This window comes from Micromonospora sp. NPDC005257, assembly GCF_042872445.1.
Lineage (GTDB): Bacteria > Actinomycetota > Actinomycetes > Mycobacteriales > Micromonosporaceae > Micromonospora.
This window is the reverse complement of the sequence record NZ_JBIAKL010000014.1, coordinates 1-113,151: the sequence shown is the minus strand read 5'-3', so window position 1 is coordinate 113,151 and position 113,151 is coordinate 1. Positions and strand designations below refer to the sequence as shown.

Annotated in this window: 104 protein-coding genes, 1 tRNA gene, 1 other RNA gene and 1 pseudogene (1 of these 107 only partly in view); 61 read left to right on the top strand and 46 right to left on the bottom strand. The window is 71.3% G+C overall.

Annotated features, from left to right (window positions below; translation table 11 throughout):
* Positions 1-78, bottom strand: partial view of an acyltransferase domain-containing protein gene (locus tag ACFYO8_RS25990; RefSeq protein ID WP_387257665.1) — the 5' end (the start) only. It extends 1,092 nt beyond the left edge of the window; the window shows 78 of its 1,170 coding nt (coding positions 1-78); the start codon lies at positions 76-78; the stop codon falls past the left edge of the window.
* A 97-nt stretch (positions 79-175) separates the two neighbouring features.
* Complete coding sequence (locus ACFYO8_RS25985; RefSeq protein ID WP_354872270.1) at positions 176-1,450, bottom strand: helix-turn-helix domain-containing protein; 1,275 nt, start codon at positions 1,448-1,450, stop codon at positions 176-178.
* 104 nt (positions 1,451-1,554) lie between these two features.
* On the opposite strand from ACFYO8_RS25985, the gene ACFYO8_RS25980 reads away from it, so the two are divergent.
* A complete protein-coding gene (locus ACFYO8_RS25980; RefSeq protein ID WP_355095045.1) occupies positions 1,555-1,872 on the top strand; it encodes a hypothetical protein in 318 nt (105 codons plus the stop codon).
* 32 nt (positions 1,873-1,904) lie between these two features.
* Here ACFYO8_RS25980 and ACFYO8_RS25975 read toward each other — a convergent pair whose 3' ends face one another.
* Positions 1,905-2,570 carry a hypothetical protein gene (locus tag ACFYO8_RS25975; protein ID WP_355095047.1) on the bottom strand — a complete coding sequence of 222 codons (666 nt, stop codon included), beginning with the start codon at positions 2,568-2,570 and terminating at the stop codon, positions 1,905-1,907.
* Between the two features lie 191 nt (positions 2,571-2,761).
* Between ACFYO8_RS25975 and ACFYO8_RS25970 the strand changes: the two genes are divergently transcribed.
* Positions 2,762-3,361: a copper resistance CopC family protein gene (locus ACFYO8_RS25970; protein WP_355095049.1), complete on the top strand. Its 600-nt coding sequence runs from the start codon at positions 2,762-2,764 to the stop codon at positions 3,359-3,361.
* A gap of 111 nt (positions 3,362-3,472) precedes the next feature.
* Here ACFYO8_RS25970 and gltX read toward each other — a convergent pair whose 3' ends face one another.
* Genes gltX through ACFYO8_RS25955 form a run of 3 tightly spaced genes read right to left on the bottom strand, consistent with a single transcriptional unit; the run spans position 3,473 to position 7,517 of the window.
* Positions 3,473-4,882 (bottom strand): glutamate--tRNA ligase, encoded by a 1,410-nt coding sequence (gene gltX, locus ACFYO8_RS25965; protein WP_355095051.1) that lies wholly within the window; start codon positions 4,880-4,882, stop codon positions 3,473-3,475.
* A gap of 47 nt (positions 4,883-4,929) precedes the next feature.
* Entirely contained in the window at positions 4,930-6,207 is a 1,278-nt protein-coding gene (locus tag ACFYO8_RS25960) for an MFS transporter (RefSeq protein WP_354872257.1), read from the bottom strand.
* Positions 6,204-7,517 carry a GH1 family beta-glucosidase gene (locus ACFYO8_RS25955; RefSeq protein WP_387257687.1) on the bottom strand — a complete coding sequence of 438 codons (1,314 nt, stop codon included), beginning with the start codon at positions 7,515-7,517 and terminating at the stop codon, positions 6,204-6,206. Before ACFYO8_RS25955 ends, ACFYO8_RS25960 begins: the two co-directional genes overlap by 4 nt.
* A gap of 200 nt (positions 7,518-7,717) precedes the next feature.
* On the opposite strand from ACFYO8_RS25955, the gene ACFYO8_RS25950 reads away from it, so the two are divergent.
* Positions 7,718-8,164, top strand: coding sequence for an SRPBCC domain-containing protein (locus ACFYO8_RS25950; RefSeq protein WP_349880980.1), 447 nt, complete (start codon positions 7,718-7,720; stop codon positions 8,162-8,164).
* Between the two features lie 139 nt (positions 8,165-8,303).
* Here the strand turns inward: ACFYO8_RS25950 and aceE are convergent, their stop codons facing one another.
* The gene (gene aceE / locus ACFYO8_RS25945; protein WP_357710703.1) at positions 8,304-11,048 is read right to left on the bottom strand and encodes a pyruvate dehydrogenase (acetyl-transferring), homodimeric type; all 2,745 of its coding nucleotides are present in this window, start codon (positions 11,046-11,048) and stop codon (positions 8,304-8,306) included.
* 189 nt (positions 11,049-11,237) lie between these two features.
* On the opposite strand from aceE, the gene ACFYO8_RS25940 reads away from it, so the two are divergent.
* The 6 genes from ACFYO8_RS25940 to ACFYO8_RS25915 all read left to right on the top strand — a co-directional run bounded on the left by ACFYO8_RS25940 (position 11,238) and on the right by ACFYO8_RS25915 (position 16,016).
* Positions 11,238-11,642 (top strand): secondary thiamine-phosphate synthase enzyme YjbQ, encoded by a 405-nt coding sequence (locus ACFYO8_RS25940; protein ID WP_030271630.1) that lies wholly within the window; start codon positions 11,238-11,240, stop codon positions 11,640-11,642.
* 110 nt (positions 11,643-11,752) lie between these two features.
* On the top strand, positions 11,753-12,223 hold the full coding sequence (locus ACFYO8_RS25935; protein ID WP_355095055.1) for a MarR family transcriptional regulator: 471 nt from the start codon (positions 11,753-11,755) through the stop codon (positions 12,221-12,223).
* Positions 12,224-12,285: 62 nt separating this feature from the next.
* Positions 12,286-14,763 carry a transketolase C-terminal domain-containing protein gene (locus ACFYO8_RS25930; protein WP_357710698.1) on the top strand — a complete coding sequence of 826 codons (2,478 nt, stop codon included), beginning with the start codon at positions 12,286-12,288 and terminating at the stop codon, positions 14,761-14,763.
* A gap of 111 nt (positions 14,764-14,874) precedes the next feature.
* On the top strand, positions 14,875-15,309 hold the full coding sequence (locus ACFYO8_RS25925; protein ID WP_013287823.1) for a DUF3052 domain-containing protein: 435 nt from the start codon (positions 14,875-14,877) through the stop codon (positions 15,307-15,309).
* Between the two features lie 83 nt (positions 15,310-15,392).
* On the top strand, positions 15,393-15,860 hold the full coding sequence (locus ACFYO8_RS25920) for a peroxiredoxin (RefSeq protein WP_128138072.1): 468 nt from the start codon (positions 15,393-15,395) through the stop codon (positions 15,858-15,860).
* Positions 15,861-15,944: 84 nt separating this feature from the next.
* A tRNA-Val gene (locus ACFYO8_RS25915) sits at positions 15,945-16,016 on the top strand.
* Here the strand turns inward: ACFYO8_RS25915 and ACFYO8_RS25910 are convergent.
* On the bottom strand, positions 15,976-16,248 hold the full coding sequence (locus ACFYO8_RS25910; protein WP_357710799.1) for a tyrosine-type recombinase/integrase: 273 nt from the start codon (positions 16,246-16,248) through the stop codon (positions 15,976-15,978). The two genes, ACFYO8_RS25915 and ACFYO8_RS25910, sit on opposite strands and share 41 nt — an antisense overlap.
* A 765-nt stretch (positions 16,249-17,013) precedes the next feature.
* On the opposite strand from ACFYO8_RS25910, the gene ACFYO8_RS25905 reads away from it, so the two are divergent.
* The gene (locus ACFYO8_RS25905; protein WP_387257663.1) at positions 17,014-18,312 is read left to right on the top strand and encodes an MFS transporter; all 1,299 of its coding nucleotides are present in this window, start codon (positions 17,014-17,016) and stop codon (positions 18,310-18,312) included.
* A gap of 174 nt (positions 18,313-18,486) precedes the next feature.
* Here ACFYO8_RS25905 and ACFYO8_RS25900 read toward each other — a convergent pair whose 3' ends face one another.
* The 3 genes from ACFYO8_RS25900 to ACFYO8_RS25890 form a co-directional block, all read right to left on the bottom strand.
* On the bottom strand, positions 18,487-18,711 hold the full coding sequence (locus ACFYO8_RS25900) for a hypothetical protein (RefSeq protein WP_354872241.1): 225 nt from the start codon (positions 18,709-18,711) through the stop codon (positions 18,487-18,489).
* A 97-nt stretch (positions 18,712-18,808) separates the two neighbouring features.
* Positions 18,809-19,267, bottom strand: a complete 459-nt coding sequence (locus tag ACFYO8_RS25895; RefSeq protein ID WP_354872239.1) for a hypothetical protein — start codon at positions 19,265-19,267, stop codon at positions 18,809-18,811.
* 105 nt (positions 19,268-19,372) lie between these two features.
* Positions 19,373-21,220 (bottom strand): glycoside hydrolase family 15 protein, encoded by a 1,848-nt coding sequence (locus ACFYO8_RS25890; protein WP_354872237.1) that lies wholly within the window; start codon positions 21,218-21,220, stop codon positions 19,373-19,375.
* Positions 21,221-21,481: 261 nt separating this feature from the next.
* Between ACFYO8_RS25890 and ACFYO8_RS25885 the strand changes: the two genes are divergently transcribed.
* On the top strand, positions 21,482-22,066 hold the full coding sequence (locus ACFYO8_RS25885) for an XRE family transcriptional regulator (protein WP_354872234.1): 585 nt from the start codon (positions 21,482-21,484) through the stop codon (positions 22,064-22,066).
* A 1-nt stretch (position 22,067) separates the two neighbouring features.
* Here ACFYO8_RS25885 and ACFYO8_RS25880 read toward each other — a convergent pair whose 3' ends face one another.
* Positions 22,068-23,495 (bottom strand): MFS transporter, encoded by a 1,428-nt coding sequence (locus tag ACFYO8_RS25880; RefSeq protein WP_354872232.1) that lies wholly within the window; start codon positions 23,493-23,495, stop codon positions 22,068-22,070.
* Positions 23,496-23,569: 74 nt separating this feature from the next.
* Positions 23,570-24,028 carry a MarR family transcriptional regulator gene (locus tag ACFYO8_RS25875; RefSeq protein ID WP_354872229.1) on the bottom strand — a complete coding sequence of 153 codons (459 nt, stop codon included), beginning with the start codon at positions 24,026-24,028 and terminating at the stop codon, positions 23,570-23,572.
* 104 nt (positions 24,029-24,132) lie between these two features.
* Between ACFYO8_RS25875 and ACFYO8_RS25870 the strand changes: the two genes are divergently transcribed.
* Positions 24,133-25,008: a universal stress protein gene (locus ACFYO8_RS25870; RefSeq protein WP_354872226.1), complete on the top strand. Its 876-nt coding sequence runs from the start codon at positions 24,133-24,135 to the stop codon at positions 25,006-25,008.
* A gap of 119 nt (positions 25,009-25,127) precedes the next feature.
* Here the strand turns inward: ACFYO8_RS25870 and ACFYO8_RS25865 are convergent, their stop codons facing one another.
* Positions 25,128-26,474: a hypothetical protein gene (locus ACFYO8_RS25865; RefSeq protein WP_354872223.1), complete on the bottom strand. Its 1,347-nt coding sequence runs from the start codon at positions 26,472-26,474 to the stop codon at positions 25,128-25,130.
* Positions 26,475-26,807: 333 nt separating this feature from the next.
* On the opposite strand from ACFYO8_RS25865, the gene ACFYO8_RS25860 reads away from it, so the two are divergent.
* The 5 genes from ACFYO8_RS25860 to ACFYO8_RS25840 all read left to right on the top strand — a co-directional run bounded on the left by ACFYO8_RS25860 (position 26,808) and on the right by ACFYO8_RS25840 (position 35,041).
* Complete coding sequence (locus tag ACFYO8_RS25860; RefSeq protein ID WP_387257662.1) at positions 26,808-29,195, top strand: N-6 DNA methylase; 2,388 nt, start codon at positions 26,808-26,810, stop codon at positions 29,193-29,195.
* Entirely contained in the window at positions 29,107-30,405 is a 1,299-nt protein-coding gene (locus ACFYO8_RS25855) for a restriction endonuclease subunit S (RefSeq protein ID WP_387257660.1), read from the top strand. The genes ACFYO8_RS25860 and ACFYO8_RS25855 overlap by 89 nt, the downstream gene beginning before the upstream one ends.
* A 4-nt stretch (positions 30,406-30,409) precedes the next feature.
* Positions 30,410-33,664, top strand: a complete 3,255-nt coding sequence (locus ACFYO8_RS25850) for a type I restriction endonuclease subunit R (protein ID WP_387257659.1) — start codon at positions 30,410-30,412, stop codon at positions 33,662-33,664.
* Complete coding sequence (locus ACFYO8_RS25845) at positions 33,661-34,377, top strand: M48 family metallopeptidase (protein WP_387257657.1); 717 nt, start codon at positions 33,661-33,663, stop codon at positions 34,375-34,377. Before ACFYO8_RS25850 ends, ACFYO8_RS25845 begins: the two co-directional genes overlap by 4 nt.
* Positions 34,378-34,594: 217 nt before the next feature.
* Positions 34,595-35,041, top strand: coding sequence for an NUDIX domain-containing protein (locus tag ACFYO8_RS25840; protein ID WP_387257655.1), 447 nt, complete (start codon positions 34,595-34,597; stop codon positions 35,039-35,041).
* Here the strand turns inward: ACFYO8_RS25840 and ACFYO8_RS25835 are convergent.
* From ACFYO8_RS25835 to ACFYO8_RS25800, 8 genes are all read right to left on the bottom strand, one after another.
* Complete coding sequence (locus tag ACFYO8_RS25835; RefSeq protein WP_387257653.1) at positions 35,024-35,611, bottom strand: histidine phosphatase family protein; 588 nt, start codon at positions 35,609-35,611, stop codon at positions 35,024-35,026. The genes ACFYO8_RS25840 and ACFYO8_RS25835 overlap by 18 nt on opposite strands.
* Positions 35,608-36,354, bottom strand: coding sequence for an SDR family NAD(P)-dependent oxidoreductase (locus ACFYO8_RS25830; protein WP_387257651.1), 747 nt, complete (start codon positions 36,352-36,354; stop codon positions 35,608-35,610). Before ACFYO8_RS25830 ends, ACFYO8_RS25835 begins: the two co-directional genes overlap by 4 nt.
* The gene (locus tag ACFYO8_RS25825) at positions 36,351-37,493 is read right to left on the bottom strand and encodes a hypothetical protein (RefSeq protein ID WP_387257649.1); all 1,143 of its coding nucleotides are present in this window, start codon (positions 37,491-37,493) and stop codon (positions 36,351-36,353) included. The genes ACFYO8_RS25830 and ACFYO8_RS25825 overlap by 4 nt, the downstream gene beginning before the upstream one ends.
* Entirely contained in the window at positions 37,481-38,557 is a 1,077-nt protein-coding gene (locus tag ACFYO8_RS25820; protein ID WP_387257648.1) for a glycosyltransferase family 9 protein, read from the bottom strand. The genes ACFYO8_RS25825 and ACFYO8_RS25820 overlap by 13 nt, the downstream gene beginning before the upstream one ends.
* Positions 38,554-39,108, bottom strand: coding sequence for a phosphoribosyltransferase (locus tag ACFYO8_RS25815; protein WP_387257646.1), 555 nt, complete (start codon positions 39,106-39,108; stop codon positions 38,554-38,556). The genes ACFYO8_RS25820 and ACFYO8_RS25815 overlap by 4 nt, the downstream gene beginning before the upstream one ends.
* A complete protein-coding gene (locus tag ACFYO8_RS25810; RefSeq protein WP_387257645.1) occupies positions 39,105-41,012 on the bottom strand; it encodes a hypothetical protein in 1,908 nt (635 codons plus the stop codon). Before ACFYO8_RS25810 ends, ACFYO8_RS25815 begins: the two co-directional genes overlap by 4 nt.
* A complete protein-coding gene (locus ACFYO8_RS25805) occupies positions 41,009-41,449 on the bottom strand; it encodes a DUF4254 domain-containing protein (RefSeq protein ID WP_387257643.1) in 441 nt (146 codons plus the stop codon). The genes ACFYO8_RS25810 and ACFYO8_RS25805 overlap by 4 nt, the downstream gene beginning before the upstream one ends.
* Before the next feature lie 178 nt (positions 41,450-41,627).
* Positions 41,628-42,509: a hypothetical protein gene (locus ACFYO8_RS25800; protein ID WP_387257642.1), complete on the bottom strand. Its 882-nt coding sequence runs from the start codon at positions 42,507-42,509 to the stop codon at positions 41,628-41,630.
* A gap of 107 nt (positions 42,510-42,616) precedes the next feature.
* Here ACFYO8_RS25800 and ACFYO8_RS25795 point away from each other — a divergent pair, with 107 nt between their 5' ends.
* Positions 42,617-43,744 (top strand): hypothetical protein, encoded by a 1,128-nt coding sequence (locus tag ACFYO8_RS25795; protein WP_387257640.1) that lies wholly within the window; start codon positions 42,617-42,619, stop codon positions 43,742-43,744.
* Here ACFYO8_RS25795 and ACFYO8_RS25790 read toward each other — a convergent pair.
* The 4 genes from ACFYO8_RS25790 to ACFYO8_RS25775 are packed head-to-tail and all read right to left on the bottom strand — an operon-like array spanning position 43,726 to position 47,527.
* Positions 43,726-44,394, bottom strand: coding sequence for an N-acetyltransferase (locus ACFYO8_RS25790; RefSeq protein WP_387257639.1), 669 nt, complete (start codon positions 44,392-44,394; stop codon positions 43,726-43,728). The two genes, ACFYO8_RS25795 and ACFYO8_RS25790, sit on opposite strands and share 19 nt — an antisense overlap.
* A 24-nt stretch (positions 44,395-44,418) precedes the next feature.
* Positions 44,419-45,099, bottom strand: coding sequence for a GPP34 family phosphoprotein (locus ACFYO8_RS25785; protein WP_387257637.1), 681 nt, complete (start codon positions 45,097-45,099; stop codon positions 44,419-44,421).
* Positions 45,100-45,110: 11 nt separating this feature from the next.
* The gene (locus tag ACFYO8_RS25780; protein WP_387257685.1) at positions 45,111-46,115 is read right to left on the bottom strand and encodes an acetamidase/formamidase family protein; all 1,005 of its coding nucleotides are present in this window, start codon (positions 46,113-46,115) and stop codon (positions 45,111-45,113) included.
* A 5-nt stretch (positions 46,116-46,120) separates the two neighbouring features.
* Positions 46,121-47,527, bottom strand: a complete 1,407-nt coding sequence (locus ACFYO8_RS25775; RefSeq protein WP_387257636.1) for an APC family permease — start codon at positions 47,525-47,527, stop codon at positions 46,121-46,123.
* Positions 47,528-47,902: 375 nt separating this feature from the next.
* Here ACFYO8_RS25775 and ACFYO8_RS25770 point away from each other — a divergent pair, with 375 nt between their 5' ends.
* Together ACFYO8_RS25770 and ACFYO8_RS25765 are read left to right on the top strand one after the other, a co-directional pair.
* Complete coding sequence (locus ACFYO8_RS25770; protein WP_387257634.1) at positions 47,903-49,372, top strand: helix-turn-helix domain-containing protein; 1,470 nt, start codon at positions 47,903-47,905, stop codon at positions 49,370-49,372.
* Between the two features lie 14 nt (positions 49,373-49,386).
* Complete coding sequence (locus ACFYO8_RS25765) at positions 49,387-50,019, top strand: 2'-5' RNA ligase family protein (RefSeq protein ID WP_387257632.1); 633 nt, start codon at positions 49,387-49,389, stop codon at positions 50,017-50,019.
* Positions 50,020-50,861: 842 nt separating this feature from the next.
* On the opposite strand, the gene ACFYO8_RS25760 is transcribed toward ACFYO8_RS25765, so the two are convergent.
* On the bottom strand, positions 50,862-51,797 hold the full coding sequence (locus ACFYO8_RS25760; RefSeq protein ID WP_387257630.1) for a replication-relaxation family protein: 936 nt from the start codon (positions 51,795-51,797) through the stop codon (positions 50,862-50,864).
* Between the two features lie 437 nt (positions 51,798-52,234).
* On the bottom strand, positions 52,235-53,071 hold the full coding sequence (locus ACFYO8_RS25755) for a DUF2637 domain-containing protein (RefSeq protein WP_387257628.1): 837 nt from the start codon (positions 53,069-53,071) through the stop codon (positions 52,235-52,237).
* A 994-nt stretch (positions 53,072-54,065) separates the two neighbouring features.
* On the opposite strand from ACFYO8_RS25755, the gene ACFYO8_RS25750 reads away from it, so the two are divergent.
* The 4 genes from ACFYO8_RS25750 to ACFYO8_RS25735 all read left to right on the top strand — a co-directional run bounded on the left by ACFYO8_RS25750 (position 54,066) and on the right by ACFYO8_RS25735 (position 57,800).
* Positions 54,066-54,683 carry a hypothetical protein gene (locus ACFYO8_RS25750; protein WP_387257626.1) on the top strand — a complete coding sequence of 206 codons (618 nt, stop codon included), beginning with the start codon at positions 54,066-54,068 and terminating at the stop codon, positions 54,681-54,683.
* 1,313 nt (positions 54,684-55,996) lie between these two features.
* On the top strand, positions 55,997-56,506 hold the full coding sequence (locus ACFYO8_RS25745) for a TIR domain-containing protein (protein WP_387257624.1): 510 nt from the start codon (positions 55,997-55,999) through the stop codon (positions 56,504-56,506).
* On the top strand, positions 56,506-57,363 hold the full coding sequence (locus tag ACFYO8_RS25740) for a macro domain-containing protein (protein ID WP_387257622.1): 858 nt from the start codon (positions 56,506-56,508) through the stop codon (positions 57,361-57,363). The genes ACFYO8_RS25745 and ACFYO8_RS25740 overlap by 1 nt, the downstream gene beginning before the upstream one ends.
* On the top strand, positions 57,267-57,800 hold the full coding sequence (locus ACFYO8_RS25735) for an HIT family protein (protein WP_387257620.1): 534 nt from the start codon (positions 57,267-57,269) through the stop codon (positions 57,798-57,800). The genes ACFYO8_RS25740 and ACFYO8_RS25735 overlap by 97 nt, the downstream gene beginning before the upstream one ends.
* A 530-nt stretch (positions 57,801-58,330) precedes the next feature.
* Here ACFYO8_RS25735 and ACFYO8_RS25730 read toward each other — a convergent pair.
* Positions 58,331-59,893 (bottom strand): recombinase family protein, encoded by a 1,563-nt coding sequence (locus tag ACFYO8_RS25730; RefSeq protein ID WP_387257618.1) that lies wholly within the window; start codon positions 59,891-59,893, stop codon positions 58,331-58,333.
* A 52-nt stretch (positions 59,894-59,945) separates the two neighbouring features.
* Positions 59,946-60,374: a SigE family RNA polymerase sigma factor gene (locus ACFYO8_RS25725; protein WP_387257617.1), complete on the bottom strand. Its 429-nt coding sequence runs from the start codon at positions 60,372-60,374 to the stop codon at positions 59,946-59,948.
* Between the two features lie 140 nt (positions 60,375-60,514).
* Between ACFYO8_RS25725 and ACFYO8_RS25720 the strand changes: the two genes are divergently transcribed.
* Positions 60,515-61,735, top strand: a complete 1,221-nt coding sequence (locus tag ACFYO8_RS25720; protein WP_355015174.1) for an ROK family transcriptional regulator — start codon at positions 60,515-60,517, stop codon at positions 61,733-61,735.
* A gap of 14 nt (positions 61,736-61,749) precedes the next feature.
* Here the strand turns inward: ACFYO8_RS25720 and ACFYO8_RS25715 are convergent, their stop codons facing one another.
* Both ACFYO8_RS25715 and ACFYO8_RS25710 read right to left on the bottom strand, forming a co-directional pair.
* Positions 61,750-62,682, bottom strand: coding sequence for a phosphotransferase (locus ACFYO8_RS25715; protein ID WP_355015175.1), 933 nt, complete (start codon positions 62,680-62,682; stop codon positions 61,750-61,752).
* Positions 62,683-62,722: 40 nt separating this feature from the next.
* Positions 62,723-63,298, bottom strand: a complete 576-nt coding sequence (locus ACFYO8_RS25710) for a dihydrofolate reductase family protein (protein ID WP_354872214.1) — start codon at positions 63,296-63,298, stop codon at positions 62,723-62,725.
* A gap of 98 nt (positions 63,299-63,396) precedes the next feature.
* Here ACFYO8_RS25710 and ACFYO8_RS25705 point away from each other — a divergent pair, with 98 nt between their 5' ends.
* Positions 63,397-63,975 carry a TetR family transcriptional regulator gene (locus ACFYO8_RS25705; protein ID WP_354872211.1) on the top strand — a complete coding sequence of 193 codons (579 nt, stop codon included), beginning with the start codon at positions 63,397-63,399 and terminating at the stop codon, positions 63,973-63,975.
* 73 nt (positions 63,976-64,048) lie between these two features.
* Positions 64,049-65,194 carry a polysaccharide pyruvyl transferase family protein gene (locus ACFYO8_RS25700; RefSeq protein WP_354872209.1) on the top strand — a complete coding sequence of 382 codons (1,146 nt, stop codon included), beginning with the start codon at positions 64,049-64,051 and terminating at the stop codon, positions 65,192-65,194.
* 4 nt (positions 65,195-65,198) lie between these two features.
* Here the strand turns inward: ACFYO8_RS25700 and ACFYO8_RS25695 are convergent, their stop codons facing one another.
* Entirely contained in the window at positions 65,199-65,405 is a 207-nt protein-coding gene (locus tag ACFYO8_RS25695) for a hypothetical protein (RefSeq protein WP_354872206.1), read from the bottom strand.
* 85 nt (positions 65,406-65,490) lie between these two features.
* On the opposite strand from ACFYO8_RS25695, the gene ACFYO8_RS25690 reads away from it, so the two are divergent.
* Complete coding sequence (locus tag ACFYO8_RS25690; RefSeq protein WP_354872203.1) at positions 65,491-66,012, top strand: DinB family protein; 522 nt, start codon at positions 65,491-65,493, stop codon at positions 66,010-66,012.
* Between the two features lie 4 nt (positions 66,013-66,016).
* Here ACFYO8_RS25690 and ACFYO8_RS25685 read toward each other — a convergent pair whose 3' ends face one another.
* The gene (locus ACFYO8_RS25685; protein WP_354872200.1) at positions 66,017-66,169 is read right to left on the bottom strand and encodes a hypothetical protein; all 153 of its coding nucleotides are present in this window, start codon (positions 66,167-66,169) and stop codon (positions 66,017-66,019) included.
* 83 nt (positions 66,170-66,252) lie between these two features.
* Here ACFYO8_RS25685 and ACFYO8_RS25680 point away from each other — a divergent pair, with 83 nt between their 5' ends.
* Both ACFYO8_RS25680 and ACFYO8_RS25675 read left to right on the top strand, forming a co-directional pair.
* A complete protein-coding gene (locus ACFYO8_RS25680) occupies positions 66,253-69,462 on the top strand; it encodes a DEAD/DEAH box helicase (RefSeq protein ID WP_354872197.1) in 3,210 nt (1,069 codons plus the stop codon).
* Entirely contained in the window at positions 69,459-70,433 is a 975-nt protein-coding gene (locus ACFYO8_RS25675) for an SWIM zinc finger family protein (RefSeq protein ID WP_354872194.1), read from the top strand. The genes ACFYO8_RS25680 and ACFYO8_RS25675 overlap by 4 nt, the downstream gene beginning before the upstream one ends.
* Here the strand turns inward: ACFYO8_RS25675 and ACFYO8_RS25670 are convergent.
* Positions 70,430-70,687, bottom strand: coding sequence for a DUF3040 domain-containing protein (locus tag ACFYO8_RS25670; protein ID WP_354872192.1), 258 nt, complete (start codon positions 70,685-70,687; stop codon positions 70,430-70,432). The two genes, ACFYO8_RS25675 and ACFYO8_RS25670, sit on opposite strands and share 4 nt — an antisense overlap.
* A gap of 444 nt (positions 70,688-71,131) precedes the next feature.
* Here ACFYO8_RS25670 and ACFYO8_RS25665 point away from each other — a divergent pair, with 444 nt between their 5' ends.
* The 5 genes from ACFYO8_RS25665 to ACFYO8_RS25645 are packed head-to-tail and all read left to right on the top strand — an operon-like array spanning position 71,132 to position 77,370.
* Positions 71,132-73,180, top strand: a complete 2,049-nt coding sequence (locus ACFYO8_RS25665) for a DUF1800 domain-containing protein (RefSeq protein ID WP_354872189.1) — start codon at positions 71,132-71,134, stop codon at positions 73,178-73,180.
* 14 nt (positions 73,181-73,194) lie between these two features.
* Positions 73,195-74,568: a DUF1501 domain-containing protein gene (locus ACFYO8_RS25660; protein ID WP_354872498.1), complete on the top strand. Its 1,374-nt coding sequence runs from the start codon at positions 73,195-73,197 to the stop codon at positions 74,566-74,568.
* A complete protein-coding gene (locus ACFYO8_RS25655; protein ID WP_355015177.1) occupies positions 74,565-75,980 on the top strand; it encodes a ferric reductase-like transmembrane domain-containing protein in 1,416 nt (471 codons plus the stop codon). Before ACFYO8_RS25660 ends, ACFYO8_RS25655 begins: the two co-directional genes overlap by 4 nt.
* Positions 75,981-75,994: 14 nt before the next feature.
* Positions 75,995-76,594 carry an FMN-binding protein gene (locus ACFYO8_RS25650; RefSeq protein WP_354872183.1) on the top strand — a complete coding sequence of 200 codons (600 nt, stop codon included), beginning with the start codon at positions 75,995-75,997 and terminating at the stop codon, positions 76,592-76,594.
* A 56-nt stretch (positions 76,595-76,650) separates the two neighbouring features.
* The gene (locus tag ACFYO8_RS25645; protein ID WP_355015183.1) at positions 76,651-77,370 is read left to right on the top strand and encodes an FAD:protein FMN transferase; all 720 of its coding nucleotides are present in this window, start codon (positions 76,651-76,653) and stop codon (positions 77,368-77,370) included.
* Between the two features lie 320 nt (positions 77,371-77,690).
* On the opposite strand, the gene ACFYO8_RS25640 is transcribed toward ACFYO8_RS25645, so the two are convergent.
* A complete protein-coding gene (locus tag ACFYO8_RS25640) occupies positions 77,691-78,362 on the bottom strand; it encodes a bifunctional DNA primase/polymerase (RefSeq protein ID WP_354872180.1) in 672 nt (223 codons plus the stop codon).
* 242 nt (positions 78,363-78,604) lie between these two features.
* On the opposite strand from ACFYO8_RS25640, the gene ACFYO8_RS25635 reads away from it, so the two are divergent.
* From ACFYO8_RS25635 to mctP, 7 genes are all read left to right on the top strand, one after another.
* Positions 78,605-79,834: a helix-turn-helix domain-containing protein gene (locus tag ACFYO8_RS25635; RefSeq protein WP_354872178.1), complete on the top strand. Its 1,230-nt coding sequence runs from the start codon at positions 78,605-78,607 to the stop codon at positions 79,832-79,834.
* A complete protein-coding gene (locus ACFYO8_RS25630; RefSeq protein WP_355015178.1) occupies positions 79,831-80,412 on the top strand; it encodes a flavoprotein in 582 nt (193 codons plus the stop codon). Before ACFYO8_RS25635 ends, ACFYO8_RS25630 begins: the two co-directional genes overlap by 4 nt.
* Before the next feature lie 89 nt (positions 80,413-80,501).
* The gene (locus ACFYO8_RS25625) at positions 80,502-81,359 is read left to right on the top strand and encodes a Nif3-like dinuclear metal center hexameric protein (protein WP_355015179.1); all 858 of its coding nucleotides are present in this window, start codon (positions 80,502-80,504) and stop codon (positions 81,357-81,359) included.
* On the top strand, positions 81,349-82,086 hold the full coding sequence (locus ACFYO8_RS25620) for a C4-type zinc ribbon domain-containing protein (protein WP_355015180.1): 738 nt from the start codon (positions 81,349-81,351) through the stop codon (positions 82,084-82,086). Before ACFYO8_RS25625 ends, ACFYO8_RS25620 begins: the two co-directional genes overlap by 11 nt.
* Positions 82,087-82,091: 5 nt before the next feature.
* Positions 82,092-83,237, top strand: a complete 1,146-nt coding sequence (locus ACFYO8_RS25615) for a bifunctional RNase H/acid phosphatase (RefSeq protein WP_355015181.1) — start codon at positions 82,092-82,094, stop codon at positions 83,235-83,237.
* 125 nt (positions 83,238-83,362) lie between these two features.
* The gene (locus tag ACFYO8_RS25610) at positions 83,363-83,605 is read left to right on the top strand and encodes a DUF3311 domain-containing protein (protein ID WP_354872165.1); all 243 of its coding nucleotides are present in this window, start codon (positions 83,363-83,365) and stop codon (positions 83,603-83,605) included.
* The gene (mctP, locus tag ACFYO8_RS25605) at positions 83,605-85,260 is read left to right on the top strand and encodes a monocarboxylate uptake permease MctP (protein ID WP_355093789.1); all 1,656 of its coding nucleotides are present in this window, start codon (positions 83,605-83,607) and stop codon (positions 85,258-85,260) included. The genes ACFYO8_RS25610 and mctP overlap by 1 nt, the downstream gene beginning before the upstream one ends.
* A gap of 60 nt (positions 85,261-85,320) precedes the next feature.
* Here mctP and ACFYO8_RS25600 read toward each other — a convergent pair whose 3' ends face one another.
* Together ACFYO8_RS25600 and ACFYO8_RS25595 are read right to left on the bottom strand one after the other, a co-directional pair.
* Positions 85,321-85,593, bottom strand: a complete 273-nt coding sequence (locus ACFYO8_RS25600; RefSeq protein WP_355047278.1) for an HAD-IA family hydrolase — start codon at positions 85,591-85,593, stop codon at positions 85,321-85,323.
* Positions 85,594-85,694: 101 nt separating this feature from the next.
* Positions 85,695-86,450, bottom strand: coding sequence for a sulfite exporter TauE/SafE family protein (locus ACFYO8_RS25595; RefSeq protein ID WP_355047277.1), 756 nt, complete (start codon positions 86,448-86,450; stop codon positions 85,695-85,697).
* A 195-nt stretch (positions 86,451-86,645) separates the two neighbouring features.
* Here ACFYO8_RS25595 and rnpB point away from each other — a divergent pair.
* The 4 genes from rnpB to ACFYO8_RS25575 all read left to right on the top strand — a co-directional run bounded on the left by rnpB (position 86,646) and on the right by ACFYO8_RS25575 (position 89,787).
* Positions 86,646-87,054, top strand: an RNA gene (rnpB, locus tag ACFYO8_RS25590) — RNase P RNA component class A.
* Positions 87,055-87,211: 157 nt separating this feature from the next.
* Positions 87,212-88,060, top strand: a complete 849-nt coding sequence (locus ACFYO8_RS25585; protein ID WP_355047276.1) for a maleylpyruvate isomerase family mycothiol-dependent enzyme — start codon at positions 87,212-87,214, stop codon at positions 88,058-88,060.
* A 96-nt stretch (positions 88,061-88,156) separates the two neighbouring features.
* Positions 88,157-88,681, top strand: a complete 525-nt coding sequence (locus ACFYO8_RS25580) for a hypothetical protein (protein ID WP_355047275.1) — start codon at positions 88,157-88,159, stop codon at positions 88,679-88,681.
* Between the two features lie 146 nt (positions 88,682-88,827).
* Complete coding sequence (locus ACFYO8_RS25575) at positions 88,828-89,787, top strand: threonine/serine dehydratase (protein ID WP_355093818.1); 960 nt, start codon at positions 88,828-88,830, stop codon at positions 89,785-89,787.
* A 77-nt stretch (positions 89,788-89,864) separates the two neighbouring features.
* Here the strand turns inward: ACFYO8_RS25575 and ACFYO8_RS25570 are convergent, their stop codons facing one another.
* Together ACFYO8_RS25570 and ACFYO8_RS25565 are read right to left on the bottom strand one after the other, a co-directional pair.
* Entirely contained in the window at positions 89,865-90,350 is a 486-nt protein-coding gene (locus ACFYO8_RS25570) for a roadblock/LC7 domain-containing protein (RefSeq protein ID WP_354874812.1), read from the bottom strand.
* Positions 90,347-90,718 (bottom strand): hypothetical protein, encoded by a 372-nt coding sequence (locus tag ACFYO8_RS25565; RefSeq protein WP_354874810.1) that lies wholly within the window; start codon positions 90,716-90,718, stop codon positions 90,347-90,349. The genes ACFYO8_RS25570 and ACFYO8_RS25565 overlap by 4 nt, the downstream gene beginning before the upstream one ends.
* Before the next feature lie 240 nt (positions 90,719-90,958).
* On the opposite strand from ACFYO8_RS25565, the gene ACFYO8_RS25560 reads away from it, so the two are divergent.
* From ACFYO8_RS25560 to npdG, 6 genes are all read left to right on the top strand, one after another.
* Complete coding sequence (locus ACFYO8_RS25560; protein ID WP_354874808.1) at positions 90,959-91,282, top strand: PadR family transcriptional regulator; 324 nt, start codon at positions 90,959-90,961, stop codon at positions 91,280-91,282.
* An 8-nt stretch (positions 91,283-91,290) separates the two neighbouring features.
* Positions 91,291-92,238, top strand: a complete 948-nt coding sequence (locus ACFYO8_RS25555; protein WP_354874806.1) for a hypothetical protein — start codon at positions 91,291-91,293, stop codon at positions 92,236-92,238.
* A gap of 182 nt (positions 92,239-92,420) precedes the next feature.
* A complete protein-coding gene (locus ACFYO8_RS25550; protein ID WP_018787041.1) occupies positions 92,421-92,624 on the top strand; it encodes a hypothetical protein in 204 nt (67 codons plus the stop codon).
* Between the two features lie 77 nt (positions 92,625-92,701).
* Positions 92,702-93,427, top strand: a complete 726-nt coding sequence (locus ACFYO8_RS25545; RefSeq protein ID WP_354874804.1) for a histone — start codon at positions 92,702-92,704, stop codon at positions 93,425-93,427.
* 62 nt (positions 93,428-93,489) lie between these two features.
* Positions 93,490-94,926 carry an RNB domain-containing ribonuclease gene (locus ACFYO8_RS25540; RefSeq protein ID WP_355015309.1) on the top strand — a complete coding sequence of 479 codons (1,437 nt, stop codon included), beginning with the start codon at positions 93,490-93,492 and terminating at the stop codon, positions 94,924-94,926.
* Positions 94,927-94,992: 66 nt separating this feature from the next.
* Positions 94,993-95,691 carry an NADPH-dependent F420 reductase gene (npdG, locus tag ACFYO8_RS25535; protein WP_355015308.1) on the top strand — a complete coding sequence of 233 codons (699 nt, stop codon included), beginning with the start codon at positions 94,993-94,995 and terminating at the stop codon, positions 95,689-95,691.
* 45 nt (positions 95,692-95,736) lie between these two features.
* Here npdG and panB read toward each other — a convergent pair whose 3' ends face one another.
* Together panB and ACFYO8_RS25525 are read right to left on the bottom strand one after the other, a co-directional pair.
* A complete protein-coding gene (gene panB / locus ACFYO8_RS25530) occupies positions 95,737-96,582 on the bottom strand; it encodes a 3-methyl-2-oxobutanoate hydroxymethyltransferase (protein WP_355015307.1) in 846 nt (281 codons plus the stop codon).
* A gap of 118 nt (positions 96,583-96,700) precedes the next feature.
* A complete protein-coding gene (locus tag ACFYO8_RS25525; RefSeq protein ID WP_354874796.1) occupies positions 96,701-98,461 on the bottom strand; it encodes an NAD+ synthase in 1,761 nt (586 codons plus the stop codon).
* A gap of 203 nt (positions 98,462-98,664) precedes the next feature.
* Between ACFYO8_RS25525 and glnA the strand changes: the two genes are divergently transcribed.
* The 4 genes from glnA (at position 98,665) to ACFYO8_RS25505 (ending at position 101,705) form a co-directional block, all read left to right on the top strand.
* The gene (gene glnA, locus ACFYO8_RS25520; RefSeq protein WP_354874794.1) at positions 98,665-100,014 is read left to right on the top strand and encodes a type I glutamate--ammonia ligase; all 1,350 of its coding nucleotides are present in this window, start codon (positions 98,665-98,667) and stop codon (positions 100,012-100,014) included.
* 80 nt (positions 100,015-100,094) lie between these two features.
* Positions 100,095-100,520 carry a DUF350 domain-containing protein gene (locus ACFYO8_RS25515; RefSeq protein ID WP_354874792.1) on the top strand — a complete coding sequence of 142 codons (426 nt, stop codon included), beginning with the start codon at positions 100,095-100,097 and terminating at the stop codon, positions 100,518-100,520.
* A gap of 32 nt (positions 100,521-100,552) precedes the next feature.
* Positions 100,553-101,245 carry a WYL domain-containing protein gene (locus tag ACFYO8_RS25510; RefSeq protein ID WP_354874790.1) on the top strand — a complete coding sequence of 231 codons (693 nt, stop codon included), beginning with the start codon at positions 100,553-100,555 and terminating at the stop codon, positions 101,243-101,245.
* A gap of 97 nt (positions 101,246-101,342) precedes the next feature.
* Positions 101,343-101,705: a VOC family protein gene (locus ACFYO8_RS25505; RefSeq protein WP_354874788.1), complete on the top strand. Its 363-nt coding sequence runs from the start codon at positions 101,343-101,345 to the stop codon at positions 101,703-101,705.
* Positions 101,706-101,759: 54 nt separating this feature from the next.
* Here the strand turns inward: ACFYO8_RS25505 and ACFYO8_RS25500 are convergent, their stop codons facing one another.
* A complete protein-coding gene (locus ACFYO8_RS25500) occupies positions 101,760-102,257 on the bottom strand; it encodes a hypothetical protein (protein ID WP_354874786.1) in 498 nt (165 codons plus the stop codon).
* 182 nt (positions 102,258-102,439) lie between these two features.
* Here ACFYO8_RS25500 and ACFYO8_RS25495 point away from each other — a divergent pair, with 182 nt between their 5' ends.
* Complete coding sequence (locus ACFYO8_RS25495; protein WP_354874784.1) at positions 102,440-103,333, top strand: virginiamycin B lyase; 894 nt, start codon at positions 102,440-102,442, stop codon at positions 103,331-103,333.
* Between the two features lie 67 nt (positions 103,334-103,400).
* Here the strand turns inward: ACFYO8_RS25495 and ACFYO8_RS25490 are convergent, their stop codons facing one another.
* On the bottom strand, positions 103,401-104,276 hold the full coding sequence (locus ACFYO8_RS25490) for an LD-carboxypeptidase (protein ID WP_387189279.1): 876 nt from the start codon (positions 104,274-104,276) through the stop codon (positions 103,401-103,403).
* A 113-nt stretch (positions 104,277-104,389) separates the two neighbouring features.
* On the opposite strand from ACFYO8_RS25490, the gene ACFYO8_RS25485 reads away from it, so the two are divergent.
* On the top strand, positions 104,390-105,157 hold the full coding sequence (locus tag ACFYO8_RS25485; RefSeq protein WP_354874782.1) for a type 1 glutamine amidotransferase: 768 nt from the start codon (positions 104,390-104,392) through the stop codon (positions 105,155-105,157).
* A gap of 2 nt (positions 105,158-105,159) precedes the next feature.
* Entirely contained in the window at positions 105,160-108,183 is a 3,024-nt protein-coding gene (locus ACFYO8_RS25480; protein ID WP_355015304.1) for a bifunctional [glutamine synthetase] adenylyltransferase/[glutamine synthetase]-adenylyl-L-tyrosine phosphorylase, read from the top strand.
* Between the two features lie 46 nt (positions 108,184-108,229).
* On the opposite strand, the gene ACFYO8_RS25475 is transcribed toward ACFYO8_RS25480, so the two are convergent.
* On the bottom strand, positions 108,230-109,801 hold the full coding sequence (locus ACFYO8_RS25475) for a hypothetical protein (protein ID WP_354874778.1): 1,572 nt from the start codon (positions 109,799-109,801) through the stop codon (positions 108,230-108,232).
* A 36-nt stretch (positions 109,802-109,837) separates the two neighbouring features.
* Between ACFYO8_RS25475 and mptB (ACFYO8_RS25470) the strand changes: the two genes are divergently transcribed.
* Both mptB (ACFYO8_RS25470) and mptB (ACFYO8_RS25465) read left to right on the top strand, forming a co-directional pair.
* Positions 109,838-111,250 carry a polyprenol phosphomannose-dependent alpha 1,6 mannosyltransferase MptB gene (gene mptB / locus ACFYO8_RS25470; RefSeq protein ID WP_387188780.1) on the top strand — a complete coding sequence of 471 codons (1,413 nt, stop codon included), beginning with the start codon at positions 109,838-109,840 and terminating at the stop codon, positions 111,248-111,250.
* A gap of 11 nt (positions 111,251-111,261) precedes the next feature.
* The gene (gene mptB, locus ACFYO8_RS25465) at positions 111,262-112,749 is read left to right on the top strand and encodes a polyprenol phosphomannose-dependent alpha 1,6 mannosyltransferase MptB (protein WP_387189237.1); all 1,488 of its coding nucleotides are present in this window, start codon (positions 111,262-111,264) and stop codon (positions 112,747-112,749) included.
* A 57-nt stretch (positions 112,750-112,806) separates the two neighbouring features.
* Here the strand turns inward: mptB (ACFYO8_RS25465) and ACFYO8_RS25460 are convergent.
* Positions 112,807-113,151: pseudogene (locus tag ACFYO8_RS25460) on the bottom strand (type I glutamate--ammonia ligase); the annotation flags it as partial.

The following is a 113,151-nucleotide window of genomic DNA, read 5'->3' as shown; positions in this document are numbered from 1 at the left end:
GGCGCCGGGAAGGTCGAGCCACGGCGCGAGGAAACCGGGCTTCTGCGAACCCTGTCCAGGGGAGAGTACGGCGAGCACGTGTACGACTCTGACGGATCGCGGCGTGCCGCGCTGTAACGTACGGCACGAAACCGCACTAGAACCTTTGGAGGAAACCTACAAAGGTCGTCGGAGATCATCGCCGGTCGGAGGCCGTCGGCACCGCCGGGTCGAGCCGCCCCACCGTCAGGGCGACCTGCAACGCGAACGCGTCACGCGGGGCCAGCGGCGAGAAGCCGGTCACCTCGGCGATCCGCTTCAGCCGGTAGCGCACGGTGTTCGGGTGCACGAACAGCGCCCGCGCCGCGCTCTCCAGCGTGCCGCCGGCGGCGAAGAACGCGTCGAGCGTCTCCAGCAGCTCACCGCCGGAGCGGGCCAGTGCCGTGTACACGTCGTGGCGCAACCGGCGGCGCGCCTCGGTGTCCCCGGCCAGCGCCCGCTCCGGGAGCAGCTCGTCGGCGGCGACCGGGCAGGGCGCGGTCGGCCAGGCCGGCGCGGCCCGGAACCCGGCCAGCGCCGCCCGCGCCGACTCGGTGGCCTCGTCCAGGCTGGGCACCGCCGGGCCGACCACCACCGGCCCGTCCCCGAAGGCGGTACGCAGCTTCTCCGTGGCCGCCACCGGATCGGCCGCCCCGCCCAGCACGATCACCAGGCGGTCGCCGTGCACGCCGCCGATCACCTCGACGCCGATCCGCCGGGCCTGCCGGTAGACGGTGTGCAGCACGGCGGCCACCTCGCCGCCGGGGGAGCGGCCCACCGCCACCGCCACCGGTGGCGCGTCCGTCCAGCCCAGCGCGGCGGCCCGGCTGGCCAGCACGTCCGGGGAGTCGCCGCGCAGCAGTGCGTCGACCAGCAGCGCCTGCAGCCGGGCGTCCCAGGAGCCGCGGCTCTCCGCGGCCCGGGCGTACACCCGCGCGGCGGCGAACGCGATCTCCCGGGAGAAGCGCAGCACCGCCTCCCGCAGTGACTGCTCCTCGCCCGGCACGGCCAGGTCCGACACCTGCTCCTCGACCACGTCGATGGTCACCTTGATCAGTGCCACGGTCTGCTGGAGGCTGATCGTGCGGGCCAGCGCCTGCGGCGCGGCGGCGAAGACCTCGTCCGACACCTCCTGGGTGCGGTCGGTCGCGCCGCCGCCCTGGCGCAGCCACTGCACCAGGGAGCGCACACCGGCCTGGGCGACGAGCATGACCCACGAGCGCTGGTCGGCCGGCAGCTCACGGAACCACGGCAGCGTCTCGTCCATCCGGGCCACGCTGGCGGTGGCCAGCCCGCCCGCTGCCCGTTCGATGCGACGCAGCGTCGCCGACGTCTCCGTTCCGCCCGGTTCGCTCACCGCACCAGCCTGACACGGCGTGACCAGCGGATCCACTCCGAGGTGAGGTGCCCGCCGCCGCGTGACGATCTCCACCGGTACGCGCTGACGATCTTGTTCGACCGGGCCAGTACGGTGTCAGGGCACGCCGGGCCAGACTCCGGCCGGGCGGGCGAGGGCGACGCGTGAGGGGGGCCGGGATGCCGCAGGGGGAGGCCGAGCACGGTTGCGCCCAGGGGGATGCCTGCCGGCGGGGCCACGACCAGATGCACCCGCGCCGGCCGTGCCTGCAACACCAGGGGGAGCAGCCGGCCGGCCGGTCGCCGGAGCGCCCCGAGGACGAGCCGGGCGTGCCCCGGCAGCGGTCGGCGGAGCCGGTGCACCTGGCCGACGAGGAACCTGCCGACCCGAGTTGCCGCAGCGAGTTGGCGGGCTGGGCGGGCGCCCACCGGCACGGCCCGGTACGCCCGCGTAACCGCACGATCCGCCGCGAACGTCCGCCGCGCCGCTGGTGCTGATCCGGCCCTCGCCGGACGGAACCCTGGGCCGCTCAGCGGGTGCGGCGGCGGACCAGCAGCGCGATGCCGGCCAGCCCGGCGGTGATCACCAGCACGACGCCCACGTTGAGCAGCAGCAGCCGCTGGAGTTCGCCGAGCGCGGTGTCGAGATCCCGCACCGGGTCGAGCGCCTCCTCCGGCAGAACACGCTCCCCGCCGCCGATGCCGCCGGTGAGCGTGTCGAACTGCGCCGGCATCGGCACGCCGACCGAGCGCAGCGTCTCGGGCATGTTGAGCCGCCCGAAGAACCAGCCGGCCCGGGTGCTGCTCGCATCCGGCTGCTTGCCCGGCCGGTAGATCCGCGGACCGCCCTTGGCCAGCGGGAACAGGTCGTAGGTGCGCTGCGGGCCGGCGGCGGCGAGCACCAGCACCGTGTACTTCGGACCGAGATCCTTCGCGGCCGGGCCGCGCAGCTGGCCGGTCGTACCCAGCCACTTGACCTGGTCGATCACCAGGTTGACCTCGGTGGGGCTGACGTCGGTACGCAGTTTCAGCGGCGCGTCGAGCCGTTCGCCGGTGATGTCCACGCCGGTCGGGGCGGCGGGCTTGGGTTTGGGCGCGGCCTGTGCCGCGGCCGTGCCGGCCAGGGCCAGCGAGCACGCCAGGGCCGCTACGCTCCCGGTTACGGCGACCAGCAGCCGTCTCACCCTCCGGATCATCGCCGCCTCCTCGCCCCGTTCGATGGCTGGCTTCCGCTGCAGGTCACACTGGACCGGTGTCCACCACAAGACTCCGCATAACGGCGCTCGGTCGCAGCAGGTGGAAGAGTATTTGGAACTATCTGCGAGCTGAGACCGACCAACACAGGGTCGATGATCATCGGCCGGATCCTACCCGGACGGAGGGAACCATGGGGGGCAGGGTCGCCCGTGCGACGCGTACCTGGGCGGTGGTGATCGGGGTGGTGGCGGCGTCGGCGCTGCTGCCGGCCGCGCCGGCCGCGGCGCACAATTCATTGACCGGTAGTGACCCGCGCGACGGGGCCCGGCTGGCCGCCGCACCCGAGCGGATCGAGCTGCGGTTCCTCGCCACGCCGAAGGAGGCCACCACCGAGGTCACCGTCACCGGCCCGGACGACGCGGCGGCGACCGGCGGGGCGCCGACCTTCTCCGGCAAGCGGGTGAGCGTGCCGTTCCGGCCGGGCCCGGCCGGGCTCTACGTCGTGACCTACCGGCTCGCCTCGGACGACGGGCATCCGATCAAGGGGGAGGTCCGCTTCACCCTGACCACCGGCGCCCCGCCCTCGGCGAGCGCGCCATCCACCAGCGCCGCCCCGACCGCCAGTGCGGTCCCGACCAGCGCCGCGCCGTCCCCGGCGAGCCCGACCCCGGCCGCCGCCGGGGCGGACGACGGCGGGGGTACGGGCTGGCTCTGGGCGGCCGGGGCCGTGGTGGTGCTCGTCGCGCTCGGGGGCGGGTTGCTGTTGCGCCGCCGCGCGACCCGCAGCTGAACGGCTGCGAACACTCTCGGTTACCTGCGCGGAGTGATGACCGCTGAGCACGGATATGCCTCTGAGTCATGAAGATGACTCAGAGGCATGTCGCTCACGCGGGCCGGTGGCTCAGACCAGGCGTACGCGGGCGGCGCGCAGCCGGGTCAGCGTACGGTCGCGGCCGAGCACCTCCAGCGACTCGAACAGCGGCAGGCCGACGGTGCGCCCGGTGACCGCGACGCGTACCGGCGCCTGCGCCTTGCCGAGCTTCAGCCCGCGCGCGGTGCCGACCACCTCCAGCGTGGCCTTCAGCGACTCGGCGTCCCAGGACTCCAGCGCCTCGAACGCGACGATCGCCGCGTCCAGCAGTTCGGCGGCGCCCTCCTTCATCGCCTTGGCCCAGGCCGCCTCGTCGATCAGCGGGTCGGCCAGGAACAGGAAGTCGACGTTCGGCACGATCTCGCTGAGCACCGCGATCCGGGTCTGGGCCAGCGGGGCCACCGCCGCGAACGCGGCCGGGTCGAACTCGTCCGGCTGCCACGGCGGCGGGGCGATCGTGTCGGTGCCGGTGAGCCACGGCCGGCACGCCTCGACGAAGTCCGCCACCGGCAGCGCCCTGATGTAGTCGCCGTTGAACGCGCGCAGCTTCTTCTCGTCGAAGAACGCCGGGGACGGGTTGACCTCGTCCAGCCGGAACTCCTCCTCGATGACCGACCAGGGCACGATCTCCCGGTCGCCCGAGGGCGCCCAGCCCAGCAGCATCAGGTAGTTGCGCATCGCGTCGGCGAGGTAGCCCTCGTCCCGGTACGCCTCCAGCGCGACCTTGTCCCGCCGCTTGGACAGCTTCTGCCGCTTCTCGTTGACGACCACCGGCACGTGGGCCCAGACCGGCGGCTTCACGCCGAGCGCGTTCCACAGCAGTTGCTGCTTCGGGGTGTTCGGCAGGTGCTCCTCGGCCCGGATCACGTGGGTGATCCCCATCGACATGTCGTCGACCACGTTCGCCAGCAGGAACACCGGGGATCCGTCGCCGCGGGCGATGACGAAGTCCTCGATCAGCTTGTTCTCGAACGTCGGCTCGCCGCGGACCAGGTCGACCACCACCGTCTCGCCCTCGTCCGGCGTACGGAAGCGCAGGGCTCGGCCCTCGCCCGGCCCCAGGCCGCGGTCGCGGCAGAAGCCGTCGTAGCCGCGCTGCTGCGGTCCGGTACGGGCCTGCACGGCCTCGCGGGTGCAGTCGCAGTAGTAGGCCCGGCCGCCCTCGTACAGCCGCTGCGCGGCGGCCCGGTGCTCGCCCGCGTACGAGGACTGGAAGTAGGGGCCCTCGTAGCTGTCCCGGGCGATGCCGATCCAGTCGAGCGCGGACAGGATGCCCTCGGTCCACTCGGGCCGGTTGCGTGCCGCGTCGGTGTCCTCGATGCGCAGCACGAACACCCCGCCCTGCTGCTTGGCGAAGATCCAGTTCTGCAGCGCCGACCGGGCGCCGCCGACGTGGAACATACCGGTCGGGGAAGGGGCGAAGCGTACACGTACCGTCACGCCCCCAGCCTACGGCGGACCGCCACGGGTTTCCGGCAGGGGGCCGGTCAGGGCACCGACTTGATCTTCACCACCAGGGCGCTGCCGAGCACAGTGACGGCCGCGGTGACCGCGTACAGCGTCGGATAGCCGCCGAGGTGCACCACGATCGGCGCGGACAGTGCCGGCCCGAGCACCTGCGGCGCCGAGTTGGCGATGTTGATCACGCCCAGGTCCTTGGCCCGGTCGGTGGCGGCGGGCAGCACCTGCGTGATCAGCGCGGCGTCCACCGCCAGGTAGACGCCGTAGCCCGCGCCGAGCAGCAGCGCCGCCACCATCGCCATCGGCCAGACCGGCGCCACCGCGAGCAGCAGCGCCGCCACCGCCATGATCAGCCCAGAGGCGATCACGAAGACCTTGCGCCGGCCGGAGCGGTCGGACAGGCGTCCGGCGACCACCGCGGTCAGCATCATGCCGACCGTGTAGAGCAGGATCAGGATCAGCAGCGAGCCCTCGGGGTCGGCCACCCGTACCCCGTCGGTGAGGAAGTAGAGCAGGTAGAGCGTGCCCAGCGCGTTGCCGGTCTGCACCAGGAACCGGGTGAACCAGGCCCAGGCGAAGTCGGGGTGGCGACGCGGGCTGATCCACATCGAGGCGAACAGGGACCGCAGGCGCAGCGGCGAGCGGTGCTCCCGGGGCAGGTGGTCGTCCTGGGTCAGCAGCGCGAACGGCAGCGACAGCAGCAGCACGGCGACCGCCATCGCCGCGTACCCGGCCGCGTTGCCGGTGACCACGGCGGTCACCAGCACCGCGCCCAGCACCAGGCCCAGCGCCTGCGGGATGCCCACCCAACCGGACACGCCGCCACGCTGGGCGACCGGGACCCGGTCGGGGATCGCGGCGGTGAGGCTGGCCAGCATCGCGTTGAAGCAGACCTGCGCGGCGACCCAGGCCACCGCCACCCCGGCGATGGTGTTCTGCCGGGCCAGCAACACCAGGGCGAGCGCGCCGATCACCGCGCCGACCGCGGTCCAGACGTGCCGGCGGCCGAAGTGCCGGTTGGCCAGCCGCAGCGAGGTGCGGTCCGACAGCGCCCCGGCGAGCGGGTTCGCCAGCACCGCGGCGAGCGCGCCGATGCCGGTGACCACCGCCAGCATGGCCTCCTTGTCGGCCGGGGCGATCCGTTCCACCTGCTGCGGCAGCAGCACCTGGATCGGGGTGAAGAACGCCATCCAGACGCCCAGGTTGGCCGCGAAGATCAGCGCGATCCAGCTCCGCCGCACCGGCACTGTGGGCTCGGCGAGCGCCGCCGGCAGCGAGGCCGGCGTCGGGTTCACCGTGGTCATCGCCGGACCAGGTCCCGCAACCAGGTGTACGACGACTTCGGCGTCCGCCGCTGCGTGTCGAAGTCGACGTGCACCAGGCCGAACCGCTTGGTGAAGCCCTCGGCCCACTCCCAGTTGTCCAGCAGCGACCAGACGAAGTACCCGGTCACCGGCACGCCCTCGGCCATCGCGTCGCGCACCGCGCGGATGTGCCCGTCCAGGTACGCGATCCGCTCCGGGTCGTGCACCCGGCCGTCGGCGTCCGGCGCGTCGTCGTACGCGCAGCCGCTCTCGGTGATCTGGATCGGCGGCAGCGCGTCGCCGTACCGCTCGTGCAGCTGGAGCAGCAGTTCCCGCAGCCCGTCCGGGGCGACCGGCCAGTCGAACGCGGTGCGCGGGTAGCCGTCCAGCGGCACGATGTCGAACGGCAGCGGCGAGTCCGCCTCGGGCGCCCGGATGCCGGTCGGGTTGTAGTAGTTGACGCCGAGCACGTCGATCGGGGCGGCCAGCACGTCCAGGTCCCCGTCGCGGATCAGCGCCGGGTCCACACCCGGCGCGTCCGGGTAGCCGCGTCCGAGCAGCGGATCGGTGAACAGGAGGTTGTGCAGCGCGTCGTACGCCGCCGCGGCGGCCCGGTCCGCGTCGGTGTCGCCGGCGAGCCGCACCGGGGAGTAGTTGTTGGCGATCGCCACCGGTGACGTGGTGCGGGCGCGCAGCGCGGAGACCGCGAGACCGTGCCCGAGGAGTTGGTGGTGGGCCACCGGGAAGGCGTCGAACAGCAGCATCCGGCCGGGGGCGTGCACACCCATGCCGTAGCCCATGCTCATGTGGATGAACGGCTCGTTGAGCGTGATCCAGAGCTTCACCCGGTCGCCGAGGCGGGCCGCGGCCAGGTCGGCGTACTCGGCGAAGCGGGCCGAGGTGTCCCGGTTCAGCCAGCCGCCGGCGTCCTCGAGCGGCTGCGGCAGGTCCCAGTGGAACAGCGTGGCGACCGGGTCCACCCCGGCGGCGAGCAGGCCGTCGACCAGCCGGTCGTAGAAGTCCAGCCCGGCGGCGTTGGCCGGGCCCGAGCCGGCCGGCTGGATCCGGGGCCAGGCGAGCGAGAACCGGTACGCGGACACCCCCAGCCCGGCCAGCAGCGTGGTGTCCTCGGCGTACCTGTGGAAGTGGTCGCACGCCGGGTCGCCGGTGCTGGCGTCGGCGACCCGGCCCGGCTCGCGGGCGAAGGTGTCCCAGATGGACGGACCGCGACCGTCGGCTGTGGTCGCGCCCTCGATCTGGTACGCGGAGGTGGAGACCCCCCAGCGGAAGCCGGCGGGGAACTCGGGCATCGCGGTCGTCAAGATCACCCTCCCAGCACGTGAGGCGTGCTCGCGACTCTAGGGCTCCGCGAGTCGCCGCGCCATAGGCAGAGATGACTGGGTGGCGCAAGGGAGTTCGGCGTGTCTTTTCCGAACCCGTCCGCTTAAGTCCGATTTACACATAGAGTGCCGAATATCGCGGATGTGATTTAAGTGGGGGAAAGATATTCATGATCCTCGTGGAACGCAGCGCACACGTGGCGGCGCCGGTGGAAGTGGTCTGGGACGTCGTGCAGCGCGCCGAGCAGTTGCCGGCCTGGCTGGCGGGGGTCCGCGCGGCCGAGGTCCTGTCCGGGGAGGGATTCGGGCGGCGGCAGTTGGTCCAGGCTGGACGCGGGGCCGCGCACGAGGCCGAGGTGATCGCCTTCCAGGAGCCGACCCTGATCGGCTGGCGCGAACGCGCGAAGGGCGCCGGCGCCCGGGCCGAGGCACGCACCGAGATCTACGTCCAACTGACCCCGGACGAGGAGGACGGCGGCACCGTCGTACGGCTGATCGTCGTGCGGTGGCCGGCCGGACCCGTCAAGGCGGCCCTGCTCCGGCTCGGCCTGCGCCGGGTCGGCGCCGACCTGGAGGACTCGCTGGCCCGGCTGACCGACCTGGCCGCCGTCGGCTGACCGAGCCCGTCCCGGCGTCGCCCGCGATGGTGACGGCCCGGCGTCCCCGCCAGGGACGCCGGGCCGTCGTCGCATCGGGGGACGAGAAGGGCCCGGCGCACCTGGCACCTGGCGCCGGGCCCTTCTCGTGTGACGGGTACTAGCTGTCGCCGCCGGTCTCGCCGACCGGGGCGGCGTTGACGTCGTCCAGCGCGTACTTGCGGGCGGCGTCGGCCGGCACGTGGGCCGGCACCACGCCGCGCAGCGCGAGCTGGCGCAGCGTGGCGACCGCCACCGACTCGGCGTCCACGTGGAAGTGCCGGCGCAGCGCGTGCCGGGTGTCCGACATGCCGAAGCCGTCGGTGCCGAGCGAGGTGTAGTCCCCGGGTACCCAGCGGGCGATCAGGTCCGGTACCGCGCGCATCCAGTCGCTGACCGCGACCTTCGGCCCGTCGGCGTCGGCCAGCTTCCGCGTGATGTACGGCACCCGCGGCTCCTCGCCCGGGTTGAGCAGGTTGTGCTCCTCGCACTGGACCGCGTCGCGGCGCAGCTCGGTCCAGGACGTCACCGACCACACGTCGGCGGAGACGCCCCAGTCCTCGGCGAGGAGCTGCTGGGCCTTGAGCGCCCACTGCATGCCGGTGCCGGAGGCGAGGATGTTCGCCTTCGGCGCGTCGTCGCCGACCTGCGGCGCGGGGGAGTAGCGGTGGATGCCCTTGAGGATGCCCTCGACGTCCACCCCCTCCGGCTCGGCCGGCTGGAAGATCGGCTCGTTGTAGACGGTGAGGTAGTAGAAGATGTTCTCCTGCGCCTCGCCGTACATCCGGTGCAGGCCGTTCTCCATGATGTGCGCCAGCTCGAAGGCGAACGCCGCGTCGTAGGAGACCACCGCCGGGTTGGTGGCGGCGAGCAGCAGCGAGTGCCCGTCCTCGTGCTGGAGGCCCTCACCGTTGAGCGTGGTCCGGCCGGCGGTCGCGCCGATCACGAAGCCCCGCGCCATCTGGTCCGCCGCCGCCCAGAACCCGTCGCCGGTGCGCTGGAAGCCGAACATCGAGTAGAAGATGTACAGCGGGATCATCGGCTCGCCGTGGGTGGCGTACGCCGTGCCCGCGGCCGTGAAGGAGGCCACCGACCCGGCCTCGTTGATCCCCTCGTGCAGGATCTGGCCGGTGGTCGACTCCTTGTAGGACAGGAACAGCTCCCGGTCCACCGAGGTGTAGCGCTGGCCGTGCGGCGAGTAGATCTTCTGGGTCGGGAAGAGCGAGTCCATCCCGAAGGTACGGGCCTCGTCCGGGATGATCGGCACCCAGCGCTTGCCGAACTCCTTGTCCTTCATGATGTCCTTGAGCAGGCGGACGAACGCCATGGTGGTGGCGACCTTCTGCTTGCCCGATCCGCGCTTGACGTCGGAGAACCGCTCGGTGCCCGGGACGGCGAGCGTCTTGCGCGCGGTGTTGCGCGTGGGCAGGTAGCCGCCGAGCTGCTGACGCCGGTCCTTCAGGTACGTGATCTCGTCCGACTTCTCACCCGGCGTGTAGTACGGCGGGAGGTACGGGTTCTCCTCCAGCTGCTTGTCCGGGATGTCCAGGTAGAGGCGGTCGCGGAAGAGCTTCAGGTCGTCCAGCGTCAGCTTCTTCATCTGGTGCGTGGCGTTGCGGCCCTCGAAGTGCGAGCCGAGCGTCCAGCCCTTGATCGTCTTGGCGAGGATCACCGTCGGCTGGCCGGTGTGCTCCATCGCCGCCTTGTAGGCCGCGTAGAGCTTGCGGTAGTCGTGGCCACCCCGCTTGAGGTTCCAGATCTCCTCGTCGCTGAGGTCCTCGACCATCTTGCGGGTCCGCGGGTCGCGGCCGAAGAAGTGCTCCCGCACGTACGCCCCGGACTCCGCCTTGTAGGTCTGGTAGTCGCCGTCGGGCGTGGTGTTCATCAGGTTGACCAGCGCGCCGTCGGTGTCCGCGGCGAGCAGCGGGTCCCACTCCCGGCCCCAGACGACCTTGATGACGTTCCAGCCGGCGCCCCGGAAGAACGCCTCCAGCTCCTGCATGACCTTGCCGTTGCCGCGGACCGGTCCGTCCAGGCGCTGGAGGTTGCAGTTGATCACAAAGGTGAGATTGTCCAGCTCCTCGCGGGCGGCCACGCCGATCGCGCCGAGCGACTCGACCTCGTCCATCTCACCGTCGCCGAGGAACGCCCAGACGTGCTGCTGGGAGGTGTCCTTGATGCCGCGGTGCTGCAGGTAGCGGTTGAACCGCGCTTGGTAGATCGCGTTCAGCGGCCCGAGGCCCATGGAGACGGTGGGGAACTCCCAGAAGTCCGGCATCAGGCGCGGGTGCGGGTACGACGGCAGCCCGCCGCCGGGGTGCGACAGCTCCTGCCGGAAGCCGTCGAGCTGGGTCTCGCTGAGCCGGCCCTCCAGGAACGCCCGCGCGTACATGCCGGGCGAGGCGTGACCCTGGTAGAAGATCTGGTCCCCGCCGCCGGGGTGGTTCTTGCCCCGGAAGAAGTGGTTGAAGCCCACCTCGTAGAGGGACGCCGAGCTGGCGAAGGTGGAGATGTGGCCACCGACGCCGATCTCCGGGCGCTGCGCCCGGTGCACCAGCATCGCGGCGTTCCACCTGATGTACGCCCGCAGCCGCCGCTCGACGTGCTCGTCACCCGGGAACCACGGTTCGTGCTCCGGCGGGATGGTGTTGATGTAGTCGGTGGTCGTCAGGGACGGCACCCCGACCTGCCGCTCGCGGGCCCGCTCCAGCAGGCGCAGCATGACGTACCGGGCTCGCTTTGTCCCGCGCTCGTCGATGACACCGTCGAGTGACTCGACCCATTCGCTGGTCTCTTCAGGGTCGATGTCCGGAAGCTGGCTCGGCAGACCAGCGGTGATCACCGGGCGCTTGCGTTCCGTAGCCACAGGCGTTCCCTCGGTTTCGTGTGGGATAGGTCTCTAGCGCCATCCTGCCCCCTGGTGGCGCGTGCCGTCATCTCTCCCACCCCCAGAGGCGACGCTGAACACAGGTACCCATCAGTAACTTTGCGCGATCACCGGATGCGCTATCGGCGGGCGCGGCGGAGAACAGGGCACTGCGGCAGAATGCGCCCTATGCGTAGTGAGGTGATCACCGTCCGGACCGGCTCCCGGCCGACCGTCCGGGACATCACGAGCGAGGCCGAGCGGTTCGTGTCCGGGGCCGGCGACGGCCTGCTGCACGTCTTCGTCCCGCACGCCACCGCCGGGCTGGCGATCATCGAGACCGGCGCCGGGTCCGACGACGACCTGTTGCGGGCACTCGACGACCTGCTCCCCACCGACGACAGGTGGCGGCACCGGCACGGCTCACCCGGGCACGGCCGCGACCACGTACTGCCGGCGTTCGTGCCGCCGTACGCGACCCTGCCGGTGCTCGGCGGGCGGCTCCAGCTCGGCACCTGGCAGTCGATCTGCCTGGTCGACACCAACGGCGACAATCCCGACCGTCAGGTGCGCTTCTCGTTCCTGGCCGGCTGACCGTCTCCGCCGTCGTTTCCTCCCCGGAGTCCGTCATGATCGGCAGTCGATTGCATGAGGTGCCTCACCGTTCGGCTGATGGAAGATCCACTTGGCAATAACATGAACGGATGGCGCACTCCACCGTTTCCGCCGCCCGCGACCGGGCCGAACTGGCCGGGGAGACGGTGCGCCGGATCCTGCACGTCGCCGCCGCGATGCGGCACCACCAGGGCGTGGGGATCGCCGCGTTGGGACTGACCCCGGCCACCGCCCGCGCGCTGCACGAACTCGACCCGGACCGCCCGCTGCCCGCCCGCGACCTCGCCGAGCAGCTCGGCTGCGACAGGTCCAACGTCACCGGCCTGGCCGACAAGCTGGAGCGGGCCGGGCTGGTGGAACGCCGTACCGACCCGGCCGACCGGCGGCAGAAGGCGCTGGTGGTCACCCGGCGCGGCCGGGAGGTCCGCGAGCGGGTCGGGCAGGTCATGTCGGACTCCCGGCTGCTCGACGGCCTGAGCACCGCCGAGCTGGCCGCGCTGCGTGACCTGGTCTTCAAGGTCTCCGACGGCGGCTGCCCGGAGGGCTGCGGCGAGGTTTGAGCCACGCCGGGCGGAACGTGTCCGACTGGGCGCGGCGGCCCGGAGTCGGTAATGCTGTCCGCGTGAGTACCCCGCAAGATCTCGACGACCGGCTCCGAGCCGAACTGGCCGCGCTCGGTGCGCCCGACCAGCGGCGCGAACTGGGCGAACCGCTGCCCGAAGGCGGGCCGCTGACCGGGGCGCAGGCGCTGGCGCTGTTCGACGCGCAGTCGACCAGCCGGCTGCTCGACCTGGCCGGTCGGTGGCTGTCCGGCTTCGGTGAGGGGTATTTCACGATCGAGTCGGCCGGGCACGAGGGCGACGCCGCGGTGGCCGCCGCGCTGCGGCCGACCGACCCCGCGCTGCTGCACGCCCGCTCCGGCGCGTTCTACTGCCTGCGCGCCGCCCAGGCCGCCGGCGCCTTCCCCGCCGCCCCGCCGCACCTCATCCCCACCGCGCCGGACCTGCCGGCTGCGACCGGTGCCGACGCCGACCCTCAGGACCCCGGGACATCCTGGAGCGAAAGTGCCCCGGTGAGGGCCGTTCCGCACCAAGATCTCGACGCCGAGCCGGGGGAGAGGGAGGCGGACAGCCTTCCCGTGGGAGCCGGGGTGGTCGTGGACGCGGACGGGGACGCGACTGTCGGCGTACCCGATCTGCCGCAGCCCGCGCCCGACGACGCGTTCGCGGCGGCGGCGCGCGACGTGCTGCGCGGCATCGTCGCCTCCGCCGAGGAACCGGCCGCCGGCGGACGGGCGAAGGTGTTCGGCCGCGCGGACCTGGCGGTCCTGCCGACCACCTCGACCGCCGGTTCGCACCTGCCCCGCGCCGTCGGCCTGGGGCTGGCGCTGGAGCGGCTGCGCCGCGGCGCGCGACCCGCCGACGGCGCGGCGGAGGCGGCGTCCTGGCCGGCGGACGCGGTGGTGGTCTGCTCCTTCGACGACGGCGCGATCAATCAGGCCACGGCCACCGCCGCGCTCAACACGACCGGCTGGTACGACCACACCGGCCTGCGCATCCCGGTGCTGTTCGTCTGCGCGGACGGCGACGCCTCCGAGGGCTGGGTGGCCGCCGCGCTGCGGTCCCGGCCCGGTATCCGGTACTTCGGCGCCGACGGCACGGACGTGGCCGCGACGTACCGGGTCGCGGCCGAGGCGGCAGACTGGGTACGCCGGCAGCGCCGTCCCGCCGTGCTGCACCTGAGCGCGGTCCGGCTGACGGAGCCGGGTGACGGGGACGCGGTCCGCGACCCGCTGCTGGCCACCGCGCGGCTGCTGGTGACCTCCGGGTACGCCAGTGGCGAGGAACTGCTGGCCCGGTACGACGAACGGGGCTGGCAGCTGCGCCGCGTCGCCGAGGAGGTGCTGGACGAGCCGAAGCTCGCGTCCCCGGTCGAGATCGTGCGGGAGCTGGCGCCGCGCCGGCCGGTCCGGGTGTCCCGGGCGGTCGCCGAGGCGGGGGCACGGGCGGCCGGTCCGGCCGCCGGCGCGCGGGCCGAGGCGTTCGGCGGCAAGCCGCCGGAGCTGACCGGCCGGCTGACGCTGGCGCAGAGCATCACCGCCGCGCTCGCCGACGGGATGCTCGACCATCCCGGGATGGCGGTGTTCGGCCAGGAGGTGGCCGCCCGAGGTGGGGCGCACGGGGTGACCGGGGGACTGCGGGACCGGTTCGGGGCAGCGCGGGTGTTCGACACGCTGCCCGACGAGACCTCGATCCTCGGGCTCGGGCTGGGTGCCGGCCTGGCCGGACTGCTGCCGGTGCCCGAGATCCGCCACCTCGCGTCGCTGCACGGCGCCGAGGACCAGCTCCGCGGCGAGGCGGCCACCATGCGGTTCCTGTCCCGGGGCGCGTTCCGCAACCCGATGGTGGTGCGGGTGGCCGGCCTGGCGGCTCCGGAGGGGCTCGGCGGGCACGACCGCAACGACAACTCGCTGGGAGCGCTGCGCGACGTGCCGGGGCTGGTGGTGGCCGTGCCGGCCCGGCCGGACGACGCCGCGCCGATGCTGCGTACCTGCCTGGCGGCGGCCCGGGTGGACGGCAGCGTCTGCGTCTTCGTGGAGCCGGTCGCGCTCTACCACGTCCGTGACCTGCACACCGAGGGTGACGAGGAGTGGACCGCCGAATACGCCGAGCCGGGCGCCTGGGGGGACCGCCACGTGCCGATCGGGCGGGCCCGCGTCTACGGGGTCGGCTCCGCCGAGGACCTCACCATCATCACCTTCGGTAACGGGGTGCGGATGTCGCTGCGTGCCGCCGCCACGCTGGCCGAGGAGGGTGTGGGCAGCCGGGTGGTGGACCTGCGCTGGCTCGCCCCGCTGCCGACGGCCGACATCATCAGGGAGGCCTCGGCGACCGGCCGGGTGCTGGTGGTGGACGAGACGCGGCGGTCCGGCGGGGTGGGCGAGGGCGTGCTGTCCGCGCTGGTCGACACCGGGTACGTCGGCGCCGCGCGGCGGGTAGCCGGACTTGACTCGTTTGTACCATTAGGTCCGGCCGCTCGTCAGGTTCTGGTCTCAGCGGAAGCCATCACCCAGGGTGCCCGTACGCTGCTGGCACGGTAAATTCCGTTCCACCCGGTGCGCCACTTGCGCGGCGAGCCGCAACTGTGTGGACTGAGCCCGACGGTGTCACCGGACGCCACGAGCAGTGATGAGATGAGGAGGCACTCGACAGTGAGCGCGACCGCTGGCCAGGCCGACGGGGTACGCAGCCTGGCGGACCGGTTCGGTATCGAGCCGGGCATGGTCGTCATGGAGATGGGCTACGACGACGACGTAGACACCGATCTCCGGGACGCCCTGACCGACCGCTGTGGGGAACTCGTCGACGAGGACACCGACGAGGTTGTCGACGCGGTTCTGGTCTGGCACCGAGACGGCGACGGTGATCTGTTCGAGCTCCTCGTCGATGCCCTCGGGCCGCTCGCGGACAACGGCGTGGTGTGGCTCCTGACCCCGAAGGCCGGCCGGGACGGACACGTCGAGCCGAGCGAGGTCGCCGAGAGCGCACAGACTGCCGGGTTGCAGCAGACCTCCACCATCAACGCCGGCCGCGACTGGAGCGGCGCCCGCCTCGTCATGCGGCGCGGGTCGAAGAGCAAGAAGTAGGGGCCGCGCCGCACACCCGGCGACCACGGTCGCCGGGTGTGGCAGGCTGATCACCTCCAGACCCGATCCCCGAGGGAGCACGCATGCCCATCGAGGTTGGCGCCGAGGCGCCCGACTTCCTGCTCAAGGACCAGAACAACCAGGAGGTCCGGCTCTCCGACTTCCGCGGTCGCAAGACCGTGCTGCTGGTCTTCTACCCGCTCGCCTTCACCGGCATCTGCCAGGGCGAGCTGTGCGAGGTGCGGGACAACCTCAACGAGTACGTGAACGACGACGTCCAGGTGCTGACCGTCAGCGTCGACTCCGTGTACGCCCACAAGATCTGGGCCGACCGGGAGGGCTACCAGTTCCCGCTGCTGGCCGACTTCTGGCCGCACGGCGCTGTCGCGCAGGCGTACGGCGTCTTCAACGACGTCGCCGGCATCGCCAACCGGGGCACCTTCGTCATCGACAAGGCCGGCGTGGTCCGGTTCGCCGAGATGAACATGCCCGGCGAGGCGCGCGACCAGCAGGGCTGGCGCAAGGCGCTGGCCGAGGCCGTCGCCGCCTGAGTCCCACACCCCAGGCACGTCGTTGCGCGGGGCCGGAGGCGGGCAGGTAAGCTGTCCGCTCCGGCCCGCCGTACGGGGCGTTCCGGGCGCGTAGCTCAGTGGGAGAGCACTCGCCTTACAAGCGAGGGGTCGCAGGTTCGAAACCTGCCGCGCCCACCTCCACGAGCAGCGAAACCGCCCCGAGAAGATCGTTCTTCGGGGCGGTGACAGCAACAGGGTCTATGACAGCCGTCCGTCCGAGCGCCTGACGCATCGCGTCGAGGTTGGCATGTGAGTAGACCTTCAGCGTGATCTTCACGTCGGCGTGCCGGGCGATGGCCTGGACGACGTGCGGCGGGACGCCCAACTCCATCAGCAGCGAGACGACGGTGTGCCGCAGGTCGTGCAGCCGGACCTCGGGGCCGTCGAGGCGTTTGGTGCCGAGTGCCGGGATCAGGTGTAGCCGGACGGCGCTTCATAGCCGCGTGCGATGGTGGGTTTGAGGTCGGGTGACGTAGGCGGCGAGCCAGTAGGGCAGGTACTCGGCGAGTTTCCAGGCTAGCCACCCTTGACCCACGTCAGCATCTCTCGCCAGTGGGCAGGAGACGGTGTGTTAGCGGCGTCCTCACCGATGCGGACCTCAGCGTCGGGCATCCGTGCGGCGATCAGTGGCGCGTCGGCAACAGCTCTGCCGGGGTCGTGTCGACCAGCCCAGACGAGGACGCGGCAGGGCACGTCTCGAAGGTGAAACCCTCCCACTTCGCCAACGCCTGCCGAGCATGGTCTGCATCGATCGGCACGTCGGTCAGCGTAGCGCCCTAGCGCTCGGCCGAGCGTCACGCACGTCCTGAGACTGATCTGCCACGCAGGTCCCGAGACCGGACAATTGTCGGGTCTCAGGACCTCCGTGACAGATCAGTCTCAGGACGTCGGTGACACGTTCGGCTAGACGATCTTCGTCGGATGCGTGCTCGGTGGGTCCCTCTGTCAACGGTGCTGGACCTTTCCCTTGGGGTAGGGCCCAGCATCGGCCGTGCCAGCTACAACCGGCATGAGCCGACCGGGGGTTATGGGTATGGGAGCGCCGACGACGGCAGATGGAACCAGCAGCGCCGATAGCGCAACCGGCAGTGCCGGAGGGGGCGCCGGTGGACGCAGGCTGGGTGCATATCTGATGGACCGGCGCCCGCTGGCGATCCCCGCGTATCGGCGGCTGTGGGTCGCGTCGCTGATCGCTGCGGTGGGTGGTTCGTTCGGCGTGGTTGCCATTCCCACGCAACTGTTTACGTTGACCGGCTCGTCCGCGGCTGTGGGGGTCTCGGCGGCGGTGTCGCTGGTCGCGCTGGTGGTCTCGGCATTGTGGGGTGGTGCCCTCGCTGACGCGATGGACCGGCGTCGGCTGCTACTGGTCGCACATGGTTGCCTGGCGCTCGCGTACGCGGGGCTGTGGGTACAGGCGGCACTGGACCTGCGATCGGTACTGGTGCTGCTGGCACTGGTCGCTTGCCAAGGCCTCAGCTACGGAGCTGTCATGGCGGCGATGGGGGCGGTGGTGCCGCGAGTGGTGCCGGCGGATCTGTTGGCCGCCGCAAACGGATTAAGCTCGCTGGTCCGGTATACCGGGTCGATCGTGGGTCCGCTGCTGGCCGGGGTGTTGATCCCGGTGGTAGGACTTGGTGCGTTGTACCTGTTGGACACTCTGGCGCTGCTGCTCGTCATGTGGTCGGTGTTCCGGCTGCCCCGGCTCCCACCGCAACAACCCGTGCCTGCACCGGTGCTGGTGCCGCGCCCTGGGACGCCTTCCTCGGTTGGCGGGAGTCCGACGGCCCGCCGGCCGATGGTCTACCAACTGCTGGATGGCTTCCGCTATCTCTTCTCCCGGCCGCTGCTGGTGGCGCTGATCGGGGTGGATTTGGCCGCGATGGTGTTTGGGGCACCGTGGGCGCTCTACCCGGAGATGGCCCAGCGGGAGTTCGGCGGCGCGGCCGGAGGTGGTTTCGAGCTTGGCGTGCTCTACGCCAGCTACCCGGCAGGCGTGTTCGCGGTCGGGATGGTGTCGGGCGTGTTCACCCGTGCCCGGCGGCACGGTGTGCTGATGGTGTCCGCCGCTGCCGTCTGGGGTGTGACGGTCGTACTGCTGGGGCTGGCACCCCAGCTGTGGCTCGCCGCTGCGGCGCTTCTGGTCGGCGGCGGTGTGAACTTCGTGCTCAGCACGTTCCGTCGAGCCATCAGCCAGGCGAGTACCGACGACGCACTGCGCGGCAGGATCGAGGGCTCGATGATCGTCGTCACAATGGGCGGCCCACAAATCGGCAACCTATTGCACGGCGTAACCGGCGCGGCATGGGGACCGCGCTGGGCAATCTCAATGGGTGGGGTGCTGGCCATCCTCGCCGTGGCAGGCATCATCCGGGCGGTGCCGCAGCTGTGGCAGTACGACGCATCGCAGCGGGCCGAGCAGCCGTCCCGGTAACGCTGCGCTTGGGAATGTCGGCTAGTCACGATGTGTCGGTGGGCTGGTCGGGAACTGATTTAGGGGCCGCTCAAGGGCCAGAACTACGCCCCAAGGTGGGGTGCATCGGCTCACGTACTCGCGAGCACGGGGGAGCGGGTCCTGCCAGTACTGGTGCGGCATGCGGGAGTGGTGTCAGGAACTCCAGCCGCCCACGCCGCCGCTGCCGGTGTTGCTGCCGTCCGTACGATTCCGGTGGTCGTCGAGCCTGCGGCGGGCCTCTGCGGATGCCTGGAGGTTACGTACCTGGCGGCCGTCCACGCCTGCCTGCCGGCGACGGCGCAACAGTCCGGCGACAAGCACGGCCGCCGCGACGACGAGTATGAGGATCACCCAGCGCATGTCGACCTCCCGGGTCATCTGCCTGCCTCCAGTGTGCGCGGCCGGTCAAGGGCTCGCTTCCTCGTGGTCGTTGCAGCTCACGGGCCTGGCGGGAGCGTGGCTGGACGGCAATCTCTCACGCCGGATGGTCGCGCAGGAACGACTGCGCGGCTGCCCTCGTGGCCGCGATCGCCTTCTCCGTCTGGTCGTAAGCCGGGCCCCAACCGGCGTAGAGCTCGAGGAAGCGGTCCGCCACGGGCCGCAGCTCCGGCAACTGGGATTCGACCGCCTGGCAGTAGATCTCGTAGGCCAGGTCCTCGGCGTCGCCCTCTCCCGCGACGATGTCCGCCGCCGCCTGGCGCATGAGGTGCAGCCGAGCGTCACCCTCGTCCGGGACCGGCGAGCCGAGCTCGTCCATCGCCTGCCGGAACAGGTCGACGGACTCCCGCGGCTGACCCTTCGGCAAGCCGGCGAGCTCACGCAAGCTGGGCGAGTCGACGCCCCGGGCCAGCGCGTGCGCAGCCGCCATCGGCAGGTCGTCGCCGACCGGCTCGCCCATCACCAGCCGGACGGCGAGGTCGCGTAGTTGTTCCACGCCCGAGAGACTAGGTGGTGTGTGAACGCGGCTTCGGTCGTCGCCGTGCGGCGCAGCGGCGGGTCAGCGGATGCCCGCGGCGTAGAGGCGCCCTGACGACTGCCGCTACCGGCGGAGGCGGGCGTGGGCCTCGGCGTCGAGCAGGTCGTTGACCGCCAGCGCCGAGTTGATCAGGGCGAGGTGGCTGAACGCCTGCGGGTAGTTGCCGATCTGCTCGCCGGTGGAGGCGATCTCCTCGGCGTAGAGGCCGAGGTGGTTGCTGAAGGTGAACATCTTCTCCAGCGTGAGCCGGGCGTCGTCGAGCCGGCCGGAACGGGCCAGCGCCTCGACGTACCAGAACGTGCACATGTTGAACGTGCCCTCGTGGCCGGGCAGCCCGTCGGGGGAGTGCAGCGGGTCGTAGCGGTGGACCAGGCTGTCCGAGACCAGGTCCCGCTCGATCGACTCCAGCGTGGACAGCCACAGCGGGTCGCTGGGCGTGACGAAGCCGACCGCCGGCATGTAGAGCAGGGCGGCGTCGAGCACGTTCTCGTCGTACGCCTGCACGAAGCTGCCGCGTTCCCGGTGGAAACCGCGGGCCATGACCTGGTTGTAGATCCGGTTGCGCTGCTCGATCCAGCAGCTCATGTCCCCGGGCCGGCCGGTGCGGCTGGCCAGCCGGATGGCCCGGTCCAGCGCGACCCAGGACATCACCCGGCCGAACGTGTAGTTGCGGGGGTGGTGCCGGCTCTCCCAGATCCCGGCGTCGCGCTTGTCCCAGTTGTGGCAGAGCCAGTCGACCAGCCGCACGGTGCTCTTCCACACCTGGTGCGACACGCGGATGCCCTGCTCGTCGGCGAGGTGCATGGCGTAGAGCGCCTCGCCGTGGATGTCGAGCTGGAGCTGGTCGGCGGCGCCGTTGCCGATGCGCACGGGTTGGGAGCCCCGGTATCCCTCCAGGTGGTCGAGCACCTCCTCGTGCAGGTCCGAGGAGCCGTCCACCCGGTACATGATCTTCAGTGGGTCCTGCTGGTCGCCGGCTTCGCGGATGCGCTCGTCCAGCCAGTTCATGTACCGGCTTACCTCCTCGGTGAACCCGAGGCCGAGCAGCGCGTGCACCGAGAACGAGGTGTCGCGTACCCAGGTGTAGCGGTAGTCCCAGTTGCGGGCGCCGCCGACCAGCTCGGGCAGCGCGGCGGTCGGCGCGGCGATCATCGCGCCGGTCGGCGCGTACGTCATGAGCTTGAGCGTGATGGCCGACCGCTCGACCATCTCCCGCCAGCGTCCGGTGTAGCGGGAGCGTTCGACCCAGCGCCGCCAGTAGTTCCGGGTCCACTCGAACATGCCCTGGACCTCTTCCGGCGGGATGGTCCGGGGTTCCTCGCTGCTGGTCTCCAGGACCACCCCGCCGGTGTCGCCCTCCTTCAGCGTGCCGTACGCGATCAGGTCGCCGTTCTCCATGCGGATCTCGCCGGTCTGGGCCCAGAGTTGCCGCACCGGGTCGATCGGGTTGAAGGCGAGCGTCGCCGAAGGGCTGCGGAACAGGTAGCCGTTGCGGTGCCGCTCCACCTCGTGGCTCTCGCGGGCGTAGTCGAACCGGGGCCGGCACTCCACTCGGAACCGCATGCTCCCGCGCACCATGTTGACCATGCGGACCAGGCGGTGCGAGTCGGTGACCCGCTCGCCGGTGACCGGCATGAAGTCGATCACCTCGGCGACGCCGTCCGCGCTGATGAACCGGGTGATCAGTATCGGCGTGCCGGGCAGGTAGAGCTGCTTGGTGACGTACCGGACCTCGTGCGGGGCGATCTGGAAGAAGCCGCCCTTGTCCTTGTCCAGCAGCGCGGCGAAGATGCTCGGCGAGTCGAAGCGCGGCGCGCAGAACCAGTCGATCGTGCCGTCACAGGTCACCAGCGCGGCGGTCTGCAGGTCGCCGATGAGCCCGTGATCTTCGATCGCCGGATAGCCCTTCACATCGCCCCCCGGTTCCCGACTGCCCCTGCGCTTCAACCTAGGGGAAGAATTGTCAGGTTAGGGGTGATTCCTCGGCACCCGCTCTCGCGTCGCGCCACGCCTCGACCGCCCGCCGGGTCTCCTCCTGCACCAGGTCCGCGTTGATCATCGCCGCCCCGACTCGTCGGCCGGCAGGTACTCGCCCATCCCGCTCCGCGACCAGACTGCTGCCGGCCCCGACAGAACTGCAAAGTCTGTTGCTGATGTGGCAAACTTGCTGGCATGGACGGCGACCTCGATCAGGCCCTCGACGCGGTGGGCCCCCGGCTGCGCGCGCTGCGCCGCGAGCGGGAGACCACGCTCACCGACCTCTCCGCCGCCACCGGCATCTCGGTGAGCACGCTGTCCCGGCTGGAGTCGGGCGGCCGTAAGCCCACGCTGGAACTGCTGCTCCCGCTGGCCCGCGCGCACGGCGTGACGCTCGACGAACTGGTCGGCGCCCCACCGACCGGCGACCCACGCGTCCACCTGCGGCCGGTCGCCGCGCACGGGATGACCATGCTGCCGCTCACCCGCCGGTCCGGCGGCATCCAGGCGTACAAGCTGATCATCCCGGCCGGCGGCCGGGCCGAGCCCGAGCCGAAGACCCACGAGGGGTACGAGTGGGTCTACGTGCTCAACGGGCGGCTGCGGCTCATGCTCGGCGAGCACGATCTGGTGCTCGAACCCGGTGAGGCGGCCGAGTTCGACACCCGCGTACCGCACTGGTTCGGCCGCGCCGACAGCGAGGCGGTGGAGTTCCTCAGCCTCTTCGGCAGCCAGGGCGAGCGCGCCCACCTGCGCGCCCGCCCTCGCGCGTCCCGCTGACTCACCCCACGAGCGCCGGGGCGTCGGCACGCTCCGCCGTGCGCGGGCGCGGCAGCGCGTACGCGAGCGCGACGGCGACCACCAGGAGCCCCGCGCCGATCGCGAACGCCAGGTGGAAGCCGCTGGTCAGAGCCGTGGCCCGGTCGTCGCCGAGCGCGACGCGGCCGGCCGTGCGGGCGGCGGCCAGCGTGGACAGCACCGCGACGCCGAACGCCATGCCGATCTGCTGCGTGGTGTTGAACAGCCCGGAGGCGAGGCCGGCGTCATCGGGGCGGGCGGCGGACATACCGAGCGAGGTCAGCGCCGGTAGCACCAGCCCGCCCCCGCCGGCCAGCAGCATCACCGGGAGCACGTCGGTCAGGTACCGGCCGTCCACCGGCACCCGGACCAGCAGCGCGAACATGGCCACCAGCAGGACCAGCCCGGCGGTCAGCACCGCCCGCTCGCCGAAGCGGGTGTTGAGCCGGGCCGAGACGCCGAGTGACACCGCGCCGATGAGCACGGCGGCCGGCAGCATCGCCAGGCCGGCGCCTGTGGCGTCGTAGCCGAGCACCTGCTGGAGGTAGAGCGTGATGAGCACCTGGAAGGCGAACATCGCGGCCATGGTGAGGATCTGGACCACGTTCGCCACGGCGACGCCACGCGAACGCAGGATGTGCAGCGGCATGAGCGGGCGGCGCGCGGTGGCCTGCCGGACCACGAACCCGGCGACGAGCGCGACGGCGAGCGCGCCGAGGCCGAGCGTGTGCGCCGACGTGGCGCCGTACCGCTCGATCGTGACCACCGTGTAGATGCCCAGCATGAGCCCGCCGGTGACCAGCACCGCGCCCGCCACGTCGGCCCCGGCCGCCAGGCCCAGGCCCCGGTCCGCGGGCAGCGTACGGGCCGCGAGCGCGATCGTGGCCAGGCCGATCGGCAGGTTGATCAGGAAGATCCAGTGCCAGCCCAGCGCGTCGGTGAGCAGGCCGCCGGCGACCTGGCCGATGGCCGCTCCGGCGGCGCCGGTGAAGGCGAACACGGCGAAGGCCCGCGCCCGCTCGGCGGCGTCGGGGAAGAGCGTGACCAGGATGCCAAGGCTCACCGCGACCGCCGCCGCGCTGCCGACACCCTGGAGGAAGCGGGCGGCGACGAGGGTGGCGGGGGATCCGGCCACGCCGGCCAGCACCGACGCGGCGGTGAACAGCGCGGTGCCGCCGAGGAACATCGTCCGGCGCCCGATCAGGTCGCCGAGCCGGCCGGCGAGCAGGAGCAGGCTGCCGAACGCGATCAGGTACGCGTTCACCACCCAGCTCAGGCCGGTCGGGGAGAAGTGCAGGTCGCGCTGGATGGCCGGCATCGCCACGGTGACGATGCTGCCGTCGAGGATGGTCATCAGGGCGCCGGTGGCGAGCACGCCGAGGGCGAGCCGCCGGGAGCGGGGAGCGGACATGGAGTCCTCCTGTCGAGAGGTGCGACAGGAGAGACCGTAACGGATAGTTCCGTTACGGACAATCTATTGGGGGATTATTGGCGGGCCCGGCGTGCCGGCTTGGGGCTCTGCACCGGCGTGGCCAGGTATCCGGCGGTCAGGCGTTCCAGCGCGCGCAGGAAGACCTTCCGCTCGTCGTCCGGCAGGCTCGCCAGCGCCTCGGCGTGCACCCGGTCGACGATCTCCTGGCTGCGCGCGGCCACCCGGGCGCCCTCCTCGGTGACCGCGATGATCCGCGCCCGCCGGTCGGTACGCGACGGACGCCGCTCTGCCAGGCCGGCCCGCTCCAGCGCGTCCACCGTCACCACCATCGTCGTCTTGTCCATGTCGCCCATCTCGGCGAGCTGGATCTGCGTACGCTCCTCGGGCAGCGCATGTGCGAGCACGCAGTGCATCCGGGCGGTCAGCCCGATCTCGGCGAGCGCCGCCGCCACCCGCGTACGCAACACGTGGCTGGTGTGGTCGAGGAGGTACGACAGGTCCGGGGTGCTCATCCGCCCAGCGTACCGATGCTTCCGTGCCGGACGATCCGGCTCGGACCCGGTCCGGACCCGGATACGATCTTGTGAGATGTCGTCGGTGAGAGGGGTTTGGTGCGGTGAGCGACGTGCAGGTCAGGCAAGTGGTGGTTGGTTACGACGGGTCTCCGGCCGCCAGCGCCGCCATCGAGGCGGGCGCGCTGCTGTTCCCCGGCGCGCACGCGTGGATCGGGCACCTGTGGACGCCACCGTTCGCCAGCGAGGAGCTGCGTAAGCGGCTCTGGACCGGCAAGCGCAACATCAACGTGTTCGTGGAGGCCATCGAGCGCGAGGGCGGCCGGGAGGCAGACCGGATGACGGCGGTCGGCGTGATGCTGGGCCGTGCCGCCGGCTGGGACGCCGAGCCGCTCGTGTGCCGCAGCTACGGCGGCGAGGGGCTCCGGCTCGCCGAGCTGGCCGACGAGAAGCAGGCCGACGTGCTGCTGCTCGGCTCACGCGGTCTCGGTGGCGCCCGCGCGGTGCTCGGCAGCGTCTCCGACATGGCAGTGCACTACAGCCCGCGTCCCGTGCTCGTGGTGCCGCACCCGCTGCTGACCGACGAGTACGACGCGCTCGCCGCCGGACCGGTGGTGGTCGGCTGGGACGCCTCGGCCGGGTCCGAGGCCGCGCTCGCCGCCGCCCGCCGCCTCTTCCCCGAGCGGGAGATCGTCCTGGTCGCCGTCGACGGCGACGAGGGGGACACACCGGAGACCTCCGACGGGCAGCCGTTGACCACCGTCCGCGTACATGCCGGTGGCGGCGCTCCCGGGCGCGCGGTGGCCGAGGCGCTATCCACGGTCGCCGCCGAGCGCAAGGCGAGCCTGGTCGTGGTCGGCTCGCGCGGCCGGACGGCGGTCCGCAAGATCCTGCTCGGCAGCGTCGCCATGGCCACGCTGCACCGCGCGCACCGGCCGGTGCTGGTGGTGCCGCAGAGCCCGGTCCGCGAAGCGGAGTAGCCCTTCCGCGCGCTCGCCCGCGCCGAGTGGAACGTCACGGGTGTCTTCCGCGCCGGGAGGCGCCCGTGGCACCCTCGTCACCGATGCCTGCGGCGCAGTCACCGATGCCTGCGGCGCAGTCACCGATGCCTGCGGCGTAGTCGCCGGTACGCCGCCAGGCCGCCGAGCACCAGCGCCACCAGGCCCACTCCCCACCACACCCGGCCGCCGGGGCCCGACGGCGGATCGGCCTCGCGGACCCGGCCGGCGTGCACCACCGAGTCCGCCACGTCGACGGCGAGCACCTGGTCCGGCGCGGTGAGCAGAGTGGCCGGGGCGGCGGCGCCCGGCGTCAGGCCCAGGACCCGGATCGACCGCACGTTGCTGTACGCGGTCCGCTGGTCCATCGCCAGCTCGTCGCCGGACAGGGCCGGCGCGTTCGGCTCGGGCCGGTACGCGACCACCCACGCGGTCCCGTCCGCCAGCCAGCCGAGCAGCCGGATCGCCGTCACGCCCGAGACGGCGGCCAGCGCTGGCGCGGGCAGCTCCCGGCCGTCGGTGTCGACCCGGCGCAGCCGCCACCGGTCGCCGGCCGCGTCGTGGGAGGCCAGGGCCAGTGAGCCGTCCGGCAACCAGGCCCCCTTGCCGGCGAGCGCGGTGTCGGGCGGCAGCGCGAACGAGGAGATCTGCCGCCCGTCCGTGCTGCTCACGAGCACCTTCGTGCCGACCTGGTAGGCCAGCCGCGACCCGTCGGCCGCGAACGCGACAGGCGAGCCGAACACCGGCACCTGCGGGGTCTCCAGCAGGCGCACCGCCCGGCCGGTGTCCAGCCGCACCAGGCTGAGCGTGTTGATGTGCGCGCTGACCTCCGGATTCGCCGGAGTGGTGTCCACGACCACCAGCGCGGACCCGTCCGGCGCCCACCCGGCCGGCGCCGTGTTCACACTGCCCGGTCGCGGGCTGGGCAACCGCCGGGCCGTGCCGACGGTCAGGTCGATCACCTTCACCCCGGGGCTGGTGGGCGCCCCCTCGTCGGGCACCGCGAGGAACCGGCCGTCCGGGGAGAGCAGCACGCCCTCCCCGGCCGGCACCTCCCACCCCACCGTCCACGTCCGGTACTTGTCCGCGGACGCCCCGACGATGGCGACCGTGCCGTTCTCGTCGATCAGGCCGGTCAGCCCCCGAGCCTGCCCGCTGAACACCACCGACGCCGGGCCGAGCGCGGGCCGGTCGGTCGCCCGCAACGCGCCGAACGGCGGCAGCCCGAGCCGGTCCGGCAGCGCCGCCCCGCCCGCGCCCGCCGGTAGGGGCCGCCCGTCACCGCGTACCGTCAGCGGCGCGCCCGCCACCAGCGCCAGCACCGCCGTGACCGCCGTGGCGGCCCGCCACCGCGTGCGCCGCGCGGTCCGTACCGCCCGGTCGTGGACCGGGTACGCGGGCACCTCGGCCGCCGCCTCCCGCAACGCCTCCCGCAGCCGTACGCTCACCGCTCGCTCCTCTCCGGAATCCGCTCCAGAAGTTCGGGGACCAGGTCGCGGAGCCGGCGTAAGGCGTCGTGCCCGTGCCGCTTCACGGTAGTCAAGCGTCGAAAGAAGCCAAAAGATATGCAACCGTTCGCCGCTGACGCGAGAGAGCCGGAACGCGTCGTAGCGACCGCGCGTATCCCTGCTGCCATCAGCCTCGGCCCGATGCGGTTCGCCGAGTCACGCTCGGTGCTTGAGGATATGAGCGACGTGCGGTGATCCGGGCACGGACGGCGGCCCGCGCGGGCCTAGGCTGAGTGGTTGCACGACCATGGGCGAGCGCAGAGGGTGGAGCGGGTGCGGAAGTTGACGTTGCCGCAGTTAGAGCGGCATCTGTTCGCGGCGGCGGACATCCTGCGAGGCAAGATGGATGCCTCGGAGTTCAAGGAGTACATCTTCGGGATGCTGTTCCTGAAGCGTGCGTCGGACATGTTCGACGCCGAGCGGGAACGGGTCCTGGCTCGCTACGCCGACCGCGGCCCTCAGGAGGCCGAGCACCGTGCCGAGCAGCCGGAGTCGTACCGGGAGGCGTTCTTCGTCCCGAAGAACGCCCGCTGGGGTCATCTCCGGCGGCTGCACGACAACGCCGGAAACGGCATCAACAAGGCCTTGTCTGCCCTCGAGGACGCCAACCCGGACTCGTTGGAGGGAGTCGTCCAGCACATCGACTTCAACCGGCAGGTCGGCAACTCCCGCATCCCGGACAAGAAGCTGCGCGACCTAATCGCACACTTCAGCAAGTACCAGCTGCGCACCGAAGACTTCGAGTTCCCGGACCTCCTGGGCGCCGCCTACGAGTATCTGATCAAGGAGTTCGCGGACTCGGCCGGCAAGAAGGGCGGCGAGTTCTACACCCCACGGGCCGTGGTCCGGATGATGGTTCGGCTAGTCAAGCCCGTCGAAGGCATGAGTGTGTACGACCCGTGCTCGGGCTCTGGCGGCATGCTGATCCACGCGAAGGAGTACGTGGAGGAGCACGGCGGTAACCCGCGTAACCTGTTGCTGGCCGGGCAGGAGAACGCGGGCAGTGTCTGGTCGATCTCGAAGATGAACCTGCTGTTGCACGGCATCCCCGACGCGAAGATCGAGAACGACGACACGCTGGCCAACCCGCGTCACGCTCACGGCGGCCAGCTCGACGTGTTCGACCGGGTCCTGTCCAACCCGCCGTTTTCGCTGAACTACTCAAGCGATGGTATGCGCTACAGCAACCGCTTTCGATGGGGCTGGGCACCGGAGGGCGGCAAGAAGGCCGACCTCATGTTCGTCCAACACATGGTCGCCGTGCTCAAGGCCAACGGCGTCGCGGCCACCGTCATGCCGCACGGCGTACTGTTCCGCGGCGGTGCCGAGCGTGATATCCGCACCAACCTCCTGAACGACGACGTCGTCGAGGCCGTCATCGGCCTGGCCCCGAACCTGTTCTACGGCACCGGCATCCCCGCCTGCGTGCTGGTGCTGCGCGCACCCGATTCAAAGCCGCCAGAGCGGGCCGGTCGGGTGCTGTTCATCAATGCTGACCACGAGTACGCCGCCGGACGCGCCCAGAACTACCTGCTGCCCGAGCACATTGAGAAGATCGTATACGCGTACGAGGCGTTCACGGACATCCCCGGCTACGCCCGCGTTATGACTCGCGAGGAGCTGCGGGAGAACGACGACAATCTCAACATCCGCCGGTACGCCGACAACGCCCCGCCACCGGAGCCGCACGACGTGCGCGCCCACCTGCACGGCGGCGTACCGAAGGCCGAGGTCGCCGACAAAAGCGGACTGTTCGGCGCGCACGGCTTCACAACTGACGCCGTGTTCGTCGACCGGGAGAACGCCTACTACGACTTCACCCCAGGCGTCGACCGCGCCGCACTCGCCGCCCTAGTCAAACACCATGCCGGGGTACGAGCACGCGAGGCCGCGATGACGGCCGCGCAGGAATCGTGGTGGGAGGAGCACCGCAAGCTCGTCATCGAGCTGCCGTCCACTAGGCGGCTGATGGCCGCGCGAACGGAGCTGATCGAGTCGTTCATCACCGCGCTGCTGCCGGTCGGGCTGCTTGATCGGTTCCAGATCGCCGGGGTAATCGTCCGCTGGTGGGACGCCAATCAGTACAACTTGCGCACGTTGACGACGCACGGGTTTGGTGGCGTCATCGACGGCTGGATCGTCACCATCGAAACCGCCCTCGGCTCCGACGCGCCGTACAGCCATCCGCTCCCACTCCGGCTGCTCCCGGAGTACCTCGACGAGCTGGCGGCGGTGGAGGCCGAGCGCGTCTCGCTGGAGTCCCAGATTGAGGCAGCCAAGTCCAGCGGCGATGAGGAGGACGAGGACGACGGCACCGAACCTGAGGAGACGATAAGCCCGGCCGATTTGAAGCGCGTCAAGGCCGACCTAGCCAAGGTCAAGCGTCGGCAGAGGGAGCTTCAAGCGGCCCTCACCACACGGCTAGAGAAGGCCCGGGCAAGGCTCAACGAGTCCGAGGAGCAGGACCTTGTGCTAGGGATCTGGCAGGAGCACCTAGCTAGCTACCTTGATCGCTACATTGCCACCCACCAACGCAAACTCGTCGGCGTCCTGGAGAACTGGTGGGACAAGTATGCTATCTCGCTCGGCCAGATCGAAGCCCAACGTGACGCCACCACCGCCCGGCTTGCCGCTTACCTCGAGGAGTTGGGCTATGCGTAGACACTCCGACACCTGGCGCACAATGCGCCTCGCCGATACGGGGCGATGGCTTTCTGGCGGCACTCCAAACACGTCGTTCCCCGCCTACTGGGGCGGTGACATACCCTGGATCAGCGCGTCCAGCCTCAAAGACTTTGATATAGCGCACTCGAATCGCAGAGTTAGCCAGCTAGGAGCTTCTTCGGGAACTCGCATCGTTCCTCCGAACACGACACTCTTCGTCGTTCGTGGAATGAGCCTGAAGAACGAGTTTCGGGTAGGCGTCACTCGGCGAGAAGTTGCTTTTGGGCAAGACTGCAAGGCGATCATTCCTCGACCGGGGGTCGATGCTAGATTTTTGGCCTATAGTCTTGCGGCTAACGCAGATCGCGTGCTTGCGATGGTCGACGAAGCTGGGCATGGCACTGGGCGGCTTCCGACCGATCAACTTGCGGCACTAAAAATCGGCGTACCCGAACCCGCAGAGCAGCGACGTATCGTAGACATTTTGGACTCCCTGGATGGGTCGATCCGCTCGACGGAACGCCTCATCGTCAAGCTTGAGCGCCGCAAGGAAGGGATCTTGCAGGAGCTCGTTGAGCGGGTAGCCGCAGCGGCCACACCTCGTTTTTCGACGGTCGAGCAGGAGTTTGATGTAAAGCCTGGTATCACCCTCGGTGTCCATCGCAGGCCAAGAAGGCGAGCAACGCCGTACCTACGGGTGGCGAACGTACAGCGGGGACGAGTCGACTTCGACGACCTCGCTTTTATGGAGGCAACAAAAGACGACCTCCTTACTTATTCCTTACGAACGGGCGACCTGCTTGTGGTCGAGGGACATGCGAGCCCTTCGGAGATCGGACGATGCGCCGTCATTCGCCAAGATCCTGGCGCACTCGTCTATCAGAACCACCTATTCAGGCTGCGCCCTAAGCGTTTGAGCTCCGAATACGCCCACTTGTGGCTCAACTCCGGTCACACACGAAGCTATTGGCGCCGAATGTGCGCCACCAGTTCAGGTCTTTACACCATCAACTCACGACAGCTCCGAGCCCTGCCGGTGAGAATGCCCGAGCCTAGGGAACAGGACCGAATTGTAGGGTTAGCGCGGTCTCACGACAAGATGGTGGATTGTGAGCGCGCGCAGTTGGAAAAGCTGCGGAAGCTCAGGCACGGACTAATGGAGGATCTGTTGATGGGGTGGGTGCGGGTTCCGATGGAGGGGGCGTAGCAGCGTGGGGTCGGAGTACGAGAGGGTGGAGCGACCTCTGGTCGGCCAGCTAACGGGCATGGGCTGGCAGCACATCGAGTGCCTCAAAGTAGATCCGCCAGCCGCGACCGGGCGGGACAGCTTCCGCGAGACCATCCTGCTCGACCGGCTCCGAGCCACCCTGCGCAGGATCAACCTCGACGACGACGGCCGCGAGTGGCTTGACGACGGGCGGATCAATCAGGCCGTTTCCCAGCTCACCCGACCCCAGGCCACCTCGCTGCTAGAGGTTAACGAGGAGTTGACCGAGAAGCTGTTGCACGGCGTCACGGTCGAAGGTGTGCCAGGCTGGGACGGCAGCCGAGACCGCACCGTCCACTTCATCGACTGGGCGAGCGCCGGCCCGCTGGAGCGCAACGACTTTCTGGTGGTCAACCAGTTCCGGGTCGACCCGCCCGGCGGCCGTGCTCCGATCTATCCAGACGTCGTACTGTTCGTTAACGGCATCCCCCTGGTGGTGGTGGAGGCCAAGTCTCCGACCGTGCCAGGGCCGGTCAACGCCGCGATCGAGCAGCTGCGCCGGTACGCCAACCAGCGCGGCTCCGTGGAGCCGGAAGGTAGCGAGCGTCTTTTCCACACCAACCAGTTCGTTGTTGCCACCTGCTTCGACGAGGCCCGGGTGGGCACCTTCACTTCCCTGGCTGAGCACTACGCGGAGTGGAAGACCACAGCCCCCGTACCCGAAGAAGACATCCAGGCCGACCTCGGCGTGACGCGGTTGTCGCCGCAACAGCGCTTGGTCGCGGGCATGCTGCATCCGGCCCGGCTGCTAGACCTGGTGCGGCACTTCATGCTGTTCATGCAGCCAGAGGACCGCAAGATTAAGGTGGTCGCGCGGTACCAGCAGTATCGCGCCGTCCGGACGACGATCGAGCGGCTGCTGACCGGACCGACCCGAACGCAGGATGGCGAACACGATAGGCGCGGCGGGATCATCTGGCATACCCAGGGGTCAGGCAAGAGCCTGACCATGGTGTTCCTGGTTCGGGCCATGCGATCGCATCCGGCGTTGGTCGGGTTCAAGGTCGTGGTGGTGACCGACCGCAAGGATCTGCAGAAGCAGCTCGCCGAGACGGCGGAGCTGACAGGGGAAACGGTCCGCACGGCGACCAAGGTGGCCAAGGCCAAGGAACTACTGGCCATTCCCGGCAAGGCGCTGATCTTCGTGATGGTGCAGAAGTACCGCAACCCGCAGGCAAAGAAGACCGACGACGCTGCACTGAAGAACATTGGTGAGCTGGACAAGTCCGCCGAGGTGCTGGTGTTGGTCGACGAGGCGCACCGGTCGCACTCGAACGCACTGCATGCGGCGTTGCAAAAGGCACTGCCCAACGCGGCCAGGGTTGGGTTCACCGGTACGCCGATCATCATGGGTGCAAAGAAGAAGACCCATACGATCTTCGGTGAGTACCTGGACCGATACGACATCCGCCAGTCCGAGGCCGACGGGGCGACCGTGCCGATCCTGTACGAGGGCCGTACCACCCGTGGTGGTATCAACGACGCTGACGAAATCGACGAGTTCATCGACCTTTATGGGCTCACCCGGGAGCAGACCGAGGAGCTGAAGAAGCGGTACGCCACCAAGCGGCACGTCGCCGAGGCCGAGCAGCTTATCGCCGCAAAGGCGGCGAACATGCTGCGCCACTATGTCGAGGTGGTGCTGCCGAACGGCTTCAAGGCTCAGGTGGTGGCCACCAGCCGACTCGCCACCGTCCGCTACCGGACCGCGTTCCTGGCTGCCCGGGACGCCCTGATCGCTGAGCTGGATGCTCTCGATCCGGCATGGAAGACCCCAGACGCCCTGGAGCGGGTCGATCGGCTGACCGCCAGGCGTGCCCTACTGGTGCGGGCGTGGCCTTATCGGGACGTCATCGCGCAGCTCGACTTCGTACCGGTGATCTCCGGCACGCAGAACGACAAGGCACCCATCGTGGATTGGACCAGCGGGTACGAGCAGGTAGTCGACGACTTCAAAAAGAAGAAGCTGCCCATGCCGGGCGTGCCCGCCGACCAGACCAGCCCGGTGGCTATGCTAATCGTCAACGCCATGCTGCTGACCGGCTTCGACGCACCTCGCGAGCAGGTGCTCTACCTGGATAAGGCGATTCGAGAGGCGGACCTGCTACAGGCCATCGCACGGGTCAACCGCACCACCTCGGGCAAGAGCGTCGGCTACATCGTGGACTACTACGGCGTCGCGCATCACCTGGCGCAGGCGTTGGAAGCGTATGCAGACGACGACATCGACGGCGCGCTGACCAGCCTCAACGACGAGGTGCCGAGGCTGGCCGCCGCTCACGCCGCGGTGCGTCAGCTCTTCGCGGGCATCAGCGATTTCAGCACTGTGGCGGCGCAGGACGCCTGCGTGGAGGCGCTGGCCGAGGAGCGGCTGCGGGCCAGGTTCGAGGCAGCACTCAAGGCGTTTAACCGCAGCATGGAGATCGTTTTGCCGTCGGATAAGGCCCTGCCGTATGTGGCCGACGCGAAAGCGTTCGGCACGATCGCGCTGCTGGCCCGCCGCCGCTACCGCGACCACACGCTGTTCGACGTTCGGGTCTACGGCGAGAAGGTCCGAGCGCTGATCGACGCGCACGTCCAATCGCTGGGCATTACCCAGAAGATCCCACCGATCTCCATCACCTCGGCCGACTACGCGGAGAAGGTCAGCGGATTGACCAGCCCGCGAGCCAAGGCATCAGAGATGGAGCATGCCATCCGGCACCACATCGGCGAGCGCATGGACACCGACCCGGCCCACTACCAGCGGCTGTCCGAGCACCTGGAGCAGATCATCAGCCAGCTGCGGGACCAGTGGGAGCAGCTCGCACTGGCGCTGGTCGACTTCCTACCGGTGGTGACCTCTGGGCGAACCGAGGGCAGCAACGGACTGGACCCGGGTATCGAGGCGCCGTTCCATGACCTCATCGCCCAAGAGTTGGCCGACTACGGCCGACCGGTCGCTGCCGAGATCGCCGGACCGCTACGGCAGGCCACCATCGACGTCGTACACCTCATCCGCGACGACATACGTCTGGTCGGGTTCTGGGACAACCCGCACAAGCGCGAACAGCTCCGCCGGGCGATCATCGCGCGACTGGACGACAGCCGGCTGGAGGACGGCAGCGACCTGTTCAAGTATGCCATGCTGCGACCGCTCGCCGACCGGCTGCTCGAGCTAGCCAAGCACAACCACTACCGGCTGACGTCGTCGCCATGAGCGTGGCCGAAGCGCTACCCGACACAATGCTCATCGGTGACCTGCACTTCGCGGTCCGCGAGTCGCCGCGCCGCGCCACCGTCGGCATCACCGTTGACCGGGACGGGTCGCTGTACCTGCAGGCGCCTACCGGATGCCCACCGGACGCCTTGGCCGCATGGGCGTACTCCAAACGGATGTGGGTCTATCGCAAGCTGGCCGAGAAGGACCTCCTGCTATCCGCCCGGCCAGCAAAGGAGTTTGTCAGCGGGGAGGGGTTCGCCTACCTGGGCCGCAGCCACCGCCTGCTCCTCGCAGACACCGACGAGGTACGGATGGAGCGCGGTCGGCTGCTTCTTCCCCGCACGGCGGCGGCCGGCCCAGACCCGAGCGGATATCTGGTCCGCTGGTATCGCGCTCGGGGCCGGCAGTGGTTGCCGGGTCGGATCCGTCCGTGGACCGACCGGATGGGGCTGTTTCCGACCGGGCTGGACGTGCGGGACCTCGGCTATCGGTGGGGATCCCTGAGCGCCAATGGTCGGCTCAACATCCACTGGGCAACCCTCCAGCTACCGCCGTCGCTGATCGACTACGTGCTAGTGCACGAGCTCGCGCACGTGGCGCACTCGCAGCACACGCCCGCGTTCTGGGCGACGGTGGAACGGGCTATGCCCGACTACGAACGCCGCAAGTCCGATCTGCTCGGCGCCGGTGCCCGACTATGGATGGGTTGACGTTCGATGAGCATTACTTGGCGAGAGTCACTGCCATCTGCGGCTATGGTCGTCGCACGAGAGCTGTTTCATCCTCGCCTGAATCGGGCCGTCTGCCCCGCCACTGTCGAGACCAGGTCACGCTCACGGTACGCAATCTGAGCATTTTGTGCTTGCACTACGTGACGGTGTAATTTCAGATCGCCCGCGCCTTGAGCAAGTGCTGATAGGGGTCTTCATGCGTGAGGTCGTACGTCGGTCGGTACGGGCGATCCTGTGGGACGAACGCGATCAGCTCGTGTTGATCAAGAGGACGAAGCCCGGCCAAGCCCCTTACTGGACTGCGCCCGGTGGCGGCCTTGAACCGACTGACGTATCCCTCGATGCAGCCCTGCGACGTGAGCTGCGGGAGGAACTGGGCGCGGAGGCAGAGCGGCTTAGCCAGGTGTTCTTGTTCAGCTCGCCTTCCGGCGAGGGAGTGTCCGTACAGCACTTCGTCTCCTGCCGGCTCACCCGGGTTGACGAGAGTGCCCGTACGGGTCCGGAGTTCACTGATCCGGGCCGTGGTGGCTATGACCTAGACCGGGTGGCCGTCGACCGCCTTCATGAGGTGGACCTGAAGCCTGAGGCCCTGAAGGAGTTCATCCTCGCGAACGCCGATGCCTTGCTATCGGAGTTCAGCTAAGGCGGGCCAGATCCCTGCCGGCGCGAGCGTGAAGCGGCGCGCGGCTTGGAACACGTCCTGGGGGCGGCTCGCTCCGGCGGTGATCGCTGCGACCGCGCCGATGAACACTCGGTGCGAGACGATCAAAGCGGTGTTTCCTTCACCCGCGTGTCCGAGGATCGCCGAGGCGGCCGTCGCCCGTTCGTAAAGCGCTGTGAGGCTTTCGCCTCCGGCCAGGGTTGAGTCTGGGTCGCGGAGCCGGTTCGTGCGCCAGGTCTGGTACTCAGCTGGGTAGTCGTCTGGTCCTTTGCCGAGGACGCAGTCGGGGGCGCGCCACTCGGCGTAAAGCGGGTTGGGAGAGGCGAGCGGCACGCCGAGCAGCGCAGCCAGGATCTTCGCGCTTGTGGCGGCGCGCGGATGCGGGCTGGTCAACACGATTGCAGGCCGGACACCGCGGTCACGAAGTGCGTGGGCGGTGGCGGCAATCTGTGCCGCGCCGCGCGAGATGAGGGGCGTGTCGGGGCGGGCATGGGCGTGGGGGTGGGTGATTCCGTCGAGGCTGGTTCCGTGGCGGATCCAGATGGTGGTCATGACATATGCCAGCCGCCGTCGACGTTGATCGCTTGGCCGGTGATGAATCCCGCTTCCGAGGTGGCCAGGAAGGCGATGGCGGCGGCGACGTCCGAAGGTTGACCCCGTCGTTTGATGCATTGTCGGTCGAGCTGGCGTCGGACCATGGCCTCGTGATCGGGTACGACGCTGTGCTCTGCGGGGACCTCGATCGAGCCGGGCCGCACGGTGTTGACGGTGATGTTGTGGGGGCCGAGTTCGCGGGCGAGCGCGCGGACGAGTCCTTCCAGGCCGCTTTTCGCGGCGACGTAGCCGGCGAGGTCGACGCGTCCGAGCTGGGTCATGACTGAAGAGACAGCGACGATGCGGCCGTAGTTGTTGCTGATGAAGGCTGGTGTGGCGGCGCGGATGACCGCGGCGTGCGTGACGAGGTTGAGTTCGAGCTGGCCGCGAAGGACGTTGAGGTCCGTCTGGCTCCACGGGATGCGGGGGTACGCGCCGGCGTTGCTGATCAGGACTGCGAGTTGGGTGGCGTGTTGCTCGATGGTGGCGCGGAGTGCGGTTTGGGTGTCCGCGGCGGTCAGGTCGCCGGTGACGGTGTGGGTCTGTGCGCCGTGGCGGCGGGCGGCCTCGACGACCGCGGCGAGGTTGGTGTCGTCGTGTCGGTGGGTCAGGACGAGGTCGAAGTCGGCGGACAGCCGGGTGGCGATGGCCGCTCCGATGCCTGTGCCTGCTCCGGTGATGACGGCGATGGGGCGGCTCATGAGGGCGGCTCCGCTGGCGTCTGAGTCGTGAGTCCGAGGATCTGCTCCAGTTCGGCGTCGGGTGCGTAGAGGTCGGCGAGTAGGCCCAGCGACAGAGCGACGTCGCGGGGTTCCAGGAGCTGTAGTGGGTATACCGCGAGGATCCGCATGGCGAGGTACGGGCGTATCCAGGTGAGTAGATCCGTGGCGGTGGAGAGTGCGAGCGGCCGGGCGAGCGTCGTGAGGTATCGGGTGATGGCTTGCTGCCGGGCCGGCGATGGCTGGTGCTGGTAGTCGATGCCGACGGCTCGGTGGGAAAGTCTTCTGAGCCGTACGGTGGGTTCGACAGCTTCGGCGAGTGCCTTCCTGTGGTCGGCGTAGGCGTCGGTGTTGTAGTGAGGGACGAGCCAGGCGCCGTGCAGTCTCTGGTACCAGAGGAAGCAGGCGATCTCGCCGGGGAGGGCGTTGAGGCCTGCGGTGTCGTAGTCGAACCAGACGGGCTGGTTGTCGGCGTCGAGGCCGATGTTGAAGTCGGTGGGGTCGCCCTGGGTCATCGCGGCCCAGACCTGCTCGTCCGGGTGGAAGGCGTCGCGTAGCTCGCTGACGAGGGCAGGAAGGTCGAGCCGTCGGGGCTGTCCGTTGACCATGAGGGTGGTCTCCCGCAGCTCGGAGGGGCGGAGACCGTCGGCGTCGGTAAGTTTGAGCAGGATCGGGTTGTGGCCGTAGTAGTGGTCCAGCCTGCCGCCGGGCTGGGCCCGGTCGCGGTAGAGCTTGCTGTTGGCGCGTGAGGCGGGGACTCGGCAGATGGTCGCGTCGATGGTTCGGCGGTAGTGCTGGAAGGTTGCGTCGAGCCCGCAGTCGAGGTTGGCCGCGCTGCCGGGACTCGTGGATGTGAGAGCGTCGAGGAGCAGGCCGGTGTCCGGAAGATCGGGTCGGTGGCGGTCGTAGAGGGTGAGGGTCCAGTGCCCGATGCGGTGCTGGGAATGCAGCCTCGGTAGCCGGTAGTGGTGGCGGATTCGGTGGTGCCCGGCGACTTCGGCCGCAGCCTCCACGGGGTTCGGATTCACCTTGGCGAAGAGGCGGTGTGCGCCGATGTCGAGGTGGAAGGTGCGGTTCATGGTGAAGCGGCGGTAGCGGCCGACGCGGATCATCGAGTCCACCAGCCCGCGCACTGCCCCGCGAAGTCGGCTATGACCTTGGCGGGGATGGCGCGAAGGTCGCTCGCAGTGGACCAGAGCGTGTCGTCGTAGCGGTCTCGCACGGGACACGCGTCGGCGACCGACATCAGGTGCGAGAACGGCGTGGCCACCGCGTGGTGGCCTGCTGATCCGGTGATCCACTTAGCGTAGCCGTGCCGTCCGTAGAGGCCGACCACATGCGGCTGGGTGCCGTCCGCTCGAGTGGTGAGTGCGGCGAGATGGGTCAAGCCGGTGTCGTTGCCGATGACCAGCTCGGCGGTAGCGAACAGGTCGATGCAGTCGACCGCCGTTGGGCCGTGATGTACCTCAATCTGCCCTACGGATGCCGGAGGCTGGTGGTCCGGTGGTGTCACCAGGCTGAAGCGCCAGGCGCCCGAGTGGCGGGCTGACAAGTGTTCGGCGAGGACGCCGAAGTTGTCGATGCCGTAGTCCTTGCGGTCGGGGCGACTCGTCGTGCCCACGAAGACCACGTGAAGTGGCTCCGGCGCAGCGACCGACGACCGGAACCCGGGAGACGGGTCACCGGATGCGGGGAGCCTGACGCCGAGGGCTTGCTCGACGTCGAGGTAGTAGCGCATCGGCAGCGCCGCATGGACCTCGACAGTGTCGACGTCGATGAGGTCGAGCAGCGTTGGAGGCGCTTCCGGTACCGCGTCGAATCCCGAAGCATTGTCGCTGCCGAGCGTGCCCAGTTGGTGCCCGTCTCCGCCCGTGACCGCGACCGGAAGGGTGCACCGGGCGATCAGGTCCGCTCGGCTGCCGGCGTACTCCAGGGCTCCGAACTGATCGTGTGTGGCGTCGTGAAGTGCCTGTGCCATGGCGAGGCCGAGCAGCAGGTCGCCGAGTCCGCGAGAGCCGAAGTCGACGCGCCACCCGGTCTCACGAACCGCGTCGAGGAGTGCCCTCCGGGGTGGGGTCTCTCCGTTAGCCCTTCGATACGGCAGAAGCCGGCCGAGCGGCGCCTGTTCACGTCGGACGTGGTATCGCCCGCCGCGGTGGCACACCGGTTCCTCGACGAGGGTCACAGCGTCGTCAGTACGCACAGCGGGACCCCATTGCGCTCGAGTAGCCGTCGGCCCTCGCCAGCAGTGTCTTCGATGAGGCAGAGGGCGCCGGTGATGTCGGCGCCGGCCGCGCGAAGCGCCTCGACGAGATTGGCCAGAGTGAGTCCGGTGGTGATCTCGTCGTCCACGATGAGGACGCGCAGTCCTTCGAAGTCGCCGTAGGCGAAGACCTCAAGGCGCCGGGCATGCGGCTCATGGAACACGAGCTTCCCGGGTAGGTCGAGGTTGACTTTCCAGGCGAGCCGATACTGGCTACCACTGGCCCAGGCCACCGCGATCGTCGGCACGATGCCGCCGGCGTCCAGGCCCAGGAGAAGATCGTGCGGCCGGTACGCCGGGTGCTCGGACCATCGCTTCCACAAGCTGCGTCCCGTCGCCAGGACCTGTTCCGCGGCCACGTCGGTGCGGATGCCATCAAGGCCGTGGACGACGCGGATCGGACGAGTGGTGTCTCCCACCCCGAGTCGGGTCACTCGATCGGCGTGCAAAACCTCGTCAAAGGCGGTGGTCATCGAAGATCTGATCCTTCCGTCTGGGGCGTGTTGGACGCGACCGAGCAGCCGAGCACGTCGTGGTAGGCGAGGATTTTGGCGGCGGCTCCGCGGACCCGATGGGAGTGGGTTTCGTCCTGTCGCCACCGGTCGCCACTGACCTCGGCCACCGCCGGGAGGTCGATGTCGGCGTCCGGATGGCTGGTGGTGAAGGCGAGACGGACCTCGTCGCTGGCGTCGAGGTCCACCCCGTCGGCGCGCAGGATGATCTTCATGATCAGCACGACGTGCTTGTAGACAGCGCGGACATCGGGCTCGGGGTTCGCGGCGAGTCGCCGCAGCACCATCGCCACGAGCGGCAGCTCGGTGCGTGAGGCGCGGTCGTCGGTTGGTGCGTCGAAGGCGTTGAGTACGAGGTCGCTTCGGCGGTAGAGCAGGCCGCAGCCGTCGCGGGCTATCTGCCGCACCGCGTGCAGTACTCGGGGTGGGACCAACCCGGCGAGCATCTCCCGGGTGGTGAACGACGACAGTGCGATCTTCTCCCCCGCCGGTCCGCTATGGGGTAAACGCCTGGTCTGGAGCCAGTGCAGCGGCAGCGTGTCGCGTACGACAAGGAGGTCGATGTCGCTCCATCCCGGTAGCCAGCCCTGATGGGTGAGGCTCCCGGTGGCGGCGACGAGCGCGGTCTCAGAATCGGTCAGTCTGGCGACGCAGTCGGCGAGTACCGGTTGCAGGGCCTCGGGGATGGCCGTGTCCACGTCTGGTGGAACCGTGGCCCCGGATCTGCGGTGAACAGCTTCCGTGACGGCCCTCTTCAGCGCGGCGAGGCTGTGGCCGTTGTCGATGACCGTGTCGGCGATCGACGCGATGCGGTGTGCGCCCCGGCTTCGCTTGATCGCGTCGCGGGCGGAGAGCGACTCCATGGCCTCGGTGGCGCGCTGCGCGCGAAGCCTGTCCGGGAGGCGGAGGAACACAATCTCGCAGCGCTCGCCCCAGATCCTGCGGAGGTGTGCTGTGGCGTCGAAGCGGTGGGCGCTTTCCAGGCTGACCCGGTGCGAGCCCGGGTTCAGCGCGGCGAACCGCAGGATCTCTTCTGTGAGCATCTGCGCCTGGGTCAGCTCGTCCCATTCGCGATACGGATCTGCCGTACCGAGCCGATCGGCGGCAAGCTGCATGAGGTAGCCGATCTTCAGCCGGGTGGCTGTGTGCTCCGTGCGGAGCAACTCGCCGACCGTGCTCTTGCCGCTCTCGGACATACCAGCGAGCACCCATAGGTGCTGGATCCGGTCTGGTGGCAGCGGAACGACGGGCACGTCGAGTTGCGTCAGGACCTGGCGGATTTCGCGCTGCACATCGAGGAGTGGGCGGTGCCCGCGTACCACGATGGCCTGGTACTCCCCGCTGCCGACTTGGAGATCGATCGCCTCGGCCAGTCGCCGCTGGTACTCGGCGTAGCGCTCGGTGGTCGGCACGGGCTCACGCGCCACGGCGTGGTGAGCCTCGGCCGCCGGCTGGTCGCTGTGGCGCAGCAGCAGGTGCAGCTCACGGCGCGGCGCGGGGGCATAGCGACGTGCTTTGGCCTCGACCTGCGCGAGCGCCTCGGCGGTGGAGATGCCGTCCTTGACCGCCGCTGTCGCCGCGCAGGTCGCCACAAGCATCGGCCAACCGCGGTCCTCCAACGCCAAGGAGCCGCCAGCGGCACACCGTGCGGCGTGGGAGCTGAAGACGAGGTCGATGTGTTCATCGGTGGTGCTGTCGACGAACCACCACTGACTGAAGTCTCCTCGCGACACCTCAGCCCATCGCCGGTCCCACCGATCGACTGTCCCGGTGAACTCGATGTCCCTCATCGCCGACGCCAGCCAGCGGGCATTCGTGGTCTTGCCGACGTTGTCGGCGCCGTTGAGGGTGACGGCGATCCTCATCGCGGCTCCCGATAGCTCTTGAGCGTGCGCCAGTGAGGAATGCGGCGGCGACCTTCATGAATGTCGAGCACAAGGGTGTCGAAGGCTTCGGTGAGTTCGGTGTACTGCTGGAGCGCCAGCGAAGGATCGACGTCGCTCGGGTCCAGTTGGGCGGTCTCCGAGAATCGCCTCCACCGAACCCATGCGATGGCCAGGCGGTCGATTACGGAGCCGATCGTCTCGGTGTGCAACGGTGCACCGCCCGGAGGCCGGAGCACATGCTCAACCCAGGAGTCGATCTCCCCGATGAGTGCGACGCGAGTGGCGTTGAGACGATCGATCGATCTCTTGGCAGCAGCCACCACGTGGTCGTCAGCGGACGGGTCGCGGGAGATTGTCTCCGCCGCCCATTGTTCGCGGTGGTGCGAGGCGAGCCGGGACGCCGCGTGGAGGGGCACCGCCCAAACCTCTGGCAGAACCCGCGGACGGCCGCCGAACGTACTGGTGATCAGGTCTGAGCTGGGCAGCGGTGGACAATGCTGCGGGTCGGGGGCGAGTGGTGGGTGACCGACGGAACGGAGGGGCATGGGTGAGCCTCCTTGGTCCTTGGTAGGGCGGTGGCCAGTGCTCGGCCTGTCAGGGCCGGAGGGTGGTGGCGGTGTCGGTGGTGTGGCCGCGTTCGAGGATGAGGACAGCGGAGAACAGGCCCGGCCGGCGCCCGCTCAGCCGCTCGTGCGCGGCAAGGATCTCGCCACTGTGCGGGTTGACCAGCAGCTCAGAGGTGGATCCGTCGGCGGTGATGGTGAAGGTCAGGCCGGTGCGGCCGACGATGTCGGCGCTCTCTCCGCGGTAGGTGATGCCGGGGATGGCCGCGAGGACGCGCAGGCTTGTGGCCCGTTGGGCTTGATTGAGGTACTGGGTGGTCGCGAGTGCGACGACGCCGTTGGCGAGCAGCCGCGGATAGGCGGGTTCGTTGGCCAGTTCCCGGGGGGCGAGCATGTCGGTGAGGGTGGGCGCATCACTGGGCAGCGGCTCGGGCAGGTACGGATGCAGGCCGCCTGACAGGTGCTCGGTCGTTGTCTGAGGCGCCTGCGTGAACAGGGCCGGCTCGTGGCGCTCGGGTTGGTGGTTCAGTCCCGGCAGGTCGGGGAGGCGTCGGATTTTTTCCTGGCCCGAGCCGTCGATGTCGCGGCGCCATTGGCGCAGGTCGGTGCGGGTGATGGCATTGGTGGCGCGGGTCCAGGACTGGGTGTGCAGGTAGGTGTAAGGCAGAGCGGTGGTGGTGTCGCCGGGCGTGGCGGTGACGGTGTCGGCGAGCACGGTCAGCCGCTGTGACGGCGTGAGACCCGGTCCGGTAGCGGCCGGCTGCGTGGCGACAGTCCGGCTGTCGGCTATTGCGGGCGGCGTCGACGCGGGGTTCTGGTGGGCTGGGGTGCCGGTGTGGCAGCCGCTGAGGAGGATGCTGCCGAGCAGGCTGACGGCCAGGCGGCGGGCGGGGGCAGTCGGGGTGGCTATCACGGTGTCGGGGTTCCTTCCTGGCACTGAGCAGTCGGTGGCGACGGCAGGGCTGGCGTTGTGAGGGTGCGGGCAGTGGCGAGGGGGGCTCACCGCTGACCGTCCTCGTGGTGGTGACTCTTGGTGGCGCAGTCCTGTCGAATGCGGGCGAGGTGATGGGTCATGCGGGCGGTGGTGGAGTTTCCGGGGTGCTCACGGCGCTGCGTGGCGATGGTGTCGGCGAGGAGGTCCTGGGCGGCTTGGCAGTGGCCGAGGTCGTGCAGGACGAGGGCTGTTGTGGCGTGAACGGCGAGGGTGCGGTGGCCGCGTGGGCCGTCGCTGCTCGCGGCGTGCTCGCCGAGCTGCCGATAGAGGTGGTATGCGCGTTGATGGTGACCGGCGCTGCGGTGAGCGGCGGCGAACAGGTGCAGGGCGTGCAGGCTGCGCCGGTGCGTGGGGCCGTAGAGGTGGTCGGCGCTGTGGTGGCCGTACCCGGCCCAGCGGATGGCGGCATCGAGCTCACCGAGCCGCAGGTGCAGTGCGGCCAGAAGGGTGCCGGCTTCGGCATGCACCGGATGGGGTGGGGCGGTCGCGGGGTCGATGCCGGTGAGGCTGCCGTGCAGGAGTTGCCGGGCGCGAAGGGGATCGCTGACGGCGAGGTCGCGGGCGGCGGCGACACGCTTCGCGCGCTCGGTCTCCCATCGGTCTGGACCGGCCACGGGTACCGCGCGCCAGGTCAGAGTCATATCGTGAGCGGCGGTGCCGACGGTGACGCAGGTCAGGACGAGGTGAGCGTGCATGGCGGCCAGGTGTGGGCGCGCTGGTGTCCCTGCGGGGGAAGCGATGATCCGTGGCGCGTGTCGCAGGATCGCTCGACCGACATGATCGGCGATGACGACGGCGTCGAGTGGCCCGGGCCAGCAGTCGTTTCCGCACAGGTACGCCGGTGCCGCAGCGGCCGTCTCAGCCAGAGAAACCGGTTGGTGGCAGAACTTGCAGTGCAGCAGCCCAGGGACCAGATACCCCGGTCGGGTTCCGTCCGCCGCTCGGTCCGCCTGCTGCGCCTGTGGAGCGGTGGCCTTGGTGACCCATTTCTGCACAGTGCGGGGATCGAGGTCCAACTGGCGGGCGACGCTGGTGACGGCGCCGTATGCCTTAACGGTGCGGGCGTCAGCGACGCGCTGGACGACAGCGTCCACAAGGTCGGTCGGGTATTTGCGAGCAAAGGCCATGATCTGTCCTATGGGGTGGACGGGTAGGCGTGCTGGTCTTGCCAGCGGTCACCGACCGGGCGCGTGGGATTGATCGGCATGGCTCTGCTGGCGTGGTGGGGGTTGCGACGCATAGGTCGCAGGCTCGGCCCGTTCGGCACGGTGAGGGGCGGGCGGAGCGTGTACCCATAGCGGGCGAGCAGGTGCTCCGGCTCTGCGGTAACGGCGGTCCAGGAGGGCAGGCCGATGCGGTCGAGGCGGGCGCGGTGATGGCTGAGCAGGGCGCTGCCGCAGCCGGCCTTCTGCCGCGTTGGGGATACGGCGAGGAGCGCCAGGTGGTAGTGCGGTTCGGTGGGCTGCTGCTGTGCGATCAGGCACTCAAGGGCGGTGAAGCGCTCAGCGTGTGCTCCGGCGGCCTCCACGAGGCGGGTCGGGTAGTTGGCCGGTGGCGGGATCGGTCGGTAGCGGTGAAAGCCGACGATGGCGGCGGTGAGGTCGTCGGTGAGGTGCACGTCGCCGAAGAACATCGCGTGCTCCACCCACACCGCGACGACGTCCGTCATCACCTGGCGGCGCTGCGCCGCGTCCGGTACCAGCCAGGCACCGAGCGGGCTGAGGTTCAGGGCATCGGCGATCAACGCGGCGACGGCCTGTCTGTCTGTCCAGCGGGCGGCGCGGATACGAACGCTTGAGTCCACGGCGTTGTCGTCCCTCTCGGCGGTCTATCGGTAGGTGGCGGTGGCGAGGTCACCGATCGCGGCGTCGACGGCGGCGGTGATCTCCCGAATGGGGCGGTGGTGTTGGGCGGCGATGGTCTTCAGGTGGGCGGTGAGGGAGGCGATGTCGTCGTCGAGGTAGAGGTGATCTGCGAGGCCGAGGACGGCGACGAGTCCGGCGAGCGCGGCGGTGTGGTTGTCCGGTTGTTCACGACCGGCGGCGAGGTAGCGCAGCCGGGCGCGGGCGACGACGGCCCACTTGGTGTCGGTGGCGAGGTAGGCGTCGGAGCGGATTAGGCCGCCGAGGCGGCGGCGGGCGGTGTGGCGCAGGATGCCGGCGGCGACGAGTCCGGCGCGGGTGCGTTCGTACAGGTCGTCGGCGAAGCTACGCAGGAACGCCTTCACGGTCGGGGTGGTCCGGGAGTGATGGATCGCGGCGAGGGCGGTGTCGGCGATCAGGTCACCGACTGCCTGGTCGGAGTTCAGGCGTAGCCACCGGTCCGCGGCCGGATGGTCGCCGTAGGAGTTGAGGGTGATCCGTCCGGCGAGGAACAGGTCGATCAGCACTCCACCGGCCATGCCGAGGGCCAAGGCTTGGCGGTGCAGGTGCGGCTGGCCGGTGTCGTCGTGGTGCCCGAGCAGGAACAGCTCGTCGCGCAGCGGCAGCTGGGGTATCGACGCGGTCATCAGAGGCCCCTCTATTCCTGAACTGCGGCAAGGCCCCGCAGCCGGGCGTGCGCGTCGCGGTAGGCAGGCTGCGGCTGCGGGAGCAGGGCTTTGTCGATAGCGGCCAGGACGGTGTAGTTGGGGTCGCAGACGTTGCCGATGGGCGCCCGCCCGGCCTGCGAGATGAGCTGGTAGGCGTCCAGGGTCTGTAGGCCGCACAGGTCGACGGTCCAGGCGGTGAGGTCCTGATGCGCCATGCGGTAGGCGTCCTCCAGGGGGCGGGCGCAGCCGACCGACAAGATCTCGGTGTTGGTTTCCAGGCGCGGCCAGGCGGTGTCGGCGCCCTTGATGACCTTGATGGCGAGGGTGGTGACGGTTGCGATCTCCACGCCGACGCCGCAGGCTTCGCCGTGGCCCTGGCGGGCGTGCCCGTCGCCGAGGGCGAGCATCGCCCCGTGCACGTTCACCCCGAGATACAGGGTGGTGCCGGCGCGCAGTTCCGGGGTGTCGAGGTTCCCGCCGTAGTAGTCCGGAACGATCGTGGACCGGGACTCCATGCCACCTGGGGCGACGCCGATGGTGCCGATCATGGAATCCAGCGGCAGCTCGACGGTGTGCTCGCTGGCGGTGGCCCGGTAGCGGACGATGCCCGCGTGCCGGTCGATGTCGTATACCCACACCCGCTCCTCCAGCGGCGGCTGCAGGGTGGCTGTGTGCGAGGTCGATGTGAGTGCCCCGAAGTACGGGAAGGTAGCCGACACGCCCCAGTCCCGGGCCGGTTCGATCGACAGGAGATGCACGGCGAGGGTGTCGCCGGGCTCGGCGTCCTCGACGAAGAACGGCCCCGACACCGGGTTCAGGTACGGCATCTGGCAGACCTGCGACGGCAGGTCCGCCGGTCCTCGCACGAGGCCTCCGAAGCAGTCCTCGGTGCGCACGGTGATGACGTCGCCGGAGCGGATGTGCGCCACCGGCAGGCGTCCGCCGAAGGTGTAGGCCAACTCGTCGCGGGTGGGCCGGTAGGTGAAGTGGCTCATCGAGATCACACCCGCTCCATGTCACGCCCGGCGGCCTGGGTGGGGGCCAGGCCGGACAGCACCGGCCGGCGGCCGGTCAGGTACAGACCGGCCAGGACGACCATGCCGAGGGCCAGCCAAGCGAGGCCGAGGCGCTGGGCGGCGATGTTGGCGTTCACCACCACGTAGGCGAGGATCACGAAACCGATTCCGGGCATGAGCAGGTGGGCGAACCAGTTGCCGCTGTGACGGCGGATCAGGTGGTGCACGACCACGGAGACGTGCAGGACCAGGAACGCCACCATCGCCCCGAAGTTGATCAGCGACGACAACAGCGTGATGCCATCCGCCCGCGTCGCCATGTACAAGCCCAGGGCGAGGGACACGACGCCGGTGAGCAGGGTCGCGTTGATCGGCACGCTGCGCCGCACCGACACCTTGGCCAGGAAGGCGGGGAGCTGCCGATCACGGGCCATCGCGTACAGCAGCCTGGACGTGGCGACCTGCGCGACCATCGAGTTCGGCAAACCCCATGCAATCGCGGTCGCCACCGCGCACACCGTCGCCAGCCAACTCCCGCCGGCCACTGCGGCGGCGTCGTAGAAGGCGGTGCCGTTCACGTCGCCCTCGGCCAGCAGCACCCCGGGGTTGGGCACGAGCATCGCCGCCAGCCACGTCTGCACGATGAACAACACCCCCGCCAAGACGAGTACGGCTGCCATCGCCCGGCCGATCTGCCGGGCGCCGTCACGGGCCTCCTCCGCCAGCATGGAGATGCCGTCGAAGCCCAGGAACGACAGCACCGCGATCGACACCGCCCCCGCCACGAGGGACCAGGTGAAGGTGTCGGCGTTGTAGAACGCGTCCCAGCTAAACCGGCCCCTACCCGTCGCGAGGGCCCAACCGGCGACGACCAGGAAGACCGCCAGGACGATCAGCTCACCGACGAGCATCACCCGGGTGACCACCGCCGTCATGCGGATGCCGACCGAGTTGACGACGGTGTTGATCGCGACGAACCCGAGCAACCACAGCCATACCGGCACCGCCGGCACCGTGGAGTGCATCGCCACCGACGCCACCAGATACAGCAGACCGGGCACGAGGACGTAGTCGAGCAGGATCACCCAGCCGGCGAGGAAGCCGACCGGCGGGCTGATGCCGCGACCGGCGTAGTTGTAGACGCTGCCCGACATGGGGAACGCCTTCACCATCTGCGCGTACGAGAACGCGGTGAACACCAACGCCACCACACCGATGGCGTAGGCGAGGGCCACCATGCCGCCAGAGCCCGCATAGACGCTTCCGAAGATCGCCATCGGCGCGATCGGCACCATGTACACCAAGCCGTACGCCAACAGGTCCCGAAACCGCAGCTGGCGGCTGAGTTCCTGCCGATAGCCGTAGCGGGCCAAATCGTTCGAGGTTGTCATCGGTAATCCTCACGAGGATGAGAAGCGCGAGCAGGGCGCGGAGAGACGCCTGCCGGGTGGTCGTCAACGACCCGACGGCGACGGGCATCCGCAGTTGGCGTTGCTATGGCAGCCACTTCCTTCATCACGGGCGGTGGCTACATCCGGACCGTTGGTGATCCGGCTCAGCAAGCTTGCCAAGCGCATCCACGTAAATGGATCCCCAGTGGTGGTGAGATTTTTCCCCACCCGCGCATGCCCGCGACCTGCACAAACTTTGATCAATTAGCGGCTAGCTCCCCACCTCCGGGCCGGTGGCCTCGCCACGCCCCGTACCGATTCCGATGAGAGGGGCGATACCGTGCGACAGGAGGCCGCACGTAGGAGGTGACCGCGATGGCAAGGACGACGGGCACCAAGGCGCAGCGTGATCACGTACGCCAGACCCTGGCCGGTTTCGGAGCGACACCCACAGCCATCGCCGCCGAGCTGCAGCGCCGCTTCGGGCTGCGCCCCCGGGATGCCTTCCGCCAAGCCCATGGTTGGACCCAGGACGCGGTAGCCGAAAAATTGAACGCCAAAGGAAACGGTTCGGCGACGTTCACCGGGGCGCGGATCAGCGACTACGAACGGTGGCCCTTCGGCGGTCGTCGGCCCACCTTGGCCGCCTTGAACGCACTGGCGCAGGTCTTCGGCACCGAACCGAGCAGTCTGGTCGACCTCGACGACCTGACCGCTATGCCGGAAGCAGACCGAGCGGCGCTGAGCGGCAGGAATGCCGCCCCGATGCCTGCACCATCGGTCGCATCCTCAGCACCGCCTGGCGCGATGGCTGAGCCTCTGCGGTGGGACCTCGGCGCTCTGCAGGACGAGACGGAACTGGTGATAGCGGTGGCAGAACGCACGGCGAGCTTCGGCACATGGGCGCAAGCCTCCAACGTCGGGCCTTTCACCCTCGACGATGTCGCTGCCTCCACCCGCAGGATCGCCGTCGACTACCTGACCGAGCCGCCCGTCGTCGTCTACGCGCGGGCCGGGCTCCTGGCCGACCGCGTATTCCGCCTTCTGCAGACCGGGCGTCAGAACCCTGATCAGTCTCGGGAGCTCTACACCTGGGCGGGCTACCTCTGCACACTGCTCGCCTGGATGGCCGGCGATCTCGGACACCCGGCCGCAGCCGAGTCCCAAGCGCGCACCGCCTGGATGTGCGCCGAGACCGTCCGCGACAACACCCTCCGCGCCTGGGTCCTCTCCACGATCAGCAAGACCCACCTGTGGGAGCGGCGGTTCGAAGACGCGGCCAACGCCGCCGTACGCGGCTACGGCCATGCCGCCGAAGGCAGCGCGGCGGTCATGCTGGCGTGCCAGGAAGCGGACGCGTGGGCGGAGATCGGCGCCGTCGAGCCTGCACGAGCAGCACTGCAACGCGCCGAAGAGGCCCGCCAACATGCCAGCCGCGACCCCGTGGGTGGCCTTCTCGCCTGCGGCACGGTGCGCCAACACAACTACGCTGGTTCAGTGCTGCTCCGCATCGGCGAGGCCGCCAACGCCATCCAGCACGCCGAGCACGCCCTTACGGAAGCCGCCGCGGACCCCTCGGTCGCCTACGGCACGCTCGCCCAGATCCGCATCTGGGCCGCCGCAGCGCATCTCAAAGCCGGCAGCTTCGACGGTGCGGTCTCGGTCCTGTCGCCGGTGCTCGCTCTGCCACCCGAACAGCGGCTCGACCCGCTGGTGCACCGCCTGCGTGGCGTTGGGCGCAACATCGCCGGCAACCCGTTGCTGCGCACGAGCATCGAGGCCCGCAGTGTCCAAGCAGCCATCACCGAGTTCTGCGCCACCGGCGCCGCCCGGCAACTTCCCTGAAACCTGGAGAACCCATGGCAGTCCCGCACGCCACCGATATCCGTAACCACTGGTACTGGCGACCGGGCTGGGGCATCGGCTCCCGCTTCTACACCTGGCACATCACCTTCGACGGGCAGCCCGAGGTCGAGAAGCTCGCTGACCAGTACCGGTCCCTACTGTCTCCGCAGCCCAGCCTCGACGTCATTCCGAACCGATGGCTTCACCTCACCATGCAGGGCATCGGCTTCGTCCAAGATGTCGCCACCGACGACGTCGACGCCATGGTGGCCGCCGCAAGTGACCGCTGCTCGCGCCTGTCACCCTTCAAGCTCACCATCGGCACCCCCCACGTCGATCCCGAGTCCATCCAGATCGCTGTCGACCCGATCGAGCCCGTTCGGCAACTACGCGCCGCCATCCGTGCCGCCATCGCCGACGTCTGGGGCCAGGATCGCGTACCCGAGGCCGCCGAGCCCTACAACCCTCACCTCAGCTTGGCCTACACCAACACCGACGGTCCCGCAGCGCCGCTCATCGAGGCACTCTCCTCCGCCCCGAAGATCAGCGCTGACGCGCTGATCACCTCGTGCCAGCTCATCGTCCTCAACCGGGACGAGGGCATGTACGTGTGGGAACCGTATGCCACGGTAGAACTCGGTTCCTGAACCCTGTTCTACGCCCGCCATGTCACCGCGTGGTGGTGATCGTCAAACCCATGCTCCTTCGCTCCGCACCTCGTCGCGGGCGACAGAGGTCGCCGCCGCGATGGCTGCTCACTCGGCGGACATTCGGGTGGAGGAGGCTGCGCCCGCCCCGAGGCGGGGCGGGCGCAGGTCAGGCGGCGCGTGGCGGTGCGGGTTGGTGTAGGCGGAGCAGGCGGGCGAGGGCAGCCGCTTGGTCAACGGTCGGGAGGCCGGCTTCAGCGGCCAAGGCTTGGATTTCGCTTTCGGTGGCGGGGTCGGTCAGGTAACGGGCCATCGACAGCGTCCCTGGCAGGAGCGGAGCGTCCGCCTCGGGGTGTGCGGTCGGGGCCTCGCCGTCGGTTGTCCGCGTGGGCGCGGTCGGCGGCGACGGATGTGGTGTGTTCGCGCGTGATTGCTGGTCACGGCGTGCGGCCATGTCCCTCCCAGGACGGCTCGTGGCGTGGGGGTGAGGTGTAGGGCCATGGCATCTCCTCTCTCGGTCGGTAGGGAGTTCTGAAGATCGATCGCCGGATACCGCCAGCTGGAGTCGGGCAGCGGATCGACGCGGTCGCCGGTCGGGCGACTTCTGGTGAGGCGAGCAGCGCGATGGAGGGCCGCGGACTGTACCTCCGGTGGCCACGGAAGTGAAGGCGTTCGCCACTCACAGCGACTCACAGCGGCGTGCCATTGATGTAAGTGCGCGGGCGGTTGCGGCCGTCGCCGAACAACGCTGCACAGACTCTGACAGCTCCCGTCCGACGCGCGCGGGCGGCGTGTGAAAACTTCGGGCCGCCGCTTGCGCCCGCGAGTCCCGCCTGGCCTCATCAGGCGGCCCGCTCATCCGGGGCGGGCTGGTCATTGGCGGGGTATTCCTCGTCGTGGTGGGTGTCGGTGTAGGGCAGATCGATGAGGCGGTGACGGCCGGCGCGGCCGTGCAGTTGCCAGACCCGGTGGGCAGGGCTGGCGGCAAGAGCGGTGCGCAGTTCGCCCGTGGTGGTGGCGATGGCCGCCTCCAAGCTGATGCCAACGAGGCGGTGGTGCAGGTTCGCCTCGCGTCGTGCGGAGGGTAGGTGGAACAGCACCGGCCATGCCCAGGTGCTCATCGTGTACAGCCGTTCGTACTTGGCGATCTTGTCGATGAGGACCCGCAGGTGTTCGCCGCTGGTGTCGTACTCGAGGAAGAACGGCACGGACCGGCCGCGCTCGGTCCACACCCCAGCGCCGTCTGGGCGGGGGAACCCGGTCGCACCGGCGATTATGATCTGCGGGTCGCCGCCTGCGCGGTAGAGGGTGCCAGGTTCGTGGTAAGCCGACGCAGGCTGCCACCGGGCCAGCTCGGTGTCGGCGTGGGTGCGGGCGTGGGCGGCGAGGTCGATGAAGACCTGGTTGCCACCGAGCAGGTGCGGCAGGTCCGGCCGGGAGGTCAGCGATTGTTTGCGGCGGCGGGCCTGGTCTCGGCGTGGTCGTCCGAGTCCGCGTTGGGCGTGGACGTGGTCGTAGCCGAGTTGGTCCAAGACGTAGTGGTAGGGGTAGGACCCGCCGTACGCCCGGTTGGGTCGGAATCGGTCGACTGCCCGCAGGAGGGTGAGGCGACGTAGACGGCGTTGGGTGAAGTCCAGGGAAGGGAAGAGGGCGGCGGCGATCTGGTCGGTGGTGAGCACGCCGTGGTCGTAGAGCCAGTCGAGGAGCTGGTCGTCGCGGGCGGTGATGCTGGCCTGCAGCCGCAGCAGCGGATCCGCGCTGTGTATGGGTTTACGCATGGGCAGCCCCAGGGGGGAGACCCCAGAGTGGAGGGTCTGTCTGGAGCGGCATCGGAGCGCTGACAGCGGGACTGACCTGGGCTGTGAGCGGCTGTGGGGGGTCAGGTTGGGGGTCAGGATCAAGACGGACGGTAGAACGGGGATCGGCGCTGACTGCGACACTGCCGGGCACACCGGGTTCGGCGTGACGGTGCGGTGAGAGTGGGTGTGAGTCGGGTCGGTTGCGCTGGTGAGGTTCGCGGTGCGGGGTGATCATCGTTGGTGCTCCAAGGTCAAAGGTGCGAGTAGGTGTGAGATTGGTGCGCCCGCCGCCGCAGCGGGCGGGAGCGGGTGGACAGCTCCGGTCGGCATCTGTCGGCTCGCGGGCGTGCTGACAGGCGCGCACGCTGGTCTGACAGCGTCGGCTCGGGCTGACAGGAGCCGTGGGTGGGGTTCTGTCACGCGGCCTCCCGAGGTGACCGATCCGCAGTCGGCGGGGTGGTCTCGGCGCGCAGGACGCGCACGAGGGCTGAGGCGGTGGCGTTGGACAACTGGTGCCCGTCCGCGCGGAGTTGTCGGGCGAGGGCTTTGCGGGATAGTGGTGTCCCTTCGGCGGTGAGGGTGTGGGCGGCGGTCCGGGCGGCCGGTACCAGTGCGGCGATTTCCGGACCACTGGCGTCGGGCGCCGCCTGGTGGTCCGGATGGTCCGGGACCGCCGGTGGTTGGTCCCCGACGGCGGGGACCGTTGTCGCGGAGTCCGGGACCGTGGCGGCGGTGACGCGGACCGGCGGGCGGTTGTCCGGGACCGGCGTGTCGACGGTCCGCGGTGGTTCGGGCTCCGTCGGCGCGGGCCGGGCGGTTGAGGTGGGTGGGGTGGGGTCGGCGCGGCCGAGGGCGATCTTCACCATCGCTAGGAAGCCCAGGGCGGGTAGGGCGGCGGCGATCCAGCCGATCACCGACGCCTCGGCCTCGACGACCTGCGCGGCAAGCGACAGCAGCACCGCCGCGGTCAGCATGGTGGCGGGGAAGACGATGCTTTTGCCCAAGCGTCGGTTGCGGCGCAGTTCCAGACCGGCGGCGATCGAGGTCAGCTCCAGGACGATCGCGTCGGCCCAGGCCAGCCAGCCCGGCTGGCCGTGCGCGGCGGCGACGTCATGCACGTGGGTGAACGACGCCGCGCCGGCCGCCCCGCCGATCAGCAGCATGATCGCCACCTGGGCGCGGTCCTCCAGCCGCTGCCGCCCCGGCCCCGCCGCAGCCGGCGGGTCGCGGTGTCGCTGGTCATGTGTCGCCAAGGGCCCACCACCTGTGGTCGGCTGGCCCGGGTGACACCTGGTGAGGCGTCGTCGCCCAGACGTGGACGATCGGGAGGGCGGCCGTGACGGCCGGGCCTGTAGAGACGATGTTGTCGAGTGAGGTCACGATCTCTCCAAAATTGAGGTTGTGGGTTCCAGGTGTGGCACGAGGGCGGGATCGCCCCGTGGGTCGCGCCTGCCCGCCGGGTACGGGCAGGCGCGACCCTGCCGGGTGACGCCCGGCCGGGCGGACCCCTCACGTGGGCGCGGGGGACGGCGAGTCACTATGGCCGAGTCAAGGAACACGCCAGACCCCACGCAGGGGCAGGCAGCAGGGCAAGCAGGCGTCGCCGCGGCCCCCACAGCAGGCTGCGGTCAACAGCGTGGACACAGGGCGGACGGCCAAGCCGAGCCACAGATGATCAGGACCCACCATCGACAGCGCGCATGCGCTCAGGTGGTGTGGCGGCTCAACTCGCCGACAGACGATCCTTCATGGGGTCCTCCCATCACTCGACGTACCCCGACAGGGTCGGCACCAGCAGCGGCAGGCACCCCCCGGGCGGGGGTGCCTGCCCGCTGCGTCTGTGGCCGACCGCGCCAGCCGGCGCTGCGGGAACGTCTCTCCATTACGCCCCGGAAACCCGATGGAGTCAACCACCGATTTCCAACCGATCAGCCACCGAGTCTTGCCACCAGTCCGGCTGAGTGCTATAGATGTCGCCCGCGTCCGTGATGGTCCCTGTCCGTCCACTCCATCGCGGTCGAGAATCTTTCTGCGATGTCTCGCATTTTGGGATGTCGATCTCTGTGGTCGGATGCTGGAACGCGAACCGGGTGGTCATTCTGGCCTCAGCCGCTGGTTCGCGGCCTTCTGTGTCCCACGGCTGTGGTGGTGCCACGAAGTGCGAGTGCCATGGCGAAGATCGTCAGATGGCGATGGCAGTCGATCCTTGGCGGCCGCCGTCAGAGGCAGCCGCTACACTCCCCGGCCGTGGCAAGAGGTCAGTCGACATCAATGCGCCCGGGCGGGGAACACCTCTACGTCCTGCAGTTCGACAACGGGGTCATCAAGGTGGGCCGCACCGGCGACCCCCGCACGCGCCACGAGCGTCACCAGCGAGATTGCGGTCGTTACGGTCTCACCATCAAGCGTCGCTGGGTCTCCGACGAGTGGCAGGGCGCCCAGTGGGCGGAGCGGCAGCTGATCGCCGTCTGCGCCAAGATCGGCAGACGCACGCCGGCGGGCCGCGAGTACTTCCGCGACGTGCCCTTCAGCATCGCGTGCCAGCAGGCCCGGCAGGCGCACCTCACCACGTGCCCAGACTGCCGCCAAGGGGTGGTGGCCGCGCCGATGCGGATGGCCGCCACCGTCGCGAACGACGCCTCCGAACACGATGGTGAGCTCGTCTGCGACTTCCGGCTGCCGTGTGACGGCGTCATCACCGCACGCCTACACGACCCGGACATGGCTCCCGACGGCAGATATCCCATGCGCCGGGGCGAGCACTACGACATTGACCTGGAGTACAGCGAGATCGACGCCTGGAACGTCTGGGGGGCCGACCCACGTACCCAGCCGCTCGCACCTGGCGTGCCCGCTCGACTGTGACCGCCCCACCTTCCGGCCCGTCCAGACGCCCGCCGCGACATCGCTCGGGTACACATGAGCGCTCACCCGGGCATGCCACTGATGCTGGCCCCGCTACGCGACGGCGCCCTCACAGGTGACCAGCGCGGGAGGGTAGCCGAACGGCTGACAGGACGCGTCACCTCGATTGGTGACCGCGTCGTGAACCAACCGGCGAAGCCGCTCCGGGAAGACCCGGCCACCGTCGCGCGCCCCCGGGCTGGTCGGGTACGTGAGGCGGTCGTTCGGGAAGACCGAGCGAGGGCCATCGCGCGGCGGGCAGCGCGCGCGGCAGCGCACGTGCCCCACTGCCCGACACACTGCAGATTCCGGCAGTTGCCACGCTCATTCGGTTGGTGCGCGGCGGCGACATCGAAAGCGAGCCGCCACAACAGCGGATCGATCACATCATCGGGCAGGGCAGCGAGAACACTGAGTCGTTCGCGGGCCACGGCGAGAAACCTTCCGTCGACGGGTCACGTCGCCCCGCCCAATCACGGCGGGACGACGGACACGACCCACGCTCACCTCTACCTGAAGGTCAAGTCGTCCGGCGGGCATCCCCTCAGCAGCCCTGCAGCTCAGACGACCTGCTGGTCTTATAGGCCGACTTTCCCAGTCGACGCGGTGGCGGCCGAAGGTGCGGTCGCTCGCCCATAAACCCGGGCGCGCGGGAGTCTGGCCATACGGACGATCTCGCGTCCGACAGACGTCGTCGACGGCTTCCTGCCACGCCGTCCCGACATGGTCCTCGAGACGTCCGGGGAGCGGGGCGGGCACCGGCTTCGGGGCGGGCAAAATTACATCGCCGACGATTTCCTTCCGGAACACCCGCTCGCCGATGTAGGCAGGTCCATCACTTGCTTCCGCAGGGTCCCCCGCCGCCACATCCTGCCCCTGGGACGCGGGGACGCAAGGCGGGAATGCCGAGGCGGTTCAGTTCGACCTCGCAGGCCGTTAGGGGCATGCCTTCGAAGCTCTTGCGCAGATTGTCCCGTACCGCCTGTTCGTGTGGATACTTCGTCACCACCCGTTGGCCACCACAGCAGCGGCGGATCTTAGTGTCGAGATCCCGACCAAGCAGTGCGCCAACGCGCTGGTCATAACGTTCGGTGTTGAGGTGATTTGCGAGCGCCTGGCGCATTCATTCAACGGCACAAAGGCGACATATCCGGCACATCGGTTATGCTGCATCGGTGATGAACCTTTGTTCTACTCGGGCTATGCTCGGCTATACTCCATCGCACTTAAGGTAGTGGTTCAGCAAATCATCGCACTCATCGGCCGGAGATATTGTGTCTTATAGAAACAAGACTTACGTCGCGTTCGCCAGCGAGGACATCAGGTGCTACCGCCTCATGGAAGCCTGGCGCGACAACGAGCACATCGACTTCAACTTCTTCGACGCGCACGACTTGTATGTGGCCCGCGACACAAGTAAGCCGGAATCGATTAAGGCCCGCCTGGGCGAGAGGCTGAAGAACGCGAAACAGGTCGTTCTTTTGGGTTCGAGCCACTGCAAAAAGAAGGGCGGTGATGGCGTCTCATTCCTAGCCTACGAGGTCGGAGCGATTATTCGACTCGGCCTGCCGGTCGTTGTCGCCAACCTTGACGGGGGTCGGAAAATCGATAAGAGCTTCATCCCTCAATCTTTCCTCGACGCCGACTACTACACCATCTCGGTCTCGTTCCAGCCGGCCATCATCAAATGTGCCCTCGACAACTACGTCCCAAATTTCGCCAAGGGCGGAGCGTCTGGGCCCCACTACTACAAGCCAGAGGTTTACAAGGACCTGGGACTTTAGTGAAGTTCAGCGCTCTACGGGATATCAAACGCCCCCGCTTCTGGCGCCTGTTCGCCACCCACACCTTCTCTTGCCTCGGTGCGGTCGCCTTTCTCTTTGGACTATACGACGTCCTTCGACCTAACGCGATCTCTAAGGTCAATTTCCCGTTCGCGGCAGCCATCGCGGTTTTTTCGATTATCTATGCGAGTGTCCGATCATACCCGAGGCCGGTCGAGGAAGCTTACACTAAACCAAACACCATGATCCGGATCGTAGAGGGCGATCTCTTTTCTCAGCCGGAGAACGTGGTAGTGGGAATGACCACGACGTTCGATACCCAGATTCCACACATCATCAATCCGGGCAGCATTCAAGGACAATTCCTTGCCAAGGTCTACGCAAATGACGTAGCGGCACTTGATTCCGACCTTGCGCGAGGGTTGATCTCCGTGACACCGAGCGGACATATTCAGAAGCCGGGCAAGGGCATTCGCTATCCGATCGGAACGATCGTTACGATCCGGCAGGCGCGCAAGCACTACTTCTGCGTCGCGTACGGCGAGATGGATGCGGCGAATCAGGCCCAGGCGACGATGGATGGCATCTGGCGGAGTCTTGAGAACCTCTGGCGGGAAGTGCGCGCCCATACGAACGGCGACCCAGTGGCGATACCGGTCGTCGGCGGCGGCCTGGCTCGCCTCTCGCAAATCTTTCCCGCGCAGGATTCCATCAGATTCATCGCCATGTCCTTCATGTTTGCGTCTCGCCATACGCGCGTATGCGACAGGCTCGACATCGTCGTGCGCCCTCAGGACGTGGAGCGGCTCGACATGTTGGAGCTACAGGCCTTCCTCACCTCTCTCAAGGAAATCTGATGGCCGCTTCTCACATTGAACTTCCCCAGACAGACAGCTGCGCTTTTTGTGACTACCTCTCGGGTAGACGGCCCTACACGATCCTGTGTCGCTCGGACCTAGCCGCAATTCTCGTGACAAGAGAACAAAGGGGTTCGGCCCACCTCCTTGTCGTACCGGTGAGACATCGCCCCACCCTGCTTGACCTAAATGAGCAGGAAGCGAACGCCGTGATGAGCCTTTTGCGACGCGCAGCGAGAGCCATCGATTCCACGGAGCAACGACCAGGAATAGCTGTATGGCAAAACAACGGCGTTCCGGCGGATCAAACCATCCCTCACGTTCATTTCCATGTTGCAGGCACGCTTCCGCAAGGAGGCACCGAAAGGGGGCGAGTGGAGGAGCTTTCACTCGAACAGACCGACAAGATTGCCGCCCGTCTGCACGCCTCTATCTAGTGCCTGATGACGCGACGTTCATGCCCAGTCGCTGTTATGAGTGGCTGAGCTAGGAGACCATTCCACCGAGGCCTTGGCTGCCTCAGCAATCAAGCTGCCGGTGACGTTCGCCGGGCACCCCAGCGAACCCTTGCTTGACCTTCTGCCACATGGACCGCTCTTAATCAGTGAAGGCGGCGGCCAACCTCCGATCGATTATCGCTAGCAGTACGGCGGCTGCGTCAGGTGCTGGCCATGTGCCGGCAGCCCGGGCACCTTTCTCAGTGAGTGTGACGGCGGTGATGTAGCCGGCGGAGGCGGGCAGCTCGTGATCGTATCTGCCGTCGAGATACCCGTTGCCGAACAGCCCGCCGAAGCTCGACGTCAACGGCATCGGGATTCAGGTGGGTAGCGGCGGCGATCTGGCCGAGACCCGCCTCCCTCGCGACTTACGGCACCACTTGCTCATCGAGGCACCCACAACGCAGAGATCCATACTCGCCATCCGACGGAGGGCCATGTCCCTCCTTTCCCCGCTGGCTCGGCCAGCCTCAGGCCGTCTGCTGATCTTGCGGGCCGAACTTCCACCGCCAGTCCAGGCGGTGGCGGCCGAAGGTGCGGCGTTCACCCTTGAACCCGGCGCGCAGGAGTTTGATGTCGGCGACGAGTCGAATGATCTCCCGCTTGACCGCGATGTCATCGCCGAGTTCCTGCCACGCCTGCACCGCCTCGTCACCGATGCGCCCGCGCAGCACGGCCGGGATCCCGGCGTCGGCCGCGCGTTGCTCGTGCTCGGCGATCTGGGCGAGGAGGCCCTTCTCGGCGCGTGCGTAGGCAATCGCGGTAACCTCGCCCTCCTCCCCGAGCTTGCGCCAGTCCTCCAACTCCCCGCGCAGCCGTTGGGCTTCGGCGCGGGCGTGGGCGACTTCCTCGTCGGTGGCGCTGGCGGCGGTGAGGATGTCGTACACGTCGGGGCGCGACAGCCACGCCACCACCGTGCGCTGCACGTACTCGTCCAAGTACTCGGCCTTCACGGCGGCGCACCGCTTGTGCAGACAGGAGTACACCTGCCCGGTCCAGCCGTGCCGGTTCACCTTCTGCGACGACAACGGCCCGTCACACACGCCACAGCGCACCAGGTACGACAGCAAATGCACCGCACGAGCGGGCCGGGTCGTCGTCCGGGACGGGTCGCCCAGCATCCGCACCACCGACCAGTACGTCTCCTCCTCTACCAGGGCTGGCCAGATGCCGTCGCCGACGATCTCGCCTCGGAGCACCCGCTTGCCGATGTAGGCCGGGTTCATCACCTGCTTGCGCAGGATGCCGCGCCGCCAGAGTCCGCCCTCGGAGGCGGGGATGCCGAGTCGGTTGAGTTCGGCCTCGACCGCGATCAGTGGCGTGCCTTCGGAGACCTTGCGGAAGTTGTCTCGCACCACCTGGGCTCGCGAGTACTGCGTCACCGTCCCGTCGGTCGCCACGGCCGTGCGGATCTCGGTGTCCGGCTCCTGACGAAGCAGGGCACGGGTGCGCTGGTCGTAGATCCGCCGGTACCCGTAGGTGACCTTCCCGTGCGGGCGGCCCGCTTCGGCGGCGCCGACGATGCCGCGCAGCACGTTGTCGCGGATCGAGTCGGCCATCCACTCGGCCTGCACGGCCTGGAAGCCGAGCATCATCCGGTCGTTCTTGTCCCGCAGGTCATACAGCACGCCGCCGACGAGCCAGAAGTTGAGACCGACCTCGTGGCACATGTCGCGGATCTTTACGAACACCGCGAGGTCGCGTTCCTTGCGGGAGATTTCCCAGACCACGAGCACGTCGCCCTTGCCCGCGCGGATCTGCTCGATCAGCAACTCGAACTGCTCGCGCTCCTTCGTGGCACGGCGGCTGGCCGAGCGGTGGTTGTCGGTAAACGACCCCGCGTCCGTCCACGACCGCTTCGTGATCTCGGCCAGGTTGAGCACGCCCTGGTCGTGGACGCTCTTGCCCTGCTCCTTCTTGTCCTGACTCGCGCGCTGATACCGCAACGCCCGCACATCCGCGCCGCCGGCGAGCAGCGCGTCCTTGCTGTCGAACCGGCCCTGGTTCCCCGACCGGGCCTTCCGCCGTACCATCAGAACCGTCCCCCTAGATCGACGTTCGTGTCGGCAACATCGACCATAGCTTCTAACGATCCTTGACGGTGCCCACCGAGCAGCCGAGCGCCTCGGCCACCTGCGCCTCGGTCAGGTCCTCGTAGTACCGCAGGACCACCACGGCCCGCTGCCGCGCGGTGAGCCGCCGCAGTGCCGCCACCACGCTCAGCCGCAGCGCCGTCTCCTCGCTGTGGTCGCCGCCGCCACGCTCGGCCGGCGTCGCGTCCAGCCGCTCGACCACCCGTCGGCGGCGCCACCAGGAGACCTGCTGGTGGTACATGACCCGGCGCACGTACGCCTCCGGATCCCCGTCACGAATCCGCCGCCAGTGGCGGTAGGTGCGCGCCAGCGCGCTCTGCAACAGATCCTCGGCGAGCTGGTGATCGCCGGTCAGCAGGTACGCGGTCCGCGACAACGCGGGTGACCGCTGCACCACGAACTCCCGGAACGACTCCGACATGCCCACCCCCCTCGCCACAATGAACGCCGGTCGGGCCCTCGATGGTTGAGGCGGCCGTCCCCGCGGCGGGCGCTGGCAGCCGTCGATGTGCGGGAACTATCCTCGGGCCACGAGCCAGTCGCCATCCGACGGAGTGGTCGATGCTGAAAGGTCTGGCAGTGGACCGGCACGCGCAGGGGGACAGCCGCCGGCTCAACCTCGGCGCGCTGCTGCGGCGCGTCCACCTGACCGGCCCGGTCACCCGCGTCGAGCTGGCCGACTGGATGGGCGTCAACCGCAGCACAGTCATGGCGCTCACGGCGGAACTGGCGGCGGCCGGCCTGGTCCGGGAGGTGGCGGCCGGCGGCAGCGGGCGGGCCGGGCGTCCCTCGCGTGTGGTCCGTCCCGCCTCCGACACCGTCTACGTCATCGCCTTCGACATCGCCGTGGACCGGCTCGTGGCCGCCCGCGTCGGGCTCGGCGGCGTGGTGTCGGCGCGGCTGGAGGCGGAACGGCCGCGGGCCGGGGCCGACCTCGACTCGGTGGTCTCGGTGCTCGCCGACTTCGGGCGGGCCCTGCACCACGCCGCGCCGCCCGGGTCGGTGTGCGTGGGCGTGGGCGCCTCCTACTGCGGCATGATCCGGCCGGGTGACGGGATGGTCCGCTTCGGACCCGACATGGGGTGGGTGGATCAGGCGTTCGGCGCCGAGCTGGCCGGGCGGCTGGATCTGGGCCTGCCGGTCCTGGTCGGCAACGAGGCGCACCTGGGGGCGCTGGCCGAGCATCAGCGCGGGGCCGGCGTCGGCGTGCAGAACCTGGTGTACCTGCACGGTGACGTGGGTGTGGGCGGCGGGATCATCGTGGGCGGGGAACTGCTCGACGGCGACGGCGGGTACGCCTCCGAGGTCGGGCACATGCTCGTGAACCCGTACCAGGGGCGGCCCTGTGGCTGCGGCTCGCGCGGGTGCCTGGAGGCCGAGGTCGGTGAGCGGGCGCTGCTCGACGTCGCGGGCCGCCCGGCGCAGGAGAAGGGGCGCGAGGCGGTACGCGCTGTGCTCGCCGCCGCCGTGCGTGGAGAACCGGCCGCGCAGGACGCGCTGCGGCACATCGGTGACTGGCTGGGCATCGGCGTGGCGAACGTGATCAACCTGTTCAACCCCGGCGTGGTGATCTTCGGCGGCACGCTCAGCGAGGTCTTCCCCGCCTCGGCCGCCCATGTACGCAGCCGGATCGCCGCCAACGTGCTGCCCATCTCCCGCGACAAGGCCCGCCTGCGCGTCAGCGCGCTCGGCTACGACGCCACCTTGATCGGCGCCGCCGAGCTGGGCTTCTCACCGCTGTTCGCCGACCCCCTCGGCACCCCAGCCCGCGTCCCCGGATAGGCGGCGGGCGGGGGCTAGCCGACCAGGCGGCGGGTCAGCCAGGGGAGCAGGGACTCGCCCTGTAGGCGCTGGAATGCCCGCACGGTCGGGATGCCGGGTGGCGGTGGCTGGCGGGCGCCGTCGAGGAAGAAGCCGGTGAAACCGGCGAGCACTCCGGTCAGGTCGGCCGTGTCGACTCCGGCGGTCAGTCGCCGGGCGGCCAGCAGCGCGTCCGGATCGTGTCCGCCGTACACCTGCACGTTGACGACGGTGAGCAGGGTGTCCAGCCAGGCCGGCCCGCGGCACGCCCAGGGCCAGTCGACCACGGTGACCGATCCGTCGGGGCCGAGCAGCAGGTTGTCGGCGCGCACGTCGACGTGGCAGAGCGTGTCGCCGGTGAGCGCGGCCAGTCCCCGGTCGGCGGCGGCGCACAGCTCGGGCAGGTGGGACCGGGCCCACGGGTCGAGGTCGGCCGGCGGGTCGGCGGCGAGGCGGCGCCAGCCGCCGAAGTCGTGCGCGAGCAGTTCGGCGGCGGTGGGCGCGGGCGCCGCGGCGGGGGCCGGGGTGAGCGTGCCGGCCATGGTCTCCAGCGTGGACAGCACGGCGGTCAGCTCGTCGGCCCGCCACGGGGTGGCGGGGTGCCGGCCCTCGACGTCGGCCAGGACCAGCGCGATCCAGTCGCCGTCGTCGTAGCTGCCGAGCAGCTCCGGCGCGGGCGCGTCCGGCGGCAGGGCGGCGGTGATCCGGGCTTCGGCGCGGTACAGGCCGGGGCTGCGGTCGTTCTGCGCCGGGCTGACCGCCTTGACGAAGGCCCGGCCACCGCCGGCGGTGCGGACCCGGTCGGCGGTGCCGGGGGAGAAGCCGCCCGGCTGCGACTCTGCCGTCACCACGCGGTCGCCGAGGACGGCCTCGACGCCGTCGCGTACGTGCGTGGGCAGTTCGGGCCAGTGCAGCCGGGTCTTCGTCACCGTTCCACGGTGCGTGCCACCCGCCGCCGGGGCAAGCGGGTTAACCGTCGCGCGTGTAGCGCAGGACCACCACACCGGAGTCGAACGGTCGCGCCGAGGTGAGCGTGAGCCGCCGCGGGTCGAAGCCGCTGTCGACGAGCTTGATGCCGCTGCCGACCACCACCGGGTTGAGCTTGACCACCAGCTCGTCGATCTCGTCGGTGAGCTGACCGGCGAGCCGGCCACCACCGCAGAGCCAGATGTCGCGGCCGGGCCGGGTCTTCAGCTCGCTGACGAAGGCGGCCGGGTCACCGGCGACGACGTCGACGTCCGGGTAGTCGGCCGGGGGCAGCGAGCGGCTGAACACGTACTGCTTGAGGTGCGCGTACGGGCTGGTCACGCCGATCTTCAGGCCGGGCTCGTAGGTGGCGCGGCCCATCAGCACGGTGTCGAGGCGGCCGGTGGGCGGGGAGTCGACGCCGAGCTGGGCGTGGGCGAACGTGGGCAGCGTCTGGGGCCACTCGGCCACCAGATAGGGCGCCACATCGGGCATCAGCGGGAGGAAGTCGAACGACCCGTCGGGCGCGGCGATGAAGCCGTCGAGGGTGGTGGCGACGAAGTAGACGAGCTTGCGCAAACCGGCTCCGATGTCCGATGTCCGAGGTGATCCACGACGGCTGTCGTGGTTCGGCATGAATGTACAACACCTGTCGTGGTTGTTGCTAGTGTGTTCGCGTGGCCAGGAACCCGGAACGCCGTACCCTGCTCGCCGACGCCGGCCTGCGGGTGCTCGCCGACGCGGGCGCGCGCGGGCTGACCCACCGCGCGGTCGACGCCGAGGCGGGCGTGCCCACCGGCACCACCTCGAACTACTTCCCGTCCCGCGCGGCGCTGCTCGCCGGCCTCGCCGAACGGATCTTCGCCCGGATGGCGCCCGACCCGGCCGTGCTGGCCGCCCTCGGCCGTCGCGAGCCGTCGCTCGCCCTGATGACCGACTACCTGCGCGACATCGTCGCCCGCACCACCCGCGAGCCGGGCCTCACCCGGGCGCTGTTCGAGCTGCGGCTGGAGGCCGCGCGTCGCCCCGAGTTGCGGTCCGCGCTCGGCGGCGTGCTGCGCCAGGGGTACGCCGACGACGTCGCCCACCACGCCGCCGCCGGCCTGCCCGGCGGGGCGTACGAGGTGGCGCTGCTGCACTACGCGGTCGACGGGCTCCTGCTCGACCTGCTCACCACCTCGATCGACGCCGGGTTCGACACCGATCAGGTGGTCTCCACCCTCGTCTCCCGTCTGGTCGGCAACGCCACCGGCTGAGCGTCCTCGCCGTGCGTTAACCCGGGCTGGCCAGCGGGAACGCTGGCCCGGAGGCCCTGGGAAGGAGCAACGGATGAGGGAACGCACCGGCCTGACCATCGGCGTGCTCGGCTCCTACGGCGGACGCAACCTCGGCGACGAGGCGATCCTCACGGGTCTGCTGGACGATCTGCGCCGCCACGAGCCCCATGCCCGGATCATCGTCTTCTCCCGGAACCCGGCGCACACCGCGCTGGCCCACCCGGAGGTCGAGGCGGTGCCGTGGGAGGGTGTCAGCCGGGTCGACTCGTCCCCGGTGCTCAACCAGCTCGACCTGCTCATCCTCGGCGGCGGCGGGATCCTCTACGACAAGGAGGCCCGGCGCTACCTGCGCGTGGTCCGCGTGGCCCAGGAGCGAGGGCTGCCGCTGATCACGTACGCGGTCGGGGTCGGCCCGCTCACCGACACGCTGGACAGCGACATGGTGCGCGAGACGCTGGCGCAGGCCGTCGAGGTGACCGTCCGCGACCAGGAGTCGCGGATGGTGCTGGAGGAGGCCGGCCTGGTGAACCCGATCACCGTCACCGCCGACCCGGCGTTCCTGCTCGAACCGGAGGAGTTCCCCCAGCAGTGGCTGCGTGACGAGGGCGTACCGGCCGGCTCCCGGCTGGTCGGGCTGAGCGTGCGCGAGCCGGGCCGGGCCGCCGAACGGCTCGACGTGGACGGCTACCACCGCCTGCTCGCCCAGATCGGTGACTTCCTGGTGCACCGGATCGACGCGCACGTGCTGTTCGTGCCGATGGAACGCGACGACATCCGGCACTCGCACGGCGTGCTGTCGCACATGACCGCCGCCGACCGGGGGCGGATCCTGCACGGTGACTACCGTCCGGCGCAGATCCTCGGCCTGATGCGCCACTTCGACCTGGCGGTCGGCATGCGGCTGCACTTCCTGATCTTCGCGGCCATGATGGGCACGCCGTTCCTGCCGCTGCCGTACGCCGGAAAGGTCTTCGACCTGGCCCAGCGGCTCGGTGTGCCGGCGCTGCGCGGCGTGGAGCGGGAGGTGGAGGGCCCGTTGCTGGCCGAGGTGGACCGGCTGTGGGACGAGCGGGCGGCCCGGGCCGAGGCGACCGCGCGCCGGGTCGCGGAGGTCTGCGAGCAGGCCCGCGGCACCTCCCAGGTGACCCGCAGCGTGCTGGACAGCATCCGGGCCCGCACGCTGACGCACGCGGGATGAGCCGTCAGACCGCCGGACCGCGCCAGGCGTAGACCCACTCCTGCCCCGGCTGGTCGTCCGACTCCAGCTCGTAGATCTGCGCCTCCGCCAGACCCTGCGCCCCGAGGTGGTGGTGGGTCAGGGGCGGACGGCCGTTGCCGTCCAGCTCGACGGTGACGCTCTCGCCGTCGGCCGCGCCGCCCACCAGAGGGATCTGCACCGAGGAAGCCATGCGCCCATCCTGCCCCGGCCCGCCCGGTCGCGCAGGCGATCACTCGGGGCGGCGGGTCGGGCACACCGCGTACTAGGGTCCGGGAATGGCGCACCCAACGATAGACCCGACCCTCGGTCCGGTCCTCGCCCGTACGGGCGGCGAACGGGCGATCCTCGACGCGTTCCTCGACTTCCACCGGGGCACGGTGCTGCGCAAGGTGCGTGGTCTGACCGACGCCGACGCCGCCCGGCGTCTGGTGCCCTCGCAGACCACCCTGGCCGGGCTGCTCCGGCACCTGACGGTGGTGGAGGGGAACTGGTTCCGCTGCCTGTTCGCCCCCGGGCCGGACGACGTCTACCGCACCTCGCAGGCCGACGCCGACGCCAGCTTCGCGCTGCGCCCCGGCGACACGGTCGAGACGCTCGCCGCCGCGTACGAGGCGGCCTGCGAACGGTCCCGCCAGGTCGCCGCCCGGTTCGACCTCGACCACGTGGTGCCGCACCCGCAGCTCGGCGAGGTGTCGCTGCGCTGGGCGCTGGTGCACCTGATCGAGGAGACGGCCCGGCACGCCGGGCACGCCGACATCCTGCGCGAGTTGACCGACGGCGAGACCGGCGCGATCTGACGCCTCAGTCCCGGGGCAGCAGCCCGTCCGGGTACTCCATCCCGTCGTGCGTGCAGGCGGCGGCCGCCACCCGGGCGGCGTACCGGGCCGCGTCGTGGACGTCCCCCCGGGTACGGACGTCCACGCCGAGTCCGCCGATCACGAGAAGGTCGACCATGGCGCCGACGATATCCGCGCCCGGCGGCCTATCCTGACTCCCCGGGGCGCCGTCCTTCCGCCCCGGGTCGGCGAGGGGGAGCAGTGCTGGTCATCCACGGGTTGTGGCTGCCCGGCGCCGGGCTCGCCCTGTGGGCCGAGGACAGCACGCTCCCGGCCCGCGCGCCGCGCCGCCCCGGCCGCGTGCCGCGCGAGCGCCCGCACCCGTTCGCCGCCGACCACGCCGCGCTCGCCGCCGCGCTCGACGGCGTGCCGGGCGAGCCGACCTCCGTACTGCTGGATCTGCCGACCCGGGCCGGCTCGCCGCTGGGCTCGCCGGAGCTGGTCCGGGCCACCGTCGAGGAACCGGTCCGCGGCCCGGTCACCCGCGCCGGATGGCGGGCACCCGCCCTGGGGTACGCCCCGGACGCCGCGTACGCGCTGCTGCGCGCCCCGATTCCGGGCCCGGTCGGGGCGAGCCTGCGCCACCTGTGCGAGCTGGCCGACTTCGCCGCCGACCTGGTGGCACGGGGCCGGCTGCTGCCGGTCGCGTTGGAGGCGTACCCCGACGGTGTGCCCGGCGGTGGGTCGGCCGCGACCGGCCGGCGGACCCCGGCGCGGCGGTCCCCGGCGGTTTCGGGCGCGGCCGGGTCCGGGCGGCGGCTGCGGGCCGTGGGGGCGGACGACGTGACGACCGGTTGGGCGCTCTGGCGGCCGCTGCTGACCGGCACCGACGCGGCGTGGGCGCGCGACCTGGCGCTGGCGTTGCCGCAGGCGGCCCGCGCCGCCCGGGAGTGGCGGCCGGAGCCCTCGGCGAGCGGGTCCGCCGCGACGCCGGCTGACGCGTGGCGCGGGCGGCCCGACGACGTCGGCGCCGGTGCGCTGGTGGCAGAGGCGCTGGACGCGCTCGTCGACGCCGCCGCCCGGGTGGCGCTGGCCGACACCCGGCTGCACCGGGGGATGCGTCCGGTCGGCGCGGTGCCGCGCTGGCTGGCCGCGCTCACCGGACCGGAACGCGCGTTCCCGGCCGAGCCGGACGCGCTGGCGACGCTGCGCGAGGAACTGGACGCCTGGCAGCGCGACGCCGCGGGCGGCTCGGTACGGGCCACGTTCCGCCTCGTCGAGCCGGCCGTCGACCCGGTCGCCGAGCTGGTCGAGGACGCGGTCTGGCGGGTCGAGTTCGGCCTGCACCCGGCCGACGAACCGGGCCTGGTGGTCGACGCCGCGCACATCTGGCAGCGGCCCGCGCCCGTGCTCGCCGCGCGAGGGGTGGAGCCGCAGGAGACGCTGCTGGCCGAGCTGGGCCGGGCCAGCCGGTTGTGGCCCGAGGTGGACGCCGCGCTGCGTACCGCCGCGCCCGAGGGGATGGAGCTGGACGCCGAGGGCGCGCACCGGTTCCTGCGCGAGGGCGCGCCGGTGCTGCACGCGGCCGGATTCGGTGTGCTGCTGCCCTCGTGGTGGCGGCGTTCCTCGTCCCGGCTGGGCGCGCGGTTGCGGGCGCGCAGCCGTACCGCGCCGGGTGCGGTCGCCACCACCGCCGGGAAGCTGGGCCTGGACGCGCTCGTCGACTACCGCTGGGAGCTGGCGCTCGGCGACCAGCCGCTGACCGCCGAGGAACTGGCGTCGCTGGCCGATCTGAAGTCGCCGCTGGTCCGGTTGCGCGGCCGGTGGGTCGAGCTGGACCCGCAGCGGCTGGAGGCCGGGCTGAAGCTGCTGCGGTCCTCCGGCGAGCTGACCGTGGCCGACCTGCTGCGGATGGGACTGTCCGGTGACGACAGTGCCGGTGAGCTGCCGGTGCTGGAGGTCGTCGCCGACGGCGCGCTGGGCGAGCTGCTGGCCGGTGAGGCGGAGCGGCGGCTCACCCCGGCCGACCCGCCGCCGGGCTTTGTCGGCACGCTGCGGCCGTACCAGCGGCGCGGGCTGGCCTGGCTGGCGTTCCTCCAGTCGCTCGGCCTCGGCGGGATCCTCGCCGACGACATGGGCCTGGGCAAGACCGTGCAACTGCTCGCGCTCCTCGCCGGCGACCCGCCGGAGGCCGGGCCCACGCTGCTGGTCTGCCCGATGTCGCTGGTCGGCAACTGGCAGCGGGAGGCGGCGAAGTTCGCTCCCGAACTGCGGGTGCACGTGCACCACGGCGCCGAGCGGGCCCGGGGCGAGGGCTTCGCCGCCGCAGTGCGGGAGGCGGACCTGGTGCTCACCACGTACTCGGTGGCGGCCCGGGACGCGTTCGAGCTGGCCGGCGTCGACTGGCACCGGGTGGTGGTGGACGAGGCACAGGCGATCAAGAACGCCGCCACCCGCCAGGCCGAGGCGGTACGGTCGCTGCCCGCGCGGCACCGGGTCGCGGTCACCGGTACGCCGGTGGAGAACCGGCTGGCCGACCTCTGGTCCATCATGCAGTTCGCGAACCCGGGGCTGCTCGGCCCGGCCGCCACGTTCCGCAAGCGCTTCGCCGAACCGATCGAGCGGCACGGCGACGCCGAGGTGGCCGAGCGGCTGCGCCGGATCACCGGCCCGTTCGTGCTGCGCCGCCTCAAGACCGACCCGACGATCATCACCGACCTGCCGGAGAAGCTGGAGATGGAGGTGGTCTGCAACCTCACCGCCGAGCAGGCCGCGCTCTACCGGGCCGTGGTCGACGACATGATGGCGAAGATCGAGTCCAGCGACGGGATCGAGCGGCGCGGGCTGGTGCTGGCCACCATGACCCGGCTCAAGCAGGTCTGCAACCATCCCGCCCAGCTGCTGCACGACGGCTCCGCGCTGGACGGCCGGTCCGGCAAGCTGGAACGCCTCGACGAGATCGTCGACGAGGTGCTCGCGGCGGGGGAGAAGGCGCTGCTGTTCACCCAGTACGCCGAGTTCGGCGGCATGCTGCGCGGGCACCTGTCGGCGCGTACCGGCCGGGAGGTGCTGCTGTTGCACGGCGGCGTCGGCAAGGCCGAACGGGACGCCATGGTGACCCGGTTCCAGTCGCCGCAGGGGCCGCCGCTGTTCGTCCTGTCGCTCAAGGCCGGTGGCACCGGGCTCACCCTGACCGCCGCCAACCACGTGGTGCACGTGGACAGGTGGTGGAACCCGGCCGTCGAGGACCAGGCCACCGACCGGGCGTTCCGCATCGGACAGCGCCGCCGCGTCCAGGTACGCAAGTTCGTCTGCGCCGGCACCGTCGAGGAGAAGGTGGCCGCGATGATCGCCGACAAGCGCAGCCTGGCCCGCTCGGTGGTGGGCAGCGGCGAGCAGTGGGTCACCGAGCTGTCCACCGACACGCTGCGCGACCTGTTCCGGCTGGAGTCCGGGGCGGTGGTCGAGTGAGCCCGGTCGACAGGTTCGAGGACTACGGGCCGCCGGTACGGGTCGAGGGCGGGCTGCGGGCGCGCAGCACCCGGGGCGCGATCGGGCAGTCCTGGTGGTCGCGGCGGTTCGTGGAGGTGCTGGAGTCGTTCGCGCTCGGCTCCCGGCTCACGCGGGGCCGGGCGTACGCGCGCCGTGGGCAGGTGCTCCGGCTGGACGTGTCGCCGGGGGAGGTCACCGCCGAGGTGCAGGGCTCCCGGCCGCGTCCGTACCCGGTGCGGATCGGGCTGGCCGCGTACCCGGAGAAGACGTGGCGGCGGATCGAGGCGGAGCTGGCCGGGCAGGCGTTCTTCAGCGCCCGGCTGCTCGCCGGTGACCTGCCGGCCGAGTTGGAGGAGCTGTTCGCCGACGCGGGCGCGCCGCTGTTCCCGGCCGAGATCGACGAGCTGGACCAGCGGTGCGGCTGCCCCGACTTCGCGGTGCCGTGCAAACACCTGGCGGCCACGTTCTACCTGCTCGCCGAGGCGTTCGACGCGGACCCGTTCCACCTGCTGCACTGGCGCGGCCGGTCCCGCGCCGACCTGCTGGACCGGCTGCGTACGCTGCGCGGCGCCCAATCCGGTAGCCCGGACGGGAGCGGCGGCCCGGCGACCGGCCGTGGTGGACCCGGCGGCGCGGAGGCCCCGGGCGCCGGGCTGGACTCGGCCGCGACGACCGGTGTGCCGGTGGTCGGTGCGGCGCGGGCCCTGGCCGGGTTGCCGGCGGTCGAACCGGACGCCGAACCGGACCGGTTCTGGCTGTCGCCGGTGGCGCTGCCGGACCGTCCGCCCACGCTCGCCACCGGTCCGGAGCTGCTACTGCGCCAGCTCGGTTCACCCGGTGCCGGGATCGGCGGGCCGGGCCTGGCCGAGCGGCTGCGCCGGGCGTACCGGGAGTTCGGTCGCGGCGAAGCCCAGGGCGAGCGTCAAGAAGGAGCCCGTGCTCACGGCTAAAGGAGGCGGCGGCGAAAGCGCCACATCACCGCGGCGTTGGCGACGAGCACCACCGCGCATATCGCCCCGGCCAGCCGCCCGACAAGCACTGTCATCGCCGGCAGCGAGGCCCACAGCACGATCGTCAACAGCATCATGTACCGGCCCCGCCGGCCCTTGGCCCGGTTGTTCAACCGGGCGAAGAACCGTGGGTCACTCTCCCGTAGATGGCGGGTGATCTGTTCGAACCTGCGCTGATCCTCTTGGCTGAGCATGGCGGTGCCTTCCCCTCACGGCTTCAGCGGTTCGGCGGCATACCCGGATCGGAGGCCGGTCACGCGCCGCCGCTGCTGCTGTTTCGGCGGGCCGGACAGGCGGAACGCGGTTCTCATCGCAGGCTTATCGGTACCTTAAGTTTCGGTGAGGTGGTGAACGTGTCCGGCGGCGTCGCCGGGGTGCGAAACCTCGCATCCGGGCGGTGCGCGCCCGAGTCGGCCCTGTTCCGGAGGTCGTCGTGCACCGGTCGTCGAAACCGGCCTCTCACATCGGTTCTCAGCACTGTCTTAAGTGCGCTCGGGAGCGCGATCGGCGCGCCTTGAGCTGCCGGTTCGGCATGGCTACGTTGCCGTAGCAACTCTCCGGCAACCGTCGCCGCCCCTGCGTCACCCGACCCCCCGGGTGGCAGGCGTGCCGGCGCTCGAAGAAAACGGGATAGGTACATGGCCGACCTGAACGTGCCACCGCGTCGACCTCGGGACGACCGCGGCTGGGACGGATACCAGCACCCCCAACCGGACGGGTACCGCGACCTGGACGCCGCACCGTACGCCGGCGGTCACCCCGCCCCGGGCCCGCAGTGGGTCGGGCCGAACGGTTTCGCTCCCGCCGCGCCGGCCCCCGCCGGCTACCCCCAGCCCGGCGGTTACGCCCAGCCCGCCGGCGGGTACGGCCCGCCGCCCGGCGGCGGACTGCCCGACCTGGACGACGACGGCGACGAGGCCCCCAAGCGGGGCCGGCGCCGGGCGCTGGCCACCCTCGGCGGCGCCGTGGTGGTCGCCGGTGGCGCCGCCCTGGCCATGTCCCCGCAGGTGCGCGGCCTGTTCAGTGACGCGCCGGCCGGTGACGCCACCGGCACCGTCAACACCGACGGCAGCTCCGCCCGGCCCAGCGGGCAGCAGCCCAGCACGGTACGGACCTACACCGAGCAGAACGAGAGCTACATGGGCTCCCGGGCCGGTGAGGCGCTCAAGCGCAACGCGCCGTCCGGTGGCCGGCTCTACGGCAGCCCGGCCGAAGCCGCCGCGGCGACCAAGGTGACGGTCAAGACGGTGCTCGCCAAGGACCCGATCCGGCACCTGGCCATCCGCACCACGTTCGGCGCCACCCCGAGGGTGATGGCCGACATCAAGCGGCTCGGCATCGACGACTGGCTGCGCGAGCAGCTCGAACCGGAGAAGATCGCCCCCACGAAGGCCGAGCTGAAGCTGGCCGACCTGCAGTCGCTCAAGCTCAGCCCGACGCAGCTGCGCGACCAGCGCGAGCAGCTCAACGAGAAGGGCGTCGACCCGGCTCGGGAGACGGTGGACGCCACCATCGCCCGGCAGATCTGGTCCGACCGGCAGCTGTTCGAGGTGATGGTCGACTTCTGGAACGACTTCCTGCACGTCGCCGCCGACTTCGACGGCGGGGAGAACTACCGCAACGCGTTCGACCGGGACGTCATCCGCAAGCACGCGCTGGGCAGCTACCCGGAGATGCTCGTCGCCGCGAACAAGCACCCGGCGCTGCTGCTCTACCTGAACCAGGTCGACTCGCGTAAGGACGCGGTGAACGAGAACCTGGCCCGGGAGAACCTGGAGCTGTACTCGGTCGGCGTCGACGGCGGTTACACCGAGAAGGACGTCCGCCAGGCCGCGCTGCTCCAGACCGGACGCGGTGTCGCCGACGGCAAGTACAAGTTCTTCGCCGAGCGGCACTACCTCGGCAAGGTGAAGATCCTCGGGTTCAGCCACGCCAACAACTCCGACGATCCGGTGGCCGCCGACAAGGTGATCGACTCGTACATCCGCTACATCGCGATGCACCCGTCGACCGCGCGGTACGTGGCACAGAGCCTCGCCACCCGGTTCGTGTCCGACACCCCGCCGAAGTCCGTGGTGGACCGGCTCGCCAAGGCGTACACCACGAACAAGGGCCAGATCCGTCCGGTGCTGGCCACGCTGTTCAGCTCCTCGGAGTTCTGGGCCGCGATCGGCCAGAAGGTACGCCGCCCGATGGAGTACCTGGTCGCCACGTACCGGGCGCTCGGCGTCTCGCCGGAGGCGGCCCCCGGCTACTCCGGCGACAACCGGCGTACCCCGTTCGCGCAGGGCCTGCGGCAGATCCAGGACAAGATGCGCGAGCTCGGTCAGTACCCGATGGGCAAGCCCACCCCGGACGGCTACGCCGACGTCTACCTGGCCTGGACCTCGGCCGGCACCATGATCGATGGCTGGAACGAGGCGGGTGACCTGATCGCCGGCTACCGCAAGCAGTTCACCTTCGCCAAGCCGGAGAAGCTGGTCGCGAAGCCGCCGGCCACCGCCGGGGCGTACGTGGACGCGCTCGCCCAGCGGCTGGTGCAGCAGAGGCTCAGCGCCAAGGAGAAGAAGCTCGTGCTCGCCGTGGCCGGCGTGTCCGAGAGCGCCAAGGTCGACGCCACCTTCAACGGGGCCATCGCCGCTGTCGCGCGGACGATCCTCGCGTCCCCCCAGCACCACCTCCGGTGAGGCATTCGATGGAGATGACCGTGAACCCGTACCCCCTGCACCCCGAATGCCCCGACCTGCGGCGGCTGGCCGACAACCCGGCCGAGGCGCTGCTGCGCGCGGAGGCGGACATCGTCGCGGCCGAGAACGCGGCCGAGGCCGACCGGTACCGCCGGCTGGAGGAGATCGAGGAGGCGCAGCAGGACGGCCGGGGCGTCACCCGGCGTACCTTCGTCGCCGGCGCCGCGGCGACCGCCACCGCGCTGGCGACCGCCCAGTTCGTCACCACCTCGGCGTCGTTCGCCGCGACCAAGACCGGCACGCTGATCCACGTCTTCCTCTACGGCGGGCTGGACGGGCTGAGCCTGGTCGCACCGGCCGACGACCCGGTGCTCGCCAAGGCGCGCCCCGACCTGCTGCTCGGCAACGACTCGCTGGCGCTGGCCCGCGGCTTCAAGCTCACCAGCGCGTTCGCCCCGCTGGACAAGTGGCTCAAGGCCGGGCAGCTCGGCTTCGTGCCCGCCGTGTCCGACCCGCGGCTGTCCCGCAGCCACTTCCAGGCCGCCGACGCGTGCAACCTGGGCGGCCTGCCGGGCGAGACCGGCGGCCGGGGCTGGCTGGACAGCCTGGTCGACTCGCTCGGCAAGGGCACCGCGTTCCGCAGCGTCGGCATCGGCAGCACGCTGCCGCGTTCGCTGGTCGGCGTGAACGGCGCGATCTCCCTCAACAGCGTCGGCGACCTGCGGCTCAACGGTGACGACAAGTACCGGGCGGCCACCGAGAAGGCGATCCGCGGTCTGTTCACCGGCATCAACCACCCGGTCGAGGAGGCGGTGCAGGAGGGCATGGGCGCGCTGGCCACCGCCCAGAAGCTCGCCGCGAAGCCGTACGCCGCCGCCGCGGGCGTCCAGTACCAGGGCGTCGGCAACTCGTTCAAGCAGCTCGCCCAGCTCATCAAGGGCGGCGCGAACGTGCGGGTGGCCACCGTCGGCATGGGCGGCTACGACACCCACGAGAACCAGGGCACCCGCGAGGGCGGCCAGCTCTGGCGGCGGCTCAACGAACTCGCCAACGCGATGGCCGCGTTCTTCACCGACCTGGGCGACCAGGCGGCGGACGTGACGATCATGGTGTCCAGCGAGTTCGGCCGGCGGGTCGGCTCGAACGGCGGCGGCACCGACCACGGGCACGGCGGCGTGGTCACCGTGCTGTCCGGCCGCAAGCTGGCCGGTTCGCTGCTCGGCACCTGGAACGGACTGGACAAGCTGGACAGCGGCGACGTGCCGGAATACAACAACATGTTCAACGTCTACGGATCGGTCGCGCAGGGCCGCTTCGGCCTGACCACCGCCCAGGTGGACAAGGTCTTCCCCCGGCAGAAGTTCACCCCGGTCAAGATCTACGCGTGACGTACCAGGACACCCACGCCGCCGGCCGCCGTACCGGGCATCCCGCCCCGTACGGCGGCCGTCCGGCTGCTCCCGTACCCCCGGGTCGTCCCCGGCGCGGACCCGGCGGCCGGCGCGCGCTCGCCGCGGTGTTCTGGCTGGGCCTGGTCGCCGCCGTCGGGCCGTGGTGGCTGGACACCCCGGCCGGAACGCTCGCCGGCACCGCCGACCTGCTCACCGCGGGCGGCCGGATCACCGGCCTGATCGCCGGCTACCTGCTGCTGGTGCAGGTGCTGATGATGAGCCGGCTCGGCGTGCTGGAACGTGCGCTCGGTGGCGAACGGATCTCCCGGCTGCACCGGGACCTCGGCGCGACGCTGCTGGTGGCGGTGCTCGCGCACATGTCGCTGCTGGTGGTCGGCTACTCCCGCCAGGAACGCAAGACAGTGTTCGGCGAGGTCGGCGCGCTGCTGACCGACTACGACGACATGATCACCGCGTTCGCCGCGGCCGGCGTCCTGGTCACCGTCGCGTTCACCGCGGTACGCGCCGTGCGCCGCCGCCTGCCGTACGAGCTGTGGCGCCTGCTGCACGCGGCCAGCTACCTCACGCTGCTGCTCGGCTACGCGCACCAGTTCAGCAACGGCGCGCAGCTCTACGAGCCGGGCCCGGTGCGAACCGGCTGGATCGCCGCGTACCTGCTGGTGGTGGCCGCGCTGGTGTGGGGCCGGATGGTCGCGCCGCTGGTGTTCAACATGCGGCACCGGCTGCGCGTCGCCGACGTGGTGGCGGAGAGCCCGGACACCGTCTCGGTCTACCTGACCGGGCAGCGGCTCAACCAGATCGGCCTGCTCGGCGGGCAGTTCTTCCGCTGGCGATTCCTCAACCCCGGCTGCTGGTGGCAGTCGCACCCGTTCTCCGTCTCCGCCGCCGCCAACGGCCGCTGGCTGCGGATCACCGTCAAGGTCGTCGGCGGGTACACCGCCGAGCTGCGCGACCTGACGCCCGGCACCCGGGTCTGGGCGCAGGGCCCGTCGGGCACGTTCACCGCCGCGCACCGCACCCGGGAACGGGCGTTGCTCATCGCCGGGGGCAGCGGCATCGCTCCACTGCGGGCGATGCTGGAGGAACTGCCGCCCGGAGCGGCCCTGATCTACCGGGCGCGTACCCCGGCCGACGTGCTGCTGCACCAGGAGCTGGACTGGCTCGCGCAGGCCCGGCAGACCTCCCTCTGGTACGTCGTCGGCCGCCGCGACGATCCCGGCCCCCGGCAGGTGATGAGCCCGGACGGGCTGCGCCGGCTCGTGCCCGACCTGACCCGCCGCGACGTCTACCTGTGCGGCCCCGGCGGCCTGGTCGACGAGGCGGTCGCCGCGCTGCGGGCCGCAGGCGTGCCCCGCCGCCAGATCCACCTGACCGCGTTCGAGCTGTAGGAGAGGCACCGCCCATGCGTCGCGCGCTGTTCGCGATCACCGGCCTGGCCGCCGGCACCACCGCGCTGGTCGTGCTCAAGGGCGCGCCGGGCGCCGGGCAGGCCGCGCCGGACGTGCCGGCCGCGCTGGCCCCTGTCGTCCCGGGCGGCTCGGCCGCGCCGGAACCGCCGTCGCCCACCGGCTCCGCGCCCGGCGACGTCACGCCGTCGCCGCGCGCGTCGGCGAAGCCGGCACCGAAACCGTCCGCCGACCGCAGCACGGCCAGCCGGGGCGGCACCCGCACCCGCACCACACCGGCCGCGCCCCGGACGACCACCAAGAGCGCACCCAAGGTCACCACCCGCACGGTGACCGGTCCGTCGGTCACCTACGAGTACGGCTCGCTCCAGGTCCGGATCACGCTCAGCGGCAGCCGGATCGTCGACGCCACGGCCATCGGACTGCCGCTGGGCGGGCAGTCCGGGCAGCGCAGCGACGACGTCCAGGCCCGCTACAGCGGCACCTCCGGCGAGGTGGTGGCCCGGCAGAGCGCCAACCTGAGCACCGTCTCCGGCGCCACCTACACCAGCACCGCGTACAAGCAATCGTTGCAGGCCGCGCTGGACAAGGCGTGACCGTCCCGGCTCGGGCCGGTGCCGTTCGTCCCGGCCTGCGCCGGGTCGAGCACGTCATGGGTACGGCGATCAGCCTCGACCTGTCCGACGACCTGCCCGCGTCCACGCTGCACCGACTGGCCGAGGACACGTTCGGCTGGCTGCGCGAGGTGGACACGCGGTTCAGCACGTACCGGGACGACAGCGAGGTGTGCCGGGTCGACCGGGGCGAGTTGCGGGCCGTCGACGCCTCCGCCGACCTGCGGGCCGTGCTGGCGGCCTGCGCCGACCTGTGGACCGCCACCGACGGGTTCTTCGACGCGTACGCGACGGGACGGCTCGACCCGTCCGGCTACGTGAAGGGCTGGGCGGCGCAGGTCGCCTCGGACCGGCTGGTGGCCGCCGGCGCCCCGAACCACTGCGTGAACGCGGGCGGCGACGTGCGGGTACGCGGCCACGACGCGACCGGCGAGCCGTGGCGGATCGGGGTACGGCATCCGTGGGACGCGGCGGCGACCTGTCTGGTGCTGACCGGCACCGACATCGCGGTCGCCACCTCCGGCGTGTACGAGCGCGGCCACCACGTGCTGGACCCGCGCCGGGGCGTACCGGCGACCGGCCTGCGCTCGGTGACGGTGGTCGGTCCCGACCTGGGCGCAGCGGACGCGTACGCGACGGCGGCCGTGGCCATGGGCGAACCCGCCCTGACCTGGCTGGACCACCTACCGTCCCCCTGGCTGCACGCCGTGGTCACCGACGACGGGCACCTGCACCACTCCCGCGCCCTCCCCACCTGAGCCCTCGCCCTCGTCGACAGGCGGTGGGTGGTGGGGCGGTGGGGCGGCGGGTCAGCGGACGGGGCGGTGGAGGGTGGCGGGGCGGGAGCCCGTCGGGCGGGGGCGGCCGGGGCGGGCGCCCAGAGGGCGGGTGAAGGCCCACGGATGCCGGCGGCGGGGCCGCGCCGGCTCGGTACCGCCGGTGTGGCGGGCAGCGTCGTCCCTGGACATGGTCAAACCCCCGCTCTGGCGCACACGCGCCCTCGGCAGGAACAACGAGTCCGGTGCCGGGGAGGTCGCTGTCGGGCGCCCGTCCGAGGCGGGGGCCGCCTCCGCCGAGGTCAACGGCCACGGCGGGGCAGCGGCAGGTGGCCGGGCAGCGGCTCCGTGCCGAACGTGACGCCGGCCGCGCGTAACGCGGCGATCAGCGCGTTCTGCACCAGGTAGGAGTCGGGTAGCTGCCAATGGGCCTGTTCCGGCGCGACCGCCCAGCGCACCGTCCCCTCGGGGAGCCGGGTCGGCGGGGCGGGGATCCACGAGCCGGGTCCGTGGCGTACCACGTGGAAGCAGTGCTCCAACTCGGGCCGCAGCGGGTCGCCGGGGCGTACCAGGAACATCCAGCGGCCGGTCGGGGTGACCAGCGCCGGCCCGCGTACGCCGAAGCCGGCGGGATGGGTGGCGACCGCGTCCAGCACCTGCCGGCCCAGGTGGGCGGCGACCTCCAGGACGTCGAACGCGTGCCCGGTGGGCAGCAGGATGCCGTGCGGGCGGCTACGCCACCAGGCGGCCACCCGGGCCGGATCGGCGCTGGCGGCGTGCTCCCAGTCCTCGAGCGCCGGGTGGCAGCCCACTGTGGGACAGCCGGGCCGGCCGCAGACGAACCGGCTGTTCGCGAGGCAGGCGCCGGGGGTGACCGGCCAGTGGTGCAGCGCGTACCGCACCGCGACCCGGCGCAGCCGGACCCGCTCCAGCGGCGAGAGGTGAGCGACGCGCGGTCGGACGTTCCTCCACATGTCTGCCGTCCCCTCTGGTCCCGCCGGACCGTCCACACGATGGGCCCGCCGCACCGTCCACAAGCCATACGTCGAGAGCCGTCACTGCCGTAACCCCCGCTCGTTGTGCTGACGAACGGCCGGTGCAACTTGCACGAAAGCTACGAGAACTGGCTGCACGGTGGACGCACAACCTGTGCGATCGGCGCAACCTGTGGGACGTGAGGGGACCGGCCGGCACCGTGAGGGGGAGGGGAGCGGGGATGGACGAACTGCCCACAGGCCGGCGCGTGGCGTACTGGCGGAGTCGCCGCAAGATGTCCCAGCAGGTCTTCGCCGACCGGCTCGGCAAGTCGAAGAGCTGGGTGGACAAGGTGGAGCGCGGCGTCCGCCGGCTGGACAAGTTCTCCGTGCTCTACGAGATCGCCGACATCCTCCAGATCGACGTGCAACTGCTGCACGGCAGGGACCCGGAACGGCGTACCGACGCGCTCAACTGCATCGACCAGGTCGAGGTGGAGGAGATCCGGACCGCCCTGGAGCGGTACGACTCGATGAGCGCCTACTTCGACGCGGCGCCCTGCCCCCCGCCGCTCGCCGACATGCGCAAGGCCGTGAACCACGCCTGGCTCACCTACCAGTACGGCCGGTACGGCATGCTCACCCGCGCGCTGCCCAAGCTGCTGCGCGACGCCCAGGCGGCGGACGCCGGCTACGCCGGTGACGACCAGGTGCGCGAGGCCGCCCACCTGCTCGGGCAGGTCTACCAGATCGCCTCCTCGGTGCTGCGCAAGCTCGGCGAGTGCGAACTCGCCTGGCTCGCCGCCGACCGGTCGATGGCGGTGGCCCAGCGGGCCGACGACCCGCTGCTGGCCGGCATCGCCACCACGAGGGTCTGCAACGCGCTCGTCGCGATGGGCCGCCCCCGGCCGGCGCTGGAGCTCAACGTCCGCATCGCGGGCCGGCTCGCGCCCGGCGGCGAGAACGACGTCGCACCGGAACGACTCTCCGTGTACGGCCTGCTGCTCCTGCAGGGCGCGATGGCCGCCGCCCGGATCGGCGACTCGGCGACGGTGGACGACCTGCTCGCGGGCGCCGGCGAGGCGGCCACCATGCTCGGCGGCGACCACAACCACTACTGGACCTCGTTCGGCCCGACGAACCTGGAGCTGCACCGCGCGGCGGCGGCGGTCGAGTTGGGCGACGGCGGCCGGGCGGTGGAGACGCACATGCGGCTGTCCGTGCCCGCGTTCAACGCGTTGCTGCCGGAACGGCGCGCGCACCACCTGCTCGACCTGGCCCGGGGCTACTCCCAGATCGGTGACGTCGCCAACGCGGGGGACATGCTGCTGCGCGGCGACCGGCTCGCGCCGTCGGAGATCCGGTGCCGCCCGATCGCGCACGAACTGATGTCCGAGATTCTCCGTCGCACACGTGGTGCGCCGCCTCCGCCGATCGCGGAGTTGGCTGAGCACATGGGAGTCGGAGTATGAGCGATCCGAACATCGCCGGCGGGCACCGGCGCGTGCTCTACGTCATCGCCTGCGGTTCGCCGCTGGCCCGTCACGTCGGCCGGCTGGTCGACCTCGCGCAGCGGGAGGGCTGGACGGTCTGCGTGGTCACCACGCCGGACGGCGCGAGGTTCGTCGACCGGACGGCGCTGGCCCGGCAGACCGGCCATCCGGTCCGTACGCACTACAAGAACCCGGGTGACCCGGACGTGCTGCCCCCGGCCGACGCCATGCTGGTGTGCCCGGCGACCGTCAACACGATCAACAAGTGGGCGGTCGGCATCACCGACACCCTGGCGCTCGGCCTGCTGATCGAGGCGCAGGGGATGGGGGTGCCGATCGCGGCCGTCCCGTACACGAACGAGGCGATGGCGGCGCATCCGGCGTTCCGGGCCAGCCTCGACCGGCTCGCGCAGTGGGGCGTCCGGGTGGTCTTCGGCGACCACGTCGTACGCCTGCATCCGCCCGGCACGGGGGAACGGCGCGCGGACGCCTTCCCCTGGGACGCCGGTCTGACCGCCCTGCGCGGCGCGGACCGGCCGGTCGCGCCGGTCGCCTGAGCGGTGAGCGTGGTTCCCGGGCACGCCCAGGAACCACGCTCGGCGGCGGCCGGCGTGTGCCGGCGCGGACGCCGGTAAGCTGGCCGCCCGTGAGCACAACCGTCGCCGATGTGGTGGCCGCCATGGACCGCCGTTATCCGCCCGCCTGGGCCGAGGAGTGGGATCGGGTCGGCCTGGTGCTGGGGGAGCCCGCCAACCCGGTGCGCCGGGTCGCCTGCGTGGTGGACGTGGTCCCGGAGACCGTGGACGAGGCGCTCGCCGCCGGCGCGGACATGATCGTCGCGCACCATCCGCTGCTGCTGCGCGGCGTCTCCTCGGTGGCCGCCACCACGTACAAGGGCCGGATCGTGCACCGGTTGATCAAGGCGGACGTCGCGCTGCACGTGGCGCACACGAACGCCGACGTGGCCGATCCGGGGGTGTCCGACGCGCTCGCCGCGCGGTTCGGGCTGACCGGGCTGCGCCCGCTGCACCCGCCCCGCCCCGGCTCGCCCGCCGCCGGGCCCGGCCGGGGCATCGGCCGCGTCGGCGAGCTGCCTGTCCCGATGACGCTGGCCGAGCTGACCCGGCTGGCCGCCGCGGTGCTCCCGGTCACCGCCTGGGGAGTTCGCGCCGCCGGGGATCCCGGGCGTATGGTTCGTACCCTCGCCGTCAGCGGCGGCTCGGGGGACGGCTTCCTGACCGAGGCGACCGCGGCCGGGGTGGACGCGTTCCTCACCGCGGACCTGCGCCACCACCCGGCCGGGGAACACCTCGCCGCGGGCGGCCCGGCGCTGCTGGACGCCGCCCACTGGGCGACGGAGCGACCCTGGCTGGACGACCTGGCCGCCTACCTGGCCGCCGAGCTGGACGTCGAGACCGTGGTGTCCGACCTGGACACCGACCCGTGGACCGTGCACGCCGCCGCGCCCCGGCCGGACGACAAGGAGCCCCGACGTGAAGGCTGACCCGAAGGTGCAGCGCCGCCTGCTCGACCTGCAGGCGATCGACACCGCCCTGGTCCAGCTCGCGCACCGCCGCCGCACCCTGCCGGAGCGCGCCGAGCTGGAGGCGCTGGCGCGTGAGCTGTCCGCGCTGGAGGACGAGCGGGTCCGCGCCCAGGTGGCGGTCGACGACCTGGACCGGGACATCGCCCGGATCGAGAAGGACGTCGACCAGGTGCGGGCGCGCAAGAGCAAGGACGAGGCCCGGCTGGCCGCGGGCGGCGGCCCGGCGCGGGAGCTGGAGGCGCTCCAGCACGAGCTGGTCTCGCTGAACCGCCGGCAGAGCGAGCTGGAGGACGCCGAGCTGGAGCTGATGGAGCAGCGGGAGACCGCGCAGGGTGTGCTCGACGGCGTGGAGAGCCGGCTCACCGAGACCCGGGAGCGCCGCGCCGCGACCGAGCAGCGCCGCGACGAGACCCTGGCCGAGATCACCAAGGAGGAGGAGTTCAAGCGCACCGCCCGCCAGCCGCTCGCCGGTGACCTCCCGGCGGACCTGGTCGTCCTGTACGACAAGATCCGTGCGGACACCGGCCTGGGCGCCGCCCTGCTCACTGCGGGCCGCTGCGGCGGCTGCCGGCTGGAGCTGTCCGGCGCCGACCTGGCCCGCATCCGCAAGGCCGACCCGGACGACGTGGTCCGCTGCGAGGACTGCCGGCGGATCATGGTCCGGACCAACGAGTCGGGACTGTAGCCGCCGTGGCGGTGCGCGCGGTCGTGATCGAGGCCGACGGCGGCTCCCGGGGCAATCCCGGCCCGGCCGGCTACGGCGCCGTGGTCCGGGATCCGGAGACCGGCGAGGTGCTGGCCGAACGATCGGAGTCGATCGGCACGGCGACGAACAACGTGGCCGAGTACCGGGGCCTGATCGCCGGGCTGGAGGCCGCCGCCGAGCTGGGCGCGGCCGAGGTCGAGGCGCGGATGGACTCCAAACTGGTGGTCGAGCAGATGTGCGGCCGCTGGCAGATCAAGCACCCCGGGCTGCGCCCGCTCGCCGCCCAGGCCGCCGGGCTGGTCGGACGCTTCACCGCCGTCCGGTTCACCTGGATCCCTCGGGAGCGCAACCGGCACGCCGACGCCCTGGCCAACACGGCCATGGACGCCGCCGCCTCCGGCGCCGCACCGGAAGCGAAGGCCGAGGCGCGGGCGGCGACTGTCGTGCGGGCCACCGGCACCGACCCGGCCACCACGCCCGCCTCCTGGGAGCCGCGCCCGACCGAGGAGGCCACCCGGCTGATCCTGGTGCGGCACGGCGAGACCGAGCGCACCGTGCAGAAGCGCTACTCCGGCCGGGGCGACGTGCCGCTCACCGAGCGGGGCCGGGCCCAGGCCCGGGCCAGCGCCGCCCGGGTGGCCGCGCTGGCGCCGTCCGTCGCGGCGGTGGTCAGTTCCCCGCTGTCCCGGTGTACGGCCACCGCCGAGGCGGTCGCCGCGCAGGTCGGAAACCCTCCGGTACGCACCGACGACGACCTGATCGAGTGCGACTTCGGTGCCTGGGAGGGGCACACGTTCGCCGAGGTACGCGAGGGCTGGGCGGCCGAACTGGACGCCTGGCTCGTCTCCACGGCCGTCGCGCCGCCGAAGGGCGAGTCGTTCGTGACAGTCGCCGAGCGGACCGGGCGGGCTGTCGACCGGCTGCGTTCGGCGTACCCGGGGGAGACGGTGGTGGTGGTCTCCCACGTCTCGCCGATCAAGCTGGTGCTGCGCGACGCGCTCGCCGCGAGCGACGCGTTCCTGCACCGGCTCTACCTGGACACCGCCGGCATCTCGGTACTGGACCTGTACCCGGACGGCGGCGTCGCGGTCCGCTCGGTGAACGACACCTCTCACCTCACGGACGTCTGACGGCCGTTCGGCGCATGCCGACGGCCGTTCAGCGCATCGACATCGCCCGATCGAACGTGACCCCTGTCACAGGGTCGTAGCCTCCGGCCGTCACAGGCCCGCTACGAATGCCCGGAGGGTGTCACATGTCCGCACCGGAACCGGAGGCGCTCGACACGGCGCGATCCAGGGCGAAGGACAAGAGTCCCTGGAACTGGTTGCTCTTCATCCCGATCGTGGTGCCGCTGATCCCGGCGCTGTTCAACGCCGACTCGCCCCGGCTGTTCGGGTTCCCGCGCTTCTACTGGCTGCAACTGGCCTGGATCCTGCTCGGCGTCTGCACCACCACGCTGGTCTACCAGATGACCAAGAAGCGGGGTGACCACTGATGTGGCGGGACCACCTCACCGAGATCATCGTGTTCACCCTGCTGTTCCTGGTGGTCAGCGCCATGGGCTTCGTGGCCGCCCGGTGGCGCAGGCCGACCGACATGGCCCACCTGGACGAGTGGGGACTGGGCGGGCGCAGCTTCGGCGGCTGGATCACCTGGTTCCTGGTCGGCGGTGACCTCTACACCGCGTACACGTTCGTGGCGGTGCCGGCGCTGATCTTCGGGGCCGGCGCGGCGGGCTTCTTCGCGGTGCCGTACACGATCGTCATCTACCCGCTGGTGTTCCTGGTGCTGTGCCGGCTCTGGTCGGTCTCGCACCGGCACGGCTTCGTCACGCCGGCCGACTTCGTCCGCAACCGCTTCGGCTCGCCGGTCCTGGCGCTGCTGATCGCGATCACCGGCATCGTCGCCACCATGCCGTACATCGCGCTGCAACTGGTCGGCATCGAGGCGGTGCTCAAGACCATGGGCGTCACCGGGGACAGCGCGGTGGCCCGGCACCTGCCGATCATCATCGCGTTCGCGATCCTGGCCGCGTACACGTACCAGTCCGGGCTGCGCGCGCCGGCGCTGATCGCGTTCGTCAAGGACTCGCTGATCTACATCGTGATCCTGGTCGCGGTGATCTGGCTGCCGTACAAGCTCGGCGGCTGGGGAGCCATCTTCGACGCCGCCGACGCGAAGTTCCAGGCGTCACCGGCGCCCGGCGACGGCATCCTGCTCAACGACAACAACCAGATCCAGTACGTGACGCTGGCATTCGGCTCGGCGCTGGCGCTGTTCCTCTACCCGCACAGCATCACCGGTGTGCTCGCCAGCCGGAACCGCGACGTGATCAAGCGGAACATGTCCGCGCTGCCCGCGTACAGCCTGCTGTTGGGGTTGATCGCGCTGCTCGGCTACATGGCCATCGCGGCGAACGTGAAGCCGCTGCCCGGCGCCAAGGCCGGCAGCGTGGACGGCAACACGGTGGTGCCGCTGCTGTTCGACCAGCAGTTCCCGGACTGGTTCGCCGGAGTGGCGTACGCGGCCATCGGCATCGGCGCCCTGGTGCCCGCGGCGATCATGTCGATCGCGGCGGCGAACCTGTTCACCCGCAACATCTACAAGGAGTACCTGAAGCGGGACGCCACCCCGGCGCAGGAGGCGAACGTCTCGAAGATCACTTCGCTGGTGGTGAAGGTCGGCGCGGTGGCCTGCATCGTCTTCCTCGACCCGCAGTTCTCCATCGACCTCCAGCTCATCGGCGGCGTGATCATCCTCCAGACGCTGCCGGCGGTGGCGCTGGGCCTCTACACCCGCTGGTTCCACAGGGGTGCGCTGATCGCCGGCTGGGCGGCCGGCATGGGCCTGGGCATGTGGATGCTCTACCAGATCGGCAACCCGGCGACCGGCAAGAAGCACTTCGCCGGGTCGGCGTTCCCGCTGGAGAAGTTCGGCTTCGACACCCCGAAGACGATCTACGTCGGCATCGTGGCGGTGCTGGTGAACCTGGTGGTGGCCGCGCTGCTCACGCTGGTGCTGCGCGCCGCGAAGGTGGCCGACGGGCCGGACGGCACCACGCCGGACGACTACTTCGCCGACGAGGGCGACCCGCGCGTCACGCCCGGCGCCGACCGCGACGCGGACTCCGCGCGCGAGCCGGTGGCGTGAAAGCAGGGGCCCTCGCTCGACGCGTTCCGCACGGGTGAGGGCCCCTGCCGGCATCGCCGCTCACCCTGCCGGAGCCGGCGCCAGGTGGGCGGAGATGCGGTCGAGGGCGGCGGGGTTGCCGCGGCACAGGTGCGCCTGCATGCCCGCCCTGGCCGCGGCAGCGACGTTCGCGGGCGCGTCGTCGACGAAGAGGCAGTCCTCGGCGCGGACGTCCAGCCGCTCGCAGGCCGTGGCGAACGCCCTCGGGTCCGGCTTCTCCACGCCGATCTCGTGCGAGTAGAGGATCTCGTCCACCAACTCGCCGAAGGCGGCCGGATACGGCGAACGGGCCATCTGGAACCGGTCCGTCCGCCGCGCCGAGCACGCACCGGAGGAGCCGGTGGGGGGAGGCCTACTGATTAGCCGCGGCCCTGGTCCGGCCCGGCGGCGTCAGGTCAGCGCCGCCACAGCAGGTAGAACCCGATGGCCGTGCCGAACACTACGATCACCGTCTTCAACACCACCTGCGGCAGCCGGCGGGCCAGCCGCGCGCCCGCGTACCCGCCGAACAGGGTGGCCGGCGCGACCACTGCGACCGCCGCCCAGTTCACCGGGCCGAACAGGGCGAACACGATGAGCGTGGTCAGCCCCACCACCGCGGAGAGCAGGTTCTTCACCGCCGACACCCGGGCCAGCGTCGCGTCCAGCACCAGCGCCAGCCCGGCCACGAGCATCACCCCGAGGGCCGCGCCGAAATAGCCGCCGTACACCGTGCCGAGCGCGACCATGGTCTGGACCGTGACGGTACGGCGGCGCGCGCCCAGCCGTTCCGGATGGCCGACCAGCCGGCGCAGCGGACCCTGGAACGCGAGTACGGCTGTCGCGCCCAGCACGAGGAACGGCACCACCAGCTCGAACGCGCGCGCCGGGGTGGCGAGCAGCAGCGCGCACCCGGCGATCGTGCCGAGCACGGCGGTGGGCAGCAGCGGCCACAGCTCCCGCCCCCGTGGCAGGTCCACCCGGCTGCCCGCCACGCTCGCCACGTACCCGGGAAAGACCGACACCGAGTTGGAGACGTTGGCCGCCACCGGCGGCAGGCCGGTCGCGATCATCGCCGGGAACGTGATCAGCGAGCCACCACCGGCCACCGCGTTCACAGTGCCCGCGGCGAGACCAGCGGCGAGCAGGAGCGCGGCGTCGGAGAGATCCATGGTTCCCCGAGGCTAGTACGGCGCCGGCCCCGTTGCCGCGCTGGCCTTGCTCGTCCCGTATGTGGTCTTGCCTGGCTTGTGCCCGGCTTGGCTTGTGTCTGCGCTGGCCGGCTCCTGCTCGGGCGGTTCCTGCTGGGGCGGGCCGGGGCGGAAATGGGCGCGGCGGGTGCGTCGTTAGGATGAGGGCGCGACGGACGAGTCGACCGGGCGGTCGCGTCGACGGGCTCCGGCCCGTCGCCGAGGAACGTCCGGACTCCACAGGGCAGGGTGGTTGCTAACGGCAACCCGGGGTGACCCGCGGGACAGTGCCACAGAAAACAGACCGCCGGCCCGTAACGGGACGGTAAGGGTGAAACGGTGGGGTAAGAGCCCACCAGCACCCCGGGTGACCGGGGTGGCTCGGTAAACCCCACCCGGAGCAAGGCCAAGAAAGGGCCGTCACCGCAAGATGACGACCCGCGCAGACGCTTGAGGGCTGCCCGCCCGATGTCTGCGGGTAGGCCGCTGGAGCCTGCCGGCAACGGCAGGCCGAGATGGATGGCCGCCGCCGGTGCGCCTTCGGGCGTGCCGGGCACAGAATCCGGCGTACAGGTCGACTCGTCCGTCGCCCACCCAGACACTGCGGGATAGCCGCCGAGCATGCGCTACCTCAGCCGGTCGTTCCTCCTCGGCGCGCGCCGCACCGCAGGAAGGAGGTCGAGCAGTTCCTCGGTCCCGGCACGGTGGGGGCATCGAGGTCGTCCGCTGGTGTCCATCTGGCCATGGCAGGACGGCTACAACGAAAATCGCTGTCCGGTCGTCGGAGACCACTGGTAGAAAGCCGCGTGGATCAAAGTCTCACGTTCGCTGATCATCTGCGGCTGATCAGCGAACGGTCTGCCGCCTTCCGTGCTGCCGTCGCCGCGGCACCCGGTCTCGACATGCAGGTTCCGACCCATCCCGGCCGGACCCTGTTCGATCTCGTCCAACACGTCGGCATGGCCCGCCGCAAATCGGCCGCCGTCGTCGCCGCCGGGCCCGCTGACGCACCCCCGGAGAAGTCGGCCTGGGACGACGGCACGGGTGCGCCTCTGGAACGCGAGGCGCTGCTGGCCTGGTGGACCGAGTCCATCGACCTACTGACGAGCGTGCTGCGTGAGGCCGGCCCGGATCGCAGGTGCTGGACGTGGTGGGACGACTCGCCGTCGCCGCAGACCTCTGGTGCCTGGGCGCGACGACAGGTTCCCGAGATCGCGGTGCACACCTATGACGCCCAGCTCACCGTGGGCGCCCCGCAGCCGTTACCGGAAGAGGTCGCCCTGGACGGCTTCGACGACTGCCAGTTCACCCTCTGCGCAACCACCGTCGCCTGGCCGCACGCCCCCGCCGTCGTCGACTACCACGCCGTCGAGGGCCGCTCCTGGCGCCTTCGGCTCTCCCGCGACGGCGCACAGGTCGCCCGCCTCACGCCCGCTGCCGGCGGGGATCCCGAAACGGCCGACGTCTCCGCCCGGGGCACGGCAAGTGACCTGGTGCTGTTCTTCTACGGCCGCATACCGCTGGATTCGCTGCAGTTCGCAGGCGACCGTCGGATCTTCGACCAGCTCGCCGACTGGGACCCCTCCGTGTGACCACCCGACATGCTGTTGGCCTTGTCGGATTTCCGACGTGGAGCGGGGCCGATCGGTTGGTCCGCGCTTGCGGAAAGTGACTGACACTCGGACGTCATGGACGAGGAACTTGGCAGAGCGGCTGTCCGTGTCCTGGTTGCGGCAACGGGTGGCACCGCGGGCGCCGGGCTTCAGGAGGCGGCCGAGAAGTTGCGTGCGCGGGTTCATTCCCAGCTCATGGATGTGGACAGCAGCGAGATATACGAGAACTGGGAGGATGCCCCACGGAGTACGCGGAAGCAGGGCGATCTGGCTGCCGCCATCGGTTTCCTGGCCGACGACTTCCCGGATTTCGAGGCCGAGCTGAGGGAGTTGATCGAAGAGGCCAGGGCGCTGTCGATGGTGCATGAGGGCAGGCTGGGCGGGGGAGATCAGACGAACAGCTCCGTCGAGGCCGGTGATGACTCCCGGGTTGTCAGCGGCATGGTGTACGGCGATTCCTACGCAGGCGACGACCTGGCAGCCTCGTACAACACCTCGAATTCGAGAGCCGTCGTAATCGGTGGTGGAATCGTCTTGGCCTGCTTGCTGGGGCTCGCCCTGATCCTCGTTGTCCAGCGGTTCGGTGCCTCGGCTGGATAACGGCAGACTCGACGTGCCGGGAATTCCTTGCGGCGCCCTCCGAGGAGGGCCTGCGGGATCTTCGCCGCGTCGGGAGAGACCTGGGCGTAGAAACGGGGAGTTCGCCCACGACGAACGCCGCACTGAAGGATCTGTGGGACGCTGCGATGGTGATCGAACTTGCGGACATCCAGGCGGCCGCCGACCGGATCGCCGACGTCGTCGTCCACACCCCCACCCTGTCCAGCCCGGGACTGTCCGAGCTGCTCGGCGTGCCTGTCACCGCCAAGCTGGAGCTGCTGCAACGTACCGGATCGTTCAAGGCCCGTGGTGCGGCGGCGAAGCTGCTCGCGCTCGACGACGCGGAGCGGGCGGCGGGGGTGGTCGCGGTCAGCGGCGGCAACCACGGCATCGCGGTCGCGGTGATGGCCGGCGCGCTCGGGGTGGCGGCGACAGTGGTGATGCCCCGTAGCGCGCCCGCCCGTGCGGTCGAGGTGGCCCGGGCGGCCGGTGCGGACGTCCGGCTGACCGAGGACATGGCCGGCGCGTTCGCGCTGATGAACCGGTTGCGGGACGAGGGCGTGACACTGCTGCACCCGTTCGACGACCCGATCGTGCTGGCCGGGCAGGGCACTGTGGGGCTGGAGCTGGCCGACGACGCCGGTGAGCTGACCGACGTGCTGGTCAGCATCGGCGGGGGCGCGCTGATCTCGGGTGTGGCGGCGGCGCTGCGGGCGCGGCGGCCGGGGGTACGCGTCTGGGGCGTGGAGACCGAGGGTGCGGAGGCGATGTCGCAGGCGTTGGCGAAGGGCGGCCCGGTCGAGGTGCCGCTGTCGTCGATCGTCACCACGCTCAGCGCGCCGAGCGTCTCGCAGCTCACCTACGAGCACGTGACGGCTCTGGTGAGCGACGTCCTCGTGGTCTCCGACGCCGAGGCCGTGCGGGGCACGCTGGAGTTGGCCGAGCACGCCAAGGCGTGGGCCGAGCCGGCCGCCGGGTGCCTGCTGCCCGCCGCCCGCCGGGTGGTCGAGCGGGTGGGCGGCGACGTCCGGCTGGGCCTTGTGGTCTGCGGCGGCAACGCCACTGTGGCAGACGTGACCGCGTGGGCGGGCCGCTTCGGCCTCTGACCACCACGAGCGACAGAAGCCGGGGGTACGCCGGCCGCCTCGGTCCGGACGGGTGGAACCGAGACGACCGGCGTACGTCAGGACGTGGCCGGGGTGACGCCGTCGAGCAGCTCGGCGAGCCGGGCCGCGGTGGCCGGGGCGTGCAGGTGCAGCCGCGCCACGTTGATGCTGTCCGTGCCGACCACGGCGAGCAGGGCCTGGCCGTTGATCGCGTACACGCTGAGGTAGCCGCCCGCGTTGCGCACCGTGGACTGCTGGAAGTCGCCCTGTCCGAGCCGGAGCCCGACCTGGCGGCCGAGTCCGTACGTGGTGGCGGCGAGCGCGGCCAGGTCGTCCGGGTCGGCGCCGTTCTGCAGGTTGTGCGTGACGAGTAGGCCGTCGACGCCGCCGAGGACGCAGCCGTGCACGCCGGGGATCTGCAACCGCAGCGCGGACAGCTCCTGGCCGATTGCCGGGTACGGCAGCGCCGGGTTGCCGGACAGCGAGGGCGGGAGCGCGCGTGGTGGCGGCAGCGTGCCGGCCTGGGCGCGCGAACGGCGGGGGAGGTCGTCCACCCGGCTCACAGCTCCAGGCTCTCCTCGATCGCACGCAGTTGGTGCCGCGCCATCGCGAGGTTGGCCCGGCTCTTGCTCACCATCAGGTAGAGGAACAGGCCCTTGCCGGTGCGGGCGCTCAGCGGGCGGATCAGGTGGTACTGGCTGCCGAGCGTGATCAGGATGTCCTCGATCTCGTCGTCGAGCTTGAGCATCTCGATGGTGCGCAGCTTGGCGCGTACGACGTCGGTGTTGCCGGCGGCGGCGACGGTCAGGTCGATCTCGCCGGTGCCCCCGGCGACGCCGAGCGTCATGCCGCTTGTGTAGTCGACGAGCGCGGCACCGATCGCGCCGTCGATGTTCATCGCGTTCTTCAGCGCGATGTCAAGGTTGCTCACGTTTTTTCTCCCCAACTCGGGCCGCTGTCCGCCGGAAGCGGGCGGACAGCGGGTTCGGTCCGTCGAGGCTCGCATATGGAGCCGCGTGGTGCACACGGGCCACCGGTGATCCACCTGAGCGGGCACCGCCGGACCGGCCACCGGTCCCGTCAAAGGGGACACGGCGTCCCATTGTCGATCACCGTTTGTCCTGCTACGACGGTGCGCCCTCCCTATGTAGAGTTCCGATAGAGTGTGCCCGTGCGACTGACCATCCCGGTGGCGAAGGTGCTCTCGGCGCTGCTCGCCGAGCCCGAGGCCCCGCGCTACGGCCTCGACCTGATGCGGCTCACCGGCCTGCCCAGCGGGACGCTCTACCCGGTGCTGCACCGCCTCCAGGCGGCCGGCTGGCTCGCCGCCGACTGGGAGGACGTCGACCCGGTCGCCGCCGGCCGCCCGGCCCGCCGCTACTACCGCCTCACCGGCGAGGGCATGCGGTCGGCCCGGCTGGCGCTGGCCGAGCTGCGTTCGCTCGTGCCCGTGGAACGTGCCGGCGTGGACCCGGCCGGGGCACCGGCATGGTGACCCGGGGGGTGGCCGCCGTCCTGCTGCGGGTCGCGGTGCGGCGCTGGCCGGTGGAGCTGCGCGCCGACCTGGCCCGGGAATGGGCTGCCGAGCTGCACGAGCTGGCCCGGACCGGGCGGCGGTGGGGGATGCTCCGGTTCGCCGGGAGCCTTGCGGTCAGCCGGGCGGCCACGCCACTCGCCGGCCGGGCCGGGTCGCGGCGGCTGGGGCGTACCGCTGGGGTGTTGCTGCTCGCGCCGCCGGCCTGCGTGGCGGTCCTCGCAGTCGCTGCCGCGGTGATGGGCGTGGCCCACGCGTGGCTGGAGATGCGCGTGCCGTGGGCCACCGCCGCGCAGTTGCCGGTCTGGTCGGCGCTCACCGCGCTGCTGGGCGGGGCGCTCGCGCTCGTCGTCGCCCGGGCCGCGCGCCGGACCGTGCGCGTGGGGGCGCTGCCCACCGCGCTCGGCGTGGTGCTGCCGATCGCCGCGACGGTGACCGCGACGCTGGCGCTGTTCGCCGGCCGGGGCGAGAGCCGCGTCTGGGAGAGCGCACCAGGGCTGCTGCTCTGGCTGGCGCTGCTGGTCCCGGCGCTCTGGGCCGCCGGGGCGCTGGCGCGCCGGGGCCGGGTCCGGGCCGCGTGGCTGGCCGGGCTGCTCGGCGCGCTGGTGGCGGCCGACGCGGCGGTGGTGCTCGCGGTGGTCACCTCGATCCCGGCCACCGCACCCGTGGCGGACGGCCTGCCGCCGGACGCGGTGGACCGGATCTCCGCGCCGCTCTGGCTGTTGACCTGCTGGACCGACTCGTCGTTCGGGCTGCCCCGGCCGACCGAGTGGGAACGGTTCCGGATCACCGACCGCCTGGGGGTCGAGCCGCAGTTCTACCTGGCGTGCACGCCCTATGTCCTGGCGTACGCGATCGCGGCGGCCCGGCCGACGGCGGCCGTGCCCGGCCCGGAGCCTGTCCCGGCGCCTGCCTGAGGGTCAGGCGTTCCAGCTCAGCGCCCGGCCGGCCCGCTCGTAGTGCCGGCCGGCTCGGCGTCGATCCGCCGGTCCTGCGCCGTTCCCCGTCGCAACCACCCTGAGCAGGTCTAATGTGGAGAACGGTGACTATTTGCGCCGTTCCGGTGGCGGACGGGCGGTTCGCGGTGCACAGTGATCGCATGAGCGACGACGGAAGTGGTGGGCACTACTACTGGTGCACGCGACACCACCGGGTCGAGACCGATGCCGACGTGTGCCCCGCACGGCACGTTCTCGGACCGTACGCCTCAGCCGCCGACGCGGACAACGCCCTGCAGACGGTGCGGGAGCGGAACGACGCGTGGGACGCCGAGGACGCCCGTTGGGCCGGGGAGGGCCGCTAGACGGCGCGGGAGGGCCCGCGTCGAGGTGATCCGTGCTCCGCGAGGGCGAGAGCACGTCCCCAGGAAAGGGAACCGAGATGGCCGAAGCACAGCAGGCCACCCGCCCGGCCGCGAAACGGACGACCGCGAAGAGGACCACCGCGGGCAGGTCGACCACGGTCACCAAGGCGTCGCCGAACGCCTCGGGCGCCGGCGCCGGGCGGACACCGGCGAAGAAGGCGGCGGCCAAGAAGGCGGCCGCCCGGAAGGTCGTGGCGGCAGCCCGCAAGGCGCCGGCCACCAAGGCCACCACCAGCAGGACGACGGCGAAGAAGACCGCGGCGCGGACGGCGCCGGCCGGCCGGGCCACCGCCAAGAGCGCGCCGGCCAAGAAGGCCACCGCGAAGAAGGCCACGGCGAAGAAGACGACGGCGGCGAAGAAGACCACGGCGGCCCGGAAGAGCACGACGGCCCGCACCACTGCCACCGCGAAGAAGGCGCCGGCCCGCAAGACGACGACGGCGAAGAAGACCACGGCGGCCAAGAAGACCACCGGCGCGCGCAAGGTCACCTCGGCGGCGAAGAAGACCACCGCCGCCAAGAAGACCACCGCGGCGAAGAAGGCGCCGGCGAAGACGACGACCGCCTCGACGCGTCCCACGGCGCGCAAGGCGGCGGCGAAGAAGGCGCCCGCGCGCAAGACCACCACGGCGCGCAAGACCACCACCACGGCGAAGACCACCGCCGCGAAGAAGGCGCCGGCCCGCAAGAGCACCGCCGCCAAGAGCACCACCGCACGTAAGGCGCCGGCCCGCCGCGCCTGACGCCGCGGACACCGCTCCCTCCCGAGGGGCGGAACGTGCGGGGCGCTGTCAGGATTGACCGCGTGCTGATCCGACGCGTACTGGCGCCCCGTATCGACTTCGGCGCGCTGCGCCGCGAGCTGGGACTGCCCGAGAGCTTCCCGGCCGCGGCGCAGCGCGAGGCCGACCTGGCCGCCGCCGCGCCGCCGCCCGCCGTCCCCGACCGGACCGACATCCCGTTCGTCACCGTCGACCCGGCGACCTCGCGCGACCTCGACCAGGCCATGCACCTCACCCGCCGTCCCGGCGGCGGCTACCGCGTCCGGTACGCGATAGCCGACGTCCTGACCCACGTACGCCTCGGCGGTGAGCTGGAGGCCGAGACGTGGCGGCGCGGGCAGACGGTCTACCTGCCCGACGGCAACGTGCCGCTGCACCCGCACACGCTCAGCGAGGGTGCGGCCAGCCTGCTGCCCGACGCCGACCGGGCCGCCGTGCTCTGGACCGTCGACCTGGACGCGGACGGCGGCACCGTCGCGGTCACCCTGGAGCGGGCGCTGGTGCGCAGCCGGGCCAAGCTCGACTACGGCGGCGTGCAGCGCGACGCCGACGCCGGCCGGCTGCCCGAGCCGATCGCCCTGCTGCCCGAGATCGGGGCGCTGCTCACCGCGCGAGGACTGCGCCGGGGCGCGATCAACCTGCCGCTCCCGGAGCAGGACGTCGAGCCCGACGGCGACGGCTGGCGGCTGGTGCTGCGCGGCCCCGGCCCGATGGAGGAGCACAACGCCCAGATCTCGCTGCTGACCGGGATGGCCGCCGCCGACATCATGCTGGCCGGCCGGATCGGTCTGCTGCGCACCATGCCCGGCCCGCGCCCGGAGGCGGTCGAGCGGCTGCGGCTGGCGGCCGGACCGCTCGGCGTGCCTTGGCCGGACGGCACCCCGGTGGGTCAGGTGCTCGACGGGCTGGACACCTCCCAGCCCTGGGCGGCCGCCTTCGTCGACCAGGCCGCCGAGCTGATGCGCGGCGCCGCGTACACCGCGTTCGACGGGGAGGTGCCCGAGCAGCCCGAGCACGGCGGGGTGGCCGCCGCGTACGCGCACGTCACGGCGCCGCTGCGGCGGCTGGCCGACCGGTACGCCACCGAGGTCTGCCTGGCGCTGCACGAGGGCCGCGAGGTGCCCGAGCAGGTCCGGGCGGCGCTGCCGAAGCTGCCCGAGGTGATGGCCTCGACCGACCGGACCGCGGGCGCCGCCACCCGGGGCGCCGTGGAACTGGCCGAGGCGGTACTGCTCGCGCACCGGGTGGGGGAGACGTTCGAGGCGGCGGTGCTCGACGTGGACGAACCGCGCCCGGCGGGCGACGGACGGCCCGGCCGTCAGCCCGGCGGCACGATCGCGCTGGACGAACCGCCGGTGCGGGCCCGTTGCACGGGCGAGATGCCACTCGGCGAACGCGTCCGGGTACGGCTCACCGTCGCCGACCCGGCCCAGCGCCGGGTCGCCTTCGAACGGGCGTGACCAGGGCGGCCATTGTCACAGCATCGGGATGCACCGCACGCCGTCGCGCTTTGCGAGGATGAGCCCATGGCTTACGACGCGACCACGCTGCCCGACGTCTCCGGGCTGACCGTCGGCATCATCGGTGGCACCGGCGACCAGGGACGAGGGCTCGCCTACCGGTTCGCCCGGGCCGGGCAGACGGTGCTGATCGGCTCCCGCACCGCGGAGCGGGCCACCCAGGCCGCCGCCGAGATCGCCGCCCTGCCCGGCGTACCGGAGGGTGCCGTCGTCTCCGGCGGCGACAACGAGGACGTGGCCCGGCGCAGTGACGTGGTGATCGTGGCGGTGCCGTGGGACGGGCACGCGGCCACCGTCGCCGCGCTCGCCGAACCGCTGGCCGGCAAGATCGTGGTGGACTGCGTCAACCCGCTCGGCTTCGACAAGCAGGGTCCGTACGCGCTCACCGTCGCCGAGGGCAGCGCCGTGCAGCAGGCCGCCGCGCTGCTGCCCGAGTCCCGGGTCTGCGCCGCGTTCAACCACGTCAGCGCTCCGCTGCTGGCCGACCCGGAGATCGACCGGATCGACCTGGACGTGCTGATCTGCACCGAGGACCGGGAACTGGTGGGCGTGGTCGGCGCGCTGGCCGCGCGGATCCCCGGCATGCGGGGCATCTACGCCGGGCGGCTGCGTAACGCCCACCAGATCGAGGCGTTCACGGCCAACCTGATCGCGATCAACAAGCGCTACAAGGCGCACGCCGGCATCCGCGTCACCGACCTCTGAGAGCGCGGCGAGGGCCGGCCGGCGCCGGCCCTCGCCGCACCCGCATCAGAAGGTGTGCTCGGCGGCGGGGAACTCGCCGCCGCGTACCTCGTCGGCGAACCGGCGGGTGGCGTCGGTGAGCGCGCCGGCCAGGTCGGCGTAGCGCTTGACGAAGCGCGGCGCCCGGCCGGTGCGCAATCCGGCCATGTCCTGCCAGACCAGCACCTGCCCGTCGGTGTCCGGGCCGGCCCCGATGCCGACGGTGGGGATGGGCGACTCGGCGGTGACCCGCTTGGCCACCTCGCCCGGCACCATCTCCAGCACCACCGCGAACGCGCCCGCCTCGACCACCGCACGCGCGTCGGCGAGCACCTCCTCGGCGGCCTCGCCCCGGCCCTGCACCCGGTAGCCGCCGAGCGTGTGCTCGCTCTGCGGCGTGAAGCCGATGTGCGCCATCACCGGGATGCCCGCGCCGGTGATCGCCTCGATCTGGGCGGCGCAGCGCCGCCCGCCCTCCAGCTTCACCGCGTGGCAGCCGCCCTCCTTCATGAACCGCACGGCGGTGCGCAGCGCCTGCGCCGGGCCCTCCTCGTACGAGCCGAACGGCAGGTCGCCGACGACCAGCGAGTGCTTCGTGGCCCGTACCACGGCGCGGACCAGCGGCAACAGCTCCTCGGCGGTCACCGGCAGCGTGGTCTCGTAGCCGAAGACGTTGTTCGCCGCCGAGTCGCCGACCAGCAGCACCGGGATTCCCGCCTGGTCGAAGATCGAGGCCGTGTACTGGTCGTACGAGGTCAGCATCGCCCACCGCTCGCCGCGCTCCTTGGCGGCGATCAGGTCACGGGTGCGTACCCGCCGCGTGGCCGGCCCGCCGTAGAGGGCGGTCACCTCGGCCGGGGTGGACTCCACCATGACAATCTCCTTCCTCGAGGCCGCGCACGCGGTCCCCGGGTTCCCCGCGATCGTCGCACCGGGCGACGGGCCGCGGGCAGGTCGCAGTGGAGGATGTCACTCCCCGGCCGGGCAGCGGTCAGCCGTCCTCGCGCCACCGGTTGGTGATCGGCAGCCGCCGGTCCCGCCCGAACGCCTTCATGGAGATCTTGGTGCCGGGCGCCGACTGCCGCCGCTTGTACTCGGCGGTATCCACCATCCGCAGCACCTTGTCCACCACCGCCGGGTCGTGGCCGGACTCGACCAGGCCGTCGCGGCCCAGGTCGCCGTCGACGTAGCCGATCAGGATCGGGTCGAGCACGTCGTAGTCGGGCAGCGTGTCGCTGTCGAGCTGGCCGGGGCTCAGCTCGGCCGAGGGCGGCTTGCCGATCGAGTTCTCCGGGATCGGCGGGGTCTGCCCGCGCCGGGCCGCGTCCGCGTTGCGCCACTTCGCCAGCCGCCACACCAGCGTCTTCCAGACGTCCTTGACCGGGTTGTAGCCGCCCACCGAATCGCCGTACAGCGTCGAGTAACCCACCGCCAGCTCGCTCTTGTTGCCGGTGGTGAGCACCAGGTGGCCCTCCTGGTTCGACAGCGCCATCAGGATCACGCCGCGCACCCGGGCCTGCAGGTTCTCCACCGCCACCCCGGACAGCGACATGTTCGCCAGGAACGTGTCCACCATCGGCTGGATCGGCTCGACCCGGTAGTCCAGGCCGGTGCGCTTCGCCAGGTCCTCGGCGTCGGTGCGGGAGTGCTCGGAGGAGTGCTGACTGGGCATCGAGACGCCGACGACCCGCTCCGGGCCCACCGCGTCCACGGCGATCGCGGCCGCCACCGCGGAGTCGATGCCGCCGGACAGGCCGAGCACCACAGAGGGGAAGCGGTTCTTGTCGACGTAGTCGCGCAGGCCCAGCACCAGCGCGTGCCACACCTCGGCCTCGTCGGCGACCGGCTCGATGATGCCGCCGTCGGCGGCCGGGCCGGACGGCGCGGCCGGGATCGCCGGGATCTCGTGGCGGGCCACGCGCATGCCGTCGCTCAGTTCACCGGTGCCGCCCGGCGCGCCGGCCGCCGCCGGCAGCTCCAGATCGTGCACCAGCAGGTGCTCGACGAACTGCGGCGCCCGGGCCAGCAGCGTGCCGTCCGCGGCGACGACCATCGAGTCGCCGTCGTAGACCAGCTCGTCCTGGCCGCCGACCATGTTCACGTACGCGACGGCGGCCCCGGCCTCGGCGGCACGCCGGCCGACCAGCGGCAGCCGTACGTCGTCCTTGTTCAGCTCGTACGGCGAGCCGTTGATGCTCAGCACCAGCCCGACGCCGGCCTGCCGGGCCACCGCGAACGGGCCGCCGGCCTGCCACAGGTCCTCGCAGATGGTCAGTGCCACGTCCACGCCGCCGACGCGCACCACCGTGAGCGTGTCGCCGGGGACGAAGTAGCGGTCCTCGTCGAAGACGCCGTAGTTGGGCAGGTGGTGCTTGAAGTAGGTGGCCACCACCTCGCCCCGGTGCAGCACCGCCGCCGCGTTGCGGGCGCCCCGGCCCGGCTCGGCGTCGGAACTGACCTGCGGGGGCCCGTCCGCGTCCAGGTAGCCGACCACGACCGGCAGGTCACCGAGACCGTCGGCGGCCAGGTCGGCGGCGAGCCGGTGCAACGCGGCCCGGGACGCGGCCACGAACGAACGCCGGAACACCAGGTCCTCGACCGGGTAACCGGTGAGCATCAGCTCGGGGAACAGGACGAGCTGGGCGCCGGCGTCGGCGGCCCGGCGGGTCCACGTGCGGACCAGGCCGGCGTTGCCGGCGAGGTCGCCTACCGTCGGGTTGACCTGGCACAGGGCGAGACGCAGGGTGGGCATGTCTCCATCTTCCCCCAGCCGTCCGGGCCGGGTCCGACAGGTCGCGGGTGGCCGGGCGGCGCAGCGCGCGTCCCAGCCGACCGGACACGGCGGGACGGCCGGCCGGGGAGGGCGTAACGTCGGCGTAACGAGCCCGGTGGAGACTGGGCGGTCAGGCCGAGCCGGCCCGACCGGTGCGGACGTACGTGTCACGAGGGGTGGAAGTGGACCGTCAGCAGGAGTTCGTCCTCCGCACGCTGGAAGAGCGGGACATCCGTTTCGTCCGGCTGTGGTTCACCGATGTGCTCGGCACGCTCAAGAGCGTCTCGGTGGCCCCGGCGGAGCTGGAAGCCGCCTTCGAGGAGGGCATCGGCTTCGACGGTTCGGCGATCGAGGGTTTCGCCCGGGTCTTCGAGTCGGACATGGTCGCCATGCCGGACCCGACGACGTTCCAGGTCTTCCCGTTCGAGGGCGGGGTCAGCGGCGAGAGCGCCCGGATGTTCTGCGACATCATGCTGCCCGACGGCAGCCCGTCCTGGGCCGACCCGCGGCACGTGCTGCGCCGGATGCTGTCCCGGGCGGCCGACAAGGGCTTCACCTTCTACACCCACCCGGAGATCGAGTTCTTCCTGCTGGAGAACGGTCCGCAGGACGGCTCGGTGCCCATCCCGGTGGACACCGGCGGCTACTTCGAGCACACCACGCACGCCGTCGCGCGGGACTTCCGCCGCCAGGGCGTGCTGGCGCTGGAGCGCATCGGCATCTCGGTGGAGTACAGCCACCACGAGGTCGCCCCCGGCCAGCAGGAGATCGACCTGCGCTACGCCGACGCGCTCACCACCGCCGACAACATCATGACGTTCCGGCACGTGGTGAAGGAGGTCGCGCTCTCCACCGGCGTGCAGGCCAGCTTCATGCCGAAGCCGTTCACCGACCAGCCGGGCAGCGGCATGCACACGCACCTGTCGCTGTTCGAGGGGGAGCGCAACGCGTTCCACGACGCCGGCGACCCGATGAAGCTCTCGAAGGTCGCGAAGTCGTTCATCGCCGGGCTGCTCACCCACGCCCGGGAGTACACCGCGGTCACCAACCAGTGGGTCAACTCGTACAAGCGGCTGTTCCCGCAGGCGCTGCCGGACCGGATCACCGAGAGCCCCGCGTACGTCTGCTGGGGCCACCTGAACCGGTCCGCGCTGGTGCGGGTGCCCGCGTACGGCAAGCCGAACTCGGCCCGGGTCGAGGTCCGCTCGCTGGACTCCGCGACCAACCCCTACCTCGCGTTCGCGGTGATGCTCGGCGCCGGCCTCAAGGGCATCGAGGAGGGCTACGAGCTGCCCCCCGGCGCCGAGGACGACGTCTGGTCGCTGAGCAGCGCCGAGCGCCGGGCCATGGGCTACGAGACGCTGCCGGAGAACCTGTCCGAGGCGATCGACGTGATGGCCGAGTCCGAGCTGGTGGCCGAGGTGCTCGGCGAGCACGTGTTCGACTTCTTCCTGCGCAACAAGCGCTCCGAGTGGGAGCAGTACCGCCGCGAGGTCACCCCGTACGAGCGGCAGCGCTACCTCTCGCTCTAGATCGTTGTGGCGCGGTGCCGCTATCGTCTGCGGCACCGCACCGGCACCCCCGCCGGGCGGCGTGAGCCGGGGAGGCGTTGGTGCTGGGAGATCTGCTCGACGGGGCGTGGCAGAGCATCGTGTTCGGGATCGTCGGGGTGGCGCTGATGGCCGCCGGGTTCCTGCTCGTCGACCTGCTCACCCCGGGCAAGCTGCGGGAGCTGATCTGGGTACGCCGCAACGGCAACGCGGCGCTGCTGCTCGCCGCCAACCAGCTCGGCATCGCCGGCATCGTCTTCACCGCCATCCTGACCAGCTACAGCTCGTTCGCCAAGGGGCTCGCGTCCACTGTGGTCTTCGGGCTGGTCGGCCTGCTGGTGATGGCGCTCGCGTTCCTGGTGCTGGACCTGCTCACCCCCGGCAGGCTGGGTGACGTCATCGCCGCCGACGAGCCGCACCCGGCGGCCCGGGTCAGCGCCGCCACCCACTTCGGCGCCGCGCTGATCGTCTGCGCCTGCATCGCCTGAGCGGTGTCGTACCCCCGGGTTAGCGTCCGGGGGTGAACCGTACCGATCGCCTCTACGCCCTGGTCGAGGAGCTGCGGGCGGTCTCGCCGCGCCCGCGCAGCGCGAGCTGGCTGGCCCGCCGCTTCGAGGTGAGCACCCGCACCGTCGAGCGCGACATCTCCGCCTTGCAGGGTGCCGGGGTGCCGATCTGGGCCGAGCCGGGCCGCTCCGGCGGCTACGTGGTCGACCGGGCGCGCACGCTCCCGCCGGTCAACCTGACAGCGGCCGAGGCGGTGGCGATGGCCGTCGCGCTGCACCGGCTCGGCGGTTCCCCGTTCGCCCCGGCGGCCGGGGCCGCGCTGCGCAAGCTGGTCGCGGTGATGCCGCCCGCCGCGGTGGCCGAGGCGCACCGGCTCGCCGGCCGGGTCCACCTGGTCGGCGACGGGCCGGGCACGCCCGTCCCGGCCGCCGTCGCCGACGCGGTCGCCGCCGGGCGGGTGCTGCGCCTGCGGTACGCCGACCGTGGCGGCACGGATTCGCTGCGCGACGTGGAGCCGCTGGCCTACCTGGGCAACTCGGTGCACTGGTACCTCGTCGCCTGGTGCCGGCTGCGCGACGGTCTGCGCTGCTTCCGCACCGACCGGATCGTGTCGGTGCGTCCGCTGGCCGAGCCGGTGACCCGGGAGCTGCGTCCCGGCGATCTCGATGTGCCGGTCGACCGGGTGCGTCCGCTCACCCTGGTCTGATCCGGGTGGAAACACCGACAGGACGCTGTCGTGGCCCGGTATCACGCTGAATCCTGACGACGTCGGCCGACCGCCGGCGCGAATCCCAGGAGGAAGCATGTCCAGTACGCCCGTGACCTGGTTCGAGATCGGCTCCGACCGCCCCGACGAGGCGCAGCGGTTCTACGTCGAGATGTTCGGCTGGAGTTTCGAGCAGGGCGGCCCGGGTGGGTCGTACCGGCAGACGACGGCCGGCGGTGAGCGGGGGATCGGCGGCGCGATCCGGGGCACTGACGACGGCAACTACGCGACCTTCTACGCCCAGGTGGACGACGTGGCGGAGACCTGCCGCCGGGCCGAGAAGGCCGGCGGCGCCGTACTGACGGCGCCGGTGACCACGCCGGCCGGACTGGTGCGTGCCACGCTGCGTGACCCGTCGGGCAACCTGTTCGGGGTCTTCAGCCCGCCGGCCGAGGGCTGAGCGAGGCACGGTGGCGGCCACCGACGAGGTGGCCGCCACCGGTGTACGTCTCGGCTACGACCCGATGCCGGCCGGGCCGCCCTTGTCGTGTCCGCCCCGCGGGCCGCCCTTGCCGTCGTGGCCGGGACCGCCCGGGAACACGCCGGCCTCGGCGGCCTTGAGCACCGCGTCGGCCTGCTCCCGGGTCAGCTTGCCGTCCTCGACGGCCTGGTTCAGCCGCTCCTTCAGCGCGGCCTGCCGGTCCTCGGTCGAGGGCCGCTCCGGCCGCTCCGGGCGGTCGCCCTGGCGCTGCTCGTGCAGCTTCTCCAGCGCCGCGGTGACCTTGTCGGTCGGGACGCCCAGCTCCGTGGCGAGCGCCTCGGCGAACTCGGCCTGCCGGTCGGCGTGCTTCTGGCGGCGGTCGTCACCCTGGTCGGTGGTGCTGGCGCTCGAGGACGGCTTCGGGCTCTTGTCGTCGGCGAGGGCCACCGTCGGGGCGGCGATCCCGACGCCGAGCACTCCGGCGGTGGCCAGGCCGGCCAGCAGGTGCTTCTTCGACATCGTGCGGATCATGCGATTCTCCTGTTCGGTGGTGGTGCGATGACGTCACCGACAGTGGCTGCCGGAACTGAGGGCGACCCGTGGCGAACCTGTCAGCGAGCTGGCAATCACGCCCGGAAGGCTCGAATTACTCGTGTTGCCGCGTCGCCGGGGTACCCGCAAGGCTGGGCCAAACCCGACGAAAGGCCTTCTCGATGACACAGCCCGCCATCAGCGAGATTCCGCTCACCGGGCCGGGCTCCGGGCCGTACTCGATCACGGTCGGGCCCGACGGCGCGCTCTGGCTGACGCTGGCCGGTTCCGGCGGCGTCGCCCGGCTCGGCCTCGACGGTGAGGTACGCGCCTACCGCGACGACCCGCCGGACAGCCGGCCGCTGATCATCGTCGCCGGTCCCGACGGGGCGCTCTGGTACACCCGCTCGGGCGACGACCGGCTCGGCCGGATCACCGTCGACGGCGAGACCGGCTCGGTGGCGCTGCCGCCCGGCTGCGGCCCGGGCGGGCTGGCGGTGGGCGCGGACGGCGCGCTCTGGTACGCCGGCATGAACGACGACACGGTCGGCCGGGTGACAGTCGGCGGTGAGGTGACCTCCTTCCCGCTGCCGGTGACGAAGGGCTTCCCGTCGATGCTCGCGGCCGGGCCGGACGACGCGCTCTGGCTCACGCTCAACCAGGCCAACGCGATCGCCCGGGTCGGCCTGGACGGGAAGGCGACCGTTCATCCGCTGCCCACCGAGGCGGCCGGGCCGGTCGGCATCACCCGGGGCGGCGACGGCGCGCTCTGGTTCGTGGAGATCCTCGCCGGGCAGCTCGGGCGGATCGCGCCGGACGGGCGGATCGTCGAGTTCCCGCTGCCGGACCGGACGGCCCGCCCGCACGCGATCGTCGCGGACCCGGCGGGCGGGTGCTGGTTCACCGAGTGGGCCGCCAACCGCATCGGCCACATCGACCCCGACGGCCGCATCACCGCCCACGACCTGCCCACTCCCGACTCCGAGCCTCACGGCCTCACGGTGACCCCCGACCGCACGGTCTGGGTGGCCCTGGAGACCGGCGGCGTGGCCCACCTCACGCCGGTTCAGGGTTGATCATGAGGTTGGCGGCAGTTGTGGATCTCCAGAGTGCCGCCAACCTCATGATCGCCGGGCCTCGGCGTCAGCAGACGGCGGACGTCACCGTGAGGGTGCCGTCGGTGGCGTCCAGGACGGCGGGGGTGTTCACCGGGACGGTCAGCTGGCCGGGGCCGTGGCCGACGGGGAGGCCGCCGAGGAGCGGGACGCCGAGGTCGCCGAGGCGATCGGTGAGCACGTCCACGACAGTGGTGTCCCAGCCGTCCGCGCACTCGGTGAACTGACCCACCGCCACCCCGGCGATCCCGTCCAGCGCGCCGCAGCGGCGCAGGTGGGTGAGCATCCGATCGATCTTGTAAGGCGGCTCCTGCACCTCCTCGACCAGCAGGATCGCCCCGGTCAGGTCCGGCATGTCCGGCGTGCCGATCGACGCGGTGATCAGGCACAGGTTGCCGCCGATCAGCCGGCCCTCGGCCCGCCCGGGCACCCGCACCCGGTACGTCTCCTCCGCCTCGACCGCCGCCACCGTCACCGGCTCGGTGCTCGTCAGCGCGGCGTGCAGCGACTCCGCCGAGCGGATCGGCGTGCGCTCGTCGCGCCACGCCGCACCCGGCCCGTGCACCCCGGCCAGCCGGGCGCCCCGCCAGAGCGCGAACTGCAACGCGGTGATGTCGGAGAACCCGGCCACCACCTTCGGATCCCGGCGTACCGCCGCCATGTCGATCAGGTCGACCACCCGCTGCGCGCCGTAGCCGCCCCGGGTACAGATCACCCCGCGGATCTCCGGGTCGGCGAACGCCGCGTTCAGGTCCGCGGCCCGCAGCGCGTCGTCGCCGGCCAGATAACCCCGCCGGGCGTACGCGTTCGGCGCGGGCACCGGCCGCAGCCCCCAGCCGGTGAGCAGCTCGATGCCGCGGGCCACCCGCTCGGGACGGGTCGGCCCGGACGGGGACACCAGCATCACCGCGTCGCCGGGACGCAGGGCCGGTGGGCGTACGCAGTCGTCAGGCACGATCGCGAGCCTAGGGCCTGCCGGACCGGCCGCTGTCGGGCGCACCGGCTAGCCTCGACGTCGTGGCGACCGCGCTGGTGATCGAGAACGACCCGACCGACGACCTCCGCCGCCTGGGGGAGTGGCTCACCGAAGGGGGCCTTGAGCTGCGCGTGCTGCGTCCGCACGCCGGTGACGCGCTCCCCGCCGACCTGGAGGGGTACGCCGCGCTCGTGGTGCTCGGCGGCGACCAGCAGCCATACCCGGGGCCCGACGGCGCACCCGGCGCACCCTGGTTCCCGGCGCTGGAAGGGCTGCTGCGCAAAGCGGTCCGCCAGCGCGTGCCCACGCTCGCCGTCTGCCTCGGCGCGCAACTGCTCGCCACCGCGCACGCCGGCCGGGTCGAGCGCAGCCCGTCCGGCCCCGAGGTCGGGCCGGCGCTCGTCGGGCGGCGCGACGCCGCCGAGAACGATCCCCTGTTCCGGTACGTGCCGTTGATGCCCGACGTGCTCCAGTGGCACGCCGACGAGATCACCGAGCTGCCGCACGGCGCGACGCTGCTCGCCGCGTCCACCCGCTACCCGCACCAGGCGTTCCGCCTCGGCGACCGGGCCTGGGGGTTGCAGTTCCACATCGAGTGCGACACCGCGATGATCGCCGAGTGGTCCCGCGACTCGGCGGTGCTGGCCGAGCTGGGCTACGACCCGGAGCTGGTGGTGGCCGCCTGCGACCGGGTGATGGCCGACGTCGAGGAGGCGTGGCAGCCGTTCGCGATCCGGTTCGCCGCGCTCGCACTCGGCGAACTCGGCGACGACAACCCCCGCCGCAGCCTGCCGCTGCTGGGGGCCTGACGGTGACCCGGCCGGTCCGCGGGCGCCTGGCCCGCTACGGATTCGCCGAGGGTGACGGGGCCAGCCGAGCGGAGAACCTGCTCGGCCCGGAAGGGCTCGCCCTGTGGCGGCCCGACACCCAGGAACCCCCCGACGAGCGCGCCGCCGAACTGCTCGCCGCGCTGTCCCGTGCCGCCGACCCGGACCTGGCCCTGCGCCAGTTGCACCGGCTGGTCGAGTCCGAGCGGCGCTCCGGCGACGAGGCGGCCGTACGCGATGCCCTGGCCGCCGACGCCGGGCTGCGCCGCCGGCTGATCGCGGTGCTCGGCGCCTCCTCCGCGCTCGGCGACCACCTGGTCGCCAACCCCGGGCAGTGGGCGGTGCTGGCGACCGAGCCGGACGGGCTCGCCCCCGCCGCGGACGGCCGGCTCGACCTGAGCGTCGCCGCCCGGCTCACCGCGATGACCGGAGCGGTCCCGCTGCTGCGGCAGGCGTACCGGCTGGCGTTGCTGCGGATCGCGGCGGCCGACCTGACCGGTGGGCGCGGCCTGGAACAGACCATGGCGGCGCTGTCCGGGCTGGCCGACGCGACGCTGGCCGCCGCCTATGACATCGCCGCCGACGAGCTGCCGGAGGGCACGCCGCGCCCTCGGCTCGCGGTGGTGGCGATGGGCAAGTGCGGTGGCGACGAGCTGAACTACGTCTCCGACGTCGACGTCATCTTCGTCGCCGCGGCCGACGACGACCTGCCCGCCGCGACCCAGGTCGCCACCCGGCTCATCCAGATCTGCGGGCTGGTGGCCTGGCCGGTCGACGCGGCGCTGCGGCCGGAGGGCAACCGGGGTCCGCTGGTGCGTACGCTCGCCAGCCACCTCGCCTACTACAAGCGCTGGGCCCGTACCTGGGAGTTCCAGGCGCTGCTCAAGGCCCGCCCGGCGGCGGGCGACCTGGAACTGGCCAAGGAGTGGACCGACGCGTTGGCTCCGCTCGTGTGGACCGCCGCCGAACGCCCCGAGGCGGTGGAGGACATCCGGTCCATGCGCCGCAAGATCCTCGACAACGTGCCGCCCAAGGAGCTGGAACGCGAGATCAAGCGCGGTCCGGGCGGGCTGCGCGACATCGAGTTCGCCGTCCAGCTGCTCCAGCTCGTGCACGGCCGGGGCGACGAGTCGCTGCGGGTGCCCGGCACCGTGCCGGCGCTGCGCGCGCTCGTCGCGGGCGGCTACGTGGGCCGCGCCGACGGGGAGGCGCTGCTGCGCGGCTACCGCTTCCTGCGCGCCATCGAGCACCGGCTCCAGCTCCAGGCCCTGCGGCGTACCCACACCGTGCCGACCGAACCGGCCGCGCTGCGCTGGCTCGCCGCCGCGCTCGGCTACCTGGCCAGGCCGGGCCGCAGCGCCGTCGAGGAGTTCCGCGCCGAGTGGGTCACCCACGCCACCGAGGTACGCCGGCTGCACGCCAAACTGCTCTACCGGCCGCTGCTGGAATCCGTGGCCCGGGTGCCGGCCGAAGGGCTGCGCCTCACGCCCGAGGCGGCCCGGCACCGGCTGGAGGTGCTCGGCTTCGCCGACCCGGCCGGCGCGCTGCGACACATCCAGGCGCTCACCGGCGGGGTCAGCCGTACCGCGGCCATCCAGCGCACCCTGCTGCCGGTGCTGCTCGACGAGTTCGCCGACGCCCCCGAACCGGACCGCGGTCTGCTCAACTACCGGCAGGTGTCCGACAAGCTCGGCAGCACTCCGTGGTACCTGCGCCTGCTGCGCGACTCCGGCCCGGTGGCCCGCCGGCTGGCCCGGGTGCTGTCGTCCTCCAGGTACGCGGCCGACATGCTGGCCCGCGAACCGGAGGCGCTGCGGCTGCTCGCCGAGGACAGCGAACTGACCCCGCGTCCACGGGAGACCCTCGTCGACGGCTTCGCCGCCGCCGCCGCCCGGCACGACGACCCGGTCGAGGCGATCCGGGCGGTCCGCGCGCTACGCCGCCGGGAGCTGGTCCGGATCGCCGCCGCCGACGTGCTCAGCCGCGCCGGTTCGCTCGCCCCGCTCAACCCCCGCCCGGTCGGCGGCGGGGAACGCCGGCCCACAGTGGTGGACGTGACGGCGGTCGGCACCGCGTTGTCGCACGTCGCCGACGCCACGCTGGCCGCCGCGCTGCGCGCCGTCCGTACCGTCCACCCCGGGCCGCCCGGCCTGCGCTTCGCGCTGATCGGCATGGGCCGGCTCGGCGGGTACGAGTCGAACTACCTGTCCGACGCCGACGTGCTGTTCGTCTACGACCCGCCGCCCGGAGTGGAGGAGAGCGCGGCGAGCGCCGCCGCGCACGCCATCGCCGAGGAACTGCGCCGGCTGCTGTCCGCGCCCGCCCCCGACCCGCCGCTGGGCGTCGACGCCGACCTGCGGCCCGAGGGCCGGCAGGGTCCGCTGGTCCGAAGCCTGGCCGCGTACGCGCAGTACTACGCGCGCTGGTCCCGGGTGTGGGAGGCGCAGGCGCTGCTGCGCGCCCGGTACGTCTGCGGTGACGCCGACCTGGGCGCCGAGTTCGAGGCGATGATCGAGCCGGTGCGCTACCCGGCCGACGGGCTGACCCGCGAGCAGGTCATCGAGATCCGGCGGATCAAGGCGCGGGTGGAGACCGAGCGGCTGCCCCGCGGCGCCGACCCGGCCACCCACACCAAGCTGGGCCGGGGCGGGCTGGCCGACGTCGAGTGGGCGGTGCAGTTGCTCCAGCTCCGGTACGCCGGTCAGGTGCCCGCCCTGCGCGGCACCCGTACGCTCGACGCCCTCACCGCCGCCCGCGACGCCGGCCTGCTCGACCCCACCGACGCCGCCGAACTGGCCGCCGGTTGGACGCTTGCCGCCGAGGTGAGGGACGCACTGATGCTGGTACGCGGCCGGGCCGGGGACCAGTTGCCCCGGCACGGGGTGGAACTGGCCGGGGTGGTGCGGTTGCTGGGCCGGGAGGACCAGGGCGAGTTCCTCGACGAGTACCTGCGCACCGGCCGCCACTCCCGCACAGTCGTCCAGCGAATCCTGGAGTCCTCCCTCTAACCGTCGGAGCGGGACGGCCCGGGGGACGGCACTGGCTCCAGGTGTGTCAGCTTGTGAGGGTGTAGGTGCCTTCTCGGGGGACCGTCACGGTGGTCCACGTGCCGTCTCGGGTGACTGTGGCGCCGCCCGTCGCGGTGAGCCATCGGGTGTGGCGTACCCGGATCGGGATCGGGCCGGCGGCGGGGGCGCGGAACGTGATCGAGGCGCCGTCCTGGCGGACCAGCTCACCCGGTGCGCCGACGAGCGGGGTGGGCTCGGCGACCGCGTACAGCTTCCAGTGCCGGTCCGACCAGACCTCGGTCAGGTAGGGCTGGCCCATCTCCACCAGCTTCGCCTCCGACGACCCCACCCAGGACAACTCGGCGGCCGGCACCGCGACGTACTGCACCGCGTTGTCGGCCAGCCAGTCCCGATACGTGATCGGGGTCAGCGGAACGCCGGTGCCGGACGCCCCCGGCACAGTGGTGAAGAACAGCGGGTTGCGGTCGATGTCGGCCTGGCGTAGCCAGCCCCGGGCCAGCGGCACGTCCCCCATGTGGGCCGCCTCCCAGTAGTTGCGGGTCGGCGGCACCTCCACCCGCCCGGTGAGTCCACGCCGGCCCAGTTCCGCGCGCAGCGGCGCGAAGTACGCCGGGTCGGCCGTCGGGTCGTCGGCGCTGCGCAGGTCCGCGGTGACCACCGGCGGCTGCCACCAGCAGACCACGGCGAGCAGCGCGGCGAGCCCGGCTGCGCCGATGACCCGGGAGCGCCGACCGGCGACGCGCAGCCGATCGGAGAGCGGGGCGGGGAGCGTCGCGGCGGCGGCCAGCACCGGCAGCGCGAACATCACCACCAGGCGGGTGGCGTTCAGCCCGACCGGCGTGTGCAGCAGCGCCGACGCCAGCACCCCGGCCGCGGACAGCAGCGCGCCCACCCGCGCCGGCCGGTACGCCACGAGCGCCGCCACCACCAGGCTCGTCACCACGGCGTGCACGGTGTCGGCCGTGCTGATGTTCATCCAGCCGCCCTCGCCGAACAGCAGCCCGGTGACGGCGAGCGGCACGGCGGCCGGTACGGCGAGCAGCAGGCCGTCGGCGTACCGGCGGGTCAGCAGCAGCGCGGCACCGGCGAGCCCGACGAACAGCCCGGCCACCGGGCTGGCCGCCGAGGCGAGCAGCGCGGCGGCAACGGCGGCGACCGGCCGGGCGCGGCGGGCGGGGACGGTGAGCGCGAGCAGCGCGGCCAGGCCGAACGCGACGCCGAGGGCGTAGGTGACCCGGCCGGAGACCAGGTTGCCGGCGATCGTCGCCACGCCGACCAGGCTGCCCAGCAGTGGGCGGGGCACCCGGGTCCGCACCAGCAGGGCGGCGAACGCGGTCGCGGAGGCGAGCAGGGCGAGCGCGCCGGTCAGGCGTACCCCGAGTAGCGCCATCAGCGGCGGCGAGACGAGGCTGTAGCCCCACGGGTGCACGCCGCCGTACCAGCGCAGATCGACCAGGGCGGCCCCGTGGTCGGCGAAGAAGCCGGCGCGGGCGACCTGCGCGGACAGGTCCGAGCCGGTGGCCGGCAGGATGAGGTGGAGCACGGCGAGGACGAGCGCGGACACGGTGGAGACCGCCACCACACGACCGCCCCGCATGCCCACCTCCTGATCGCGAACCACCGTACTGGCAGCATGTCGGGCGTGTCTCACCACCTCTCGCGTTGGATCGGCCTGGCGGGTTCGGTGCTGCTCGCCGTGGCCGCGTTCCTCGGCGGCGCCCTGCCCGACGGCGAGTTGCGTCCCACCCCGGTCAGCATCTGGCAGGGCCCGAACGGGCCGCTGACCATCGGGTTGTGGCTGGTCGGCACCGGGCTGCTGGCGTGGGCCTGGTGGTCGCTGCGGGACCGGGTGCCGTCGTCGCGCTGGGTGCTGGTCACCGTGGCGCTGTGGCTGCTGCCGATGCTCGTCGCGCCGCCACTGGGCAGCCGCGACGTGTACGCGTACGCGTGCCAGGGCGCCAGCTTCTCGGCCGGGATCAACCCCTACGACCAGGGCGTGTCAGCGCTGCCCTGCCCCTGGCTGGACACCATCTCCTACATCTGGCGGGACACTCCGGCGCCGTACGGGCCGCTGTTCGTGCTGCTCGCCGGCGCGGTGGTGGAGGCCACCGGCTCGCTGCTCGGCGCCGTCGCGCTGTTCCGGGTGCTCGCCGTGGCCGGGGTGGCGCTGACCGCGTGGGCCGTGCCGGTGCTGGCCCGCCGCTGCGGGGTGCCGCCGCAGCGGGCGCTCTGGCTGGCGCTGGCGAGCCCGCTGGTGCCCGTGCACCTGGTCTCCGGCGCGCACAACGACGCGCTGATGATCGGCCTGCTCGTGGCCGGACTGGCAGTGGTGGCGGCCCGACCGGGCCGGCCCGGACCGCTGCTCGCCGGTGGGGTGCTGCTCGGCCTGGCCGCCGCCGTCAAGATCACTGCGCTGGTGGTGATGCCGTTCGCCGCGCTCGCCGCGATCGTCGGGGCGTACCGGATCAGGACGCTCGTGCGTGACGGCGGGTGGGTGGTCGGCGGCTCGCTCGCGGCGCTCGCCGCGGTGACAGTCGTCTCCGGCCTGGGCCTGGGGTTCGTCAGCGGGCTCGAACAGGGCGGGCTGGTGGTGGCCTGGACCTCGCCGCCGACGGCGGTGGGGCAGACCGTCGGCTACCTGCTGGTGCCGTTCGGGGTGCACGTCGACGCGTTGCCGGTGACCCGGGCGATCGGCATGGTGGTGCTGGTCGCCGTGCTGATCTGGCTCTGGTTCCGGTCGTTCCGTCGCGGTGAGCCGTTCTGGCACGCCGGGCTGGCGCTGACCGCCACCGTCGCGCTGTCCCCGCTGTTCCACCCCTGGTACTGGCTGTGGCCGCTGGCGGTGCTCGCCGCCACCGCCCGTCGCACCCTGTGGTTCTCGATCGTCACGGTGGTGTCGGCGTTCCTGGTGCTGGCCGACGGCACCGGTCTGGCCCGGTACTCCAAGATGCCCGGTGCGCCGCTGATGACCCTGTTCGTGATCGGGCTGGTCGTGTGGTTGGTACGGTCGGCTCGCAAGGGTCGGCAGCCGGTTCCCGTGGACTGAGGAGTGTGCCGGTGAGCGAGCCCGACGGACCCGTCCGGCCGGTCGCCGCCGGTCTCGCCCGCCACGCCGGTCTCGCCGGGGCGGTGCTGCTCACCGTCGCCGGGTGGCTCGGCGGCGCGCTGCCCGGCACGCCCTCGCGCGCCACGCTCGCCGCGATCTGGGCATCCCCGCACGGACCGGTGACGCTCGGCTGCTGGCTGGCCGGGACGCTGCTGCTGGTCGGCGCCTGGTGGTCGCTGCGGTGGGGCACGCCGTCCGGCCGGTGGGCGTACGTGACCGCCGGGCTCTGGTCGCTGCCGCTGCTCGCCGCGCCGCCGCTGGGCAGCCGCGACGTCTACTCGTACGCCTGCCAGGGCTGGACGTGGACGCGAGGGCTCAGCCCGTACCGGGTGGGGGTGGCGGCGGCCGGCTGCCCGTGGACCGGTTCGGTGTCGCCGATCTGGCGGGACACCCCGGCGCCGTACGGGCCGTTCTTCGTGCTGCTGGCCGGGCTCGCAGTCCTGGCCGGTGGCGGCCTGATCGGGACGATCGTCGCGCTGCGGCTGGTCGCGGTGGCCGGGGTGCTGCTGGCCGCGCTGTGCCTGCCCGGCCTGGCCCGCGCCGCCGGGGTGCCCACCCGCCGGGCCGCCTGGCTGGTGCTCGCCTGCCCGCTCGTCGGGATCCACCTGATCGCGGGCGCGCACAACGACGCGCTCGCGCTCGGGCTGCTGCTGCCCGGCCTGCTGGTGCTGGTCCGCCTGCCGGGCAGGCCGCGCGCGCTGCTGGTGGCCGGCATGCTGCTGGGCCTGGCCGTGGCGGTGAAGGCGGTAGCGGTCGTGGCGCTGCCGTTCGCGGCGCTCGCCGCGGTGCACGGCCGCTACACCTGGCGCGCGCTGCTGCGCGGCGGCGGACAACTGGCCGCGTCGGTGCTCGGCACGCTGCTCGTCCTCTCGCTCGCCACCGGCCTCGGGCTGGGCTGGGTCGGAGGGCTCGGCCACAGCGGCGACTCGCAGCAGTGGACCTCCCCGCCCACGGCCGTCGGGTTCGTGATCGACTACGCCGGCGAGCTGGCCGGGCAGCGGCCGGCGGCGGTGCCGGTGGTCCGGACCGTCGCGCTGGCGCTGCTGGCGGGGACGCTGATCGCGCTCTGGTGGTGGGCGTGGACGGCGCTGCGCCGGCTCGACGACGCCCGGCAGCGGGTGGCCCGGCTGACGACGGCCCGGCACCGGGTGGCGCTGCTCGGCGCGGGACTGGCGCTCGCCGCCACGGTGCTGCTCGCGCCGGTCTTCCACCCCTGGTACGCGATCTGGCCGCTGGCGTTGCTCGCGGTGGCGGCGGTGCCACTTGCCCGGGAGGCCTGGTTCGTGGCGCCCTGCGCGGTCGCCGCGCTGCTCACCCTGCCGGACGGCTCCAACCTGGCCCGGTTCACCAAGGCGCCGGGCGCGGTGCTGATGACCGTGCTGGTGGCGGTCGTCGGGGTGATCGGTGTCCGGGCCGCGCTGCGCCGCCGCGCTGGATGAACGGCCGGGCCGGCTCCGCCATCGCGGAGCCGGCCCGGCCGGTGCTGACGAGCGTGCTCAGCAGTCGAAGTACATCGCGAACTCGTGCGGGGTCGGGCGCAGGCGCACCGGGTCGACCTCGTTGGCCCGCTTCCAGTCGACCCAGGTGGAGATCAGGTCGGGCGTGAACACGCCGCCGTCGAGCAGGTAGTCGTGGTCGGCCTCGAGCGCGTTGAGCACCTCCGGCAGCGAACCGGGCACCTGCTTGACGTCGCCCCACTCCTCCGGCGGGAGGTCGTAGAGGTCCTTGTCGATCGGCGCCGGCGGTTCGATCTTGTTCTTGATGCCGTCCAGACCGGCCATCATCATGGCCGAGAAGGCCAGGTACGGGTTGCTGGACGGGTCCGGCACCCGGAACTCGAC

What these genes read in the sequence shown, in the direction of transcription:
- ACFYO8_RS25665 (WP_354872189.1), top strand. Translation starts at nt 71,132, where the DNA reads ATGGCCGACCTGAACGTGCCACCGCGTCGACCTCGGGACGACCGCGGC.
- mctP (WP_355093789.1), top strand. Translation starts at nt 83,605, where the DNA reads ATGTGGCGGGACCACCTCACCGAGATCATCGTGTTCACCCTGCTGTTC.
- ACFYO8_RS25775 (WP_387257636.1), bottom strand. Translation starts at nt 47,527, where the DNA reads ATGACAACCTCGAACGATTTGGCCCGCTACGGCTATCGGCAGGAACTC.
- ACFYO8_RS25640 (WP_354872180.1), bottom strand. Translation starts at nt 78,362, where the DNA reads ATGTGGAGGAACGTCCGACCGCGCGTCGCTCACCTCTCGCCGCTGGAG.
- ACFYO8_RS25835 (WP_387257653.1), bottom strand. Translation starts at nt 35,611, where the DNA reads ATGACCACCATCTGGATCCGCCACGGAACCAGCCTCGACGGAATCACC.
- ACFYO8_RS25685 (WP_354872200.1), bottom strand. Translation starts at nt 66,169, where the DNA reads ATGGTCGACCTTCTCGTGATCGGCGGACTCGGCGTGGACGTCCGTACC.
- ACFYO8_RS25735 (WP_387257620.1), top strand. Translation starts at nt 57,267, where the DNA reads ATGCGACAGGCTCGACATCGTCGTGCGCCCTCAGGACGTGGAGCGGCT.
- ACFYO8_RS25490 (WP_387189279.1), bottom strand. Translation starts at nt 104,276, where the DNA reads ATGCTGGTGTCCCCGTCCGGGCCGACCCGTCCCGAGCGGGTGGCCCGC.
- ACFYO8_RS25495 (WP_354874784.1), top strand. Translation starts at nt 102,440, where the DNA reads ATGACACAGCCCGCCATCAGCGAGATTCCGCTCACCGGGCCGGGCTCC.
- ACFYO8_RS25900 (WP_354872241.1), bottom strand. Translation starts at nt 18,711, where the DNA reads ATGACCCGGGAGGTCGACATGCGCTGGGTGATCCTCATACTCGTCGTC.
- ACFYO8_RS25545 (WP_354874804.1), top strand. Translation starts at nt 92,702, where the DNA reads ATGGCCGAAGCACAGCAGGCCACCCGCCCGGCCGCGAAACGGACGACC.
- ACFYO8_RS25635 (WP_354872178.1), top strand. Translation starts at nt 78,605, where the DNA reads ATGGACGAACTGCCCACAGGCCGGCGCGTGGCGTACTGGCGGAGTCGC.
- ACFYO8_RS25660 (WP_354872498.1), top strand. Translation starts at nt 73,195, where the DNA reads ATGACCGTGAACCCGTACCCCCTGCACCCCGAATGCCCCGACCTGCGG.
- ACFYO8_RS25770 (WP_387257634.1), top strand. Translation starts at nt 47,903, where the DNA reads ATGGCAAGGACGACGGGCACCAAGGCGCAGCGTGATCACGTACGCCAG.
- ACFYO8_RS25950 (WP_349880980.1), top strand. Translation starts at nt 7,718, where the DNA reads ATGATCCTCGTGGAACGCAGCGCACACGTGGCGGCGCCGGTGGAAGTG.
- ACFYO8_RS25610 (WP_354872165.1), top strand. Translation starts at nt 83,363, where the DNA reads ATGTCCGCACCGGAACCGGAGGCGCTCGACACGGCGCGATCCAGGGCG.
- ACFYO8_RS25765 (WP_387257632.1), top strand. Translation starts at nt 49,387, where the DNA reads ATGGCAGTCCCGCACGCCACCGATATCCGTAACCACTGGTACTGGCGA.
- ACFYO8_RS25730 (WP_387257618.1), bottom strand. Translation starts at nt 59,893, where the DNA reads ATGGTACGGCGGAAGGCCCGGTCGGGGAACCAGGGCCGGTTCGACAGC.
- ACFYO8_RS25780 (WP_387257685.1), bottom strand. Translation starts at nt 46,115, where the DNA reads ATGAGCCACTTCACCTACCGGCCCACCCGCGACGAGTTGGCCTACACC.
- ACFYO8_RS25845 (WP_387257657.1), top strand. Translation starts at nt 33,661, where the DNA reads ATGAGCGTGGCCGAAGCGCTACCCGACACAATGCTCATCGGTGACCTG.
- ACFYO8_RS25525 (WP_354874796.1), bottom strand. Translation starts at nt 98,461, where the DNA reads ATGCCCACCCTGCGTCTCGCCCTGTGCCAGGTCAACCCGACGGTAGGC.
- ACFYO8_RS25580 (WP_355047275.1), top strand. Translation starts at nt 88,157, where the DNA reads ATGGACGAGGAACTTGGCAGAGCGGCTGTCCGTGTCCTGGTTGCGGCA.
- ACFYO8_RS25955 (WP_387257687.1), bottom strand. Translation starts at nt 7,517, where the DNA reads ATGCCCGAGTTCCCCGCCGGCTTCCGCTGGGGGGTCTCCACCTCCGCG.
- ACFYO8_RS25700 (WP_354872209.1), top strand. Translation starts at nt 64,049, where the DNA reads ATGAGGGAACGCACCGGCCTGACCATCGGCGTGCTCGGCTCCTACGGC.
- ACFYO8_RS25720 (WP_355015174.1), top strand. Translation starts at nt 60,515, where the DNA reads ATGCTGAAAGGTCTGGCAGTGGACCGGCACGCGCAGGGGGACAGCCGC.
- ACFYO8_RS25940 (WP_030271630.1), top strand. Translation starts at nt 11,238, where the DNA reads ATGCGTAGTGAGGTGATCACCGTCCGGACCGGCTCCCGGCCGACCGTC.
- ACFYO8_RS25475 (WP_354874778.1), bottom strand. Translation starts at nt 109,801, where the DNA reads ATGCGGGGCGGTCGTGTGGTGGCGGTCTCCACCGTGTCCGCGCTCGTC.
- ACFYO8_RS25550 (WP_018787041.1), top strand. Translation starts at nt 92,421, where the DNA reads ATGAGCGACGACGGAAGTGGTGGGCACTACTACTGGTGCACGCGACAC.
- ACFYO8_RS25970 (WP_355095049.1), top strand. Translation starts at nt 2,762, where the DNA reads ATGGGGGGCAGGGTCGCCCGTGCGACGCGTACCTGGGCGGTGGTGATC.
- ACFYO8_RS25650 (WP_354872183.1), top strand. Translation starts at nt 75,995, where the DNA reads ATGCGTCGCGCGCTGTTCGCGATCACCGGCCTGGCCGCCGGCACCACC.
- ACFYO8_RS25840 (WP_387257655.1), top strand. Translation starts at nt 34,595, where the DNA reads ATGCGTGAGGTCGTACGTCGGTCGGTACGGGCGATCCTGTGGGACGAA.
- ACFYO8_RS25905 (WP_387257663.1), top strand. Translation starts at nt 17,014, where the DNA reads ATGGACCGGCGCCCGCTGGCGATCCCCGCGTATCGGCGGCTGTGGGTC.
- ACFYO8_RS25810 (WP_387257645.1), bottom strand. Translation starts at nt 41,012, where the DNA reads ATGAGGATCGCCGTCACCCTCAACGGCGCCGACAACGTCGGCAAGACC.
- ACFYO8_RS25785 (WP_387257637.1), bottom strand. Translation starts at nt 45,099, where the DNA reads ATGACCGCGTCGATACCCCAGCTGCCGCTGCGCGACGAGCTGTTCCTG.
- ACFYO8_RS25500 (WP_354874786.1), bottom strand. Translation starts at nt 102,257, where the DNA reads ATGATCCGCACGATGTCGAAGAAGCACCTGCTGGCCGGCCTGGCCACC.
- ACFYO8_RS25975 (WP_355095047.1), bottom strand. Translation starts at nt 2,570, where the DNA reads ATGATCCGGAGGGTGAGACGGCTGCTGGTCGCCGTAACCGGGAGCGTA.
- ACFYO8_RS25875 (WP_354872229.1), bottom strand. Translation starts at nt 24,028, where the DNA reads ATGAGCACCCCGGACCTGTCGTACCTCCTCGACCACACCAGCCACGTG.
- ACFYO8_RS25725 (WP_387257617.1), bottom strand. Translation starts at nt 60,374, where the DNA reads ATGTCGGAGTCGTTCCGGGAGTTCGTGGTGCAGCGGTCACCCGCGTTG.
- ACFYO8_RS25630 (WP_355015178.1), top strand. Translation starts at nt 79,831, where the DNA reads ATGAGCGATCCGAACATCGCCGGCGGGCACCGGCGCGTGCTCTACGTC.
- ACFYO8_RS25760 (WP_387257630.1), bottom strand. Translation starts at nt 51,797, where the DNA reads ATGCGTAAACCCATACACAGCGCGGATCCGCTGCTGCGGCTGCAGGCC.
- ACFYO8_RS25645 (WP_355015183.1), top strand. Translation starts at nt 76,651, where the DNA reads ATGGGTACGGCGATCAGCCTCGACCTGTCCGACGACCTGCCCGCGTCC.
- ACFYO8_RS25935 (WP_355095055.1), top strand. Translation starts at nt 11,753, where the DNA reads ATGGCGCACTCCACCGTTTCCGCCGCCCGCGACCGGGCCGAACTGGCC.
- ACFYO8_RS25600 (WP_355047278.1), bottom strand. Translation starts at nt 85,593, where the DNA reads ATGGCCCGTTCGCCGTATCCGGCCGCCTTCGGCGAGTTGGTGGACGAG.
- ACFYO8_RS25880 (WP_354872232.1), bottom strand. Translation starts at nt 23,495, where the DNA reads ATGTCCGCTCCCCGCTCCCGGCGGCTCGCCCTCGGCGTGCTCGCCACC.
- ACFYO8_RS25690 (WP_354872203.1), top strand. Translation starts at nt 65,491, where the DNA reads ATGGCGCACCCAACGATAGACCCGACCCTCGGTCCGGTCCTCGCCCGT.
- panB (WP_355015307.1), bottom strand. Translation starts at nt 96,582, where the DNA reads ATGGTGGAGTCCACCCCGGCCGAGGTGACCGCCCTCTACGGCGGGCCG.
- ACFYO8_RS25920 (WP_128138072.1), top strand. Translation starts at nt 15,393, where the DNA reads ATGCCCATCGAGGTTGGCGCCGAGGCGCCCGACTTCCTGCTCAAGGAC.
- ACFYO8_RS25595 (WP_355047277.1), bottom strand. Translation starts at nt 86,450, where the DNA reads ATGGATCTCTCCGACGCCGCGCTCCTGCTCGCCGCTGGTCTCGCCGCG.
- npdG (WP_355015308.1), top strand. Translation starts at nt 94,993, where the DNA reads ATGGCTTACGACGCGACCACGCTGCCCGACGTCTCCGGGCTGACCGTC.
- ACFYO8_RS25695 (WP_354872206.1), bottom strand. Translation starts at nt 65,405, where the DNA reads ATGGCTTCCTCGGTGCAGATCCCTCTGGTGGGCGGCGCGGCCGACGGC.
- ACFYO8_RS25885 (WP_354872234.1), top strand. Translation starts at nt 21,482, where the DNA reads ATGGACGGCGACCTCGATCAGGCCCTCGACGCGGTGGGCCCCCGGCTG.
- ACFYO8_RS25505 (WP_354874788.1), top strand. Translation starts at nt 101,343, where the DNA reads ATGTCCAGTACGCCCGTGACCTGGTTCGAGATCGGCTCCGACCGCCCC.
- ACFYO8_RS25670 (WP_354872192.1), bottom strand. Translation starts at nt 70,687, where the DNA reads ATGCTCAGCCAAGAGGATCAGCGCAGGTTCGAACAGATCACCCGCCAT.
- ACFYO8_RS25960 (WP_354872257.1), bottom strand. Translation starts at nt 6,207, where the DNA reads ATGACCACGGTGAACCCGACGCCGGCCTCGCTGCCGGCGGCGCTCGCC.
- ACFYO8_RS25855 (WP_387257660.1), top strand. Translation starts at nt 29,107, where the DNA reads ATGCTATCTCGCTCGGCCAGATCGAAGCCCAACGTGACGCCACCACCG.
- ACFYO8_RS25575 (WP_355093818.1), top strand. Translation starts at nt 88,828, where the DNA reads ATGGTGATCGAACTTGCGGACATCCAGGCGGCCGCCGACCGGATCGCC.
- ACFYO8_RS25980 (WP_355095045.1), top strand. Translation starts at nt 1,555, where the DNA reads ATGCCGCAGGGGGAGGCCGAGCACGGTTGCGCCCAGGGGGATGCCTGC.
- ACFYO8_RS25815 (WP_387257646.1), bottom strand. Translation starts at nt 39,108, where the DNA reads ATGACCACCGCCTTTGACGAGGTTTTGCACGCCGATCGAGTGACCCGA.
- ACFYO8_RS25830 (WP_387257651.1), bottom strand. Translation starts at nt 36,354, where the DNA reads ATGAGCCGCCCCATCGCCGTCATCACCGGAGCAGGCACAGGCATCGGA.
- mptB (WP_387188780.1), top strand. Translation starts at nt 109,838, where the DNA reads ATGTCGGGCGTGTCTCACCACCTCTCGCGTTGGATCGGCCTGGCGGGT.
- ACFYO8_RS25585 (WP_355047276.1), top strand. Translation starts at nt 87,212, where the DNA reads ATGGCAGGACGGCTACAACGAAAATCGCTGTCCGGTCGTCGGAGACCA.